A 114,388-nucleotide genomic window follows, 5' to 3' on the forward strand; every position below is an offset into this window, starting at 1 on the left:
GGAAGCTTTTCTGGCGCTGCACGGGAGCTGAGGCGTGCACAGTCGGCGATCAGTCACGCGATCAGCGCGCTCGAGAGTGGCTTCGATGTAGTGCTGTTCGAGCGCAACGCTCGCAAAGCGACGCTGACGGCCGCAGGCCGCAGCCTCCTGCCCGATGCTCGTGGGGTGATCTCACGCACCGAGGAAATGAAGATGCGCGCGGTGGCGATTGCTGAAGCCGGGGTGCCGCAAGTCTCGATTGCGGTGGATACCTATTTTCCGCGCGCACACCTGATTGAATGCCTGCGTAGCCTGCAGGCGGACTTTCCAACTGCTGCAATCAATCTGCGCATGACGACCATGCAAGGTGGCGAGCGTCTGGTTCTGGAAGGCACGTGCGCACTGGCGGTGACGATCACCGACGTGCCGGAGCTGAGCCCGGGGACCATAGAAAGGCAGCATTTATGTGAAGCGCACATGGTGACCGTCTGTGCGTCATCGCATCCGCTGGCCGCAATCGCGGGGCCGATCTCGCGCGAGGAATTTGGCGGGCACATCCAGCTCGTCGTCACCGACAATCAGCCCGATGCCGAAAAGACGCAACAGGGGGTCGCCGGTGAACGCCAGTGGCTGGTGAATGACCTCGGCGCAAAGCACGATTTGCTCAGGGGAAGCTTATGCTGGGGGCACATGCCGCATCATCTGGTTGCGGAAGACCTCGCGAATGGAACACTGGTCGAACTCCAACGGCGCGCATGGCACATGCGCCCCCTCACGTTCATGATCTCGCAGCGGCGCGGATACTCGTTGTCCGAATGCGAGACATGGCTGGTCGAGCTCCTTGGTAATCGGCATCGCTTCTCGAAAGGTTCAGACAAGCGCTCCGTGTCACGCAAAGGGAAAAAAGCGTGAAGGTCTGCCGCTCCTCGATGGGTCGCCTTGTGGCCAACTACAGCCTCACCCCAGTCAGTTTCGCGCAACGATGAACGACGTGGCCGTCCCCCCGCGCCACACAAACCCGCCCAAACGCCTACCGATTCCCCGGCACCGCCGCCATCCCATCCAGCAGCGCCTTATGAAACGCCTGCGGATCCTGCATCTGCGGCGCGTGTCCCAACTCCGCGAACTCGACCAGCGTCGCATGCGGAATCGCCTTCGCCGCCGCCCTGCCCAGTTCCGGATAATGGCCAAGCTTCGCGCGCACGTCCGGCGGCGCAGCGTCCTTGCCGATAGCAGTCGTATCCTTCTGCCCGATCAGCAACAGCGTCGGCATACTCAACTGCCCCAACTCGTACACCACCGGCTGCGTGTAAATCATGTCGTACAACAAAGCCGAATTCCACGCGACGATCTGCTTACCCGGCCCCCGATACATACCCGCCAGCATCTGCACCCACGGCTCGTAATCGGCGCGCCAATGCCCCGCGTAATAAGTGGACTGCTCGTAGCGGCGAATGCCGTCGGCAGTCGTTTTCAGCTCGCGCTCGTACCACTGATCCACCGACAGCGACGGCACGCCCTTCGCCTTCCAGTCCTCCAGCCCGATCGGGTTCACCAGCACCAGTTGCTGCGTCTCACGCGGATACATCAGCGCATAGCGGATTGCCAGCATACCGCCGGTCGAATGGCCGATCACGGTCGCGTCGCCGACGCCAAGCGAGGCCAGCAGCGCATGCGTATTGCGCGCGAGTTGCTGGAAGCTGTACTGGTAACGCTCGGGCTTGCTCGATTTGCAGAAGCCGATCTGGTCCGGCGCGATCACGCGATAACCGGCGTCGCTCAGGCGCCGGATCGTCGCGTCCCACGTCGCCGCGCAGAAGTTCTTGCCGTGCAGCAAGACCGCCGTACGGCCGTTCGGATTGGCCGGCTTGATATCCATGTACGCCATATGCAACGCCACGCCTTGCGACGTGAAGTCGAATTGCTCGACCGGCGCGGGATAGTTGAAGCCCTGAAGCTCGGGACCGTAGGCGGGACCGGCGTTGTCGGCGGCGATGGAGGCGGCGGCCGCCGCGCCCGCGACCGGGCTGGCTTGAACACCCTGAACGGCCTGAGCCGGCGCCGCGGCAGCGCCTGGGGCGTCGGCGGCGCTGGCCGTCGCGGCGGTCGAAGCGCTCGAACCCGTCGAAGCAGCCAACACGGCGGGCGCAACCGTCAACGCACAAACGCCCAACATCGCGAGCAGGGAACGGCGGCGAAAACTCATCGGGATATTTTGCAAACTGAAAGTAACGGGAAGCATCGCGGTCGAAGCCTCGGGCAAGCCGCCCACTGAACTGCGGCCGGAAGCGCACGATTCTACGACGCACCACCCAAACTCTGCTGCCGCGCGCGCAGGCTTCGGGCGGCGGCAAGCGAGGCAACACGCGACGCACACCCGGATGGCACGCATATTGCGCAACGCCACCTCGCGCTCTATGTGTCGTGCCGCACGGAGCCGCCTCGTGCAAGGGTTGATCGTGCGCAACAGGGTCAGGTGGCAACCCTCCGCACAATTCAAACTACTCGTTCGCGGCCAATCGGTGCTAGAACTACCAGACGGGTCCGCGAAGACGGGCGCCGCCTGGCAGCACGAATCATCAGCGGAGAGAACCAGCGACCAATCATCCGGGACATACTAACCAGCAACCATCTTGCAAACGACCGGAACGAGCGTGACGACCCGAGTAAGCGCCAAAGCGCGAACCCGGGCCGCCGCGCCAGACCCGGTCGACAAAGGAGACAGACATGGACACTCCGGCACGGCTGAATGATCTGCAACGCACCACCCTCGCCATCGTCCTCGCGGGCGGACGGGGCACGCGGCTCGGGCCGCTCACCAATAAACGCGTCAAGCCGGCGGTGCACTTCGGCGGCAAATACCGGATCATCGACTTCGCGCTGTCCAACTGTCTGAACTCCGGCATCCGCCGCATCGCGGTGGTCACGCAATACAAGGCGCACTCGCTGCTGCGCCATCTGCAGCGCGGCTGGAGCTTCCTGCGCGGCGAATTCGGCGAATTCATCGACCTGTGGCCGGCCCAGCAACGCGTGGAAGGCGCGCACTGGTATCGCGGCACGGCGGACGCCGTGTTCCAGAACCTCGACATCATCCGCTCGATCCGGCCGAAGTACGTGGTGGTGCTGGCCGGCGACCACATCTACAAGATGGACTACACGCGCATGATCGCCGACCACGCGGAAAGCGGCGCGGATTGCACGGTCGGCTGTATCGAGGTGCCGCGCATGGACGCGGTGGCCTTCGGCGTGATGGCCGTGGACGAAAACCGCCGCGTGACCGGCTTCGTCGAAAAGCCCGCCGACCCGCCCGCCATGCCCGGCCGGCCGGACATCGCGCTCGCCAGCATGGGCATCTACGTGTTCAACGCGGATTATCTGTACTCGCTGCTCGAAGAGAACATCTCCAGCATCGAAACGGATCACGACTTCGGCAAGGACATCCTGCCGCGCGTCGTCACGCAAGGCACGGCGATCGCGCATCCGTTCAGCATGTCGTGCGTGTCGTCGGACCCGAACGTCGAACCGTACTGGCGCGACGTCGGCACAATCGACGCCTACTGGGCCGCCAATCTCGACCTCGCCTCCACGATCCCGACGCTCGACCTGTACGACCGTAGCTGGCCGATCTGGACGTATCAGGAACAGTTGCCGCCCGCCAAGTTCGTGCGCGACATGAAGGGGCTGCAAGGCACGGGCAACAATCTGCTGGTGTGCGGCGGCTGCGTGATTTCCGGGTCGCAGATTTCGCGCTCGGTGTTGTCGTCGAATGTCAAAGTGAGTTCATTCTGTAACATCAGTGAGGCAGTCTTGTTGCCACAGGTGACCGTCGGCGCGAGTTGCCGGCTGCAGAAGGTGGTGATCGACCGCGGTTGCGCGATTCCGGACGGCACGGTGATCGGTGAAGATCCCGCGAGCGACGCCGAACGCTTCTACCGTACCGACGACGGCGTCGTGCTGGTCACGCCCGAGGCGCTGCGGCAGAAGGTGAAGTAACGCCGCAGGGGTCGCCGACGGCGGCCCCTGAGTTGCCCCTTGTGCGCCTAAGTTGCCCCTGAGCCGACAGAACCGACTGACCGCATTCCCCCATCGCAACGAGACAAAGGCCTATGACGATACGCGCCCTGCACGTCGCAAGCGAGCTGTATCCCCTCCTCAAAACGGGCGGTCTCGCCGACGTCGCGGGCGCGTTGCCGCCCGCGCTGATCGAGCGCGGCGCCGATGTGCGGGTGCTGCTGCCGGGCTTTCCAGCGGTGGTCGCCGGTCTCGCCGACCTGCAACCGGTCGCACGCCTGGGCCGCCGCTTCGACGCGCCGGACGTGACGCTTGAACGCGGCACTCTGCCCTCGAACGGCCTGATCGTCTACGTGATCCGCGCCGGCACACTGTACGACCGGCCCGGCAATCCCTATCTGAACGACGAACACGTGCCGTACGGCGACAACGCGCTGCGCTTCGCGCTGCTCGGCTGGGTCGCCGCGCAACTGGCGCAGCGCCTCGACCCGGCATGGACGCCGCAGATCATCCACGCGCACGACTGGCATGCGGGACTCGCGCCCGCCTATCTGAAAGCAGCGGAACGCCAGTCGGGCCGGCCGCTTGCGCGTTGCGTGTTCACCGTGCACAACCTTGCGTATCAGGGCGTGTTTCCGGCGCAGCAGTTCGCTCAACTCGGCTTGCCGGACGATTTTTTCACAATGCACGGCATCGAGTTTTACGGGCAGTTGTCGTTCCTCAAAGCCGGGCTTTACTACACCGACCGCATCACGACCGTCAGTCCGACTTACGCTCGCGAGATCCAGACGCTGGCTCAGGGCGGCGGTCTGGACGGACTGCTGCGCCATCGCTCGCACGATTTGAGCGGGATTCTGAACGGCGTCGACTACGACGTGTGGAACCCCGCCAGCGACACCCTGCTCGACTCGCACTACAACGCCACGCGCCTCGCCGGCAAGCTGGCGTGCAAGGAAGCGCTGCAGAAGCGCTTCGGCCTCGCGCAGAAAAGCGACGCGCTGCTGTTCGGCGTGGTGAGCCGGCTCACCGAACAGAAAGGCCTCGATCTGCTGCTCGAAGCGGTGCCGGAAATTGTCAAACGCGGCGGCCAACTGGTGGTGTTCGGCACCGGCGACCCGGCGCTCGAAAACGGCCTGAAGCGGGCCGCGCACGCGCATCCGGAATCGGTCGCGGTGGAACTCGGCTTCGACGAAACGCTCGCGCATACGATCGTCGCGGGCAGCGACGTGATCGCGGTGCCGTCGCGTTTCGAGCCCTGCGGGTTGACCCAGCTCTACGCGCTGGCCTATGGCTCGCTGCCGCTGGTGCACTGCGTGGGCGGACTCGCGGACACGGTGGTCGACGCATCGCTCGAAAATCTCGCCGACGACCTCGCCACCGGTTTCGTGTTCGAACGGTTCGAGCCGAAAGGCATTGGCAGCGCGATCCGCCGTGCCTTCGCGCTGTACGACCGCCGCACCGAATGGAAGGCAACGCAGCGGCGCGCCATGCGCCAGGACTTCGGCTGGGGAGCGTCGGCCGAGCGCTATCTGGCGTTGTATCGCGAGCTCACCTGAGCGGACTTCGGCACGCGCGCCAGGTTGGTGCGCTGGCAGCCGCGGTTGCGCGCGCTTCGATAACCTGCCGTCCGTCTGATGGTTCGACGCAACACCACAGGGCCGGATCAACTCGCGCGCGGCAAACTCCTGTATTGTTGCCTGACCCTGCAGGGCGTGCATTTTTCTTGCATGATCTGAAGCAAACCCGCCGCATGAGGCGTCCGGCTCCTGCCGGATCACGCCAACGCGGCGCACCTTCCCGTTTCCATTAATCGCGCATGACCGCTTGCGCGGGCTACACCATGACGAAAAACGTTCTGAGCATTCAGTCCCATGTCGTGTTCGGGCACGCCGGCAACAGCGCGGCCGAATTCCCGATGCGCCGGCTCGGCGTCAACGTCTGGCCGCTCAATACCGTGCAGTTCTCGAACCACACGCAATACGGCCATTGGACCGGCGGTGCGATCGAGGCCGCGCAAATGGAAGAGCTGGTCGAAGGCATCGGCGCGATCGGCATGCTGCCGCGTTGCGACGCGGTGCTGTCCGGCTATCTCGGCACGCCGGAGCAGGCGCAGTCGGTGCTGGAAATCGTCAAGGCGGTGAAGGCTGCCAATCCGCGCGCCTGGTACTTCTGCGATCCGGTGATGGGTGCCGCGAGCGGCTGTAAGGTCGAGCCGGGCATCCAGGAGTTTCTGGTCCGCACCATGCCGGAAATGGCCGACGCGATGGCGCCGAATCACACCGAGCTGCAACGTCTCGCGGGTCGCGAGATCGAGACGCTCGAAGAAGCGGTGACCGCTTGCCGCGAACTGATCGCGCGTGGGCCGAAGCTGATACTGGTCAAGCATCTGCTCGATCGCAACAGCCCGGCGGACCGCTTCAACATGCTGGTCGTCACCGAGCGCGAGGCGTGGATGGGCCAGCGCCCGCTCTACCCGTTCGCGCGTCAACCGGTCGGCGTCGGCGATCTGACGAGCGCGGTGTTCGTCGCGCGCACGCTGCTAGGCGATTCGATTCGCGCGGCGTTCGAACATACGCTGGCCGCCGTGAACGCGGTGGTCAAGGCGACCTGGCAAGCCGGGCGCTACGAGCTGGAACTGGTGGCCGCGCAGAACGAAATCGCGCAGCCGCGCGAGTGGTTCGATGCGTGGGTGGCGGACAGCGCTTAAGCCGCCGCGCGGCATCTCACGTCCGCTCACGTCCTATAATGCTTGCCGCGTGGACGAGGCATCGCAGCATGCCCTCGCCCATCCGCCACTTTTCAGGCATCAAGCATTCAGCAGACGAGGCATCGATGGACGGCTATATCCGCAGCGAGCGGGAAGAATATTTTGAGCAGTTGTGCGTCAGCGTCGACGCCGACGAAACCCACGAACAGGAAGCGATCGAGTTCTTCGAGAACCAGTTCGATCAGGCCGACTTCGATCCCGCGCAGTGGCTCGACATTGCGCTGTACTACTCGCCGGCGGTGGCGCGCGGCATCATCGAAATGGTGACGCCCGACGACCGCGCCCGCAGCAACATCGCCGAAGTGATCGCGGACAACCTCGACATCTCCTACGGCGAAGACGAATGCCAGCAGTTCGCCGAGACCATCGAGTTCGCGCTGAACAACGGCGTGCCGGTGGATATCGACCTCGTACTCGACGGCTGCCAGCGCGCGATCGACGACCTCGACACATGGGCCGACGACGACACCAAGGCGCCGCTGCTGCGTCTGCGTGAAGAGTTGCTGCGCCAGCAAGGCGAGCACTAAAAGCATCAAGCCCCACCGCCGGCGCGCTCGCGCCGGCGTCTTAAGCATGTGCCGCAATCCGCACCCATCCGCCCGCGCCGACCGGCCGCCAGCGTATGCGCTGCGGGCCCTATGCCGAAATGCTCATTCAAAGCGCCTCGAACTGCCAAGACGGCGGCAAATTGGCTTTCTATATTCGCGCCAGATTACCCGGCGTGTGACAGCTACTGCGCGTATTCCAGCATTGTTTATGGCGACCGATCATCCGTAGTCTTGCGATGTGCGCCATGCCTCACCCTGCTTGAGCGCCGATCCAGCGTTACTGCCTTGCCGCTTTCACACACCCTGAAACTGTCGATGGAAGGAGAGAGAGACCATGAGTCTTCGCACTACGCTGAAACCACTCGCATTGATCACTGGCGCCCTGTTCGCACTCGCGCCGCTGGCCAGTTCCGCCGATCAGACGGTGAAGATCGGCTTCGCCGCGCCGATGACGGGCGCCAACGCCGGCTACGGCAAGGATCTGGAAAACGGCGTGAGGCTCGCCATCGAGGAAGCCAACGCGCAGAAGATCAAGATCGGTGACCAGGTCACGCAATTCCAGCTGGTCTCCGAGGACGACCAGGCCGACCCGCGCATCGGCGTGCAGGCCGCGCAGAAGCTGGTCGACTCGGGCGTCTCGGCGGTAGTCGGCCACTTCAATTCGGGCACCACGATTCCGGCCTCGCAGATTTATGAGCAGGCCGGCATTCCGGTGATCGACCCGGCCGCCACCAACCCGATTATCACCGGACGCGGCTTCGCGAACACCTTCATGGTGATTTCCACCGATGCGCAGAACGCCGGCAACGCGGGCGTCTACGCGGTGGAAGTGAGCAAGGCCAAGCGCATCGCGATCGTCGACGACCGGACCGCGTTCGGTCAGGGCGAGGCCGACGAGTTCGAGAAGGCGGTGAAAGCGCACGGCGGCACCATCGTGACGCGCGAGTACACCGACAACAAAGCGGTCGACTTCAGCACGCAGATCACCAAGATCAAATCGACCAATGCCGACCTGGTGTTCTTCGGCGGCCTGGACACGCAGGCGGCCGGCTTCGCGAAGCGGATGAAACAGTTGAGCCTGAACGCGCAACTGGTGGGCGGCGGCGGCGTGATGGACGAGGACTTCATCAAGCTCGCCGGCGACGCGGCGGAAGGCGCGCAGGCGTGGGAATACGGCCGGCCGCTGGCGCAGTTGCCGGGCGGCAAGGACTTCTCCGCGAAGTTCAAGAAGCGCTTCGGGGTGGATATCCTGTCGTACGCACCGTTCGGCTACGACGGCGCGTGGGCCGCGATCAAGGCCATGCAGCAGGCCAAATCGAGCACGCCGAATGTGTATCGTCCGGTGCTGAAAGCGATCGATTTCGACGGCGTGACCGGCAAGATTTCGTTCGACAGCACGGGCGCGTTGAAGAGCGGGTCGTCGACGCTGTATCAGGTCAAGAACGGCGCGTGGGTGCCGATCGTGACGAAGAGCGGCGGTTGAGGCGCGGGTTTGTTTTAGCGACTTGAAGCGGGGTTGGCACGGCGTGGCTTCACGCCGTGCCGACTCCGTGGCGCTAACCGTGCTACTTCGAAGTTGAAGTTGAACTTGCCACCTTGGCCACATGGGTCACCTTGACCACCAGCTCGGCGGCGAGGTCCCGCTCGATCCGCACGAGGTCGTCTTTCATGGCGGCGAATTCATCGGCGGTACACATCTGATGATCGAAGGCGGCTCGCAGTTGCCGCCGGACCTGCAGCACGCGCGTCGATGGATCGAAAATATAGCGGGACGTGAACGTTAAAAACCGGTCCTGCACCGACGTATCGACCGGCAAATCCGTCACGCGGACAAAGCGCGGCAACCTCATTTCCAGCGTCTCGTCAAACGCGCCACCCAGACAGGCCCACGGTTGCGTTCTCGCCGGCTCCGCCAGCCACGCCTGCACCTGCGAACTCATTCCGCCCGACAGACTCGTCAACGCCGGCACCGCCGTGGTGCCGTCCGACCAGACGAAGTGCGCCACACTGCCCTGCATCGATGTGGCGAACGGTCCATGCGTGGCGCTGACGTCGTCCGTGCGTAGCTGGGCCGTGCCGTGCAGGCCCGTCATCAACAGCCGGTTCGCGGCGATCAGTTGCGTGCGCTGCCGCGTCGCTCGCCGGAACGTGTTGCGTTCGAGTTCCGCCGTGTACCCCGTGTCTTCGACGCGGTACGCGTAGTTCGCCGAGCCTTGTTCGTCGACGTCGATCTGCAGACGCGCGCGGCGCTCGCGCGCCTGCGTGGCCGGCGTGCGCGACAGCACGCCGTCGTCGACCAGCAGCACCGGCCGGTCCATCACGCTCGGCGGCAGATAACCGAACGCCACACCGCCCGCCGTCGTATCCGCATACAACGTCAGCTCGGGGATCCACACGATCGCGTGATTGATCGCGCTGCTGCCGTAGCCGGGCACGGCCGGCAAGCTGTAGTACGGCCCGAGGTTGAGCAGCACCGCCTCGCTGCGAATACCGACCGCCGCCAGCAACGCGCTGTACAGCGCGACGTGATCCTTGCAGTCGCCGTAACGGTTATGCAGGATGTCGATCGCCTTGTGCGGAATCGCCGCCGTCTCGCCGAGAAACAACGCGACGTAGCGGATATTCAGGCGCATCCAGTCGTAAAGAATGCGGGCTTTGTCGCGCGGATCGGCGCTGCCAGCGGTCAGCTGCTGCGCCAGCCGGACGATCGCGGGATCGCTCATGGTGGCGTCGGCGGCGGGCCCGCGATAGCGCGCCGCGAAACTCGCGAAGTCCGGCACCGTCGACACCATCAGCCGGTCGCCCCAGTTCGCGTAACCCACCGCACCGGCTTCGAGCGGCGCGTAAGGCCCGTGCCGGTAGTCGAATTCGTAGCGGGTGCGGCCGTTGGCCGTGACCGGCGGCAACGCGGTGTAGCCGCGCGCGTCGGCGTAAAGCGGCACGTCGGCGGGCAGGTCGAAGATCAGGCGTTGCAGGTCGACGGGGTCGCGCGTCGGCTCGACCAGATAGGCGAACGTGCCGGCCTGCAAAGGTTTCGTGCGGGTCTTGCGAAACGCCAGATGCACGCGCGAGCCGGGCTCCACGCCGGGGAAAATCACCGTGCGCAACACGCCGTCCTCGAAACTCGGCGCGCCGGCCGAGCGCGGCTCCTGCACGTCGCGGATCGCTTCCGGGCCGACCGGATGCGCGACGCCGTTCGGGTCGAGCGTTTCGGCGGCCAGCAATTGCACCTGCTCGATGTCCTTGTTGAACCACACATAGCGTTGCGCGATGTCGTCGACGCCGCTCGTCGTATTGGCGTGCAGAATCGTGTCGTCGTGCTCTTCGATGGAGCCGTCTTTCTGGATCGTGAACAGGTGGACGTCGCTCTCCATCGTGGAGGGCGCGCGATCGTCGGCGGATGAAGCGGTCTCGTCGGCAAAGGCGCTGACCATGCACGCGCCGCCTAACGTCAACGTGGCGGCGACGTGAAGACAAACGACGCGGCGCCTGAAGACCCGACCGGCCGTCACTCGCCCTCGCCGATCTGCGCCAGCAACGCCTGCAATCGCTCCACATGCCGAAGCAGCAAATGGCGATGCTTCTCGATCTGCTCCAGCCGCCCCGCAAGATCGGCCTGGATCGGATCGTCGAGATCGGCGGCGGCGATCACGTCCTCCACTTTCGCGCGCAAGGCCGTCAGTTCGACCGGCGCGTGACTCAGATGCCGCTCGAAACGCCGCACGTCCTGAATCGCCAGATCGCGAACCTTGCGTAGATGCAACTGACGCCGATGCGCTTCGGCGTCGATCGTTTCCTCCTCGACGCGTTTGGCCGCCGCCGGCTGGCCGAAGATCGGTTCCGGCGGCCGCAGCACGGTCTTTTTCCGCACCGGATGCGCGGTGCCGCGAAAGCGCGCGAGCGGCTGTTCGTTGTCGATCGCTTCGCGCGCGTTGGGCGGAATGTCGTGCTCGTCATGCGGCACGTTCATCCAGCCGTTCGGCAAACCCGTGACCGCTTCGATGCCGCGCACGAATTCCTCGCTGAATTCGCGCTGGCCGGACAACATCAGTTTCAGATAGCTGGCGGAGAAGGTCATCATGCGCGCGAGACGGGTCGCCGCGCCGACCTCGCGGGTCAACAGCACCAGGTTCGCTCGCCAGACCGGGAGCAGCAATTCGTCGGAATCTTCCATCGCTGGGTCTTCCATCTTATGGCCCGATGTAGGGATGCCGCGCTCGCACGCGTCATCGTTTTGAAAGGGTAGTCGCTGCGCGGCGCGCTGCGCAATCCCTGCGTTACATCGCGCGCCGCGCGGCGTTGCCGAAACTACACGCTACCTCGCGTCATCGCGCTGCCAACCGCCGCAGCTCTCGGATTGCGGCCAACGCCGTTATTCATTGACCGAAGGATTCATCGCGCGTTCATACGCCCGTCGCGCTCGGTGTGGCATGCTGACGACTCGCTGCGGCACGCGTCGTGCTGCAGCGATAGCGCCACCACTTGAATTAAGGATTTTGTAATGAAGAAATTTGTCCTCTCCGTTGCCGCCGCCGTCGCAGCTTTGAGCGCGATCGCTCCCGCACAGGCTTACGACCACCATCATCCGGTCTGCCACAAGGTACGCGTCCATCATCATTGGGAAAAACGCTGCCACTAACGGCGTCCGGCGCCCCGGCGGCGCACGTGCATCGATGAAGCCCCGTCACGAGCGGGGCTTTTTTTATGCCGCGGAATCGGTGACAGCGGGGAATCAGCGTGGACGCAGCCGCGACGCGCCATCGGCGACGCCCTATACGTTCTGCGCGAAAACGGCAGCATGCAATCACGGACACATGCTGTTACACCTTGACGGTGTGAGCCGACGCGGACATGACGGCGACGCAAGGCGTCCCGTCATGAACCGCGTGGAAGCGGAAGAGGTGTTTGAATCGTCGGCGCGACGCGGGGGTCAGGCCGCCTTGACGTGGTTCAGCGCGGTGGTCACGAGTGCTTCGAGCAAGGGCTCGATCTTCGTGGCGAGCGTTTCGTCATACGCGTACGGCAGGTGCTCTTCCATATACGTGATCTGCGACAGCTCGAGCTGCACCGCGTGCACGCCTTGCGATGGCTGCCCATACTGACGCGTGATATAGCCGCCCTTGAAGCGTCCATTCGCGATCGCCGAATAGCCGCCATGCCGCTCGACCACGGCGGCCAGTTCCTCGGCCAATCCCGCCACCGCGCTCGCGCCGTTCGAGGAGCCGAAATTGAAATCCGGCAAGCGTCCTTCGAAGAAACGCGGCACGTGCGAGCGGATCGAATGCGCTTCCCACAACAGCGCCTTGCCGTGCTCCGCTTTCAGCGCGGCCAGTTCGTTCGTCAGCGCGTCGTGATACGGCTGCCAGTAAGCGTCGCGACGACGGGCGATTTCGGCGTCGGTGGGCAGATGGCCGTCGAGATACAACGGCTCCTTGTCGAAGGTATCGACGGGCAGCAGGCCAGTCGTGTCCTGGCCCGGGTACAGGTTCGCGCCGTCGGGCGGACGGTTCAGATCGATCACGTAGCGCGCGTACGTCGGCGCGAGAATCGACGCGCCCATGCGCTTCGCGAACGCATACAGACGGTCCAGATGCCAATCGCAATCGTCGGTGCGTTGCGCGACCGGCGTCATCGTCGCGGCGATATCGGCCGGGATTTGCGTGCCCATATGCGGGATCGAGATCAGCAACGGCAAACTGCCCCGATGCAGCGATACAACCGGCGGAGTGTTCAATGCAGTCATGTCAGTCCGGAATCGATGAGAGGGATGAGTCGCGACGGTGCGCCGCTCATTTGAGCAGATCGGCGAGCGCCACGCGATAGCGCGCGTAAGCGCCCTCTTCGTCGCGATGCCGGCGGTTCTCGACCACCTGGACGCCGCCCGCGTAGACGTCGCGCACCGGCGTCTCGCCATGCTCGCAGAATACAACGCCCGACAGCCACGCGCTCGGCGCATGTTCGGCGATGCTCGCATGGTCCGCGTCGAGCACCAGCCAGTCCGCGCGTCGGCCTGCCTGCAGCGCGCCGACGGCGCGGCCGGTGGCGTGCGCGCCGCCGTCGAGCGCGGCATCGAACAGACGGTCTGCCACATGCGTGGACTGCGCCGACGCCAGCACGTTGCGTTGCCGGCGCGTCAAACGCTGGCCGTATTCGAGCAGGCGCAATTCCGCGCGCCAGTCGACGCCGATATGACTGTCCGAGCCGATGCCGATGCGGCCTTGCGCATCCAGATATTCCTGCGCGGGGAACAGACCATCGCCGAGATTTGCTTCGGTGGTCAGACACAAACCGGCTACCGCACCGCTTTTCGCAAGTGCCAGCGTTTCGTTTGCGTCGACATGCGTCGCGTGCACGAGGCACCAGCGGCTGTCGACGTCGAAGCGATCCAGCAACCATTGCACCGGACGCGCGCCTTCGGTTTCGACGCACGCGTCGACTTCGGCGGTCTGTTCGGCGATATGGATATGAACCGGCGCGTTGGCATCGATGCCGCCTAGTAGCGTACGCAACGATTCCGCCGAGACCGCGCGCAACGAATGCGGCGCCACGCCATAGCGCAACGCGGCGCTTTCAGGACGCGCCGCGCGCAACGTGCCGAGCAGATCGAGCAGACTCTCCGGCGTATTGATGAAGCGCTGCTGATCGTCGCGCGGCGCACGCGAGCCGAAGCCGCTGTACTGATAGAGCACCGGCAGCATCGTCATGCCGATACCGCTCGTCGACGCTGCATCCACCACGCGTTGCGCGAGCTCAGCCTGATTCGCGTAGCGGCTGCCGTCCGGCGTGTGATGCACGTAGTGGAACTCGCACACCGACGTATAACCCGCCTTCAGCATTTCGATGTACAGCCATTGCGCGACCGCGGCGAGGCCTTCCGGCGTGATGCGTGCGGCGAAGCGGTACATCAGGTCGCGCCAGCTCCAGAAGTTGTCAGTGGCGCCTGTGCCAGATGAGGCGCGATATTCGGTGAGGCCGGCCATCGCGCGCTGGAATGCATGCGAATGAAGGTTCGGCATGCCGGGCAGCACGGGACCAGCGGCTTTCCGCACGCCGGCAGGTACCGCAGAAGTATCTGGCGTAACCGCCGTCAGCGTGCCGCTTGCGTCCCACTCGAGCAACACGTTGCGGCGCCAACCATCGGGCAGGTACGCGTGCTCGGCGAACAGCGATTGATCTAGTTGTGTCATCTCTCAGGCCCTGGCTCAATTCACGCGCGTATAAACCGTCTCGCCCGCGCGCACGACTCGCGCGCACAACGGACGTCCAATCCAGTAAGCCAGCTCGGCCAGCGAGTCAACCGACCACACCGCGAAATCCGCCGCGCGTCCCACGGCCAGCGAACCGTGCGTGTCCGCTTTGCCGAGCGCTTGGGCCGCATGCGACGTCACGCCTTGCAGCACCTCGGGCACCGTCATACGGAACAGCGTGGTCGCCATGTTCATCATCAGCAACAGCGACGTGGTGGGCGACGTGCCCGGATTGCTGTCGGTCGAAATCGCGATCGGCACCTGATAGCGCCGCAGCAAATCGAGCGGCGGCAGTTGCGTCTCGCGAATGAAGTAGTACGCGCCCGGCAGCAACACGGCGACCGTGCCGGATGCTTTCATCGCGGCAACGCCGGCTTCGTCGAGAAATTCGAGGTGATCCGCGGACAGCGCGTGATGCTGCGCGGCCAATGCCGTGCCGCCGCCGTTCGACAACTGCTCGGCATGCATCTTCACCGGTAGCTTGTGACGCTCCGCGGCGTTGAAAACACGCTCGCTTTGTTCCAGCGAAAAACCGATGCGCTCGCAGAATACGTCGACCGCGTCGACGAGACCTTCGTCGGCCAGCGCGGGCAGCATCGTGTTGCAGACTTCGTCGATATACGCGTCGGCGCGGCCCGCGAATTCCAGCGGCAACGCGTGCGCGCCGAGAAACGTCGTATAGACCGTCACCGGATAGCGCTCGCCCAACTGACGCGCGACGCGCAGCATCTTGCGTTCGCTGGCGAGGTCGAGGCCGTAGCCGGATTTGATTTCGATCGTCGTCACGCCTTCGGCGAGCAGCGGTTCGAGCCGCGCGGCCGACTGTGCGAATAGCGACGCTTCGTCGGCGGCACGCGTGGCGCGCACCGTCGAGACGATGCCACCGCCCTGCCGCGCGATTTCTTCATAGCTGACGCCCGCGAGCCGCTGCGCGAATTCGTCCGCGCGCTGGCCGCCGTACACCAGATGCGTATGGCAATCGACCAGACCGGGCGTAACCCAGGCGCCGTGCAGATCTTCGCGCGGCCAGCTAGCGTAATGCGGGAGGAGTTCGGAGGCTGCGCCGAGCCAGACGATCTGGCCGTCTTCGACGGCGATCGCGGCGTCGGCCAGCGTGTGGTGGGGATCGCCCTGCGGGCACAGTTTCAGGTGATGCCAGACGGTTTGCTTCATCGCGTGCTCGTTGCAGCTCGTTGCGTGTCTGTGGTGGTTCGCGTGCGCGCGCCTTGATATCGCGACGCGGGCACGCGAAGCGTCGTCATCGTTCGTAGTGAAGGCGGATTGCGAGCAACGCGCCCGCGCCTTGAACCGCGCAGTGCAGCGCGTCCGGCGCGTTGATGCGCAGCGTGTCGCCGGTGGCGAGCGGCTGCGCGGCCGCGTCGCCGAGGCTGACCGATACGGCGCCCTCGGCGCAGTACAACAGCACGACGTCGGCGGATAAAGCGTGTTGCGTCGCGTCGCGCCAAACCTCGACTTCGCCGCGCGCCGCGCCACGTCGTACCATCAAGTTAAAGTCGCGCGTGGCGCCGTCGACGAGGCGCGCGTCGATCGGCGTCTCGCCGGCAAAGCGCGCAATGTCGAGCGGCTGCGTCAACGCGTGCGTTTTCACGACGTTCGCAAGACCGCTCAACGCAGCTTCGCTCGCCGGCGCATTCTCCGGCGCAAGCGTTTCATCGAGCAACATCCCCGCGCCGGACAACAGCACGAGCGTGCGATCGATGCCCGCAAAACGCGAGAACGGTCCCGCTTGCGCGACATCCGCAATGCTCACGCGCCACACGAAACTATCGAGTCCCGCCTGCTCGGGCACTGCCGCCACTTCGCGCGTGACGCCGCCGCCGTTCTTCCACGGCGCCGCCACGAGGTCGGCGCCGCGAATCAGCGTGACGCTGGCCATATTGCCGACGTCCGCCATGTTCAACGGCCCAGCATCGGCAGATGCAGACCCGCCTCGCGCGCGGTTTCCTGCGCGAGTTCATAACCCGCATCCGCGTGACGCATCACGCCGGTCGCCGGATCGTTGAACAACACGCGGCCGAGGCGTTCCTTCGCGGCATCCGTGCCGTCCGCGACGATCACCACACCCGAGTGCTGGCTGAAGCCCATACCGACGCCGCCGCCGTGATGCAGCGAGACCCACGACGCGCCGCCCGCCGTATTCAGCAGCGCGTTGAGCAACGGCCAGTCGCTGACCGCATCGGAGCCGTCCTTCATCGATTCGGTTTCGCGATTCGGGCTCGCCACCGAACCCGTGTCGAGGTGATCGCGACCGATCACGATCGGCGCTTTCAGCTCGCCGGTCCTGACCATCTCGTTGAACGCCTGACCGAGGCGATAACGATCCTTCACGCCGACCCAGCAGATCCGCGCCGGCAGACCCTGGAACGCGATCCGTTCACGCGCCATGTCGAGCCAGTTGTGCAGATGCGGATCGTCGGGGATCAATTCCTTGACCTTCGCGTCGGTCTTGTAGATATCTTCGGGATCACCCGACAGCGCGACCCAACGGAACGGGCCCTTGCCTTCGCAGAACAGCGGGCGGATATACGCCGGCACGAAGCCCGGGAAATCGAATGCGTTTTCCACGCCCATTTCCAGCGCCATCTGGCGGATGTTGTTGCCGTAGTCGAGCGTGGCCGCGCCGCGTTCCTGCAGCGTGAGCATGGCTTGCACCTGCCTGGCCATGGACTGCTTGGCCGGCGTGATGATGCTGTCCGGCGCGGTCTTCATGCGTTCGCGCCAATCTTCCACGCTCCAGCCTTGCGGCAGATAGCCGTGAATCGGATCGTGCGCGCTGGTCTGATCGGTCACGCAGTCCGGCGTGATGCCGCGTGCCACGCATTCGGCGAACACGTCGACCGCATTGCCCACCAGACCGATCGACACCGGCTTGCCGGCCTGCTTCGCTTCCTCCAGCATGGCGAGCGCTTCGTCGAGCGTCTGCGCTTTTTTATCGACGTAGCGCGTCTTCAGACGGAAGTCGATGCGCGTCTCGTCGCATTCCACCGCGATCATCGAGAAGCCCGCCATCGTGGCCGCGAGCGGCTGCGCGCCGCCCATACCGCCGAGACCGCCGGTCAGAATCCAGCGGCCTTTCGGGTCGCCGTTGAAATGCTGGTTCGCCACCGAGAAGAAGGTCTCGTAGGTGCCCTGCACGATCCCCTGGCTGCCGATATAGATCCAGCTGCCCGCCGTCATCTGCCCGTACATCATCAGGCCCTTGCGGTCGAGTTCGTGGAAGTGTTCCCACGTCGCCCAATGCGGCACCAGATTCGAATTCGCCAGCAGCACGCGCGGCGCGTCGGCATGCGTGCGGAACACGCCGACCGGCTTGCCCGACTGGATCAGCAGCGTTTCGTCTTCATTCAGGTCTTTCAGCGACGCGAGGATCTGATCGAAACAATCCCAGTTGCGCGCGGCCCGGCCAATACCGCCGTACACGACCAGCGCATGCGGATGCTCGGCGACTTCCGGGTCCAGGTTGTTCTGGATCATCCGGTACGCGGCTTCCGCGATCCAGGTCTTGCAGGTCTTTTCCGCGCCGCGCGGTGCGCGGATGGTACGGGTGGGATCGAGACGCGGGTCGATGTGCTTCGGGTTGTTCATGATGGCCCTCGGAATGCTTGAAGATGGTCGGGAGAGGTTCGGAAACGGAGTCGGGGAAACGGTGATTCAGAAATGTCCGGTGAAGCGATAACGGCTGCCGGGATGCCAGAGATTCGCGATCGACGCGACCTGGCTTTGCGACCACGTGCGCCGGTGCAGCACGAGGCACGGTTCGAGTTCGTCCATGGTCAATAGCTCGCGCGTGTCGGCGTCGGCGGCCAGCGCCTCGATGCGGTACTCGACGCGCTGCAGCGGCGCCACCCGCACGAGATACTGGTTCGGCGTGGTGTTGGTGAAGTCCTGCAGCGCGTACTCGGGCGCCACCGCCGGATTGACCCAGCGTTCTTCGAGCTGCACCGGTTCGTCGTTTTCGAAATGCAGCACGCGCGAATGAAACACCGGACTGCCGGCGCTCACCTGCATCTCTTCGGCGAGCGCGGCGTCGGCAATGCTTGCGCCGATGTGCAGCACGTTCGCCTGATAGCGATGACCGCGCGCGACGATCTCGTCGGAAATACTGCGGATCGCCACCAGCGTCGATTCGTACTTGGGGCGCGCCACGAAGGTGCCCGAACCCTGCACCCGCGTAAGCACCTGCTCCGAGGTCAACTCGCGCAGCGCGCGGTTCACCGTCATGCGCGCTACGCTGAACTCACGCGCGAGTTCGTTTTCCGACGGCACCTGGTCGCCTTCAGCCCACTCGCCCGCATGAATGCGCGCGAGGATGAAGTCCTTGATGCCCTGATAGGCGGGTGCGTTCATTAACGTGCTCGGCTTGAATGCGGGAGTTGAATACATGAGTTGAATACGTGAGTCGGGTGCGTACTTGCAGCTTACTGTTCGGAGACGAACGCGAACGGGCTGAGCTTCGCGATCGTGCCGTTCTGCACGAGCTTCGTCACGGCCTCGATATCCGGCGCGAAGTAGTGATCGAGCTCGTAATGCGCGACGTCCTTGCGCACTACGTCCATCACCTTTTGCAGGCTCGGGCTGGTCTTGTGCGGCGCGCGCAGATCGACGCCTTGCGCGGCGGCGAGCAATTCGATCGACAGGATGTTCGCGGTGTTTTCAGCAATGTCGCCGAGCTTGCGCGCGGCGAACGTCGCCATCGACACATGGTCTTCCTGGTTTGCGGACGTGGGCAGCGAATCCACCGACGCCGGATGCGCGAGCGTCTTGTTTTCCGACGCCAAAGCTGCGGCCGTCACGTGAGCGATCATGAAGCCCGAGTTCACGCCACCGTCGCGCACGAGGAACGGCGGCAGACCCGACAGCGTCGCGTCGATCAGCAACGCGATGCGACGTTCGGCCAGCGCGCCGATTTCGGCGGCGGCGAGCGCGAGGTTGTCGGCGGCGAATGCGACCGGCTCGGCGTGGAAATTACCGCCCGACAGCACTTCGCCGGTGTCCGGGAAAATCAGCGGATTGTCGGAGACCGCGTTGGCTTCGAGCAGCAGCACGTTGGCGGCGTGGCGCATCTGGTCGAGACACGCGCCCATGACTTGCGGCTGGCAGCGCAGGCTGTACGGGTCCTGCACCTTGTCGCAATCGGCGTGCGAAACGTTGATGCCCGAACCGTCGAGCAGCGAACGGTAAGCCGTGGCCGCGTCGATCTGACCTTGATGGCCGCGCAGTTCGTGAATGCGCGCGTCGAACGGCTTGACCGAACCGGCCGCCGCGTCCACCGACAACGAGCCCGACACCAGCGCGGTACGGTACAGGTCTTCGATCGCGAACATGTTGTAGAGCGCGAGCGCGGTCGATGCCTGCGTGCCGTTCAGCAGCGCGAGGCCTTCCTTGGCTTGCAGCGTGAGCGGCTTGAGGCCGACCAGCGCGAGGCCTTCGGTGGCGGGCATGCGCTCGCCCTTCGCGAACACATCGCCGACGCCGAGCAGCGCCGCCGACATATGCGCGAGCGGCGCGAGGTCGCCCGATGCGCCGACCGAGCCCTTGACCGGAATCACCGGCAGCACGTCGGCGTTATACAGCGTGATCAGCGCCTCCATCACTTCGCGACGAATGCCCGAGTGGCCGCGGCCGAGGCTCGACAGCTTCAGCGCGATCAGCAGACGCACCACCGGACGCGACATCGGCACACCCACGCCGACCGCATGCGACAGCACCAGATTGCGTTGCAGCAGTTCGAGCTGGTCGTGCGGAATATGCGTGCTGGCAAGGCGCCCAAAACCGGTGTTGATGCCGTAGGCCGGCTCGCCCTTCGCGGCGATATCGGCAACGGCTTGCGCGCAGGCGTCGATGGCGGCATGGCTGGCGGGATCGAGTTGCAGCGCGACGTGTTCGCGAGCGATCTGGCGCAGTTGCGGGAGGGTCAGGTAGCCGGGCTTCAGAATCATCATGGTGTGTGTTCCTGTCTATACAATTTGAGAGAAGTCTATCGGCACCGTCTTGTATATACAACTTGTTTTTAATCGCCCGGACCTGGGAGTTTCCATTAGAGCGCGAGCTGTCCGGCATATTGCGGCGAAGGCCGGCGGGGTCGGGCGGCGACTCGATTGGCGCAGCAACGGTTCCTGTTGCGCCCAACTTGTATATACACATTCAAAATATGAGCCGCCAAGTGGACAAAAAACCGCCCTGCGGCGGTTTCCGATCCCGACCCACAGCCACCGCCACACCGCCACACCGCCACGTCGATTCAAGAGTTATAGGAGAGCCGGCCGAACGCACCACGCGAAACGCGCGGCTAAAGCTTCACGCGCGCCGCGATGAACTCCAGAAAACACTGCACGCGCCCCGTCAGCGACGCGCTCTGGTAGTACACCGCGCTCACCGGCTGCCGCTCGTCGCGCAGCAGGTTGCCGAGAATCGGCACGAGGCGGCCGTCGCGCACGTCGGCGGCGGTCATGAAGTCGGCCAGACAGGCCACGCCCCAGCCCGACAACGCCAGTTGCCGCAAGGTTTCGCCGCTCGACGCGGTGATCGACGGTTCGATCCTGAACGACTCGGCGCCGGCCTTGCGCCCTTCGCGCAACGGCCAGCGGTTCAGATGCTCCGGCGCCGTAAAACCGATCAATCGATGCGCGCGCAACGCTTCCACCGACTTCGGCTCGCCATATTCGGCCAGATACGCGGGGCTCGCGAGCACCCGCAGCTTGCTGGTGCCCAACGCGCGCGCATGCAGCGTCGAATCCTGCAGCGCGCCGATCCGGATCGCGATATCCACCTTCTGTTCCAGCAGATCGACGATCCGCTCGCTGCTGGTCAATTCCAGCCGCACGTCCGGATAGAGCGCCGAAAACGCCTTCATATGCGGGGCGACGCAATGGAGCATGAACGGCGACGCCGCATCCACCCGCAAGCGCCCGGAAGGCCGCCCTCGCCCGCTCGTGACCGATTCCTCGGCCTCCTCCATCGCCGCGAGAATCGCCCGGGCGCGTTGCAGGAACGCCTCGCCCTCTTCGGTCAATTGCAGACGGCGGGTCGTGCGCCGCACGAGCGCGGTGTCGAGCTTCTGTTCGAGGCGCGTGAGGGCGCGGCTCACGCCGGAAACCGTCTGCTCCAGCTTCTCCGCCGCCTTGGTGATCGAGCCGCTGTCGATCACGGTGACGAACACCAGCAGCTCATCCGTGGAAGTTTTCATTGTTGATTTCAAGTCAAGATTGATTTGAGACTAACACGCTTTTTGCGAGAATCAAGACGACGGATACTGGCTGCCTGTCATCGTGTTTCCAACCAGGAGAACGTCTTGAAGATCTTCATCACGGGCGCAAGCGGGTTTATCGGCGGATCGATCGCGGCGCATCTGGCGCGCGCCGGCCACGGCGTGCGCGGTCTGATCCGCAATCCCGACCATGCCGCCGAATTGCAACGCCTCGGCATCGAACCGGTGGTCGGCACGCTCGACGACCGCGCGCTGCTGATTGCCGAAGCGCAAGCCGCGGACGCCGTCATCAACGCCGCCAGCAGCGACCATGAAGGCGCGGTGAAAGCATTGATCGAAGGACTCGCCGGTTCCGGCAAGGTGCTGCTGCATACCAGCGGATCGAGCATCGTCGGCGATGCGTCGGGTGGCGAAGCGGGTCAGTCGCGCATTTATCACGAAGACGCGCTGCCCACGCCGACCGCCGACAAGGCGGCCCGCGTCGCGATCGACCAGCTCGTGCTCGACGCCGCGCGCCAGAACGTCCGTTCGGCGGTGCTGTGCAATACGCTGATCTATGGTCACGGCGCGGTGCCGGGCAGCGCGAGCGTGCAGTTGCCGCGCCTCGTGCGGCAGGCGCAAAAGAGCGGCGTGGTGCGTCATGTGGGCAGCGGCGGCAACATCTGGTCGAACGTGCATATCGACGATGTCGCCGAACTGTATCGACTCGCACTCGAGAAAACGCCGGCCGGCACGTTCTATTTCGTCGAAAGCGGCGAGGCGTCGTTCCGCGACATGAGCGCGGCTATCGCGCGCGCGATGAAACTCGGCGAGCCGCAAGACTGGCCGCTCGACGAAGCGCAGAAGGAATGGGGCTACGAAATGGCCTCGTACGGCCTCGGTTCGAACAGCCGAGTGCGCGGAGTGCGCGCACGCAAACTGCTCGGCTGGCAACCGAAACGCAGCTCGGTGATCGACTGGATCGAACACGACATGATGTGATGTATCCGGCGGGACATTCTTCGGGACGTCCCCCCGCGAAAACGTAATCCGTGTAAGCGGCGCCGTTGCGAATTCGTAAGCTCACCTCGCTAGAATCGCGCTCAACTGATCGTGCGATTCGATTTTGCGAGTCGCCCCTGAGCCCGGATTTGATCGATGACTTTGGCGCTGAATTTCGACTGGCTGACGAACCTGCTGGCGATACTTTTCGTGGTGGCGTGTCTTTACGATGCACGTTACGACGAATACGGCACGTTGACACTGGCGGCGGCCGCAATGGGCCTCGCCGTGATGGCAATGGAGCTGTTTCTCAAGCCCGCTTTCGACATGGCGCTTTGAGCATGACGCCGCGCGACGCGGCGTCATATGCTTTTCTATCGGCTTTTCTATCGACTTGACGTCTCTATCCGGATGGGCACGCGGCTCACGCGCGCACCCACCCGTGCATCACACCGCGACTTCCGGCGGCGCCTGGCGAAACCAGCGCGTGATCCAGCCGAGATAGCACAAGCCCAGCAGAAACCACACCGCCCCGAGCACCAGCGCGGTCTTCTCCAGACTCACCAGCAGCCACACGTCCGCAATTGCGCCGGCCAGCGGGAACAGCAGGCCGCCGATGATCCCCATCGCATTCGCCGTGCCCTTCGCGTTGAAGAACTGACGGATCACGCACAGGTTGACCGCGGTGAACGCGAGGAACGCGCCGAAGTTGATGAACGACGTCGAAGTCGCCACGTCGAGTTTCAACGCGACCAGACCGATCGCGCCCGCAATTGCGATATTCAGCGCCGGCGTCTTGAACTTCGGATGCACGAAACCGAAGATGCGCTTCGGCAGCACTTCGTCGCGCCCCATGGCATACAACAGACGCCCCACACTCGCCTGCGCCGAAATACCCGACGCGAACTGCGCGAGAATCAAGCCGGCCAGAAACACCGTCACGAAGAGATCGCCGCCCACTTTGCGCGCCACTTCGAAGGCCGCCGAATCCGGGTCCTTGAAGACCGCGCCCGGATGCGCGAGCTGCACCGTGTAGGCCGCGATCACGAAGATCGCGCCGCCGATCAGCGCGATCAGCACGATGGCGCGCGGCATGGTCTTCTCAGGCGCAATGGTTTCTTCGGTGAGCGTCGACACCGCGTCGAAGCCGAGATACGAGTACGCGGCAATCGCGGCGCCGGCCATGGTCGCCGAAAACGGCACGTGCGGTTTGAAGAACGGTTCGGCCGACAACAGGCCGCCGGGACCGGCCGCCGCCGTTACGTAATGGCAGCACAGCACGACGAACAACGCGACGATCGCCAGTTGCACGACCATCAGCACGATGTTGAAGCGGTTCGCCAGTTCGATGCCGAGAATGTTCAGCGCACTGGTCAGCACGATAAACGCGACGATCCAGATCCAGCTCGGAATGTGCGGAAACGCGGCGCTCAGATACGCGGCGCCGATCAGCCAGATCACCATCGGCAGGAAAAAGTAATCGAGCAGCGTCGCCCAGCCGATCATGAAACCGAGGTGCGGGTTGAAGCTTTTACGCGTGTACGTATAGGCCGAACCGGCCACCGGGAAGAGCCGCGCGAGTTTGCCGTAGCTGAGCGCGGTGAACGCGATCGCGATCAGCGCGATCAGATAGGCGAGCGCCGCAGTGTCGTTGCTCGCGCTCGCCAGCACGCCGTAGGTGCCGTACACGATCAGCGGCGCCATGTAGGCGAGGCCGAACAGTAGGACCGACGGCAGGCCGAGCGTGCGTTTCAGACGCGTGCTGTGTGCGGCCGCGGGTTCGGCGGCGGATGATGAAGTCATGCGGTGTCTCCTCTTGCAAATGGGCGAGCGTCGCCAGGGCGCGATTTGCGGCGCACCCCGGTCGAGCCGGGTCGTTCAGACTTGCGGGATGCGCGGGGTTCGCGCTGGTGTTTTCTTGTTTTCGATGTGCCGCGATGCGCCGCGATGCGCCGGGATCCAACTTAACGCGCGCGAATCACACGCACACGTTGTCCGTTTTCGCCGTCTTCGGTGGCGAGATCGAGGGCGATACGCGCGTCGTGCAGATAGCGGTAATGTTCACGCGCGCCTTCGAGGCGCGTGCGGTCGAGCGTGGCCCGCAGCACGGTTTCCTGCTGGCCCGCGTCGCACACCACGTCGCCGAACGGATCGATCAACGCCGATTCGCCGGGGAACGTCAGGTTGTCGTCGCCCGAACCGATACGATTGACGAGCGCCGCGAACATCTGGTTTTCCATGGCGCGCGCAACGATCGCACGACGATGCACCGGCCCGAACGGGTCCATGTTGCCGTTGGTCACGAGCAGCAGATCCGCGCCCAGCGACGCGACCGCGCGCGCCGTTTCGGGAAATTCGATGTCGTAGCAGATCAGCAGGCCGACGGTCAGGCCTTTGAAGCTGCACACGTCGTAGCGGTCGCCCGGTTCGAATACACCGACGTCAGACGCCCACAGATGCGTCTTGCGATAGCGCAGCGCGATTTCGCCGTGTTCGTCGACCAGTACCGTGGTGTTGAAGAAGCGGCTGCCGTCGCGCTCGGCGAGACCTACCGCCACTGCGACGCGGGCTTCGCGCGCCGCCTGGCGCACTGCCGTGAGAGAGGGACCGTCGATCGGTTCCGCTACGGTGCGAATGTTGTCGCGTGTCGGGAAGCCCGACAGCGTGGTTTCCGGGAACACGATGAGATCCGTGCCCGCGGCGCGCTGGCCGATGGTTTGCAGCACGCGTTGCACGTTCGCGCCGCTCACGCCGGTTGCGCCGTCCAAGATAGGGATTTGCGCGAGTTCAAGTTGAAGCATTGTGTCTCCTGTGTCGATCAGAGTTAGCGCTTTAGCGCTTACTCTGATCCCATGCACTTGTTGCAAGCTATTGCGTCTTTGCGTTACGCAGCGTCTCATATCAGCCGCCCGCGATCAGGTTGGGCCTATTATTACCAGACATATTTTTGTTCGTAATTACCCTGCTGGGTTACCCTCATCGGAGCACGCATGGAACTCGAATGGCGCGATCTGGCCTTTCATCGCGAGATCGGCGCGGTTATCGAAGCACTCGATAGCGCGCAATTCTGGACGCGCCTCACGCGCGCGCTCGAACGCTACGTTGTCTTCGACAACTGGGTCGCGTTGCGCTTCACGCCCGGCGAAGCGCCGCTCGTGTGCGCCGAATCGCCCACGCCGGACGGCGCCGTCGACGCGATGTTCCAGGACTACCTGGCCGCGCTGTATCAACTCGATCCGTTCTATATCGCCGCCACCGACAAACCGGCGTCGGGCTTCGTCACGCTCGCCGACGTCGCGCCCGACAACTTCTCGATGACCGAGTACTACCAGCGGTACTTCAGGAAGAACATCGTCGGCGACGAGGTGCATTTCAACTACATGATCGACGCCCGGCACACGCTCGCGTTTTCACTCGGTGCGACGCAGCGATATGGCGAGCGCGATCTTGCCGTGCTCGCGCTGTGCGCGCCTTGGGTAATCGCATTGTTGCGGCAACGTTTGCCTTATGAAACGTTCGACGCCGCGCCGTTGCCGCCGCCGTTCGGCGAGACGTCAACCGACAGCGCAACGCCCATCCCGTTGCCGGCGGACACACCGGCGGACACCCCCGCGTACGCGGCGCGGTTTGCCCAGGTCGCGTCGGCGGGCGGCCGCGCCGCGCTCACCGCGCGCGAAGTCGAAGTGGCCATGCTGACCTTGAGCGGATTTTCGACACGCGCGATTGCGGAGAAACTCGCCATCTCGTTCGAGACGGTGCGCGCGCACAAGAAGCACATCTATACGAAACTCAACGTGAACTCGCAGTCGGAGTTGTTCGCGTTGTTCTATGACGCGGGACGTCAGGGCGGCTGACGTCCCAGGTTAAAGCGAAGCGCGCTGCGTCACGTACCGCACGCGGCACAACCGCCGCTGGGCTTTTGATCCTGGTAGCGGTCGTGATGCCTGAGCCAGTCGGTCATGCCTCTCGTTTCGTTGCGGCCTTTCGGCGTGACGTCGAGATGCGCGTAGGTGTTGATGAACCGCTCGCCGCCGCGTCCGTAGCAGGAATACGTGTGGTACACGTCGCCGCGTTCGTCCTTATAGAACACGCTGTGGCCATGCAGTTCGTCGATTCCCACGTCGGTCTCGGTGAAGTTGTAGAACGCCTTTTTGCTGGCCACCTCTTCGGGTGTGAACGACACGTGATAGTCGAAATTGAAATCGCTGCCGTTCGACGACACCCACGGAAACGCCCACCCCATGCGTTTCCTGAACGCCTCGATTTTCGCCAGCGGCGCGAGCGAGACCGTCACGTACGACACATCGTGATGTTCGAGATGCGTGACGATGCCAATCATGTGATCCGACACGAACGAGCAGCCCACGCAGCCCTCCTCCCAGTCCGGGCCCAGCATGAAGTGATAAACGATCAACTGGCTGCGTCCGTCGAACAACTCAGACAGCGTCTTGCGCCCTTGTAGCGTGTCGAAACCATAGGTCTTATCGACCTTCACCCAAGGCAATTCGCGGCGTTTGCGCGCGAGCTCGTCGCTGGCGCGCATATGCGCCTTCTCTTCGACCAGTAGCGCGCGGCTCGCGGCCAGCCAGTCCTCTCTCGATCCCATCCGGTGCTGCGGTTCCATTTGCGTCTCCTTTCCTGCAAGGTGCAGGTTGAATCACACACGTCCAACCCATTCAGGCGCACTCACGCGAAGTAGCGCTCCAGCGAATCGAGTCCACCCGACCAGCCAAGGCGATGATCGTCGGCCTGCGCTTCGTCGGTGAAGCGTTCGTGCGTAAGCGTCAGCCACGTGGCGTCGCCGTCCGGCTCCAGCAGGACCGTGACCAGCGATTCATGTTCCGCGTTGTGACGCCAGCGCCAGGTGAACACGAGCTTGCGATCCGGGACCACCTCCAGATACTGCCCGTTCGCCTCGAGTTCGCGGCCGTCCGACTTGCGGTACACGATCGTGTACCGACCGTCGACGCGCGCATCCAGTTCGGCGCGCACCACCGGCGTATCGCCGGGGTTCATCCATTTGATCAGTTGCGCCGCTTCCGTCCAGGCGCGGAAGACTTTGGCGGGCGCGGCGTTGAGGCGCCGCTGGAGGGTGAGGCTGGCTTGGGCGGACATGGGACGTCCTCCTGTTCGATGAAAGTGGCGAGACCATCGAGCGATACCGACCAGAAACGCTGATAACGGCTGAGCCACGTCATGGCGTCCTCCATCGGTCCGGCCGTCAGACGGCACGCCACCGTTCGCCCGGTCTTGCTGCGGGTGATCAGACCGGCCTCGGACAGCACGTCGAGGTGCTTCATCACAGCCGGCAAGGACATCGCGAATGGCTCGGCGAGTTCGCTGATCGACAGTTCGCGCCCGGACAGACGCGTGAGCAACGCGCGCCGTGTGGGATCGGAGAGCGCCGCGAACGTGCGATCGAGTAGGGCTTCGTTAAACTTAACCATGAGGTTAAGTATAGAAACGCAAGTCAGGAAGTCAAGGACAGGTGGGCGTTTTCTCAACGCAGCCGATCGAAGCGGGAAGGAACGCTGGAAAAAGCGGAGTGGCCGACAGCGACGCAGAAAAAAAGATACGCGGTACACCGCAGATAAAGCCGTGCGACGTACCGCGTCAAGGTGGAGAACAACCGACTACACGTTCGAGCCGAGCGGCCTGCAAAAAACCACCCTGCTCTCGCGCTACTGCGAAATTATTTCAAACCATGAGACTCGTTGAACGAGGCCCCACGCGGACGATCAGATCGCCCAGCCGCCGAGATAGAACCCGACCAGGACGACAGCGATCACCACCGTGCCCACGTTCAGCTTGCGATATTCGCCGCTGACCACGCGGCCGATCACCAGCGTCGCGAAACCGAGCATGATGCCCGTCACGATGTTGGCGGTCAGCACGATGAACACCGCGCACATCAGGCCCGACATCGAGTCGACCATGTCGTCCATATGCAGCTTGCTGACATTCGACAGCATCAGCAGGCCCACATACATCAGTGCCGGTGCAGTGGCATACGAAGGCACGAGACCAGCCAGCGGCGAGAAGAACATCACCACGAGGAACAGCAGGCCGACCACCGCCGCCGCCATACCGGTCTTCGCGCCGGCTGCCACGCCGACCGTCGATTCGATATATGCCGCTGCCGGTGCGCCGCCGAGCAAACCCGAGAAAATCGAGCTCAGCGAATCGGCGGTCAACGCGCGGCCGCCGTTGATGATGCGGCCGTTTTCGTCGAGCTGACCGGCTTGCCCTGCGACGGCGCGGATCGTGCCGGTCGCGTCGAACACCGCCGTCATCACGAGAGCCAGCACGCTAGGCAGAACCGCCATCGACAATGCGCCCTTGATATCCATCGCGCCGATCAGCGACGCGTGGCCCGGCGCGCTCAGCGACGGCACCGCGAACACACCGTGATACGACATGGTCGGATCGATGAAGAAGGCGGCCGTCGAGATCACGATAATCACGATCAGGATCGAACCCGGCACGCGACGGCGCACCAGACCGAAGATCGCGGCGAGACCCGCTACCGACATGATCGCCGGCAAAGCCGTGATATTGCCCAGCGCGACCGGCAAGCCGGCGCCCGGATTCTTCACGACGAGACCCACGTCGTTCGCGGCGATCAGCAGCAGGAACAGGCCGATGCCGATCCCCGTGCCGTGCGCGATACCGTTCGGCAGATTGCGCAGAATCCACGAACGCACGCCGGTCACCGAAATCGCGGTGAACACGACACCCATCAGGAACACTGCGCCGAGCGCGACGTTCGGATGCAGACCTTTGCCGAGCACGAGGCCGAACGCGGTGAAGGCCGTCAGCGAAATCGCGCAGCCGATCGCGATCGGCAGGCGCGCCCAGATGCCCATCAGCAGCGAGCCGAACGCCGTGGTCAGACACGTGGCGACAAACACGGCGCTGGTATCGAAACCCGCTTTGCCGAGCATGCCCGGCACGACGAATACGGAGTAGACCATCGCGAGGAAGGTCGTAATGCCCGCGACGATTTCCTGACGCTGCGAACTGCCGCGCGCGGAGATTCCAAAATAGCGGTCGAGAAAGCCCTTTCCGTCGAATGATTCGACGGCGACTTCGGAAATCGGTTGGGCGTGGGGTTCCATCATGATGAGTGCCTCCTTTATCAGCGTACTGAAGCGGCCGTCACTGCGGGCGCCATCAGGGTCTCGTCTCGTTGAGTTGGTTTATTGGGGAATGTCGTCGTTTTTTGCTGTCTCGAAATGTAGGGCAACACAAATATGTCTCCCATCGCATGAATGGCATGCCGGACATGTCGAGACGCTTATATCTTTGACCCAGCGGCAAACTGGGCGGGCGAGCCAAGCGTTTACACCTACGCTTTGTCACGAAGATGTGAGCAGGTTTTGCGGCGTTCGGCGCGCGAAAACGGCGCGCAATCCGCAGATGAAACGTCGTGCGCGGCATGAACCCTGCTAACGCCGTACCTGTCAGATGGCCTGCGAAAGCGGGTCCGCCCGACGTCGCGGGTTACACTCTGGCCCATTCCTGTCTTAACTGCGGCGGCCTTTTTCGACCTTTGGCCGCCCTCCGCACTGGCCCATGGAGTCCTTCTTGATGAGTGGCGGTTTCTCGCGTCCTGCCTGGCGTTTGCCGATTCTTGCTCTGTTCGCGCTGTTTGCGCTGTCCGGTTGCAGCCTGCTGTGGGGCCCGCAGCAGGCGCCGATCGTCGACGCCACGGTGATGCCTGTCGAGCCCGCCAGCGCGCCGGTGGTGGCCTCGGAACCGGAGCCGGTCGAAACCGAGGCGGCTCGACCCGAGCAGCCGAAAAAACCGCCGAAGCCGATCGTCAAGCCGCGCAAGGTCGAGCCGCCGCCGCCCGTCGTCGCGCCCCCGCCGCCTCCGCCGACGCCCGCGCCGCTGATCGTGCTGCGCACGATCGAGCGCAGCGAGGCGCGCACGCTGCTCGACAGCGAAGTGCAGAAGCCTGATGGCAAGGTCGTCGGCCGCGCGGTCGATCTGATCGCCGATGCCGGCGGCAAGCCGCGCGAGATGGTCGTGAATCTGCAGGGCTTCCTGGGGGTGGGCGACCGCAAGGTGAACTTCCCGTGGAGCGCATTCCGCTTCACGCCGAGTGCGAAGACCGCGCCGATCACGCTCAACGCGGCCGCCGTGCCGGCCAATGCCGCCAAACCGGCCGGCGTGCAATTACCGCTGATCGACGCCACGGTCGAACGCGCGAACGGCGCCAAGATCGGCCGCGTGATCGACGTGTTGATCGATGGCAATGCGCAGCCGCAGGCGGTCGTGCTCGACGTCAACGGCATGGTCAGTACGGAGCGCCGCACGATTGCCGCGAACTGGTCGGCGCTGCACTTCGTCACGAAAGACAAGGAACTGCATCCGCAGATCGATCTGAGCGACGCGCAGATCAACGCGACGCCGCCGTACGCCAGCGACAAACCGGTGCGCGCCGTATCGCCCGCACCGCCGCCAGCGACGGCCGCCGCGACCGCACCGCCTGCGGCGACGGCTTCCGCTGCGGCAGGTTCCAATGCACGGGCGGCCCGATGAGCGGCCGTACTTTGGTAACCACGCGCAGTCTTCGCGCGCTCGACTGGATGAATTTTTTCGTCGCCAATGTGCAGACGGGGTTTGGGCCGTTCATCGCGTCGTATCTGGCGTCGCATAAGTGGACCCAGGGCGAGATCGGCATGGCGCTCTCGGTGGGCACGATCAGCGCGATGGTGAGCCAGGTGCCGGGCGGCGCTGCTGTCGACGCTCTGCGCAACAAGAAAGGCGCGGCCGCATGGGCGATTTTCGCGATCATTCTGAGCGCCGTGCTGCTGGCCGTGAGCCCGACCGTGCTGCCGGTGATTGCTGCTGAAGTGTTCCATGGCTTTGCCAGTTGCATGTTGACGCCGGCGTTGGCGGCGATTTCGTTCGCGCTGGTCGGGCGGGCAAATCTCGGCGACCGGCTGGGACGCAATGCGCGATGGGCGTCGATCGGCAGCGCGGTGGCCGCCGGGTTGATGGGCGTATTCGGCGAATACTATTCGCCGCGCGCGGTGTTCTGGTTGACCGCTGCGCTGGCCGTGCCCGCGTTGTTCGCGCTGACGATGATCCAGCGCACCGACACGATCGAGTTGCCGAAGGCCGGCCCGACGCCCAAGCAGATCGAGCGACGCGAGAGTTTGCGTGAGTTGTTGCGTGACAAGCGGATGTTGTTGTTCGCGGCGTGCATCGTGCTGTTTCACTTGTCGAATGCGGCGATGTTGAATCTTGCTGCGGGCGAAGTGACGGCCGGCATGGGCGACAACGTACAGCTCGTGATTGCCGCGTGCATTATCGTGCCGCAGGCGATTGTGGCGATGATGTCGCCGTGGGTTGGGCGCTCCGCCGAGCGGTGGGGACGCAGGCCGATTCTGTTGTTGGGGTTTTCGGCGTTGCCGATTCGGGCTTTGCTGTTTGCTGGCATTAGCAGCCCGTATTTGCTGGTGCCGGTGCAGATGCTCGATGGGTTGAGTGCTGCTGTGTTTGGCGTGATGTTGCCGCTGATCGCGGCGGATGTTGCCGGCGATAAGGGACGCTACAACCTCTGTATCGGGTTGTTTGGGCTGGCTGCGGGGATCGGGGCTACGTTGAGTACGACCGCTGCTGGGTTTGTGGCTGATCACTTTGGAAATGCGGTTAGCTTTTTTGGGCTCGCTGCTGCGGGGGCGTTGGCGGTTTTGCTGGTTTGGGCGGCTATGCCGGAGACTCGGGATTCGGCTCGGGTTGAGGATTCGGCTGGGGTGGCTGATGGGGAGGCTGCTCGGTGAGGGCTGGGGTTTGCCTGTTGCGGCGCATTTTTTGGGCTGTTTGCGTGTTGGCCTTTCCTTGATTTGGTAGTGGTCTCCTTGATTTGGTAGTGGTCTATTAGCGATCCTCCTGTGCGGGGGGCACCTACTTTTCTTTGCCTGCCGCAAAGAAAAGTAGGCAAAAGAAAGCGGCTCACACCGCTAATTTTTAAGTGGGTTTCGTGGTCCACCACCGGCAGTGGTGCATCTGGAATCCGTGTTCTCGCGCACTCCGCGCTGGTGACAAAGGCGTCATTCTTCCGGCGGCGCTGCGCGCGCCGCGGCGGTCGTTCAAGCATGGCCTCTGCTAAGTGGGTCTCCCGCGCAGCCACGGTTGTGGCTCATCTGGAATCTGTCCTCTCGCGCATTCCGCGCTCGTGACAAAGCCGTCATACATCCCGCCTCGCGCGGTGCGCTCGCCGGAACGGTTCGCACTGGAACCAGCGCCTCGCTTTTCCGTGGGGGAGCCGTCGGCTTCGCCTCGGCGAGGCACCGAAATACCCCAAAAATTCACCACCGGTTTGATGAACGACCGCGGGGGCGCGCGAAGCGTCGCCGGAAGAATGACTGCTGTGCCACGAGCGCGGAGTGCGCGAGAACACGGATTCCAGATGAGCCACTACCGTGATTGCGCGGGGGACCCGCTTAAGAGCTAGCGGTGTGAGCCGCTTTCTTTTGCCTACTTTTATTTGCGGCAGGCAAAGAAAAGTAGGTGCCCCCGCACAGGGGGATCGCTAATAGACCACTACCAAATCAAGGAAAGGCCAACGCGCAAACAGCCGAGAAAACGCGCCACAAAAGGCAAAAAGCCTATCACCCTATATCCCTCCCAGCAGTCTCTGCCATAAAAGGCAACGCCAACAAAGACACCCCCCCACACCCAATCAAATACCAGGCCGGCGCAAGATTACTCCCAGAAACCTGAATCAACCACGTAGCAAAAAACTGCGCAAACCCACCAAAGATAGACACCCCGAGACAATAAACAATCGACATCCCGGTAGCCCGAATTTCACGAGGAAACATCTCCGGCAGCATCACGATATTAGGCACAGCGGTAAACGCGACCAGCACCGCCAACCCCGCCACGACCGACAACAAAACCGCCACATCAGGCACAGCATTAATCGCCATAAACGCCGGATACACGGCCAGAATCAGCAAGACCCGCGACACGCCCAACACCCACTTGCGCCCCACCCGATCCGACAACGCCCCGGCAAGCGGCGAACAGATCACCGTCACCACGGCCGCGGTCCACGCAGCCCACAACGCCGACGACATCGGCAGATGCAAAATCCGAATCGCGTAAGTCGACAGATAAAACAGCACGATATAGTTCGCCGCCGTCCCGCCGATGGTTGTGACCACACCCATCGTAATCACCCGCGAATGCTCGCGAAACAGCTTGCGCACCGGCTGCGAAGCCGGCACCGCCGACGACGACCGAACGCCCGCCTGCCCATCCGCCCCCTCCTCGACACCCGGCAACGTCTCATCCAGATGACGCCGGATATAAATCCCGATCGGCCCCATCGCCATACCGATTACAAACGGCACGCGCCAGCCCCAACTCTCCAGCGCGGCAGTCGACAACGCCGCCGCCAACGCGACGCCAAGCAGCGACCCGCACACCGTATTCAACCCCTGGCTCACGAACTGCCAGCTGCCATAAAAGCCGCGCGTCTTGTCGCTGCCATACTCCAGCAACAGCGACGTCGACGCGCCAATCTCACCGCCCAACGCAAACCCCTGCACCAGACGCGCAAGAATCACCAGCAACGGCGCGGCAATGCCGATCGCCGCATACGTCGGTGCGAACGCGATCATCGCCGAGCCGAGCGTCATCAGCCATAACGTGAGGCTCATCGCCGCCTTGCGGCCGGCACGATCCGCGTACGCACCGAGCACGATGCCGCCCACCGGACGCATGATGAAGCCCACGCCGAACGTTCCAACCGCCAGCATCAATTGCGCGAGCTGACCCTCCACCGGGAAATACAGCTTGCCGATGATCGTCGCGAAGAAGCTGTAAATCGTGAAGTCGAAAAACTCGAGGCCGTTGCCCAGCGTGATCGCGGCAATCGCTTTCGCGTGGCTCTTGCGTTCGACGGGCTGCGCGGCCATCATGCCTTGCATAGCAAGCGCGTCGCTGCCGGCGGATTGCGGTGTGGCGGAATAGTCCATCTGTGTCTCCATGATGTCCTTGCTGCTGGGTCGAAGCGCACTTCACAGCACAAGTCAAAGCGCACGCGCGGGCTCGAAGCGGCCCGTCACATCCGGCCTCAGACGAGAAACGTCTGCGCGAGCTTCACCCAGTAAGCGGCGCCGGTCGCGAGGCAGTCGTCGTTGAAGTCGTAGCCGGGGTTGTGCACCATGCATCCGCCCTCGCCGTCGCCATTGCCGATGATCAGGTAGCTGCCGGGGCAACGCTCCAGCAGGAACGCGAAATCCTCGCTGCCGGTCAGCGGTTGCATGTCGGCGATCAGGCCGTCTTCGCCGAGCCAGTCGAGTGCCACCTGCCGCGCGAGGCCGGTCATCTCCGCGTCGTTGACGAGCACCGGGTAGCGGCGCTGGTAATCCACCTGCGCACTGGCGCCGAACACCGCGGCCGTTCCGCACGCCACGGCGGTGATCCGTTCCTGCAGGTAATTGCGCACCTCGGGTTTCAACGCGCGCACCGAGAGACGCATCTCGGCCGTCTCGGGAATTACGTTGGGCGCTTCGCCCGCGTGAATCGCGCCGACCGTGATGATCGCCATGTCGAGCGGCGCGACGTTGCGCGACACGATCGACTGCAACGCCAGCACCATTTGCGCGCACACCACCACCGGATCGACCGCTTTGTGCGGCACGGCACCATGACCGCCGCGTCCCGTCACGGTGATGATCACCGTGTCCGACGACGCCATGAACGAGCCCGGCAGAAAGCCGAATTTGCCGGTCGGAAAGCCCGGCATGTTGTGCATCGCGAACACGGCGTCGCACGGAAACTTGTCGAACAGACCGTCTTCCAGCATCTTTTTCGCGCCGGCCTGACCCTCCTCGGCCGGCTGGAAAATCACATTCACCGTCCCGTCGAAATCCTTCTCCCGCGCCAGATGTTTGGCAGCGGCGAGCAGCATCGCCGTATGACCGTCGTGACCACACGCGTGCATCTTGCCGGGCACCTTGCTCGCGTACGGCAAGCCGGTCGTTTCGTGAATCGGCAACGCGTCCATGTCGGCGCGCAGGCCCAGCTTGCGCGTGCCGCCGCCTACTTTCAGTTGCCCTACAACGCCGGTTTGACCGAGCCCGCGATGCACCGTATAGCCCCATTCCTGCAAGCGTTCGGCGACCAGGTCGCTGGTGGCGAACTCTTCGTACGCCAGCTCCGGCTGCGCATGAATGCGGTGGCGCAGCGCGATCATTTCGTCTTCGAGTTCGGCGATGCCCGCCGGAATGGCCATGGTGTTCACGTGTCGTCTCCGTCAATGAAAAGCGTGACCCAGCATAGCGACGCCGATTTTCCAGCGGCAGGCGTAGAATCGTTGCGGCAGCAACTTCTGGTTGCCACCCTTTCCCCGAATCGACAGATGAAACTGCATCAGCTCAGCACCTTAGCGGCGATTGCGGATACCGGCAGTATCCGGGCAGCGGCTCGTTCGTTAGGCCTTTCGCCCGCTGCGGTCACCAAGGCGGTGCGCGAACTGGAAGCGGATATGCAGGCACCGCTGGTGATCCGCAGTGCGAGCGGCGTCGCCTTTACCGAGTTCGGCCGGACGCTGGTCGTGCATGCAAGAGTGGTGTTGGGGCAACTGCAACGCGCGCACGCGGAGATCGACGCATTGCGCGGCGCGGCGGCCGGCAAGCTGTCGATCGGCGTCACGCCATGGGTCGCGTTGACGTTTCTGCCGCCCACGGTGCAGCGCTTCAGGCAACGTATGCCGGAAGTGCAACTGGAATTTTTCGAGGGTTTGCTCGCGGTCGTGCAACCGCGTCTGCGCGACGGCAGTCTGGATTTTTCGATCGGCCGGCCGCCGCCCGCGTCGCCGCAATCGGAGTTTCACAACGTGCCGCTGTTTTCGACGCATTCGGCCGTGGTGGCGCGGCGCGATCATCCGAAAGCCGGTTGCCGCTCGCTGCTCGAACTGGAAGACGCGGAGTGGGTGCTGAACTGGGACCCGGCGAGCCGCGAATCGATCTCGGACAACCTGTTCCGCAAGCGCGGCATGCGGGTGCCGCACACCATTCATCTGGCGCACTCGCTGGCCATCGTATTGGGATTGCTCGCACACACGGACATGCTCAGCATTTTTCCGTGGCCGCTCGCGGAAGTGACGCTCGCCAAAGAAAATTTATGGGCGCTGCCGCTGCGCGAAACCGTGGATGAAACCATCGTCAGTATCACGTCACGCCGTGGCGCGCCGACGAGTCCAGCGGCCACGTGTTTTCTCGACTGTCTGCGTGAAGTGATCGACGAAGCGGCGCGCTCGCAGGAACCCGAGCAACGCCGCCTGTTTCATTCGATCGAATTACTGCTTTAGCGATTCCTGAATCGCTAAAGCATGAAGGTGCGTGTCAGCGTCAGCGTCGGCGCAGGCTGGGCTCAACCCTCGTAGCCCACCACGCCCTTGATCTCCAGAAAATCTTCCAGCCCGAACTCGCCGTACTCGCGGCCGTTGCCCGATTGCTTGAAGCCGCCGAACGGCGCATCGGGATTGTAGTCCGCGTAGTTCAGATAGATCGTACCGGTACGCAGGCGCCGGGCCACCGCGCGCGCATGCTCGATCGAACCGGACTGGATATAGCCGGCGAGACCGTAGAGGCTGTCGTTGGCCATGGCGATCGCTTCGTCTTCGGAGTCGTAGGCAAGGATCGACAGCACCGGTCCGAAGATTTCTTCGCGCGCGATCGTCATGTCCGGCGTGACCTTGCCGAATACGGTCGGGCGCACGAAATAGCCGTCTTTCAGGCCATCGGGACGGCCCGCTCCGCCCGCCACCAGCGTGGCGCCCTCTTCCATGCCGACGCCGATCAAGCGCTGGATCTTGTCGAACTGCGCTTCGCTGATCACCGGACCGAGATCGGTGCCCTCCGCATTCGCCGGGCCGACCTTCAGGGCTTCGGCCGCTTCCTTCGCATACGTCAGCGCTTCGGCCTCACGCGCACGCGGCACGAACATGCGCGTGGGCGCATCGCACGACTGGCCGCTGTTGTCGAAACAGGCCCGCGCGCCGCGCATCACCGCCTGCTTCAAGTCGGCGTCCTCGAGAATCAGGTTGGCCGATTTGCCGCCCAGTTCCTGATGCACCCGCTTGACCGACTCCGCCGCCGCCTTCGCGACCTGCACGCCCGCGCGCGTCGAACCGGTGAAGGACATCATGTCGATGTCGGGATGACACGACATCGCCTCGCCCACCGTGCGGCCTTCGCCGTTGACGAGATTGAACACGCCGGCCGGCACGCCCGCTTCGTCGAGAATTGCCGCGAAGATCAGGCCCGACAGCGGCGCCAGCTCCGAAGGCTTGAGCACCATCGTGCAGCCGGCCGCGAGCGCCGGTGCAACCTTGGTGGTGATCTGCAAGGCCGGCCAGTTCCACGGCGTGATCAGCCCGCACACGCCGACCGCTTCCTTGCGGATCAGAATGCCGTTCTTCATCGACTCGAAGTCGAAGGTATCGAGCGTGCGGATCATCGTTTCCAGATGCGCGACGCCGGTCCACGCCTGCGCGTCGTTCGCGTATTGCAGCGGCGCACCCATCTCGCGGCTGATCGCGTGCACCATGTCGTCGTAACGCTTGCGGTAGACGTCGAGTATCGCCTGCAGCAGATCGATACGCTGCGCGATCGTGGTCTCGCTGTACGCGGGAAACGCGCGCTTCGCGGCGGCAACCGCGCGATCGACGTCCGCCGCGCTGCCAAGCGCAATTTTCTCGAACGCGGTGGCGGTGGACGGATCGATCACGTCGAGCGTGTTCGCCTCGCCCTGATCGAGCGGATCGACCCATTGACCGTCGATGTAAAACTGTCTGGTGTGTTGCATGGGCTTGTCCTTTACATGAAATGTGGTGGGTCAGATCCCGGGCGCGCGGATCGCACCCGTGGCGGCGTCACCCGCTTTACATCGACGCCGCTCAATCTGAATGTCTTCAAATCGAAATTCACCGCTACGCCGCTTTGGCTCAGACTCCGGTTCAGCTTCGATCCCTGCATCGAATCGTCGAATTCAAGAACTTCGAAACCCGATTTTCAAGTCTATTAACCAGGAGAGCCTCATGAGCAACATCACCTTCACCCGCATCGACGCTAAAGGCCCCGGCGCTACCGGCCTGAACCCGGCCCTGCACGATCCGGCCGATGTCATTCTCGACGGCGCCAAAGCCCCGCACGCGCTCAATGCGTATTCCGACGCGACCAACATGCTCTCAGCGGGCGTCTGGCAATGCGACGCGGGCACGCTGAAACTGGCCGACCTGCCGATTCACGAAGTGTGCGTGCTGATTGAAGGCGAAGTCGTCATCACCAGCGACGACGGCCGCAGCGAACACTATGCCGCCGGCGACGCCTTCATTCTGCACAAGGGCTTCTCGGGCACGTGGCATATGCCGGTCGCGACCAAGAAATACAGCATCGTGTACTGCGGCTGATTCCTACACTTCACCGCGTCTTTGCTTCATTGAAACGCTTCACTGAAAACCGCACCCGCTAAGGTGCGGTTTTTTTATTCCGGCGGCAAGCACAAAACGACAAAACGCCACCGCCGCTCAACCGTTACATCGGAAAACCCAGCGCCTTGATCGAATTGATCCACAGACGCCGCCAGCCGCCGCGATCGTCGGCGCCGTCGAATGCGTTGAAGGTGATCTTCGCGGCGATCCAGCGCAGCGGTTCCGGCGGAATATACGAGGGCCCTTTGCGCGAAATATCGAGCGACGTAATCAACGTGTCGCGATTCCACAGCATGTCGAGGCCCATCTTCGCGCCGAAGCGGCTGCCCGCCACGCCAAAGCCCGTATAACCGGCGACGAACACACTCTTGCCGCCGTGATAGCGCCGCGCGAACACCGCGCCACGCGAGCAGTAATCGATCGGGCCGCCCCACGCATGCGTGAAACGCACGTCGTCAAGTTGCGGAAAAGTGCGATAAAACGCCTCGGCGAGTTTGTAATAGGTGCTCTCGTCGCGATCCGCGGCGGGATTCGGATCGCCGCCGAAGTGATAGCTCACCCGGCCGCCGAAGATGATGCGGTTATCTTTCGTGAGTCGGAAATAGTTGAGCTGCGTACGCGTGTCGTAGATGCCCTGCCGATTTTTCCAGCCGATGCGCGCCATCTGCTCATCGCTCAGCGGCGCGGTCGCGATAATGTGATCGCGCACCTGCATCACGCGGCGCTTGATGTCGGTCACGCCGACATCCGCGGTGCCGGTGCCGAGCAGCACGCGCGGCGTGACGATGCTGCCCGCCTGCGTGTGCACGACCATCGTCGCGCCGCGATCTTCGAGGCGCGTGATCGGCGAATGTTCATGCAGCCGCACGCCGAGTTTCAGCGCGGCGGCCTTCAGCCCCCACGCGAGCTTCGCCGGGTGAATCGTGCCGCTGCGATTGCGCGACCACATCGCGCCGGCGAACAATGGCGAATCGAGTTGCTCGCGGGCGCGCTCGCTGTCCAGCAGCACCACGTCGTGACCATGCGCCACATGCAGCTCGTAGTCGCCCTTCAGATGATCGAGGTGACCCGGATCGACCGCCACCGTCATCTCGCCGTTCCATTCCACATCGGCTTCAATGCCGTAACGCGTCAACGACGCCTTGAAGCCGTCGAGATTCTCCTGACCCAGTTTTTCGAGTACATCGAGGTCTTGCGGAAAGACGCGCGTCGCGTTCGGCAAGCCATGCATGACAGACGTCGAAATGATCCCGCCCGGTCGGCCCGATGCGCCGTACGCGACCTTGCCCGCTTCGACCAGCACGACATCCAGCGACGGATCGGCTTCTTTCGCCTGAATCGCGGCCCACAGACCGGTGAAGCCGCCGCCCACCACGACCAGATCCGCCGAAGTCGGACCGATCAATTCCCGTTCCACAGCCGGCGCGCGCGGATTGTCCAGCCAGAACGGAAACAGTTTTACTCCATCAAACGCGCGCTTTACTGACTCGCTCATCTTGTTTGCCTGCTCTACTTGAATGCTTGTTGCCGGGTGCTTCATCGATCCGGTTGCGCGGAAAATGCGCGTCAACCGGCGTCCTGCGTATCCAATGCTTTTTCGCTTTCGCGGTTCTCGCGGTGCTCACTGCCCGCTCGCACCGCGCGACGCGGCTGCGTTGGAGTTTGCTTCCGCGTCTGGGGTTCCGCCTGCGCCACCGCTACTTTCAGCTTAGTCGCCGGCACCACCGGATGCACGCCCGCATTGCCCACCGATCCACCTCGCAGCCAGCGGCGCCCAAGCGGCCCATATACGCCATCCGGCTCGGGAAAGCACTGCAGCAACGCGATATACAACGTGCAGGCGAGCGTCAGCGAGACCGGCATGCTGATGTCGAGACCGCCGGCAAGCTGACCGAGCGGACCGACGAACTGATCCGGCAGATTGACGAAGCACAGACCGATCGCCGCGCTCGGCAGCCACGCGCCCATCGCGCGCCAGTTCCAGCCATGCGTGAACGAGTAGTGACCGCCACGGCCGCCGCGATTGAAGACCTGCAAATCGTCCGACAGATAGAAGCCGCGCCGCGTGACGAAGCCGATGATCATGATCATCATCCACGGGCAACTGCAGGTATTGATCAGCACCGAGAACGTCGACACGCTTTCGACGAGATTGAACGCGAAGCGGCCGAGAAAGATGAAGCCGATCGCGAGGCTGCCGATCAGCAGCGTGGCGCGTACGCGGTTCAAGAGTTTAGGGAACATGCTCGACATGTCGAGTCCCGTGCCATACAGCGCGGTGGTCCCGGTGGACATGCCGCCGATGATCGCAATCAGACACACTGGCAGAAAGAACCAGTTCGGCGAGATCGCCAGCAAACCGCCCACGTAGTTATTCGACGCGATGAAATCCGGCGCCTTGCTGGCGATGATCGTCGCCGTCGCGAGGCCGAAGAAGAACGGCACGAAGGTGGCGAGTTGCGCGAGCATCACCGCCAGGATCGTGCGCTTTCTCGGCGTGTTCTGCGGAATATAGCGAGCCCAGTCGCCGAGCGTCGACGCGAACGACACGGGGTTGCTCATCGCGACCAGCACGGCGCTGACGAAGGCCGGCCAGAAACCGACCGAACCGAGCGCGACCTTGCCGGCGTACGCGCTATCGAACGGCCCGGCGAACGCGGCGATACCGACCACGAACAGCAGGCTCGCGGCCCACACGGCAATCTTGTTGACCCACAGCATGAAGCGGAAGCCGTAGATGCACACCGTCAGCACCAGCACCGCGAACAGGCCGTACGCGAAGCTCAGTGTCATCCAGTTGACCGGCAGGCCGAGCAGATGATTCGCGCCGCCCACCAGCGCATCGCCCGAACTCCACACCGCCAGCGAAAAGAACGCGACCGAAGTCAGCAACGCGAGAAACGAACCGACGATCCGGCCGTGAATACCGAAATGCGCGCCGGACGACACCGGATCGCTGGTGCCGTTACGCGGACCGAACAGGCTCATCGGCGCAAGAATGCACGAGCCGATCAGCACACCGAGCACGATCGAATAGACGCCGGCCTTGAACGATAGACCGAGCAGCACGGGAAAACTGCCCAGTACCGACGTCGAGAAAGTATTGCAACCGCCGAACAGCAAGCGGAAGAGGTCGATCGGCCGCGCGTAACGCGAGCGATCCGGGATGCGTTCGAAACCGAATGTTTCGACTTGGGTAATGCCGTTGCTGCTCATTGTCTCCGACTCCTGTCACGGCCAGGTCATTCACGATGGCTCGCCGCGGGGGTGCGGCGTCCACTTTTTTGAGATGTCTGGACGCCACTGTAAAGACAATCGGCGCAGGCAAAAATATCGACCGCCCAACCTTTACTTCGATCTCGGACGATGTAACCGTGAAGGTCCGATCCATAAGGCTTTCCGGGTATCCGTCGGCGCCGCGTGGAGACAGGAAGAAGGCCCCCGCGGGTAAAAACGTCGATGCGAATCGCGGGAATCCCCGGCACGCGCGAACATGACGAAATTGTCATGTGCCGCTCATCCTGCTATGGGCGACGCCCTCCTACGATGACAATTCCTGACTCCGGGACGTAACTCATGCGACGTACTCGACCCACGCGCGACATGGCGACACGCATTCCGAATTCGAGGGCGGTCGTGTCGCTTGCGTCGATACGCTGCTTCTTCCGACGCCAGGGCGAGACGCTGTCGCTCGCCGGCGGCGTGGTCTCGATCGTTATCGGCTCGCTGGCGTTCTGGCTCAACCAGCCCGCGCATCTGTTCGACGGCGTGGCGGCGCAACGCGAGGCCGCCGTCATCTGGCCGCGGCAGGCTTGTGACGAGCCGACACTCGTACACGGTCTGATATCGCTCGAACTGGCAACCCACTTTCAACGTGACGTTCCGACGCGGACGCAGCGTTGTGACGTTCAGGCCGACGCGCGCTGCGCTCCGCTGAATCTCGCGGCTGTCACACCGCTGCCTGAAGCTTGCCGAGCTGGCGCCTGAGCCCTCGTACGCCGCCGCTTTTAATAGGCGACCTCTACAACCCGCACCGCCCTCACGGTCGCGACGCCGACCTCTACCGCCCGCCCTCGCCATTCCCAACTCGACAGCCCATTCATATCCTGCCGTGGTATAACTCGATAACATACTAAGGATACCGTTATAAATCTCTCTACCTGACAGAGTTATAAATCGTCTCAAAAAAATCTCTTCCTATAATCGTTTCACATGCATGTCTAACGACACGAAAGGGCCTTGAATCGACCCATCTTCGCCAGCCGTGCTGCCTGCAGCCCCTGCGCTTCAGGCGCTCGCACCCGGCACGCTCACGACGCCGAGCTCAACCTCAACCGCCCTGCACCGCCACGCCGCCCGATTCGTGCGGCGCAGCGCAGCGGGCGTCAACAGGAGAAAGACCATGCGAATTCTGATCGTCGACAACGAAGCGAAAAACGGCACGTATCTTCGGAAGGGTCTAACAGAAGCGGGGTTTGTCGCCGACTGGGTACAAGACGGCATGACCGGCCAGCATCTCGCGCTGACCGAAGACTACGACATGATCATTCTCGACGTGGTCTTACCCGGTCTGGACGGCTGGACCTTGCTGCGCAATCTGCGCCTGACCCACGCCACCCCCGTGCTACTGCTCACCGCCTGCGACGATCTGAACGACAAGGTGCGCGGCCTCGAAATGGGCGCAGACGACTATCTGGTCAAGCCGCTCGATTTCGCCGAATTGCTGGCGCGCGTGCGCTCGATTTTCCGGCGCGGCGCTACGCGCGGCCCGGTGCGGGACGCCGCGTCGCTGCATGTGGCGGATCTCGCGCTCGATCTGACGCGCCGCAAGGCCACGCGCCAAGGCGACAAGATCCTGCTGACCGCGAAGGAATTCTCTCTGCTATGGCTGCTCATGCGCCGGCGCGGCGAAATACTCGCGCGCTCGACGATCGCGTCGCAGGTCTGGGACATGAATTTCGACAGCGATACCAACGTGGTCGACGCCGCGATCCGCCGCGTGCGTGCGAAGGTGGACGATAACTACGAGCCGAAGCTGATCCACACGGTGCGCGGCATGGGCTACGTGCTCGAAGAACGTAGCCCGCCGGTGGGTTGATGCAGCGCGGGGCGGCCGCCCGCGCTTCAGTCGAGAAACTCGGCGGCCCGCTGGCGCAGCACCGCGCCGAAATCGTCGAGCCAGCCGATCGACAATCGCCAGCTCTGCCAGTAGAGATCCACATCGATATGCTTGCCGGGCGTGATCTCCACCAGTTCACCATTGGCCAGATGCGCGGCGATCATCCGTTCCGGGCACATGCCCCAGCCGAGTCCCGTCACACAAGCGCGCAAAAAACCAGCCACATGCGGAATCCAGTGCAACGGCGGATCGAGTTCCGCGCGCGTGATCCGGCGCATGAAGCGTTTCTGCAACTGATCCTTCGGATTGAAGTCGACGCAGGGCGTGCGCCGCAAGCTCTCGCGCGTCACGCCATCGGCAAAATGGCGCGCCTGAAACGCCGGCGAGCACACCGCCAGATAGCGCATGCGCCCGAGGCGCGTGGAGCGGCAGCCCTGCACCGGCTCGGCCTGCGTGGTGACGGCGCCTTGCACGCTGCCGTCGCGAATCCGCTGCGCGGTGTGGTCCTGATCGTCCACCACCAGATCAAGCAGCATTTCCCGTTCGACGCAGAACGGCGCCACCGCGTCGATGAACCAGGTGCCGACGCTGTCGTCGTTGACGGCCACACGCAGCGCCGGCCACGGCTCGACCAACGCGCCAGGTAGTGCCGGCAGGCGGCCGGTCAGCTCCGCCTCCAGTAATTGCACGCGTTCGGTGTGGCGGCACAGCAGCGCGCCCGAGGTGGTCGCAACACACGGTTGGCCGCGTTTGACCAGCACGCTGCCGACCCGCTCCTCCAGCAGCTTGACCCGCTGCGAGACCGCGGACGGCGTCACGTTCAGTTCGCTGGCCGCGCGGTCGAACGAGCCGTGCCGCACCACGGCGGCGAGCGCATCGAGCAAAGCGTAGTCGAGCATTAGCGTTCCTTAATCGGCATTAAGTAAATTAGCTTCTCTTATGATCGGCGAAACCGCAGACTAGCCCCGTTCGCTTCTCCCGTCTACTGGATCGATTCATGAACTGGCTGTCTTTTTCCCACGGCGCCGCCTTGTGCGCCTCGCTGATCGTCACGATCGGCGCCCAGAACGCTTATGTGCTGCGTCAGGGCATCATGCGCTCGCACGTCGGCAAGATTGTCGCGCTGTGCGCGCTGTCGGACTTCATTCTGATCGGCGCGGGCGTCGGCGGCGCATCCGTGCTGGTGAAACGCTTTCCGGTGTTCGTCCACGCCATGCTGTATGTCGGGCTCGCGTATCTGGCGTGGTTCGGCTTCAACGCGCTGCGCCGCGCGGTGCGGCCCGACCATGCGGCGCTGCAGGCCGAAGCGAGCGGCGCGGCGCCCGTGCAGCGCGCGCTGCCGATCGTGCTGATGACACTCGCCCTTACCTGGCTGAATCCACACGTGTATCTCGACACTTTCTTGCTGATCGGCACCGCCGGTGCGCGTGAACCCGAAGGTGCACGCTTGGCGTTCGCACTCGGCGCGATGGTGGTGAGCGGGATCTGGTTTGTCGGTCTGGGTTACGGTGCGCGGGCGATGGCGCCGCTGTTTCGTCGCGCTACCGCGTGGCGTGTGCTGGATGGTGCGATTGGAAGCATGGTGTTGCTGATTGCGGTGACGCAGTTGCGATAGCCTCGCTGAACGCGGTAGTCGTCGACATTGCGCGTTGTATCACTCGGCGATTGCGCTCCATCCGCCGAATCCCGATCAAATTCCTATCACAGCGTTACGAAATAGCGAATTTACACCGTTAGCGCAATCCGCGAGTATGGCGAGATTCAGATGAACGGGCCGTCAACATGCCCGCGACTCTCGCCGTCACTCGTGGAGACACTGATGCTAGACATAAAGCGGGAAAAGCTTGAACTGAACGTTCGAGGCGTGGACTTGAACATTTCATCGCTGCACAGATCGGGGACCGGCGAGCCGATTGTCTTTCTCCACGGCTTCGGCTCCACGAAAGAAGACTATGCCGATATCGCCCGATTGCCCGCGTTCTCCGGTCGCCCGTTTGTCGCCTACGACGCACCCGGCTGCGGCGAGAGCGAATGCGGCGACCTGTCCGCGCTATCCATCCCCTTTCTCGTCGATACGGCGCGCGCCGTGCTGAACCGTCTGGACGTTCAGCGCTTCCATCTGGTCGGACATTCGATGGGTGGCTTGACGTCGTTGATGCTCGCTCATGAAGAGCGCGAACGCGTGTTGAGCTTCATCGACATCGAAGGCAACGTGGCGCCCGAGGACTGCTTTCTGAGCAGGCAAATCGTGAGTCATCCGTCTGACGACCCGCAGCAGTTCTTTGCCGACTTCGTCGACCGCAACTGGGGCGCGCCCGACTTCTCGAGTTCGCTCTACGCGGCGAGCCTGCGGCACAAAGTGCGCGCGGGAGCCGTGCGCGGCATCTTTACGTCGATGGTGCATCTCTCCGAACACGGCGATCTGTTGACCCGGTTTGTCGATCTGCCGTGCCGGAAGATGTTTATGTTCGGCGAGCAGAACGCCGGCCTCTCGTATCTGCCGCATTTGCAGGAATCGGGCGTGACGCTGGCCTCCATAGCGCACTCGGGCCATTTTCCGATGTACTCCAATCCGGTTGAAATGTGGAAACGGATTGCTTTATTTATCGGCGACGTAGTACCCGAGTAAGACGATGTTGGGCATGACCGATGCCCATCACGCGCCAGACGCCTGGACCTTCTTCTGCTTCCGGGCGGTATTATCTTTCGCCCAGGACACCACCGCGTCGACCATCGGATGATGCCGGTTCGCGTTCCACGCAAGCGCGGCCGTCACGACCATGACGCGCTCCTTCAGCGGGCGAATCACCACATTTTCCGAAGCCAGTTTTCGCATCGACGACGGCACGAGCGCGATGCCCTGACCGCATCCCACGTAGGCGATTTGCGACGTCACCGAGCGGACTTCATGCAGCACACGCGGCGCGAAACCGTGCGACTGGCAAACCGCAGTCAGAAAATCGAAGTAAGCCGGACTGATCTGCCGCGATGACATGACGAGCGATTCGTCGGCGAGCGAGCGCAAACGCACGCGAGAAAGTGCCGCCAGCGGATGGTCTCGCGGCACCGCAACCGCGAGCCGATCTTCCGCAATCGGCAGCGTCGCGATTCCGTGTCCGACGTTCCCGTCCAGCCTCACAAACGCGACATCGAGCTCGCCCGCCTCTAGCGCGGGGATCGCCTCGACGCTATCAATCTCCCGAATGAACACCGCCAGGTTCGGATAGTCGCGCTTCAACGCGTTCAATACGGCCGGCACCGTTTCAAGCATGGCCGACGTAATCGCGCCCACCTGCAGGACACCAGTCTGACCGGCCGCGACTTCCCGCACGACACGTTCAAGACGCTCCACCTGATCGGCGAACTGCCGGACCGCCGGCAAAATCGCGGCGCCGGCCGCGCTCAGTTGAGTGCCTCGGCGAGAGCGTTCGAACAGCGTTAGCTTCAGCGATTGCTCCAGCACCTTGATCTGTTCCGTTAGAGGCGGCTGCGACATGTTCAACCGTTCCGCCGCACGCCCAAAGTGCTTTTCTTCGGCGACGGCAAGGAACATCCAGAGTTGACGGATGAGGCGGAAATCAATTGTAGTCATGTCAATGCCCCTTGGCGTGTGAGCAATAGTCGGATTGGGCCAATCGGTCGGTCTTTATGCCAGCAAACGGTCGCACCGCTTCATCCGAAAATCGTATCAGAGAGATATTCAACGGCGAATTTACATATCAGCCGAGGAAGTCGACGATTGCGTCACTGCCCAACCGGATCCTCGTCATGAACCCCACTTCCACGCTCGACCGGCTTGCTTCGCTCGATACCAACACGATCTCCGATGCGCTCGATTTTCTCGGCATTCAAGGCGCGACGTATGGCCTTCGCCCGCTGTGGGACTGTCCGAAGATCGTCGGCCGGGCCAGCACCATTCAGCTTGGCCCCAAAACCGATTCGGCGCCGACCGCTCATCTGATTACGCCGGTCGTCGATGCGGTCACCACCGACGATCGCGTTCTCGTCATCGCGGGCGGCCTTGAAGGTATCTCCTGCTGGGGCGACATTCTCGCGAACGCCGCAATGGCGAAAAAGATTCGCGGTTCGATTATCGATGGCGTGAGCCGCGATATTGAAGGAAGCGAGTCCATCGCCTACCCGGTTTATGGCCGCGGCATCACGATGATTAGCGCGAGAAACCGGGTCGTTCAGATCGACTCGGGACAGCCGGTGCAGATTGCCGGCGTCACCGTGCACGAGGATGACTACGTGATAGCCGACCGCTGCGGCACGGTGTTCGTGCCCGCGTCGCTAATCGAAGAAGTGCTGGAGCTCGGCGAAAGAATTACGCGCCGCCAGGACGGTATGGTCACCGCCGTTCGTGCGGGGCGCTCGGTCGCCGAGGTCATGCACGACAAAGAGTTCGAAGCAATCCGCGCTCAATAACTTTCGCGAGTAATGCACATGACGAATCCCAGGAAAGCGCACGCGGAAGATCAGGCACTGGTGGCGCTCTTCGCCGGCCTCGATACGCCCAGCGTCTCCGACGCGATGGACAAGCTCGGTCTGCATGGCCAGGCACTCGGCATCGCGCCGCTCGCCGACTATGCACGTCCCGTCGTGGGACCGGCCTTCACCGTGAAATACGTTCCTGCGGCTGTGCCGCCGGGCACCGTCGGCGATTTTATCGACGACGTCGCCGAGGGTGACGTCGTCGTGATCGATAACGACGGTCGAACCGACTGTACTGTGTGGGGCGACATCATGACCCGGTATGCGGGTCTGCGCGGCATCGCCGCCACGGTCATCGACGGCGTTTGTCGTGACGTCAGCCAGGCGCTCGACGATGGCTATCCCCTCTTCACGGCCGGTCGTTTCATGCGCACAGGCAAGGACCGTGTGCAGGTCGAGTCGGTGAACACCACCATCGCGATAGGAACGGTGCGGGTCGCCTCGCGCGACATTGTGATTGCGGACGCAAACGGCGTGGTGATCGTGCCGCGTGCACGGGCGTACGAAGTCGCCAAGACCGCGCGGCAGATCGAAGCCGTCGAGTGCGCTATCCGCGAGCGCATTGCAACGGGCGCGACGATTCGCGAGGCGCGCGCCGAGCTTGGCTATCACACACTCCAACGGAAAGCATGATGACGAACACCGTGATGAACTACGACGACGCCGCGCTCGAACTGGCTCGCCGACTCGGCACGTCGACGTTGTATGAAGCATCCGGCCAGTCGACCACTTCTGTCGATCCCGCTATCCGGACAGTCTGGGCAGGAGCGTGTGCCGCGGGCGCGGCCTATCCGGTCGAATGCGCGCCGGGCGACAATCTGGCGATTCACATCGCCATGGAATGCGTGCCGCGAGGCAGTGTTCTTGTCGTGTCGGCATCCGGCTTTGTCGCGGGGTATTGGGGCGAGGTACTCACCGTTGCGGCAGAGGCGGCGGGCGTGGTGGGGTTGGTGATCGACGGTGGTGTGCGAGATATCGCGGCCATGACCGCGCGGCGTTTTCCCGTGTTTGCTCGGGGCGTCTCGGTTCGTGGCACGTTGAAGGACAGCGCGCCGTCTGTTGGTTTGCCGTTCAGTTTGGCCGGTACGCCGGTCACTGCAGGCGACCTTGTCGTTGCTGACGATGACGGTGTCGTTGTCATTCCCGCCGCGAGTGTCGAAGCAACGCTGAATGACGGTAAGGCTCGCGCCGACAAGGAAGCGAAGATGATGGACGCGCTCGGCAACGGTCGCACCACGCTCGATCTTCTCGGTTTGTTGAAGTGGAGACAAGTCTGATGGCAACCAGCTTGAACGAACTCAATCGCTTTCTGGCATCGGCGAGGCCTTCGGCCACCTACGGTGTGATGGACCGGGTTGCCGCCCGGCGCGCGCAAGGTGCCGACGTGATATCGCTCAGCGCGGGCGAACCGGACTTCGATACCCCGGCGCATGTGAGAGAGGCAGGTATTGCCGCCATTCGGCATGGGCATACTCGCTATACGCAGGTCGCTGGAATGCGGGCCTTGCGCGAAGCGGTCGCGGATAAATTCCGGCGCGAGAATGGACTCGATACCGACTGGCGTCAGACCATTGTTTGCAATGGCGGAAAGCAGGTGATTTTTAATGCTATTGCCGCGACGCTCAATGAAGGCGATGAGGTCGTTATTCCGGCACCGTATTGGGTGAGCTATCCGGAGATCGTGCAACTGTGCGGCGGGAAATCGGTCGTTGTCGAATGTGGGGTGAAGAGTGGGTTCAAGATTACGCCCGCTTTGCTGGAAGGCGCGATTACGACGCGCACGCGGTGGTTGATTCTCAACTCGCCGTCCAATCCTACGGGGGCTGTTTACAGTCGTGGCGAGCTGGAGGCTTTGGCTGAGGTACTGCTTTCGCATCCACACGTCATGGTGCTGTCGGATGATATTTACGAGCACCTTATTTTCGATGGGCTGACGTTTTTTACGTTGGCTCAGGTCGAGCCAAGGTTGCGTGAGCGTGTGCTGACGATGAATGGCGTATCGAAAGCGTATGCGATGACGGGTTGGCGGATTGGTTTTGGAACTGGGCCCAAGTGGCTTATTGATGCGATGGAGAAGTTGCAGGGGCAACAGACTTCGGGGGCGTCGACTATTTCGCAGCATGCTGCGTTGGCTGCGCTGAATGGTTCGCGACAGTTTGTGTGGGAGTCGCGGTCGGTTTTTCAGCATCGGCGCGATCATTTGGTGCGGGAGATTAATGCTACTGAGGGGTTGCGTTGTGAGGTTCCGCAGGGTGCGTTCTATGCGTTTGCTTCTTGTGAGGGGTTGATTGGGAAGGTTACGGCTGGGGGGAGACGGCTCCTGTCGGATGAGGATGTGGTGAATGCACTGCTGGACGAGGCAGGCGTGGCGACGGTGCACGGCAGTGCTTTTGGGCTTGGGCCATATGTGCGGATTGCTTATGCGCTGGATAGTGCGACGTTGCAGCGGGCGTGTGAGGCGATTGGGCGGTTTTGTGAGAGGGTTTCTGGGTAGGGGACGCTTGATGGGAAGTGCCCGGCGTGCGCGTAGTTGCGGACTGCGACGGTGCTGCAACGCCCGGGCACAGCAAAGGGTGTGCTGCTTGTAGCGCTCGACGATGAGACGGGCGACCTGAACGAAATCGCGTGACAAAGTTTGCTGGAAAGGCAGAGGCACGAGGCCTTGAGTGCAGCGTTGCTCGCGGTATATGGCACATGGCAATCCTCGGGGAAAAGTTCGACATTGAATCGCGTAGCGGCTTGTCGATATGTCGCACTTGCTCGACGACTTGACGAACCGTGAGCCGAAATTTCTGCCGGCATATACGGCGTCATTTTCTCAAGCACGCCATCTGTCTGCCGCACCGCCCGGTTCATAACCACATGCGAAACGCATGAATTCGATTGCTAGCCGATGATTTTCTTGCCATCTGATGACGTCAGTCGGTATTGTTCTGACGATAAGATATCGGGTTCAGGAAATGAAACGGCACTATCTCAAGGTCGGGGATCAATCGTCACAAACCGGGACAATTACGGATGGCAATCCGGGCATGACCCATCAAGGCGTTCAGTTGGCTTTTCTGGGTAGCTCAGTGTCTTGTCCGGCTTGCAACTCGGTCGGAAAAATTGTCGCGAAGGGTCCACGATGGCCAGGCGATTTGATGGGCAAGCAGGCAGCATTCGACGGCGATATTTGCTTGTGCAAGTGCGAGCCACACCCAGTTATGATTGCATCGCAGTCGGACATGTACCAGAGCTTCGAAACTCAAGAGCTCGGTGCGATGGGCTACGCGCCAAATGGAAAGACGTTCGAACAAGAGGCAAATGCTCACGACCAGCATTTTCGCATTATCAATAGCGATGGCGAACCGGTGGAAGGCCTGCCTTATATGCTCAAGTCTTCGGACGGTCAAACCGTTCAGGGCGTCACATCCAGCGCCGGCATCACCCAGTTAGTGTCCGCAGACAGCGCACATGAAGTGCAATTCCTGTTGCACGCCGCGGGGGCCGAATAATGCAGTTAGGAAGCGGAACGCTGACGCCTCAAGCTGACAAGAGCCCGGTCACTGTTCAGTGCAAGGTGTACTGGGTTCATAAACAACTTTGGAATGCTAGCTGGATTACGCAATACCATGCGGCGGTCCCGGCGTTAGCAAAGGAGATTGCTGCTCGCAAGGTGGATATGGCCAACCTCTCGACGGAACCCATTGATGGTTCGCCGACAGGTGGCAAGGACGCAAATCGGTTTACCTGCGAAGACTTTGCATTCGAAGTATTGATTGAATTTGCATCGCGCAACAAATTACCTCTAAAAATTCAGACTCAATCTGTCGTCTTCAAGAATATCGATAAGGACTATCAGTCCGGAGACAAATCCGGCCCGCCTACGCCCTCAGGTTTCGCAATCGACGTGGCGATAGCATCTGGGGCAAGTGACATTGCGAGAAACTGCGTAGCGGTTGCCGACAAAGACCTGCTCCCCGGCGACCTGTTTCTCGAATTTAACAAGGGGCATGTACAGGTCGTCACCTCTGCTAGCGTGAGCCGGGTCGAAATCATGCAAGGCAACTTTCCTGGTCTCGAATCCAACCCTCGCAAGATCATGTCCAAACTCCTGTTGGGCAAGTGGCTTCGCGCAACGAATGCCGGCAATCGCGAGAGTTCGCTTTATCTAGGCGTGCCCGTCGGTGCAGCTACCTACGAGCGGAGAAACGGGCAATGGCTTTACCAACGGCTCTATGGAACCTATCACGGCTGGGACTCAGACGTTTGGGGCACAATGAGCCTGCATCTTCGCTGGAAATTCCTTGAATTCAACAACATATGAGACTTAAGACTGCAATTGCCGTCATCGTGGCGCTGGTACTGTGCTATATCGGCGCAGGCGCCCCACCCTTATGGCTTCTGTTCAAACCATCCGTCATGAGCGAGGCAATCGCCTTGAAACCCATCACGTGGCATTGGCTCAATCATGTCGACCGCGGAACACCACAGACCGAATTGCTGGCAAGCCGCTTCTACGTGTTCCTTATTGCAATTGTCTGTGCGGTAGTAGGCATGGTTTCGTTCGGAGCTTTCGCAACGAAAAGGCGCTTTGCCTACATGCTCACGATGTCTCTGGCCATCATCGCTATCGTCGTGTACGCCCAATGCGAAGCTTATTACACCGTAGCCTGACCAATGAAAAATCGAGCAAAGATACTTTTGATTTTCTTGGCCAGCGTTGTGTCGTTGATCGGGCTGCTATTCGTCATTGGAACGATTGTCGACATCAAATCGATTGACCAGGTTCGGCGTCTCCTGAGTTTTAAATATCTGAGCTTCGTAGATAGCCTTGAAGCCGGAGGCATCAGCGGAATGACGAGCGATTTCTTCACAGGGGTAGGACTTCTGCTTTTGGGGAGCACGCTATTCACCCGGGTTGATAAGGTGAGCCGTGCAGCACATGCTATTGCAGGCGTAGTGTTCATTTTTTTTGCGGCTTGTCTGGTCTACGCATGTCTTACTGCTAACACTGGAGCGAGGCCCTTCTGATTCACGCCTGAGCGGGACGGTGATTGGCTCGGCCTCGCTGGTCACGTGTTCCCAGGCGCGCTGCCAGGATTGCACGTTGGCCGGATACTTCGTCCCCCAAGGTCCTTCGAGGACATATCAATGATTTTCATCCTTCATGATATGCCTCGCCCACAAAATCACGGATAGGTCCTTGCGCGGCAGAAATAGATGCGTTTACAGAGTCCGGGTTTTTTACCACATCGACCAAACAAGATGTGCAATCAACACCTTACGGAAAGCGTAAACGTTTCTGGACACATGCAAGTCGCCCCGAATTCTCACGAGAATGACGCCAAACTGAATTTGCCCAGAACCGTAGTCAAAGCGTTTACGCGCCGTCCCCCTTAGCTTCCGCGGTTTTCCGTAGAGAGTCGAGCCGTCACGGACCATCTTTCCCAAATGCCCTACGGCACTTGGCAATCTTCTTCGATGTCGGGGGGACCGGGAGCGTGCGCATGTGGGCGCGCCACTCGTCGAATTTCGCACAGAAATCGTCCAGACCATCGTCCGTCGGTGCGTGCTGACGCCGCGACGGCTGCAAGGCATCAAGAATGGCCATCGCGCGATTTACCGATACGTGCAGAGCGGCAACCAGTGGACCAAGCTGCATGTCCATTCGCTCGCCGAACGTATCAGGGTCAAGCTCATCGTCCCAAACCGTAACGGTAATCCGGTCATTCATCAAGTTATCGTCGAGGTCGTCCCAGTCTCCGTAGCCGCACATCCGAGCGAATATGTTTCTGGCGCGAATCGTTGACAGTCGTCGCACGCCCGCCACAAGGCTGAGCCGCTGTGCTATCTCTTCGGCGTAGCGCTTGGATGGGGGAAAGAAGACAGCATCCCAACCGTTCATAATAGGCTCCTAGAAAGAGCCGGCAACCCTGTGCGGGGAAGCCAGCCCATGACCTTCCTTCACGGGCGTTAATGAAGATGCGTCCCTGCATCGCCACGGCTACGCGCCAGCTTTTTCTCCCGGACTCTTGCCGCGTATGCTTGGTCAGCCGCAGTTGACTTTGACGGCTCCGTCGGCGAGGGCGCAACAAGCTGCTTGCTGTCAATCCCGGCTGCAGCGGCCTGCTTCTCACCCCATTTGCGGTCAAACTGTGCCGTAGCCTTTGCCTTGGCGTCAGTTATAGAGGTCCCCTCGAGCTCGATAACGTCGCCATTTGCCTGTAAGACCTGCTCGCGTGCAGTAATCTGTTCATCTTGTTCAACCGTCACGCGGTCACGGCTCGCCCGCCTTTTAGTGTCGGCTGCAGGCTTCAGCATGGAGGCAACTTCTAGCGTCATGTCGAGCTCCACCCAGGACATCTGGCGGATACGCGTGGCATCAGCCTCAATTAACTTTAGAAGGCCTTCCTCCCCGTTAGGCATTTTCCAGATGAGGCAGTGAGGACTTCCTTCCAAACGTTTGACGGAAACGAAAAGTGGACCGCGCTGTTCTTTGGGAATCTTTGCGTGGTTGTTCCAGAGCGCCGTCAGGTCCGCTGACTCATATCGAACCTTGCGCTTGAAATGGACCAATCCACGGCGGACCTTGTATCTCTTCCAAGGCACGAACCTGGCAAGCACGTCCCTTTCCGACCATTCCCTCCGTGCGTCACCTCGCCGCTTCAGCTGCGAAGCCTCAAAGTTTTGGGCTGGTGTGCCTTCCCAACCTTCTTTCATCGCGGCGTAGCCACGCAGATACGACCTGTCTGCCGTAAGGTTGTGATGCTGCATCGCCCTATATATAAGCTTGTCGAGCTGCCGTATCGATATACCACGCGCTCTTCTGGCACGTCTGCGCTCTTCCTGTTGAATCTTGTCATGCTTCCGGTTATGGCCGCTGGCTTCCTCCTCACAGAACTGCACCATCAACGAGTTGAAGTTCTCTCCTACCGGTTTGTAGTCTCCACGTCCGGGCGGTGCCAGTTCGAACGAGAGCCTCATCTCCCCGCAGGCAACCTGAACGTTCTCCTTCGCTGGTCCCGCACCGTTGTCGACAAACACTCCATCGATGTTTCCATGTACGAGCCCATCGCTCGACTCAAGCCCCAACTCTTTTGCCCGCTCGGCCTTGCTTAAGAAACATGAGGCGATGCATCTGCGGTATGCAACCGCGTTCTCACCTCTCAACACAATTTCTGCACCAAGCACTGCGTGACTGTTTCTGGAGACCGCAAACACCACCTTAACTTGCGTGGTCTTCCACCTGTTCCTGACCTTCACCCTGACAAAAATCTTTGGAGTGAAACCGTCCACGTCGACAATCTCGATTTTTCCTTGAGTGTAGTCAGTGGCCGTACCGACCCGAGCAGCGAAATACTGTTCGTGAATCACGGTTCGATTTCGAACGGCCACCAGGTTGTGCTCTACACTCAAGCGCCTCGAGTGGTAACGGAACGTGTCGACCGTCGGAATCTCGCGCTCGTCCATGTCCACGTAATGCTCAAGAACAAGCTTGGCGTAGGCCCTTGCCAAGCTTAAGCGCTGCTTGGCCCAATAGCGCGTCAGTACATCGACGAACTTCCGCTCATCATCGAGATTCGTAGGTCGACGCCGGTACTTGACTGGCTTCCCGGTTACTTCGCTTCGTCCCTTGGCTCGTGCCTCCTCATCGGACAATCGCCCCGGTTTGATTCGCAACGTCCCCACACGCGTCCTGATGCGCCCGCCTTTCTCGTTGTGTTGCGCCAGCATGGCCCCGGGCGCGCCCCCGAAGTGGCAAAATTGATGGAAGAGCTTTCTGACGTGCGACTCCCAGCCGCGCGGTTTGCCGAGCGTGTCTCGCACAAAGCGCTGCGCGTGCAGTCGCGCGTCGGTGTTCATGACCACATCATCATTGAACACCATGTCCTCTGCCCGACCCTCTCCGCCGACGTCCAGAAAGCAAAATGCTTGCATGATTCGCTGGCGCCATGCGAGGCCGTCAAGCCCTTTCTTGAGTTCTTTCGGGAGCTCGGTGAGCGGCTTTATCATGTACTCGGGCACTACAGATTCGTCCGCGCGTCTGATGTCTTTCAGAGGCAGGTCTGGCGCGTCGGCGGACCACACAAACCACTCGCCCGGTCCCATTGGTGCGCCATTGGAGACGAGCTTCAACACATGAAGCTGTCTGTCGACTGCATTCCAGCAAATTGCCCGATAACGGACGTTTTCGCCATCGCGAAACCGCTTCAGCATCGCAAAGCGAAACAGACCTTTGGGCCATCCTTCCTGCGGTTGCTGAACACGCATTATCGTCGCAGCGTCCGCCGCGCGCGGCTTCAACCCGGAAACCGGTGTGAGCTTCTCAGTTTTGGAAAGGCTCATGTTGCTACCCCCCCTTTAACGGCGGCCCGCGTATGCCGGCCGCTGCGAACGAGGTGCAGCCTCAAGTCTGTATCCAGCTCGTAGTTGTGGTCAAGCTGGAGGAAGCCGTATGCAACCGAGGCCGCGAACCTGTGATACGCCTCGTCGAGACCAATGCACATCGTGCGCGATACGCGTTGCATGACCGCGTCCAGGCTACCTCGGTTGCTGCTACGAATGACAACCGGCGCAAACTCTTGCGCAGCAAAGTAGAGGGACGGAAGGTTTTGCTCGCGCGCGAAATTCAGGATGAGTCTCAAGTTTCCAAATTCCGTCATCGATATTGCGTCGCCTCGAATGAGCTCCCATGTCCATCCCCTCTCTGCCATCGCAGCACGTTCACGCTCCTCGCGCCGGAGTTGCTCGTCCGTCGGCAGGTAGCTGCCATGCTTCACGGAAATAGCGTGATATTTCAGCTTATAGTCTGGCGGCTGGACATACGTGACGATGACATCGATTGTCATCAGGTCCGAACGGCGCATGCGCTCACCCTTTGCGTCAGCTCGCCAGTACGCCTGCCGGTTGTAGATGCCGTACTGCTCGCGAAAGTCCCACACTGCCGGATGAAGTGCGAGCTTCACCATCACACGGAACTCGGACATCGACAGCGCCTGGTGCAGTCGGTCCAGCTTGAAACCAGGAATAATGGCGCGCGTGCTTGTCAATGGTGTACGCGCCTTGAGCAGCGGTGTGTATCTGTCCCCGTGCGGCCATCCAAACGGGTCGTGGGCCGGCAGAGCGATTTGGGACGGAGGCACGAAAGGCGGCGCCAAATCGAAGATATGAAATCCTTCCTTCGCTGTGACCGGGACCTCAGGAACGATGCCATCGTCGTACTCGAAGTCAGGCTGTCGCCAACGTTTGGCCGCGATGTCGAAAGGCGAGGTGTACGCATGTGACTGGCGGCCGCGCTCACCTGCGCAGCCAGTTTGACGCAAGACCATTGGAACCTCCCTAGCTGTTCGCGACGATGGAAGCGGACTGTGATGGCGACCGACGAAAGTGGGGTATGGAACTGCCCTTTGCTGGCCTCTCATACGACGCAATTCGTGCTCTCCACTCGGCAGGAGTTTCCGCATTTCGCTTCAGCGCTTCGGGCACACCTACCAGCTTCTCAGCCATTCCCTTGCCATGGAGCGCCTTGGGGCGGACGAATCCACGCTGTAGCGCGCCGTGGTCGATGCGATGGGGATACCGAGAAGCACGCAAAGATTCCCCACGCGTATCGATGTACTCGACAAGCATCTCGGCGAGTGCCTGATTTCGAACGCCATTCTTCAGAACCATTGGCACGTCGTAGCCGGCTTCCGCAAGCGAGTTCTCTGTCAGGACATCGTTAGCCGTGGTCGGCAAAAGCCGCATCAGTTGGACGTGACTCAGCTCGAGACGCGCGCGGCGCAGTTCGTCGTACTGGGAGGCGTAGCGACTGAACAAGCTCTTGTAGTTCCGGCTGATGTAGCTCTGGTGATACTTCGTCCAGTCCTTGCGCGGCATCCTTCTGTCAGGACTAGATTGCGTTGCTATGGTTGCCAGATTAGGTCCGTTCATAAAAATTTCCTCCACGTGGTCCCAGCTGTCGTTGAGTGCCCTGAGCATGCCGATTGCCTGGATTGGGTGACGAAGAAACTGCCGCCCCTTCAGGATGTCTCCAAGCGTCTGGCTACGTTCAATTGAGATTCCCGTTCGCTCGACAAGCGGTCGGAGCGCATGCTGCGCGAAATATTCTTTGGTCGTATCCCAGAAGAACCTGCCGTCGCGTATGAGTCGATGCTTCATTGCCGCCTCCGCGATTGCCTTGGCAACGCTGGCATGGTTGAGATGAGGGAGGTAGCCCGGGTCCAAGAGCCTAGATGCAATTCGAGCGACCTCGACTTCTGTTTCGGCATGTTTGTCTGAGAGTGATGTGACCTCAGCAATGGGTTTGAGACCGCAACCACAGTGATATCCGGCGTGCAGGACCCGCTCGGGATGCTTCTCGTAGTCCATGCATAGTTCGCAAGCTTCATACAGCGGCAGACCGTGAAGTCCGCAAAACATGCTTCCGGGCAGCAGATGGTCTCGACTGTTGATTTGCACTGAATTCTGACCCACCTGACACGGTGATTTGCATCGAATATTGACCCACGTGGAACACACTGGCCCGCTGTGCAGCTAGCGGGAGAACGGAGTGATCGACATGGCAATATTGAGCATCATCCGACGCTGGCATTATCGCGATCATGTCTCGCTACGCGAGATCGCCAAACGGCTTGGCGTTTCAAGAAACACCGTCAGGCGCTATATACGTGCCGGCACCGTAGTGCCCACCTATCCGGAACGGCAGAGCCCGAGCAAGCTCGACGGATTTGCGGCCAAGCTCGCCGGCTGGTTAAAGACGGAAGCAAACCGGCCGCGCAAACAGCGCAGAACCCTCAAGCAGATTTACGCTGACCTCACCGTGTTGGGATTCACAGGGTCCTACGACCGGGTCGCCGCCTTTGCGCGCCGCTGGCGACAGGAGCAGCAGGAGCAGGCAAGGAGCGCAGCACGTGGCACCTTTGTGCCGCTGACCTTTGCACCCGGAGAAGCATTCCAGTTCGACTGGAGCGAGGACTGGGCCGTGATCAACGGCGAGCGCACCAAGTTGCAGGTTGCGCAGTTCAAGCTCAGTCACAGCCGGGCGTTCTTCCTGAGGGCCTATCTGCTGCAAACCCACGAGATGCTGTTCGACGCTCACTACCACGCGTTCGTGGCGTGGGGCGGCATTCCGCGCCGTGGCATATATGACAACATGAAGACCGCTGTCGACAAGGTTCGTCGTGGCAAGCTGCGGGACGTCAACGCGCGCTTCAGCGCCATGGTCAGTCACTATCTGTTTGACGCCGAATTCTGCAATCCGGCCTCAGGCTGGGAGAAGGGGCAGATCGAGAAGAACGTTCAGGACAGCCGTCACCGGCTGTGGCAACGCGTGCCGGCGTTCGGTTCGCTCTCTGCATTAAACGACTGGCTGGCCGACCAGTGTGTCCTGCTCTGGCAGCAGACGCAGCACCCTGAGCAGGACACAACGATCTGGGACGCGTGGTCGGTCGAGCGACCCCATCTGATGCCGGTCGGCCAGGCATTCGACGGCTTTGTCGAGCACACCAAACTCGTCTCGCCCACGTGTCTGGTGAGTTTCGACCGCAACCGGTATAGCGTGCCGGCGGCATTTGCGAACCGGCCCATCAGCCTGCACGTCTACGCGGCCCAGCTCGTCTTCGTCGCCGAAGGGCAGGTCATCGCGGAGCACGTCCGGCGTATCAACCGCAGCCATGATCGCGGAGAAACCATCTACGACTGGCGTCATTACCTCGCAGTCCTGCAGCGCAAGCCTGGAGCATTGCGCAACGGCGCGCCGTTCGCAGAGTTTCCTGCCGCCTTCAAGCGGCTGCAGACAATCCTGCTGAAGCACGCCGGTGGCGACCGGGAGATGGTCGAGATACTGGCGCTGGTGCTGCTGCACGACGAACAGGCCGTACTCACCGCCGTCGAGCTGGCACTTGAGGCCGGTGCGCCCTCAAAGCAAACGGTGATGAACGTCCTGAGCCGGCTGCTTGACGGGGCTCCCGTGCCTCCGCTGCAGACGCCCCAGGCCTTCGCCCTGCGCGTCGAGCCGCAAGCCAACGTCGGCCGTTATGACGACCTGAGAGGCCGGGAGGATCATCATGCAGCCTGACGCCATGATGGAAATGCTCAAGTCACTGAAGCTGCACGGCATGGCCCAGGCGCTTGGCGAGCTGGCCGCGCAGGATTCCCCCGCGTACAAGTCGGCATCGCTAGTTCTGGCAGGTCTGCTCAAGGCGGAGATGGCGGCCCGTGAGGTACGTTCACTGGCCTATCAGATGAAGGTCGCCCGCTTCCCGGCGTATCGGGATCTCAACGGCTTTGACTTCGGTTGCAGCGATGTCAACGAAGCAACCGTGCGTCAGTTGCATCGGTGTGAGTTCATGACATCGGCACACAACGTCGTGCTGGTCGGCGGACCGGGCACGGGCAAAACGCATCTGGCGACGGCGATTGGCGTGCAGGCGATCGAACATGATCGAAGCCGCGTGCGTTTCTTCTCCACCATTGAACTCGTCAATGCGCTTGAGCAGGAGAAGCTGACTGGAAAGCCTGGGCAACTGGCTGTGCGTCTAATGTACGCCGACCTCGTCATCCTCGACGAACTGGGTTATCTGCCGTTCAGCCAGACCGGGGGCGCCTTGCTCTTCCATCTACTGAGCAAACTCTACGAGCGCACGAGCGTCGTCATCACAACCAATCTGAGCTTCTCTGAGTGGGCCAACGTCTTCGGCGACGCGAAGATGACCACGGCGCTGCTCGACCGGCTCACACACCACTGCCACATTGTAGAAACCGGCAACGATAGCTATCGTTTCAGGAACAGCACGACACAGCCTGAAAAGGAGAGAAAACGAACCCCGAAACACCCAACCTGAACCCCAAAACTGGATCAAAGGGTGGGTCAGTATTCGATGCAAATCCTGGGTCCGGATTCAGTGCAAATCGACATGCTCGCTTCAAGGTGGTTGACGTAAGCGACTTTAATCGCGAAGGCGAAGCGCTCTTGCACACTCAAACATTACATCCTCAGCCGACGCGCTGGCCTAGCTTACTTCGCTGGCGGTCTCCAGGCGCTGTCTACGCCAACGGCACAGGTGCAAAATACATCAGAGAGCGCCACGCGCTGATTTCCGCCAGCATCTATCCTTTTAAAAAGGAGCGTGCGCGATAGAGCGACAACCGGACTGGGCCGGAGCAGGTTCAACGTTGCTTGCACAACCCTGTGAATGCCCCTTCCGTTGACAACGACGAGGAATCGGCGGCCCTGAGGAGTATCGGAGCGGTACTCGGCTCGCTTGCTGGCAATCAAACATTATTGACACCACTGAATCCTCCCGCCTCTGACAAAGAAGTGGCTCTTGCATCCAACCGTGCGGTCGACCGATGGGGCTAAGGTAGGAAAACGCATATCCTTCTCGACCAAGGTCCACCGCGGACGCTGCTCCTGCATCATCGACAACTGGATGGTGTCACCACACCCGCACGGGCACTTCAGCGCTGCAAGCCAGTAATGGCCGCCCTCACCGACTGCATACACTGTCTTTGATACAAGCAGGTCCGGCAGTTCTTCGACAGCAACTACGCGGTAACGGCCGCGCATCGAATCGTAATATGCGACCGCCTTCTTCCACAGGCCCTCGAAAAGATTCGCCATCGTTTAAAGTCCCATGATTCCGAGAAGTGGTTCCGCTGTGCCATACCCGACGCGTTTCGCAAAAGCTGGGCAGGCTTCGCCGTCCCCTTCATTGCTACTAGCCAGTGGGTCGGAAAGGCTGATGCGACGCTGGGCAAACGTTGAGTTCGGGTCGGCACGATACAGCGTCAGACGCGCAAGCATCTCATTGACCGCGTATGCAGCCACCAGCATGTTCAAAGAAATTACCGCCGGGCGGTCCACGTTCACGCCACGAACGTATCCAGCCTTTGCCATTTCCTTATACCGCTCTGGTTCCTGCTTTTTCATGAACGCAGCATCAAGGTCGGCTTGCGAGTACACGCCACGACTGATGAGACTTGAGCCGCCGGGGAGCACGGTGTGAACCGCCCCGCAGACCTGGTCGACGCCGCCCTTCCCGTCCGCATCGATTCGAACACCAAGGTCGATGAGCGGAATCAGGAAGTGCGTAGCAATCTTGTTAACGATATGGCGACCGTCAACTGAATCTACGCATCCGAAGAGGATGTCGCATTCGGACAAGGCGAGGATTGCTTCGCGTTCGCCAATGTCTTTTTCCAACGGGGAGACCGTCGTGCCCAGCTCCATCGCAAGAATGGCTTCGCGCGCGCGGTCGACTTTGCTGCGACCTGCCGCAGCATCACAACCGCGTGAGTTCAGAATGCGATTAAGGTTTTTCCGCTCAAGATGGTCGGGGTCGACAGGTACGACTTCACCCACGCAGTTTCGTGCAAGTTGTTCAAGAACGATGCTGCCGGTGCCAGATGCGCCGACCACGCCGATACGCAACTGACGCAGCGTCCGATACGTGCCTTCGCCGAATGTCTGGATGAGTCGCACAGCGTGCTCCGGCACCTGCTCCCCGTCGCGAGGCACGTCGCAGGGGCGTATGAATTCAAAATCATCGCCGGCGATGCGGAACATGTCGATTGGATTTCCCAGAATGCCGTCTTGGACGTTTCGCCCGAAGAATTGACTGTCCGGCAACATAACGACGCTGGCGCGCATGTCGCTATTGTCGAGCACATCGTCCACAGCTTTGAAGAAAGCTCGGTCGGAAGCATCGTCGTATTTCGAAAACTCCGGGTGGCCGCCGGGATGGCTATGAAACTTGACGACGGTGAGCTTCCGCTGCATGGCTCGATTGAGAGCCGGGAGCACCGATTCGACGGACCACACCACTGCGTCAGGCTCGCGAACGCGGCACGCATCGTACGGGACTTCAATGATTTCATGCACGAGCAGCTGACTTCTGCTCGTACCAACTGCCTGCCCGCACAATGCGATTGCAACCGCCTCCTTACCGTCACCGGGAAAGAGGTGACGGCGCAACTGGTCGCGGTGCTTCCCGGACAAGGCCAGTACCGAGAGCAAGTCGCTGGTATTCATTTCAGAATCTCCGCGCGAAGAAAATCGTCCACCAACATCAGATGGGTGCCGACGTTGTCGATTCCTTGGCGCCACGGGCTATTTGCAGTGCGATGCCGGGACCACCCCTGCCAGACCTTTCCTTCGAACGTATTGGTAATCAACGCTCGGATTTGCTTGCCGTCCGCGCGCGAAAGCAGCGGGTGGAAATACACCATATCAATCTGAGTGTCGGGATAGCCGGCCGGCAGAATCACGAACATGTCGACCACCGCTGGCGTGAATCCGGCCGGGGGCTGAAAACCACGCACTACGATGCGCTTCGCGTCGGGCTGGACGATGGCTTCCCAAACGTATCCCCGGCTGTCGAGGTACTCCCGGTCTTCATCCAGCACCGTGAAGTCGGCGCGCACGGGACCTTCGCCTTCCTGAACCTCTTTTGGAATCGTCGCAAAGCGCTCGACGCCATGCGCGGCGAAGTCCACAGTCTGATTAGGAGCAACGGGCCGCATCTGCCCGTGGACCTTTTCCGACAGCAACCAGCCGGTGCTGGATTTGCCGGCCAAGCCGAGAATCTGCTCCCCGGTCATATGCTGCACATCGACCACGTAGTGCGCTTTGTCGATGCGAATCCGGTACTTGTGAGCGTGCGGCACCGGCTTCTTTTCGCGCACAAACATCTCAATATCAATGATTTCGAGGATTACCTCGCCGCTGCGGCCGACCGCCTCGACGATTACGACTTCTTCAATACGTTGCTCAGTTGCAGACATTTTGGAACCCCGTTGTGTCGAAAGGACGGACGCCGGCTCGGCGATGTTGACTGGAGGCTAGTCAAGTGCCAGACTCCGTCTTACATGTGAAACAGTTTGGCACGACTCGTTTCTTCGGTCAAACAGTTTTTGTCTCACACATAAGACAGGAGAAAAATGGAACACGTGAAGATGGAACTTCTGGCCCAGCACATACTTCAGCGCCGAGATGGTCGGGGCATCCGCGAGGCAGCCAAGGAGGTCGGCATTAGCCCGGCCACACTCTCCCGAGTTGAAAACAGGAAGATTCCGGACCTCGAAACGTTTGGGAAAATATGCGCGTGGTTAGGAGAAGACCCCGCAGCCTTTCTCGGCTTGGTGCCTGCAACCTCGTCAGCGACGCGCGCCTTAGTTCATTTCAAGAAGGAAGTCGCGATAAAACCCGAGAGCGCAATGGCTCTGAGCGAGATGATTGTTCTGGCTCAGGCGGCGCTCCTAAAAGAAGAGGTCTGAACAGACTGTGCAGCGCGGATATAAAGCTTGGTGCGAGCGGTACTCAGCCGAAACTCGCCGGCAACTGGATTTACCAGCAACAGCTCCTCTGAACGGCCGATTGCTGGCGCAACACTTGGGAATCCGCGTGTGGACGCCTCACGACGTGCCTGGTCTTTCAGACGATGTGCGAGAGACATTGCTGCGCAACGACGGGACGCCAAGCTGTTGGTCAGCCGTGACGCTTGTGGTTGGGGAAAAGACGCTCGTTATTCTGAACTCGTCGCATTCTCCAGCGAGACAGGCGAGTGACCTCATGCATGAGTTGGCTCATCGAATTCGGGACCATGCGCCAGAAGAGATGAGCATCTCGCCGGAAGGGCTCATGCTCCTTAACGCGTACGACAAGGAGCAGGAGGAAGAGGCTGATTGGCTGGCCGGTACGCTTCTCCTGCCGCGCGAGGCTCTTGTCGACATCCGCCGTCAGGGCATGTCGGACGACGAGGTCACTGCGGAGTACGGTGTGAGCAAGAGGATGTACACATACCGCGTCTCGATGACGGGGCTCAACCGCCAGTTCCGCCAAAGGTGACAGCGGCCGGCGGTCAAACTGTTTTGATGAAGCCGAACCATGCGGTCAGTCTTGACTCGACTTCGGCAATACTGTTTGAGTAGCAGAAAAGGGGAAGCTAACGAACCAATCATTGGAGCGCGATGAACTGGTTGCAATGGTCAACACGATTAAGAGCTGGTGCGAACTGCTCGCAATCGGTGCGCAGCGTGAGGCTAAATACGACGGTTTTGGCCGCAATTCTTTTCACAAGTCGCACGCTGGCCTGGCCGCAAACTATAAGCAGCAACTTGCCAGCATCGCTGATTACAAGCGATTTATCGACCAGCACGTTGCTGGGCACAAAGGATGGTAAGTGAGCGAACGAGGCGACTGGCCGTCAGCGGGTATCGGTCGAACGCTCGCAACGCTAACGCAATAGTTCTCACCAGTCTTTCTACGGACGGTTTTTGCTAGAACCAGAAGCTAACCCTCTGCGTCTCGCCGACTCTTCCAATCCGAATAGCTTTGCAACATAGGCCTTATCCGGGTCAGGTACGTTTTCGACCTCATCCAACGCACGCAACCAGCGTACTAGAGGAGTAACCGAGCTGAATCTCTTAAGCTCAATGTTGCTTTCGCTAGCGGCCGACACGACCACATTAAGATAGCTCACCTCTTCCGTGTGTGTCGGGTCACCGACGATAGCGACATGTGACACAGTTTCGAAACGGTCGAGAATCGCACGCCGGAACCATCGCCTGCGATTGTCCGGCGAAATCCCTTCGACCCACTGCATCAGTTTGCTGAGCGTGAGAACATTGATGTCTCCCACCTGTTTTGAGGACTTACGCAGGTGCGCGATGTCGGCCGGGCTTAATTCATGAGCGACGATGACGTCTATACGCAATGCACCACGAATTTTCCGAGGGAGTCGCATCAGGTTCGCCCGGGTAACTCTGGCACTCCTTGCAACCAGGTCGTCCAAAAGTCCTTTCGACGCGCTCTCAGTCTGCGAGCCTTTGAAAAACTCTAGATAAAAGTCGGCGGCCTCTGTTAACACGTAGGGACTTTTCGCCAATCTGGTCTTGTTCTCCAACAGGTACTGGGCCATGGAGACCTCCCGAGCGCAATACCATTCTGTCTCGGAGAATGCGAAGCCGAATAGTTGCGGTGTCCTTGTTCGAGCTGTGATGTCGGACCGTGTCGCAACCAGTTCGTTATGCTCCAGAACCATAGCAAATGCGGTGACTTCGGAATCTGTAACAACCTGCGCCCAAACCCCTTCCTTACCGGGCAGACGAAAGGCCGGAACAACAAAGGCTGGATACGACGGCACGGTTCTGAGGAAACCAACTACCTGGCCAACGAGTTCAGTTGACATCACAGTGCTCCCAGCAACACGTGAAATTCCTCGATTTTATTTTCGAGCAAGGCTTGGTACTCGATGGCCGGCTTGTTCTTGTTTGAACGATACTCGAAGACGTGCAAACCCAAATCATTCTTGAATTTTTCAACAAAACCGGCATCTGCAAGGGATGTCGGTATCAACATCGCCTCAACATACTCCGCAGTCATTGGAATGTCTTCTTTTATAACGAGCTCGATGGACAGACGGCGGTCGTCGGCCTCTTCTCCAGACGTCGTGTCTTGAATCATTGACTGGACAGCCTCGACCTCGAACTCTCCCGCAATGCCTTTCAGTTCGATTCCGTCACCGTTCCAGTAATTGTCGTTTTCTCCGTAAAAAGCCGATACGTGTCTTCCCTGCATGTCGCCGTTCGCAGGATATTCGAACGATTCAAGTGACATCTGTTCGAGGACCCATTTCTTGTAGCGACCACCGCCGAACGCTCCAGTGTCGAACGGGAAAAGCCGGCAGGCGTGAGCAAGCACTTTCTCACTAAAAACCAGTACTACGGGTGCAGAAAAACTATGCTGCATAGACACGCGCCCCTTAAACCTGTAGGCGGGTCTTCCATAGAACATGTAGGTCAGTCGTTCATCGAAGACAGGACAGAGCTGAGGCGTCAGCACCCTCGAAGTCAAAATGTCGCGAAGTGCGAAAGCGTTAGTCGTATGAACCCACCGGAGGCTTTTCGCTGGGGGCTCAAACTGCTTGACCCATTCATAGAGCGGATACTCAGGCAGCTTTGATGAGCCTGCAATGAAAGAAGACACGCGACAGTCTCTTATGATAGTTAGCCACTTCGAAATGCGTCAGCCGAAATCCAGCATTCAAGACCGCAATATTAACAAGAAATGGTTGGCCTAGTGGAACCACGCGACGGATGTTCTTCGCCTTGGAGTCGGCGTTTGGACGGAGCTACGCGCCAAATCGTCTGCGTAAGGCCGTCCTTCGTGACGCGGAAGTGAGCTTTGAGCGCCGTCGAAGCCGCCCGTACCTGTCGAACGACTTCGCCTGGAGGCGCGAAAACCTGACGACTGTGCGCCAATCGCGAAAAGCCCCCGAAGTTGTACTGCGTCGCTTCGCTCAATCGTATAAACCCCGCGACTACAGGGTAGATGGATGAGTCATCTGTCTACACCGATGCGGGTCGCGTGCCCGCCGCAATCTCGAAACCACAGCCCGGACCGCTCTTAGCGCTTCTGCTATCAGACGCTGCGACCGACATCGAGGTCGTCACGCGAGAACTCGACCTGCGAGACGAAATGCGCGAGCGACTTCGACGTGCACTCGACAGGGTGGCTTGCGCGCAGGCCGTGTTGGAAACAATGAGGGTGGAAAGCGTGGGGGCGAGCGACGAGAAAACAGCGCTGCGGGTGCGGATGCGGGAGGCGGTGGATTTGCTGGCAAGGGAGTGGCCGGAAGACTATCCGTCCGGCGCGATGGAGCGGCTTTTGTTGCAGTTGTCACCGCGTTAGGGAGCGCTTGAGCAATTCGACCCCGCCGCGGAGCGGCGAGAGCCGATTGGCCGATTGCTGACTAAGACGCACGGGCCGCGGAGAGCCGCTCTCAAAACCGACGGCGGTCTCCGCTTGTGCATCATTCCGAGTGGCTTTTCGCGAAATTTGCCCACCAAATCGGCAAAATTTCGACCTCGTAGTTAGAAGCGTTTACGCTTTGCAAACAAGGTCGTGTCGACAAAAAGCTGGGCGGGAACAGATAGAAGCGTTTATGTGTAAACGCTTCTATTTCTGTTTAGCATCCTCCCACTCGGAAACGCCCCCCTCACTCCACCGTCACCGACTTCGCCAGATTCCTCGGCTTATCCACATCCGTCCCCCGCGCACAAGCCGTGTGATAAGCCAGCAACTGCAGCGGCACCACATGCAGAATCGGCGACAGCGGCCCATAGTGTTCCGGCATCCGGATCACATGAATCCCCGCCTCGCTACTAATCCGCGTATCCGCATCGGCAAACACATAAAGCTCCCCACCTCGCGCCTTCACTTCCTGCAGATTCGACTTCAGCTTCTCAAGCAGCGCATCATTCGGCGCAATCGTCACCACCGGCATCGCATCGGTAACCAGCGCGAGCGGCCCATGCTTAAGCTCCCCAGCCGGATAAGCCTCGGCATGAATATAGGAGATCTCCTTAAGCTTAAGCGCCCCTTCCAACGCGATCGGATAATGCACACCGCGTCCGAGAAACAGCGCACTCTCCTTGGCAGCAAACTTCTCCGCCCACCCGATAATCTGCGGCTCCAGCGCGAGCACCGCATTCAACGCCGCCGGCAGATGACGCAACTGACGCACGTAATCAGTCTCATCGCTCGCGCTCACCGCACCGCGAATCTTCCCCAACGTAACGGCGAGCACGAACAAAGCCACCAACTGCGTAGTAAACGCCTTGGTCGACGCCACCCCAATCTCACGTCCCGCGTGCGTATGAAACGACAACGACGTCAGCCGCACCATCGCACTCGTCGCCACATTGCACACCGACAGCGTATGCGTATGCCCAAGCGACTGCGCATGCTTCAACGCAGCCAGCGTATCCGCTGTCTCACCGGATTGCGAAATCACCACCACCAGCGCCTTCGGATTCGGCACCGACTCACGGTAACGGTATTCGCTGGCAATCTCGACCTGAGTCGGAATCTTCGCGATCGACTCAAGCCAATATTTCGCGGTCAGCCCCGAGTAATAGCTCGTGCCGCACGCCAGAATCAACAAACTGTCGATGCCAGCAAACTCAGCCGCCGCCCGCTCGCCGAACAGCGCCGCATCGAACGAATCGCCTTGCGGAACCGTGTCGGCAATCGCGCGCGGCTGCTCGAAGATTTCCTTCTGCATGAAGTGACGGTACGGCCCGAGTTCAACCCCACCGCCATACGCTGTCACCACGCGCACTTCGCGCTGCGCATCGGCACCGTCGCGGCCGATAATCCGCACACCCGCCAGCGTCAACTCACAGACATCGCCCTCTTCGAGGAAGATGAAACGCTCGGTCGTGCCGGCCAGCGCGAGCGCGTCGGAAGCGAGAAAATTCTCGCCGTCGCCCAGCCCAACCACCAGCGGCGACCCCTGGCGCGCGCCGACCACGAGCGACGGATGATCCTTGTGCTCCACCGCAATCGCGTAAGCGCCTTCCAGGTGCGTCACCGCCTCGCGAACCGCTGCGAACAGGTTGCCGCGATAAAGGCTATGCACGAGATGCGCGACCACTTCGGTATCGGTCTGTGAAACGAAAACATAGCCCTTACCACGCAGCATCTCGCGCAACGGCTCATAGTTTTCGATGATGCCGTTATGCACCAGCGCCAACTCGTCCTTCGAGAAAATCGGATGCGCGTTGTCCGTCACCGGCGCGCCGTGCGTCGCCCAGCGCGTATGTGCAACGCCCGTGCCGCCTTCGAGCTGCGTGTCGAGCGTTTGCGTTTCGAGGTCGGCGACGCGCGCGGTGCTGCGCGCGCGACGCGGACCGCCATCGGCCAGCACGGCGACACCGCAGGAGTCGTAGCCGCGATATTCGAGGCGTCGCAGTCCTTCGATCAGGACCGGTACGATGTTACGTTGCGCTACCGCGCCGACAATGCCGCACATAGTGTTTGCTTTCCTACTTCAGGATGATGGGGATGAAGCGAACCGCTTCGAATCGATTCAGGTTTCAGGCGTAACCGGCGGGATTGGTCGACTGCCAGCGCCAGTGGTCGGCGCACATACGTTCGATACCGTATTGCGCGCGCCAGCCGAGCAGCCGCTCGGCGGCGGCCGGATCGGCGAAACAGGAGGCGACATCGCCCGGACGGCGCGCCACGATCTCGTAAGGCACCGGCTTGCCGGAAGCCTTCTCGAACGAGCGCACCACGTCCAGCACGCTATAGCCCTGCCCCGTGCCGAGATTCACAACGAAGCTCGCATCGCGCTGCACGAGCGCATCGAGCGCGGCCAGGTGGCCGCGCGCCAGGTCGACCACGTGAATGTAATCGCGCACGCCGGTGCCATCCGGCGTGTCGTAGTCGCCCCCGAATACGCGCAGCTTCTCGAGCTTGCCGACCGCGACTTGCGCGACATACGGCATCAGGTTGTTCGGAATGCCGCCCGGATCTTCACCGATCAACCCGCTTTCATGCGCGCCGACCGGATTGAAGTAACGCAGCGTAGCGATCCGCCACGACGCATCCGCTAGCTGCAGATCGCGCAGCACCTGTTCGGCGATCAGCTTCGATTGACCGTACGGATTGGTCGCGGACAGCGGGAACGACTCATCGATCGGCGAGGTTTCCGGCACGCCGTACACCGTGGCCGACGAACTGAACACGAACTGCTTCACGTTGCGGTCTCGCATCACGCCGAGCAACGTCAGCAAACTGCCGAGGTTGTTGTCGTAGTACTCGAGCGGTTTGCTGACCGACTCGCCCACCGCTTTCAATGCCGCGAAGTGGATCGCACCCGTGATCGGATGCGTGTCGAAAATACGCTGCAACACGGCCTTGTCGCGCGAATCGTTCTCGTAGAACGCCACGCGCTTGCCGGTGATCTGTTCGACCCGCGCGAGCGACTCGCGGTTACTGTTGACGAGGTTATCGACCACCACCACAGCGTAGCCGCCGTTCAACAATTCCACGCACGTATGCGAGCCGATAAAGCCCGCGCCGCCGGTTACCAGAATCGTGCCTTTCATGACCATGTCCCACTCCCCGTTTTCAGATGATTTGAGCTACCGGCCGGCGTGCGCCTGACGCCCGCGCGGTCACGGCTGTTCGGCCGGACCCACGCCGACCGTGGCGAGATCGCCGTCGGTGACGTACGGCACGATCCCGTCCGCCGCGATACGCGCCGCCGTGGCGGGTCCGCATGCGGTGTCGGCGGGATCGCAATAGTCGATCGACAGCACCGGCAGCCGGTATTGCTCGCGGATCGTCGCGGCCTTCCCGAGCAGCCAGTCGCGGTCGGCTTGCGGCACCTCGGTATAAGCCTGCTTGCTCGCGTCCCAGCCGCGATACAGCGACTCGAACGCGACCACGTAGGCGAGATCGTGGACCTGCGGCAAGATCTCGAAACCGCGGTTGAAAATGAGCCTGGCTTTCGGATAACGCGACTTGATCGCGCGGATCACGCGGATCATGCCGGCTTCCTGCGCGGCGCGCGCGGTGTCGGTTTTAGCGATCAGCTGATAGGAGTCGAGCGTGTCGAGGAAGAAGCCGCGATAGCCCTTTTTCCACAACGGCGCGATCACCTTGTCGACGAAAAACGCGGGCCACTCGGGCGCCGTCTGGTCGACCACGTGCGAAGCCCACGCCTCGTTGACTGCCGGCAGCCACGTGCTCGGCATCGCGCTTAAATAAGTGCGATCCGGGTTCACCTCGCCGACGCTGACATAGGCGAACCACGCGGGATGCGTTTTCCGATGAGCGCGCGGATCGAACCGCGCATCGGGCTCGACCACGACCACATCGAAGCGCGCCAATTCATCGACCGGCGGATTCGCGCCATAGAACAGCGCGATCGAAGGCCCCGCCGGCGTGCTCACCGCGTCTTGCGCATGCGCCACCGACGCCAGCGCGCCGAACGCGGCCATGCGTGCGAAGCGGCTAATCAGGCCTAGTAAGTGGCGCAATGAAAAGCGCCGGTCGTCATCGTGCTGAGCCAAACCCCGTCCCTCTTAAATATTTTCGAGCGAATCCGCCCGCCTTGCGCGTGCTGTGCGCGCCTCGCCGCCTTAGCTACTAGCTACCGGAAGTCAGAAACGACCACCAGCAGATACTGTCCAGCGCCTCGGTCGAAATCGACGGACTAAACCCCGCCTGACGCGCCGCCGTCCACGCGGTTTGCGCGCTCGACGACGCCGTGCATGACGACGTGTAGTCGAGCGAGCCGACGAAAAAACCGCTGCGCCCGAGGTTCTGCTCCGTGCTTTGCCACGACTGCAACTGCTGCACGAGCGACGTGCTCACCGACGGCAGATAGACCTGCTCCGCGAGCACACCGTCGATCAGCCACGGAAACGCCACCCCACCGCTGCTCCCGTTGATGACCTGCACCGGCGCCGCGTTAGGCACCAACGCCAGATTCGGGAAACGGTCGCGCAGTTGCTTGACGAGATCGAGGCCGCCTTGCGCGCAGGTGGCGTCGCACGGACCGGCCGACGTATTGGTGCCGTGTCCGACGATCTCGAAGTTATCCAGCATGAAGCCGTCCACGCCGGTGGCCGCGAGACGCGGCGCGACGTAATTCACGATCAGGTTCTGATAGTCGGCGTTGGCGGGATTCATCCAGTACTCCGGGAAGCCCGAATATTTGCCGAGTTGCGCGGCGGTATTCGCGCCGCACGACACGAAACCGGACGGCACCGTGCTCCAGTAGGTGCGCGATTTCTCGCAGGCGCCGAGATTCAGGTAGCTCAACACTTTCGCGCCGTTAGCCTTCAATGCCGCGATCTGCGCGGCGGAGAACGCCGGCGTGCCGGTGCCGGGGTCCGCGTCGATCACGATCAGCTTGAAGGTCGACGCCACCTGGCTGAGGGTGAGCCCGCTCGCATCGCCGTAATACACGGCCCAAACCGGCGCGACCGGCAGCGTACGCGCCGCCGCGATCACGGGCGCGGGCGTGGCCGGTGTGTTGATCGAGGCAGGGGGCGTCGGCGTAGCGGTGCTGCCGCCGGAAGGCGTCGCCGACCCGGCGGTCGCGGCGCCCGACGCGGCCCCGCCCGAACCGCCGCCACCGCCGCCGCACGCGGCCAGCAAACCCGCCGCAACGACAACCACCGCGCCGCGCCAACGCAACCTGCGACAACCCGCGCGACGCAGCTCGATGGCAAGACACGCGCGGGCAGCCCGGCGCAAGGGGCCAAGGAAAAGCTGAAACATATTGGAATCCGGAGTCGAACGATACAAGGGCAAGGCGCAGACACGCCGCTTCGATTCACACAACGCGTCTGGCTCTCACCGTATGAACGGCAGGCCAGCCACGATCTTGAATCGAAAACGGCAGCGCCGCTCCTTCAACCCCGCAACATATACGTTTCGTATTCCAATGACATGAATTTTCTATCGAGCACTTTCACGGAAGCCACCACCACGACCAGCAACGCGAGCGCGAAACCGTAGCCGTAGTAGTCGGGACCGAGCCTGAGCGTGATGCCGGTGAACAGTCCGTTCAGCAGCACGAACCCGGCGGTGAGCCGCAGCACCATGCGCCGTCCGTCCAGATAGAAGAACACGTTGAGCAGTCCGAGCAGCAGCACCTGCAGACTCGCCGATACCACGTCGACGACGAGCAGCGGCAGATACAGCGGCGAAATGCCGAGCGAAGCCAGCACGCGCTCGCCGAAGGCGATGATCAGCAACAGCACGATAGTCTGCACCTTGATGATCTCGTACAGGCCGGCGCGCACGCTGCCGACCATCATGTCGCGCATTTCGTTGATATGGCGCAGCGTAGCGCCGCTGCGCACCGCGTTGTAGAACGCGTCGTAATACTCGACGAAATCCGCTTCGATCCGCACGAGGAAGGTCGCCATGCCCGGCATCACGCACACATACGCGATAAAAATCGGAATGTCGTAAATCACCGACGCATGCAGCGGCCCGATCACGCGGGTGCCCGTGCCCGGCGAATACCAGAACATGAACTTGTCGAGCCACACGCCGATATTGAACAGCAGCCCGACCAGCGCCAGACTCGGATAGGCGAAACGGCGCTCGAACACTTCGAACGAAATGAACCGCTCGGAGCGGTAGTTGCGATAGATCAGCCCCGACAGGCCGGCCAGCAGCACGATATGCCCCGCCACGAATCCGCCGAGCAGACCGACCAGCCCATAGCCGTTCAACGCCAGCGCGAGACACACCACGCACGCATAGCCGACGAAGAACACCAGCAGAATCTGCCGGTACTGCTTCACGCTGGACAGGAAAATGACGGCGATCCAGATATTGCTGACCACCACGAAGCCCGTGATCATCAACAGACGGTAGATCAGCGGCTCGCTGCGAAACCCGACCAGCATCGCGATCACGGCGACCGCGGCCGCCAGCAGCGACGACACCAGCACCACGCCGTTATAGTTCGACAGCACCAGATCGTCGCGCTTCTCGAACAGCCGGTCCGAAATGAAGCGCGTGAACGACAGTTGCAACGGCCCGGTCAGGATCAGGCTCAACGCGATCAGATACGTAACCGACACCTGGAACTGCACGATCGCGAAGGTCGGTATCACCGACGTCAGACTGATCAAACCGATAATCAGAATGCCGAAGATCGACAGAATCAGCGGCCCTGAGCTGATCAAGCCCGCGTAGGCATAAGCGCGCGCCACGCCCATCAGCGTGTCGCGGCGCATGATCTTGCGCAATTCGAAGCCAATCCCCGCCATTAGCGTGTCTCCTGCGATTGAACGGACGCCGCGGTCTGCGCACGCGCGCCCGCTCCGTTCGATTGAGTGCCATGGTTCACCGGGCAGCGCGCGGCGTCGCCGCCCGCAGCGTTCGCCTTACGATCCGGCAGCGCGGCCAGACGCTCGTACAGCACCCGATAGCGATCGATCATCTGCGTCTTCGTGTAGTAGCGGCGCACGCGAGCCAGGCCCGCCTGCTGCGCGGCCAGCCAGCGCGCGTCGTCGGCGAGCAGCGACAGCACCGCCTGGGCGAACGCCGCCGGGTCCGCGAGCTGCACCACCATGCCGGCCGAGCCAAGCGCGCGGTCTTCTTCGTCGACGCCTTCGATCAGTTGGCGGCACGAACCCACGTCGGTCGTGATGGCGGGCACGCCAGCGGCGAAGCCCTCCAGCACCACCAGCGGCAACGCCTCGCTGATCGAGGTCAGCGCGATCACGTCGACCTGCGGCAGCATCTCGTCGATACGCTGGAAGCCGAGGAATTTCACATTCCGGCCGAGCCCGAGACTTTCCACCAGCGCACGGCATTCGAGCGCATAGGCGGGATCTTCCTCTTCCGGCCCGATGATCCAGCCCTCCAGATCGGGCAGACTGCGCGACGCGATAAAGATCGAGCGAATGAAGGTCTTGATGTCCTTGATCGGCACCACCCGGCCGATCAGCGCCACCACACGATGCGCGCGCGGTTTGCGCTGCGCCACCAGCGGCGCGAGACCGTCGACGTCGATGCCGTTCGGAATGCATTGCGTGCGTTCGGCACGCGCGCCGTCGGTAATCTGGCGCTGACGGTTGGTCTCGTACAACGCGACGATGTCGTCGGCGGCGTCATAGGCGAGCTTGCCGATCGCCTCGAAGAAGCGCACCCACAGCTCGCGGAAATAGCTGACGCGCGAGATATCGCGCTCGAACACGCCGCGGTTGTCGCGAATCCACTGGCTTTGCAGCAGGTCGATCTTGCGTTCTTTCGTATAGATGCCGTGTTCCGAAATCAGCAACGGCCGGCCGGTGCGGTAATGCATCAGCGCGCCGAGGAAGCCGCCGTAACCGGTCGACACCGTGTGGTACACCCGCGCCGGCAACAGCTTTTCGGCGACGCGGGCAAGTTGCCACAACGGCTTGTGCATGATCCGCACGGTCCAGAAATAATCGGTGAACGACGGATCGGTGCAGTACTTCTGGTACTGATCGACGATCGTGTCCCACGCCGCGCGGCTCGACAGAAACTCCGCCTCGTTCAGCGCGCCTTTCTCGCCCAGCATCGGAATCATGCTGGCCATCAGCGCGCCGGCGTCCACGCCGCTGCGCGTGTCGCGCAGCGCATCGTGCAATTCCTGCGAGCGCGCGAAGGCCGCGGCGTCGCCGGCGACCGCGCGCGGCTGCGGCAGGTCGGCCCGCTCCGACTCGTACAGGAAGTGCGTTTCGATATGCACGACGTTATCCGGCAACGCGTACGCAACGCCCGAATAGTCCTGCAGGCGGCTGCCGATGAACACGATCGCGAAACGGGTCGTCGGATAAGAGCGGATCATTTCATTGACCCAGCTCGACACCCCGCCGCGCACGAACGGGAACGTGCCTTCGAGCAGCAGGCAGACATCGGCGTCGGCGGCGCGACGTACAGGAAGTTCTTTGATCATGACCAGTACTTCACCACCGGTTTGAGTGTGGGCAACGCGGCCGCGTTACCCAGCGAGCCGAGCAGTTGCGACACGCTGGCATAGTGGCCGCGCAGGAAATCCGCCTCCGCCAGCCACGGCACCAGCCGTTCGCGCGGGAAGCCCAGATCCAGCGCCCGCGCAATATGTTCGTGAGCGGCATCCGGCAGACCGTTCGCCAGTGCGAGACGGCCGCGAATCAGCCACAGCGCCGCGTCGCTCTGATCGGTTTCGAGCGCCGCCTGCGCGTAGCGGTCGGCCTGTTGCAGCGTGTGACGGTAGACCGCGCCCTGCACCAGGTTCTGGTACACGAGTTCGAAATAGAGTTCGGCCAGCAGACGGTTGAGCGCGTGGCGCTCGGCGTCGCTATGGGTGGCTTCCAGCGCTTTGCCGGTGCGGAAGATCTTCTGCATGATTTCGTTCTCGGCATGGTCCAGCGTGCCGTACGCAATCAGGCGAATGTCTTCCAGCGGATCGGCGAGCAGTTCGCGCAGCAAGGTGCCCGTAGTGCGGGTCGGCATGCTCTGGATCGCCACGAGGGCCGACAAACGGTCAGTGGCCGACACCTGGGTATTCGCGAGACGCGCCTGCAGGCGCGCGCCGCCGCCGTGCGACACCCGCGACACCAGATAGGTGACGAATTCCGGACGCGGCACGTCGGTAAGCTGATCGCTTTCCTTGCGGCCGGGGAACAGCGCGGCCCAGATGCAACTGATCAGCACCACGACGCCGCCGAACAGCGGCACGAAGGTGCACGCCGCCCACAGGAACAGCAGCGACATCGCGCGCGGTTCGCGATAGTTCGGCGGCAGCCAGCAGCGCAAGGCGATCGCCTCGGCCAGCCCGGCCACGGCCTGCAGCGCGAGAAAGCGCAGCAGCGGGTCGATCGCGCCAGCCGGCGTCAGCAGGCTCACGACCGCCAGATACTGGAGGACCGCCGCCACCAGCGCGACCAGCACGCTCACGATGAGGGACAGGGGCTTAGACATCGAGGCCGCTTCGTTTGAGAAGACGCAGCAACGCCGCGCCCGGCTCGTCGCCCTCGAGGTGCAGCGTATGAACGCCGACGCGCGAATGTTCCAGATCCGAGTTGAACTGGGCCGTCAGGCTGGCCTCGATCCGCGCCAGATAGCCTTCGATCCCGGTGGTGTCGGTCGCCGGCATCAGGTTCACCAGCACCGATTGTTTGGCGGTCTGCACCGGCCACATCACGTCGAGCGAACGACGGCGGCGCATGACGTGTTCGAACAGCGAATCGCCCTCTTCGTCGCGCGGGAACGCCAGCGCCACCAGCGACGACGCCACGCCCGCCTTCTGCTGCAGACGCGTCAACCGGCTCAGGTCGAGCGCGAATTCGTACGGGCAGTTCGGCACGCTGTCGAGAATGCGCTGCACGAACGCCGAATGCTCGACGCCGTCGGCGTAGTAACCGAGCAGCACCAGCAACAGTTGCAGGTTGTCGAAATTGAGCGACAGGAACGGCATGCGCTTGACGATCAGCAGCGCGCGCAATTCGCCGTCGGCCGAGACCAGCGGCGCGCAGACCAGATACTGGCTGACCGGTACCATGGTGTCTTCGTTCTTCAGATGCGCGACGCTCAGCGTGGTGAGCGCGTGCGTGACGAGTTCGTCGTTCGCTTCGAGTTCGAACGCGTCGCCGATCTGCGCGATGGCCTGGGTGCCGAGCTTGCCGTCGCGCACCGGGTACAAGGCCGCCACTTCGATCTGGCAGGCCTGCGCGACGAATTCGAGCAAACCGCTCGCGCCCGTCAGCGTGTCGCCCGGCGCAGCGGCGGCCGGCACGGCCAGCGCCGTGTCCGTCGCCACGGAAAGGCGGCGCAATTCGGTGATCGAATCGCGCAGCGTGGTCGGCCGGGACAACAGGTCTTTCTCGAGCCGCTCGTGCGAGAGGCGCATCAGATAGTGACTGTTGGTCAGCGCGACGAGCCGGTCGTTCAGGTAATCGTTCAGCGACGACGCCCGCTCGGCGCGGGTGCCCCACGTGTCGCCGAAATGCCCGGCGAGAATGGTCTGGATCAGGCCGCCCGCAAAAAACATCGCGGGGAACGCGTTGCCGTGCGGATAAAAGAAGGACCATGCGCCAAGCATAATCACGCCGGACAGCAGACCGAGCAGACTGCCGTAGCGCAGCGCCACCAGCAGCGACACCAGCCACACCCACGGGTAGCCGGCGTGCAGCAGCAACGGGTCTTCGGGATGAAACCAGTGCGTCAGGGCCAGCACGACCACCACGAGCGCGATGGTTTCCACGATCGCGAACGGCCGCGCCACCGCGGGCGCCAGAAAGCGGCGCACACGTCCGAGATTGCCGAACGGATGCGCATGGCGCGGCTTCGAGGCGCCTGGGTTGTTTTCCACGGCTGCGGTATTCACGGCCATTTCCTTTTCACTTGTCGTATCGGGTTCCGGTGCGCGGTCCGCGCTTCACGCGCCAGCCGGCCACCCGGGGATAAGCTTACTGACGCGCCTGCAACGGCGACAGCACCTTGGCGATCAGCGAGCTGGCCACGCTCGACAGACCCGAGCGGCTCCAGCCGGTACGCGTACCCGTTGCGCTCCACACCACGGCGCCGTTCGATACGTCGATCAGTTCGAACGTCACGCCGACCACCGGCTCGCCGTCCACGCCGGTCTTGTAACGCCATTCTTCGACGGCGCCCGAGAGCACGTAACGGGCATTCTGCGAGCGCGCCCAGTCGAGCGCCTTGTCGCCGTCGCCGCGTTGCGTCGTGTCGAACATCGCGTTGCGGCTGGCATCGGCCGGCGCAATACGCACGTCCGCAATGCCGCCGACGCGCAGCGTGTTGGCCGCGATCGACTCGGCGCTGTGACCGGCGTCCGGCGTTTCAGTGTAGTTGGCGATCGACACCACCGCCACTTTGTCGCCGCGCGAAAGCGTCGGACCCGAGGTCTGGCGGACCGTGCCGCAGGCGCTCACGATCAGGGCCAGCGTGGTTGCCGCGACACACCAGGCGCTGGTTCGAGCCAATTGTTTGATGCCGTACATGAAGAATTCTCCTTGGATGGATTCGAAACCGGGATTCAGTAAAACCAGCTATAACGCGCGCCGATCTGGGTCACAGGCGTGCCGAGACGCGACACACGCTGATGTGAGAAAAAGACTGCCGCATGGTCGCCGCCGAACACGGTGCCCGCGAGCCCCAGGCTGACTTCCGGCCCCCAGCCCTGGAGCGTGTCGTGCAGCATGCCGACGTCGAGAAACGGCCGCCACGCGCGCGTGTACTGATCGATCAGATCGTTGCCGAAACCGAAGAACAGCCCGTATTGCGAGTACGTCTGCGGGACGAACGACGCCGCGGTGGCGGGACCGGCGGCCACCGGAATCAGCCGCGAAATCAGGCCGTCGGCCGCACCGCTGGCGCTGTAGTCGCCGTGCGCGCCGATCAGCCGTATCGTGTAGTCGGGATAGTTGGTGCGGATCCGATAGCCGATTTCCCCCGTCGACAGCACGCCGCTGCCGAGGTAGTGACGCGCCTGGCTATAGAAGCGGTCGGCTTCGACGGTGCCGGTTGCATACAGGTGCTGCGTGGCGTGATAGGTGACCGTGCCGATCACGTTGTCTTTCATGCCGCCGATCTGCAGCGCCTGCGATTCCAACGCCGTCTGGTTACGGCCGGCCTTGAGCTCGAACGACAGCGGCGAGTTTCTGCCCCACTCCGCGCCCACCGCGACGGTGTAGAAGCTGTCGAGTGCCTCGCGGCGCCCCGCGCTCACCTGGAAGGCCGTGTCGTAGGTTTGCCGGCGGGCGAAAAACTCCACCGAGCGATCGATTGCCGGCACCTCGGTGAGCTGCGAGGTATCGGTCGAATGCTGGAAGCGCTGGACACCCGTCACGCCGACCATGTACAGATCGGCCACCTTGATGCTGCCCGCGAGCGTTTGTTCGATGTAGTCGAGCGGATGCTCGACATAGCTCGTGACCGTGGCATCGAGCGATTGCGGCCAGGTCAACGCGGTCTGCTGCAGGCGGGTATGCATTTCCGAATCGTCAGGGGCGCCTTCGAGTCCCTGAAACGAGAGATCTTCGGCCGCGCCCGGACGGTCCACCTCGATCGACGCGTCGATCCGGTTGTAGAGCGGCAAGTGCGAGCCTTGCTGATCCAGCAGACGCTCCATGGCGGGCTTGTCGTTCTCGGCGAGCGCGATCGCGATCAGTTGCTCCGAAGGCTGCAACAGCACGGACGCGTACTGGCGAGCCAGCCAGCGCTTTGCCAGCGGATTCGCTTCCTGAGACATCGCCCAGGCCAGCGCCACATCGCGCGCCACCGACGAAGTCAGACGCCCCTGATCCGGCGCCGCCGTCGCGGCTTTTGCCGGCTTGAGTTGCGCGGGCGGCAGGCCCGGCGTATCGCCGAGCAGCGTGCGGCGCACCTCGGTGTGGTCGTTGCGACCGGCGTCGGAGGCGAGCAGATCAGTCAGGAACGCCTTCGACACATCGCCGTTTTCGAAGATCGAGGCGAGCGTCACGCGGCGGCCGAGCAACTGCTCCCGCACATCCCCGCCCTGCGACGTCCGCGTGCGCAGCGCGACCTGACCCGCCGCGTTGTTGGCGCGGATGTCGGCGCCTTCCTGCTGCATCTGGCGCCAGACATTGCGCCGGATCGACCACGCGCGATCGCCGCGGCCGGCCATCTCCTGCGCTTCCGCGTAGGTCAGTTGCCAGAGCGGATCGCGTGACATGGAAGCCGACTGCAGGCGCAGATACCTAAGCGCCGCTTCCGGCCGGTTCAGACGCATCAGCGCGGCGGCCAGCGGCCCCCACAAGGCGGGCGCCTGGGCGGGCGCGTCGCGCCACTCGGCCACCGCGTCGCGCAGTTGCGCTCCGCTGCCGTAGTCGACCAGCGTCCACAGCAACGCGGCGCGCAACTCGAGCGTGGCGCCGGGCAATGTCGAGGCGGCCTGCAGGTCGTGCAGCGCGTCGTACGGACGGTCGACCTCGAGATAATATTCGGCCCGCGCCTGCAGGAAAGCCGGATCGCGTTCGGCCGCGCTCAGTTGCGCGGGCGACAGGCTTGCCAGCAACTGCGCGACGCGATCGAACTGCTCCGCGATGGTGTAATAGTGAATCACCCCCTGCAGCGCGAGTAGCGACTGGTCGCGACGGAATTGCAGTTCGGACGTGCGAGCCGCATCGATCGGATACGCGTCGTAGAAGTACGTCATCGCGCTCAGGTCTTCGGGTGTCGCCTGATTGCTTGCCAACAGATGCTTGTACGCGTCGTTCGCCATGTCGTCGCGTTGCAGAAGACGGGCGAGTTGCGCGGCATTGCGCCAGAACAGCACGTCGTTGTCTTTCGCACCCTTGCGAGCCGCGAGGAGTGCATTGAGCGCACCTTTATAGTCGCCGTGACGATACAGCATGCTCGCCGTGCGCAGCGCGTATTGCGTGTTGTCCGGATAGAGCTGATTCAGCTTGCGGTAATAGGTCAGCGCTTCGTCGTCGTGACCGGAGCGCTCGGCGAGCAGCCCCAGGCGGGAATCGATCGCTTCGGCCGGCGAATTGTGTTGACGGCCGCGCAGGAAAGTCAGCGCGTCGTCAGGACGACCGAGACGCTCGTAGGTCGCGACCACCGAATCGAGCAGCTTCAGATCGCCGGGCGCCGCATTCGACGCCTGAATCAACGCCGCCAGATAGGCGTTGTCGTCGTTGAGCATCGGCGCGAGGCGCATCACGTTTTTCCAGCCGTCCGGATCCTGCGTGATCTGCGCGTAGGCGAGCCACATCTGCAACGCGAGCGGCGACGCATGATTCCATTCGGCGACCTGAGCAAGACGTTTAGCCCACACCGCCGAGCCCGGATTCTTCTGGACCTGTTCGGTCGCCACGCGCTGCGCGTTCGGCAAATCGTTCGATTCGAGGAAAGACTGATACAGCAGGCCCTGGACGTCGGTCCCCGACGCGGCGGCGGAGCTCGACGCGGAGGCTGCCGGCGCAGCGGATGCCACGCTCGTGCCCGATGCCGCCGACACGGCCGCGGCACCCGATGCCGCCGCGACCGACGAAGCACCCGCAGCATTCACCGCTGCGGCCACCCGCACAACGTGCGCGTCACCCCGGCCGTGCGTGCCGATCCGCATCACCCGGCCGGAACCGGCTTGCGGACCGTCCATATAAGCGTACGGCTGTTGCGAGCCGTCAAGCTGCTCGCGCTCGCGGATAAACGCGACCAGCCGCAGCGCACCGCCGTTGTCCGGCTGAGCTTGCGCATAGCCGGCCAGCGCCTTCGCGTAACGATCGACCAGATCCGGCCGATGCGCCGCGCGCGCCAGGTTCAGCAACACGATCAGCGTCTCGTGATCGTGCGCGAAAGCCGCGCCGTGCTGGTCGGCGGCAGCGAGCGCGTCGTCGAGCAGATTGCCGCCCTGCAGCGCCCGGATGCCTTCGATAAAACAGTGCCGCTGCGCGTCGAACGTCGCCGCGTTCGCCTGCAGACGGAACCAGCCGTCGGCCGCACCGCGATAGTCGCCGCCGTACATCGCAAAGCGCACCACTTCGCGGTTCCAGCGCGTTTGCTGCACCGGGTCCTGGACCGCGAGGCGCGCATACAGTTGCTCCGCGAGTTGTTGCGCACTCACCGATGCGGCCATCTCGGCCAGCACCTGCAGGTCGGCGGTCGACCACGACGACGCGGCCGCATTCGCGAGCTGCGCGCGCAGACGCACCAGCGCAGCGTCGCGCGCCGGGTCGTTGACGGGCAGCGCAAAAATCTCGCGCGTATCGACGGTCAGACGCAGCAACTGCGCCGAGCGGCGCATCGCCTCGGACGGCATGGCCGCCATGCGCACGGCGATCCGCCTCGCGTCTTCGTTGCGGCCCAGCTGCACGTATTGCGTGCCGAGCACCGACAGAATCTCGGCGTTATCGGGCTGCACGCGCAGCCAGGCTTCCAGATAAGCAATGCTCAGGTCGCTCGGCGCGTCGGTCGAGGTCATCCGGCTACGCAGACCACCGCGCGGATGCACGAGGTACAGCGTCATCAGCACGACACCCGCGAGCAGCAGGACGAGCCAGGTCGGCGCGATGCGAGGGCGGGTATCAACCACAGGCGGCCTCGACTGACAGATAGTTCAGTTTCGTGCCGATGTCGGCCGGCGTGTCGAAACGCAGGAAATCACCGTCGCGACGGGCCGCAACCGGCTGGTTGTTGATGCTGATCCTGCACGACTGCGCGTTTGCCAGCTTGACGAACGGCAGATAGTGACCGGCAAATTCAAAATGCATACCCTGCGGCGTGCGGCGGAAATTGCGCACGAAACCGTTGGCTTCGGCGATATACGGCACGCTCGCCGCGCCGCCGAGCGCGAAGCGCGCACTGCCGTCGTCGATATGGATATAGGTGCCGTCGGGACCGTTAGAGAAACCGGTCACGCCCTGCGCCGCATCCAGCGACGGTCTGGCGGTCTGCGGCCAATGCAGCTCGCGCACCGAGCCGTCGCCACGCACCACCCAGCCGCCTTGCGGGCCCACCTCTTTCGCCACGGCAAAAGTGCGCCAGTCCAGCACCTTGCGGATGTACTCGGTCACATACACCGGCAGCACCGGCTGCTTGAGCACCGTCGAGAAGATCTGGTCGAGCGCGCGCAACGACGCCACCTTGGTGCCGCTATACATGTGGTAGTAGACGTCGATCGGCTTGAAACGCAGCGGACGGTCCGTCATCGCGTAGGTTTCGAGTACGCGCGTAAAGCCATAGAACGGGCCTTGCCAGTCGTTCGTGTAGACGTTCTCGTCCTGGTTCGGCGCATACACCTGGTAGGCGCCCGGACCTTTGTCGACGCCGATCGGCGCGATATTGGTCCAGCTGTTGGCCGACTTCGTGATAACGGTGTCGCCGCCGTTGAAGTTATAGACGCCGGCTTCATACACCTTGCGCACGACGAAAGCGGGCGGCTGGCAATCGCCGGACCATTGCAGCATCACGGTCTTCTTGCCGGGCGGCGCGAGACGCGAGTTGATATAGTCGATCGAACCGGTGATCTCACGGTCGATATTGAATTTATATCCCGGAATATTCAGCGAGAACGCCGCATCGCCGCCGCCAACGTCCACCTGGGCGCCGGTCTTGTTGTCGACATGTTCCCATTGGAAAGGATGCGAATACGTGTGCGTGCCGATCTCGACGTTCGGCAGCGCGAACATCTTGCGGGCGATCTCTTCGAGACGCGGCGAGATGTCCGCATGCAGTCCCTTCGCGCCGACCTCGCCTTCAATGACCGACAGCGTCATCGGCACCTTGTAGCGGCTGAAAATCTGCTGGTACAGCGCCTCGCCCGAATAATCGGGACCCGGGAATTCGGCGCGCGACGCAAAGCCGTCGCCGTCGACATGCGACATGAACAGGCGGCGGCCGTTTTCGGTCGTGACGCTCGGCGACGGAAGGTCTTGCAGATGCAGCGCGGCTTTCATGAAAGCCATCGGCTGAATCGCCCAGCGTTCCTGCTCGATGCTGTCGAGCGAGGCCACGGTGTAAGGGCTCAGCGCGTAACCGCCCCACGGGGTGAGCGCGATCTGGTCGACCAGCACGCCATTGGCCGAGATGCGCAGCAGCGACTGGCTGTGCGGTCCGACACGCACACCCAGCAAATCGCGCGGCTCGGGTTTCGGATTGATTTCGAAGCCGACCATGGGATCGCTCTTGACCACCGAGACCGGCGCGGACAGCGTGCCGCTCACGTCCTGCAGATCGAGCGCCGCGCCGGCCGAACCGGCGGCGTCGAAACCGAACTGACCAAGAAACGCGACCGGCACGTGATCCGCCACGCGGGCGGCGACCCAGCGTTGCCAGGCTTCGGGGTCCGGCGCCGCGCCGCGCTGGATCCACGCGACCACGCCGGCATAGCGATCCGGCGAAATGTTGTCAGGCAGACGCGACGAGAAATCGGCGTACTCGACGTCGTAGCCCATGTAATTGAGCGGCGTGGCCAGATCGCGCACACCGGCGCTCAAGTCGAGCGGTTCTTTGGTGTCGCGGTCCTGAACGACGAGAATCTTGCGCGGTAACACTTCGATCCTGCCGATGCCGACCACGTCGCGCGCGCGGCTGGTCACGTACGGCAGCATGCCGGCCGCCACCACGCGAGCCGCGGTTTCGCGGGCGCACTGACGGTCGTTGCGCGTGCAGTACTCGACCGAGACGACCGGCACACCGGTCTGCTGGGTGAATGCACGCGCCTTCGCGAGGCGATCCGCGCGCTGCGCTTCGGGCACCTCGACCGGCCGGCCGCTATCGTCCAGTCCACGAACGAGCGACTCCCCGACCACCGCGTACAGCGATTTCGCATACGGCAGCGCGGCCTGCGTGACGTCGGCGCCACCGGCGACCAGTCGCGCATCCGGATGCATCTCGCGAATGCGCGCGGCCGCGGCGATCGCGACCGGCGTTTCAAGCAGGAACCCGCGATAGCCGCGCCGCCACAACGGCTCGACCTGACTGGCGATAAACGCTTCGGCGGTGTCACCGGGCTGGCCGGCGGTCGTGCGCGCGATCCACGTGGTATGGCGCAGCGGATGAGCCAGCGGCTCGAATCCCGTGGCGGGATCGACCACCACGGCGTCGAAAGCCTGCAGTTCGCCGACCGGCGGATTGGCCGCGTAGAAGAAAGCGAGATTCGGCGGGGCTGTGGCAACGCCATTCGCGGCCGATGCCGACGGCAACGGCGCGGCCTGGAGGTGAACGCCAAGCGGGGCAACGGCGCTCGAACCCAGCAGCACTGCAATCAAGGTGCGCTGGAAAAACCGTTTGCCGGTTCGTTCAGCTACCTTGCGAGAATTCCCGCCGGCCCGTGTCCCGGTCCGCTTCTTCATAGCCAAAATCTTTTCCCCGTTCTCTGCTGACTGAACACGAGCGGCGATATCTCCACAGGGAGAAAATTTCCGCTTGCTGATTTTTGAGCCGGCCTGTTTGGCATTAATTACGCAACCCAATGCGGCGTCGCGCCGGATGCGAAACCGGCCTGTGTTTGTTTCTTGTTAAGGCCGTGGAAGATAGCACATGAGTTGAGTCGTCTCAAGCTAGCTTCAGCCATTGTTGACATTCCCGCGGCTGAATACAACGCAATGCATCTGCTTGAATCTCAAGGCAAACGATTGCGCGGCAAATCCCCTGTCCGGCAAAGCCTGGCCTGATGTGTTGGGAATACGCCGCACTCAAACCCGAGTCACCATGAACACGCTCAAATCATCTGATCAATAATTGGGTAAAAACTGCACCACCGTTCGTTTTTCAAATAAGCTTTAGCGATTTTTTTACATCGTTTCGCAAAAGCCAATTCTCCTTAATTTGCAAAAGGCGAACTTTCCCCAATGCCGGACCCAGCAAGTAATAAATCGTAATACCAGACGAAAATCGATTTCATCCATCGCACGCGCCACACCGGAAGAAAAAATCTCGGCGAATCGGGAAGACCCTGGTCTCAGCCGCTCCGCCGCAGCCGACGGCGGGTCCGAAGACAGGATCGGCGCGGCGGCATCGTATGCAAGATGATTTATCGGCCAAGCCCCTAAAGGAATCGGCGGGCATTGCCGTTAGCGCAGTTGGCAAACCCGGAGTGATCCGGCGACGCAAAACTATAGGGACTCCCTTGGGGAGTTTGCCAGTTGCCCGCCGTAACCGCGGCGGGCCAATCGACAACGGTCATCGACAGACCGGGTCAGGAGGCCAGATGAAAAAAATCCAGGGGTTGGGTACGCTCGGCGTTGCTGTTCATAAATCCAACGAAACGAAGCGCCGCGCGACCCGCGCCGGCAAAGCGCTGAAACGGGCCACGCTGATGGCCTGCATGCTGGCCGGTTGTCTGCACGGCACGGCGTTCGCGGGCACCACGGCCGCGCTCAGTCTGGTGGTGCCTTCCTACTTCAATGCGACAAAAAGCGTGGCCGACTGGAACAGCATGGTCACCTCGGCTCATCAGGTATCGACCACCGCCATCCTGAATCCGGACAACGGCCCCGGCACCACCACCGACCCGAACTACGCGGCCGCGACGGCCAGGGTTCGCGCGGCGGGCGGCAAGGTGGTCGGCTATGTGCACACGTCGTATGGCAAGCGCTCGCTCTCCACAGTCGTGGCCGAAATCAATGCGTATGTAGCGCTTTACAAGGTTGACGGCTTCTTTATCGACGAGATGTCGAACGACAGCAAAATCGCGCACATCCAGTACTACCAGTCGCTCTACAACTACATCAAAGGCCTGAACGCGACGTACTCGGTGACCGCCAATCCGGGCACCAACATTCCGGAGCTGTACGCGAGCTTGCCGACGGCGGACACCTTCGTCGTTTTCGAAAGCACCGCCAAGGCTTATGCGAAATACGAGCCGTTGAGCTGGCAGGCGGCGTATCCGAAGACCCGCTTCATCCACATGGTGTATAGCGCGACGGCCGCGCAAATGCCGGGCATCGTGCAATACGCGAGCACGCACGGCGCGGGCGGCGTGTACGTGACCTCGCTGGGCGGCTCCAATCCTTATAAGGCCTTGCCGCCCTACTGGAGCGCCGAAGTCACGAACGCAATCACGCCTTGACCACGCGAACAGCAGGTCGATAGGTTGATAGGTCGAGATGTCGATACCCTGCCGCACCGGCCACGCCGGTCGCGGCGGATTGACCCGCTGAATGAGCGGCTTGCATCCACGATGCCTGCCGCTCTTTTCGTAGCGCCGCCGCGTGATCTAGAACACGCCCATCAGCCCGGACAACTGCGAGACATATGCCCCATAGCGCGGATCGCTCTTGACCTGCTCCGGCTGGCGCGGACGCGGCAAATCGATTTTGACGTCGTGGATCACGCGACCCGGTCGTTCCGACATGACCAGCACCCGGTCCGACAGAAACACCGCCTCGTGGATGCTGTGCGTGACCAGCAACACCGTGAGCGTGCTCTGCTGCCAGATTCTCAGCAGCTCGACGTTCAGGCGGTCGCGGGTCAGCGCATCCAACGCGCCGAACGGTTCGTCCATCAGCATCACGCGCGGCTGCAGCAGCAGAATCTGGCCGATCGCCGCGCGCTGGCGCATGCCGCCCGACAACTCGTGCGGATAGCGATCGGCGAACGCCGTCAGACCGAGCGTTTCCAGCAGCGCGGGCAAGCGCGCCTCGACCTGCCCGCGCGGCAGATTGCGCAGCTTCGCGCCAAGCCGGATATTGGCCCCGACCGTCAGCCACGGCAGCAGATTACTGGTCTGAAACACCACGCCGATATCCGGCACCGGTTTGTTGATCGGCTCGTCGCCGAGCAGAATCCGGCCGGCGTCGCACGGCACGAGGCCCGCCACCATGCGCAGTAACGTGCTCTTGCCGCAGCCGCTCGGGCCGAGGATCGACACGAACTCGCCCTGGCGAATCTGCATCGAGACGTCGTCGAGCGCGCTGAAGGCCTGCGCGCCGCCGCGCGCGGCGAAGCGCTTGCCCACCTGCTCCACCGCGATCAGCGCGGGCGCCGTGCCGTCGCGCGGCAACGCTTGAACCGACGCGCCGCTTGCCGGGGCGCGCTCCACGATACGCAACTTGTCGACCATCGCCATCAGACTGTCACTCCTCTCCACCACACGCCGCGCGACACCAGTTCGACGGCCCAGTAAAACAGCATGGCCAACCCGGTCACCATCAGGATCGCCGCGAACGACAACGCCGTCTGCGCATTCGACGTCGCGAATACGATCAGATGGCCAAGCCCCGACTCCGAGCCGATGAATTCGCCGACGATCGCACCGATCACCGCCAGCGGCATCGCGATCTTCAACCCGTCGATCAATGCGGGCAGCGCGGCCGGTAAGCGCAAGTGCCAGAAGGTCTTCGCCGGCGACGCGCCGAGCGCACGGAAATGCTCGTCGAGATTGCGCGGCACACCGGCGAGTCCGCCCATCGTCGCGATCACGATCGGGAAGAACGCGAACAGCACGGCCGCCGCCAGCTTCGACGCGAAGCCGTAGCCGAACCAGACGATCAGCAACGGCGCGAGCGCGATCTTCGGCATGCTTTGCAATGCGGTGACGAGCGGAAACAGGGTGCGCCGCGCGATGCTCGACATGCTGGCGAGCAAGCCGATCGCGAGACCGCCGACCAGCGCCAGCGCGAAACCGGCGAGCACTTCCCAGGCGGTCGTGAGCGTGTCCGACAGCAGCTGCCCGCGCATTTCCCAACCGGCCGCGAACACTTGCGAGAGCGCCGGCAGCACGTAGTCGCGCGTGCCGGTCCAGCGCACGCCGAATTCCCAGATCAGGCCGATCACGACCCAGAACGAGACGGTTTCGATCAATCGCTTCATGAGGGTTCCGAAGGGTTTCGAATTACGGATGAGCGGACGGATCGCGCGGTGCGCGGTCGGCGGCAGGGTCGGTTGAACCCGCTTCCTGTGCCTCGTTCTGCGCCGACGCCTGCGCCTGCTTCTGCGCCACCAGATGCGGCGGCGGCGGTACGACGAAACGCTCGAAGCGATACTGATCGAACGATTCGATCGTGCGCTCCCACACTTGCGGTTCGTGCGCGTCGCGCTCGCCGATCTGCGTCATCTCGCAGTACACCTCGACGTTATTACCGTCCGGATCCTTGAACACGAGGAACAGGTTATTGCCCGGACCATGCCGGCCGATGCCGCGCACGATCTCCACGCCATGCTCCTGCAACACCTTCACCGAGCGCTCCATTTCCTCGTAGCTGTCGATCAGATACGAGAAGTGCTCCAGACCCGGTCGCGAGTAACGCGGCAGATCGTCGAAGTCGGCGGAATCTTTCGGTAGCTGGGCGAGCGCGAGATCGTGATGATCGCTGCCGGCGCGCAGAAACACCATCTGATCACCGATCCAGTCGGACACTTTGAGGCCCAGCACGTCGGTATAAAACCGCGCGGACTTCTGGATGTCGCGCACCATCAGCACCATGTGTCCAATTCGCTTCGGACGCAAACTGTTCATTGCCTGTCTCCATTGCGCTCACGCTCCGCGCGAGCTGGTTGGAAGACGTGCCGCCCATCTGATGCCCGAGCGAAGCACACCCTCCCGATCGGGTTCATTCGACGAATCGGTTCGTATAAAGATCGACCGCCTTCACCTTCGCGCCAGTGCCGAACGCGCGCGACACGAAGGCCGCCGTCGACTCCATGCGCGCCGGACGCAGCCAGCCGGTCTTGTGGTCGGCGGGGTCGTCGGTAATCAGGCCGTTGGTCTCGACGATCTGTTGCAGCAGGATCGTCTTGTCGAGCACCGGATACTGCGCGGCGATCGCATCCGCCGCTTCCTGCGGATGCTCGCGCATCAGCGCATAACCGCGATAGGTCGCGGCGACGAAACGCTTGACCACGTCGGGATGCTGGGCCACGAAGGTATCGGTGGTCACGAGGCCGTTGCCCATCATATCCAGACCAAAATCACGATAGAACACGCGGCCGAGTTGTTGACCGGCGCGCTTCGCCAGCGCCGCCTGCACCGGCAGGCTCGCGCCCTCCCAACACTCCGACAGATCGATACGCTTTTGCAGCAGCGCCGTGTTGATCACGGCCGGGTCGAGCCGCACGGTCTTGATCGCGTCCGGTGCGAGGCCGTTCTGTTTGAGCCACGCCGGCATGATGTTCTGCACCGGCGACGCCCCACCGCCGCCGAGCGTCAGCCCCGACAGATCCTTCGGCGAATTTACCTTGAAGCCGGGCCGTTCGAGATAACACATCGCCCCCGGCCAGCGCGTGTTGATCGCGCCAACCATCACCGCATGGCCGCCATGCGCGCGGTTCAGCATCACGCTCACCGGATCGCCGTAGCCGAACTCGAACAGACCGCCATCCACTTCATTGACGGTGCGCTGGCCGCCGTAGCCGCGCATCACGCTGACGTCGAGCCCCGCCTCGCGGTAATAGCCCTTCGATTGCGCGAGCAGAATGCCGCCGGTGCTGCCCTGCGGCAGCCACGCGAGATTGACGCGCACGGCGTCGGCGGCTTGCGCCTGGGCGCTTGCCAACAGCGCGACGGCAGCGAGCGCTGCCGCGCTCGCTGCGATACGCCGCGCGGACCGCGCCGGCCGCACGGCATGTGGCACGAGCCGCGCCGAAGTCCGCTTCGCTACCGGCTGCGGCATCTCCTGCATGAGCGGCCGAATCGGCCGCTGCATGATCCGCTGCAAAAACGCGCGCCGTATCCGCTGCAACATGTCGTGTCCCCGTTCAGGAATGGAGTGAAAAAAGAAGCGCGGCAAGCGAGACGCCGCTCAGCCCGCTACCAGTGGATTTTCAATCGAGCCGATACCATCGATCGAGGCGACCATCACGTCGCCCGCCTTCAGATAAATGCCGCGGCCCATGCCGACGCCGGTCGGCGTGCCCGTGGCGATCAGATCGCCGGGTTGCAGCGTGAGGATCGTCGATAAATATTCGATCTGCTCGGCGATGTTGAAAATCATCCCGGACGTATTGCCGTCCTGCATCATCTCGCCGTTCACCGCGAGGCGCATGCGCAGATTCTGCGGCTCGGCGATACACGCGCGCGGCACGAACCACGGCCCGAGTGGACCAAAGGTATCGAAACTCTTGCCGCGAAACCAGTCGTGTTTGAACGGATAGTCGGTGCGCCGATTCAGGTCGCGCGCGCTGACGTCGTTCAGAATCGTGTAGCCGGCGATGTAGTCGTACGCGTCCTGCTGCGCGATATGGCGGCCGGTTTTGCCGATCACCACCGCCAGCTCGACCTCCCAGTCGACCCGCTCCGCGTGCGGCGGAATCACCACGTTGGCGAGCGTCGGCACCACGCTCGTTTCGGCCTTCATGAACATGTACGGCGTGCTTTCCTCGCGCGGCGCCAGCTCCGTGCCCATTTCCAGCGCGTGCTCGTAATAGTTCGATGCTGCCGCGAAAATCCGCCGCGGCTGGTACGGCACGCACAGCGTGTGGCCGCTGAGCGGGGCGAGATCGAGCGTGCCGGCTTCGATCGCGCGGGCCGCGTTGCCGAACCGTTCGACGATCGCCGCGCCGTCGCTTTCCCATCCGGCGATCAGGCTGCCGACATCGTCGATGCCCACGCCGGATGCATTCGGCGCGCTTTGCTTCAACGCCGCCTGCGCATCGTACAGCGCGTCGCCGACTGCCAGACCAGTGGCGCGGCGGCCATTCGATTCATAAGTTGCGATACCAAACCAGGTCACGTGTTGCCTCGCTTTTTTTACGTTTGTAGGGAGTCAGTCAGTTGCCGAGGAACTCATCAGTGCACTGAACAATTCGTATACATTCAGTCACTCATGTATTCTTATTAAAATCCTCGTATACACTTATCGGGGCGTGAACACGTTCGCGCGTACACTGCATGGGCTTGCACAGGCCGGATATGCGCGGTGGCGATTGAGGCGGTTGGGTCGCTGGCGCATAATGAGGGCCACCTGCCCACGGTTTCGCTCAACCCACGACCATCACGATGACCACGCTCTCCTCCAGGATTTACCGTTTGCTGTGCGACGAGATCATCGACGGCACACTCGAACCCGGCCAGAAGCTCGAAGAAGCGGCGCTCGCCGAACGCTTCAACGCGTCGCGCACACCGATCCGCGAAGCGCTGCGCGAGCTCGCCGCGCGCGGCATGGTCGAGCTGACGCCGCGCAAAGGCGTGGTGGTCGCGCAGTTCAGCATCGACGAACTGGCCGACATGCTCGAGGCGATGTGCGAACTCGAAGCGCTGTGCTGCCGTCTGAGCGCGCAGCGCATGAGCCTCGTCGAGAAGAAGCAGCTCGAAGAACTGCAAACCGAAATGAACGCCGCGATCGCGCGCGGCGATGAAGCGGAGTACTTCGAACTCAATCGCGACTTCCACGAACTGATCTGCAAGGGCGCGCAAAGCAAGTCGCTGGCGTCGATCATGGCGGTGCAGCGGCAACGGCTGGCGGGCTTTCGCGCCGCGCAACCGGCTTCGCCGTCGCGCTTCGAGTCGGCCACCGACGAGCATCGCGAGATCGTCTCCGCAATCCTCAACTCCGAACCGGAACGCGCGTACAACGCCATGCGCGATCACACCGCGCGGCTGTCGATCGTCGTGCTGGGCCGCCTCAAACGGCAACGCGCGGAACGCGAGAACGCCTGAGTTTCGGCTCGCTGCGCAGGCCGGCTCAAGCGTCGACTTGCTCCCTGCGAGAGCGCTCGGCATGGAGTCAGGCATTGAGCCGCTGAACACCACGCGGCCACCCGGCGACCGCCACATCATGCTCACGCGGCCACCGCCGCGAGCGCTGCCATCGACGGCATCGAAAACGCCAACGCCTGCAACTGCTGCAATAGCGCGCCGGACTGCGCCGGGTTCATCGGCGTGAGCGGCGGGCGCACGCGATTCCATGCGGCGTCGTTCGCGAAGTGCGCGACGATGCTCTTCAGCGCCGGAATCATCGGTTGCGCCTGCACGGCCAGCCGCACCGTCGCCACCTTGCCTTCCCACTGCGTTCTCTCTTCCTGCGTCGCCGCGTTCAGCAGACTCGCAATCGCATGCGGCTGAATATTCGCGGTTGCCGAAATGCAGCCGGCCGCGCCAAGCGGCAGCGCTTTACCGAGCAACGCCTCGGACGCGGGAAACACCGCGAAGCCGGGAAACTTCTCCAGCATGGCCGCCGTGTTGGCCCAATCGCCCGAACTGTCCTTGATACCCACCACCGTGCGCGGATACGCGGCGATCAGCCGTTCGATCAGCGTGTGCGTGATCGGCACGCCCGTGAACTGCGGGATGTGATACAGCAGCACGCGCAAGCGGTCCGAGCCGACCGCTTCGATCACATCGGCGTAGTACGCGAACAGGCCGTCGTCGCTGACGCCCTGGTAGAAGAACGGCGGCAGCATCAACGCGCCCGCGCAACCGGCTTCGTTCGCGTGACGCGTCAACGCGATCGCATCGGGCAGCGCGCAGGCGCCGGTGCCCGGCAACATCTGCGCGGGGTCGATGCCGGCGTCGATCACGTCGTCCAGCAACGCGTGCCGTTCGGCAAGACTCAGCGAATTGGCTTCGCTGTTGGTGCCGAATAGCGCGAGCCCCGCGCCCTGCCCGACCAGCCAGCGACAGAACGCGACGAAGCGCGGCGCGTCGACGGTGGAGTCCGCGGTGAACGGCGTGATGACCGGTGCGAATACGCGCGGTGTCGCGAACGGGGATGCGGATGCAGATGCGTGGTTCGGGGACGTGCTGCGGGACATGCGGGTCTCCTTGTGAGTCGTGCGGACAGTGGCGGCGGATCGGCGCGGTAGCGCGCCCCACCTACCCACGAAAAAAATCAAGCATCGCGTCCCCCAACAACGTCTCGCCCGAATCGAAATGCGCGACCACCGACGTATGGTTATGCCGCAGCATCTGCATGAAACGCGGCGCGCGTTTCGCTCGCGCGTCGCCGGCGCGTTGACGCGCCCACAGCACGCGCTCGAAAAAAGCCGCGCCGTAGGCATCCAGATAAGGGTTCTCGTATTCGGCGACCACCACCATGAGCGGTGTATCGAAGTGTTCGGCGTAGGTCAGCGGCGAGCGCGCGGCGTAGCGTGATTCGTCCACACCGAAATAGGCGCGCACGCCGGCGGCATTCGGGTTATCCGCGAAAACATCGGCCGCGAGCCGCGCGCTGATCAGCACCGCGCCCGCCACAGCCTGCGCGTTTTCGACGTGACGCACCCCGGCAAACAGCGGATCGCACAGATAGCTGGCGACGTGTGCGCCGCCCGCCGAATGGCCGACTAAATAGATCCGGCGCGGATCGCCGCCGAACTCGACGACATGCGCATGCGCCCACGCCAACGCGGCGGCGACATCGTCAGCGCCTGCGGGATACGACGCTTCGGGCGCGAGGCGGTACTCGACATTGAGCGCAACACAGCCCTGCCGCGCGAACCAGCGCGAGACGTTGTCGTAGATCAGTCCGTTGAAACTCTTGCTGCCGCGCAGAAAAGCGCCGCCGTGGACGAACAGCACCACATCGGCATTGCCCTTGCGTCGCGTCTCTTCTGATGCGAACACATCGAGCCGCTGCCGTTCATGACTGCCGTACGGAACGTCGCGCGCCGCCTCGAACGATGCGCCCGCATCGCGCGCCGCGGCCACCAACGGCGAATACGCGTCGATCACCAGATCGCGGTGCGCGTTGATATCGCTCGCCCATACCGGCCCGATCTGCGCGAAGCGCTGCCTGAGCGTGGCGGACAGACTGCCTAACGGTTCCTGCGAGGTCTGCATCGGGGGTCCTTCATACATCGCGGCGATTCAGCGGGCTGCTGAAGCAAAGCCGCCTAAGCGGAGCTAGCCCCGATCAGCGTATGAAGACCATTCTGGTATATCAATTTGTTTTTGTGTATACATTTGTTATCCGTAGTATACCTGGTGAAGTTGCGGACACACTTGATTCACAGTCACGACAACCCTCCCTTCGCCTGCGGGCGATTCATCGTCAGGACAACCCAAGGACATCTCATGGACAAGCTCCGTCATATCGCGCTCTCGGTGGAAGATCCCGAAGCCGCCGCGCAATTTTTCGAGCAGGCGTTCGGCATGCGCCGCGCGGGCAACGCGATGCGCGGCATCTATATGACCGACGGCACGATGAACGTGGCGCTGCTCAACTTCAAGGACGAAACCGTGCCCGGCTACGCGGGCCTGAAGGACGTGCGCGGCGTGATCCACTTCGGCATGTGGGTGGATAACGTCGACGACACCGCCGCGCGTGTGGTCGCGGCCGGCGGCACGTATCTGACGGGCCGCCATGAAAAAGATCCGAACGTGTTCTACGAAGTGAAGTACCGGATGCCCGACGGCACCGTGTTCGACATCACCGAGAACGGCTGGAAAGGCGCGGTGAAGGAAGTGGCGCCGACGGTTGCGTCAGCTGTTGTGCCGACCGTTGCGCCGTCCACCGATTCGCAATGAGCGCGGGCCTGAGCATGGGCATGGGCTTGAGCGGTACGCATGTGCTGGCGTTGATCGCGCTGCCCGACGCGACGCTCGATGCGCTGCAGCACGATTACATGCTGCACTACCACCCGGATAATTTAAACACCGAGGCACTGTCGTCGCGCATTGAACTGGCGAACGTGCGCGCGGTAGTGACCAACGGTTCAACCGGTTTGTCGGACGCGCAGATGGCCGCGCTGCCCGCGCTCGAGATCGTCAGCGCGTTCGGTGCCGGTTACGAGAACGTCGATGTCGCCGCCGCCACGCGACGCGGCATCGTCGTCACGCATGCGCCGGGCGCGAATGCGGCGACCGTCGCCGATCATGCAATCGGTCTGCTGCTCGCGCTCGCGCGCGGCTACGCGCCGCTTACCGACGCGGTGCGCGCCGGCCATTGGCGCACCTCGCGCGCCGAGCGGCCGACGCTGACGGGCGCGCGCTTAGGTCTCGTCGGCATGGGTCGGATCGGCCGGTTGATCGCCGCGCGCGCGCAGGGCTTCGACGTCACGCTCGGTTATCACGGACGTCAGCCACATGCCGACGCGCCCGGCCGCTACTACGGCAACCTCGTCGAACTCGCGCGGGATAGCGAGTTTCTGGTGATCGCCTGCAACGGTGGACCAGCGACGAAACATCTGATCGATCGTGACGTGCTGCGGGCGCTCGGGCCGCACGGCTACGTGGTGAACGTGTCGCGCGGTTCGGTGCTGGACACGCAGGCGCTGATCGACGCGCTCGCCGACGGCGTGCTCGCGGGCGCGGGGCTCGACGTGATCGACAGCGAACCCGAGGTGCCGCGCGCGCTGCTCGATCATCCCGGCGTGCTGATTACGCCGCATATCGCGGGGCGTTCGCCGGCTTCATGGATCGCGCAGCGCGACGCGTTGCTCGCCAGTCTGTCGCAGCACTTCGCCCAGGCACCGATCGAATTCGCGGTGCGCACTGCCTGAAACAGGGCGGCGCAGCATCACGCCGCCCTCTCCGTCGTCCGCTGTTCCCGCTGTTCCCGCTGTTCCCGCTGTTCCCGCTGTTCCCGCTGTTCCCGCTGTTCCCGCTGTTCCCGCTGTTCCCAACCGCACCAGAGGATCCGCCATGAACGTTCGATCGTTGGGCGCGCTCGCGCTCAGTTGCGTCACTGCATGGGGACTCGCGTCCCGCGTGGTTCATGCACAGACGTCTGTCACGCTGTACGGACTCGTCGGCCTCGATATCGCCGACACCAAACGCAGCAACGGCCCGCCCGCCGCGATCGCCGAACAAAGCCCCGGGCTCACGGCGCCGTACTGGGGCATCCGCGTCAACGAGGAACTCGGCGCCGGCTATCGCGCGATCGCCGTGCTCGAAAGCTTCTTCCAGCCGACCAACGGCGGCGTCGGCCGCACGTCCGCCGATCCGTTCTGGGGCCGCAACTCGTACGTCGGCATTGCCGGGCCGTTCGGCCGCGTCACGCTCGGGCGGCACACCAACCTGCTCTACCTCGCCGAACAGGCGGTCAATCCGTTTCAGGCGTCGATCCTGTTTTCGCCGCTGGTGATGCAGACCTTCACCGCGCCGTACGGCGGTAGCATCGCGGGCGATACCGTGTGGAACAACGGCATTCAGTACACCAGTCCGAATCTGAACGGCCTGACCACCACGGCCGTGTATGCGCCCGGCGGCTTCGCGGGCGCGAACGGCGTCTACAACGCCGCGTTATCCACCACCTATGCCGGCGGTTCGCTCACCGCTGTCGCGACCGTGCAACGCACGCGCGTGGTGGCCGGTGTCGCATCGCCGACACAGAACGCGTACCTCGTCGGCGGTGCGTACGATTTTTCGCTGTTCAAACTGTACGGCGCATTGCAAGGACTGCGCACCGATTCGACCGGCGTCGGCGCGCACACCTTCGAAGCGGGCCTGTTCGTGCCGCTCACCGCGCAACTCAGCGCGCTCGCCGAATGGGCCTACACGCGCCGCAGCGCGCCGAAAAACGCCGTCAGCGGGCGCAACACGGGCTCCGCCGGGCTCGACTACTTCCTCTCCAAACGCACCGATCTGTACCTGCTGACCGTCTACGACCGGCTTTCCGGTTACGGCACAGCCATGACTTATGCGACCGGAATCCGGCATCTGTTTTGACGCGCTAGGCCATTCGGGTCAACCCGCTATAACTAAACCGCTGTTTTGTATAAAAAAATAAAGCTCGGAATCCAAATTTTGCCGTGGGTATAATTTTTTCCAGTTTGTGTATACACGACAGAAAAGGAAGGCACCGCGGCTGTCGCGCGCGACGACAGCACTCTCAACAACACGAAAAGAACGACGATTTGTTTGGAGATGGAATGAAAAAGAAGACTCTCGTGTCAGGCGCCATGATGCTTGCATGCGCCGGGGCACATGCTCAGTCGAGCGTCTGGCTGTCCGGTTATGTCGACCTGAACATCGAACATCTGATCTCATCCGGCTCGGGCGGCAACGTCACGCGCATGTCGAGCGGCGGGTTGAACAACTCGCGTTTCAACCTGAGCGGCGTCGAGGATCTGGGCGGCGGCAACAAGGCCGTGTTCACCGTCGAGCCGATGTTCTCCGCGAACACCGGCGTGCAGTCGACGCAGTTCCGCCAATCGTTCGTCGGTCTCAAGGGCAACTGGGGTGAAGTGACCATGGGGCGTCAGTTCACGCCGTCGTACTGGATTGCGGGCTACGCCGATCCGAGCTGGGCGGCCGATTTCAGTATGGTCAACAACATGGAGTTCTTCTACGCGTCGTATCGCGTGGATAACGCGATCCAGTACAAGACGCCGAGTTTCTACGGCTTCACCGGCCGCATCATGGCCACGACCGGCGTGGGCGACAGCACCCGCGCGGGACGCTTCCTGAGCACCAGCCTCGACTATCGCCACGGGCCGATCTTCATCGGCGCGGTGAGCGAGTTGCAGTACACGCGGGACATCTTCAAGTCGTCGCAGATTCATTCGTCGCGCGATAACTACTTTGCCGCTGTCTACAAGTTCGGCGGCTTCGAGCCGACCCTGATCTATCACACGTACAACGGCTATTACGCTTATCCGCCGTACGTTGCGTTCAATTCGCAAGGCTGGGACGCGCAGGTCGGCGCGCGCTGGAATATCGACGGCCGCAGCCGCGTGTATGTCAGCGTGGTGCATCGTCACGACGACAACAACAAGAGCATTTCCAGCGCGACCGGCGGCGTGATCGGCTACCTGTACGGTTTGTCGAAACGCACCGACCTGTATGCGACGTTCGCTCACGTGAAGAGCCAGAACAACGTGCCGGTTGCGTATCCGGTGACGTTCCAGGTCTATCCGAACGCGGGACAGAATCCGAGCGGCTTCCAGTTCGGTATTCGTCACGCGTTCTAATACAAAAAGGAGGAAGCCCATGCTTCGCACAAGCCATCTGAAATCCACTCTCGCAACCGGCGCGCTGCTGGCGTTCATGTCGGCCGCCGCGTACGCGAGCGGCGATGCGGCGCAACCTGTGGCGGCGGCCTCGGACGCGGCCGCAACCGCTGCGGCGGCATCGGCGACGCCCGGCACGCCCGCGGTCAAAGACCCGTACCTCGCCGCGTGGCTGCGCCTGACGCCGAATCGCCCGCCGCTGCCGCTCAAGCCCGGCGTCGACTACGGCATGGACCCGGCGACCGGCCAGTTCGTGTGGCCGAAAGCGACGCCCGAAGTTCACCAGGGGCAGCGCTTCCCCGGTGAAATGACCACGTGGGACAAGAAGAGTTACGCGAAGGACGTGAAGGTGCTGGCCTTCTATCCGCTCGTCGATTCGCCCTTTCACGCCTGGAACAATATCGCCGACTTCGACGGTCACCGTTACCTCTACATTCACGACCGCGACTATCTGCGGATCATGGACGTGACCGATCCCGCCAACGGCAAGGTGGTGTTTTCGCAAGGCGGCACGTGGGGTCCGAAAGGACCGACCGAGCACTTCGATCCGAACAACGTCCACAACTATCTGGGCGGCGCCACCATCGTGTGGAGCAAGAAGCTTGGCAAGCCAGTGCTGGTGGCGTCGTTTGAAATTGGCCGTTATGGGCTGATGACGGACAAGAGCGAGCAGCCGGACAAGGTCGAGGCGCAACGTCACTACAACTCGCTGAAGGGCTTCAAGGTCTTCGAAATGGACGGCCCGCTGCCGAGCCAATGGAAGCTGATCGCGACGCGTACCACCGACTACAAGCATCCCGATGCGCCGGTCGGCCAGCAACAGGGTTCGGGTTCGCTCGATGCGCCGGAGTACTACGGCGGCAAGTACATGATTCTGTCGGCCGCGCCGGATGACAGCTACGGATTGACCGAGTACCCGAACTATCTGTATTCGCCGGGCTATCAGGTGTGGGACATGTCGGATCCGGCCGATCCGAAGTTCGTTTCGCAGATCTCGGTGCCGGGGCAGATTCTCGGTAATGACGCCCATGAGCAGGCTTATCTGCAGAATCCGCGTGCGGGGAATCGTACTTCGTGGATGGGGTCGCGAATTCCCATCTTCTTGCCGAAGCCTTTGGAACAAGGCGGCAAGATTGGCTTTGGCGCGATGGGCGGGCTGGGCTTGTACTCGTTCGATCTGTCGAATCCGGCTAAGCCGAAGGTACTCGGCAATGTGAATACGGCGCCGAGTTTCGCGGGCACCGAGTACGACAATGCCGATGTCAGTCAGTACGAGCGCACAGGCTTCGTACTGACGAGCGGTTATCCGATGAATCGCGATTGCTATGAGCCGTATAAGGATATCTTTGTCGTCGATGCGCGCGATCCTTCGCATCTGAAGGTAGCAGCGAAGTTGCCTCAGCCTACGCCGCCTGAGGGCGCGCCTTTCACCAGCTTCTGCCAGCGTGGGGGGAACTTTGGGCCGAAGCGTTCCAATGCTATTGGGCAACCTGGTGGGTCGCGGCAAGGGGTGATTCCTTACTCGTTCTATAACGCCGGTGTGCAGATCTTCGATGTGCGGAATCCGGAGAAGCCGACTATTGCTGGGTATTTTGTGCCTGCTCTGGCGGATGAAAGTGAGTTGCCGAGTTATACGCTTGGGAAGGGTGTGCTGGCGATTTATACCGAGTACGACCGCAATATCATCTGGGCCTTTACTGAGAATGGCGCGTATGCGTTGTCGACGCCGTTGTTGGGCAAGCCGGTGATTGGCGCACCGGCTAAGCCTTGGCCGCCGCGGTGAGCGGTTTGGGTTTTTGTTGTTCCATGCTGTTGGATTGAGCGCTTTGCTTTTTGCCCTGCCGGCGGTTTCGTTCGGTGGGGCTTTTTGTTTTTTGTTCTTTTGTTCTTTTTGTCTGGAGTGTGATTGTGAAATGGATTCGGGTCTTTTGGGTTCTTGTGGGTGTGGCTGGAGGGACTCTTGGTGCTGGTGCCTTTGGTGCTACGGCTGCGGCTACGGCCGGAGATGCTGCGAATGCCGCTCACTCGAGCTCGGCCAGCGAGCAGACTTGCCGCGCTTGTCATTCCATCGATACCACTAAAGTCGGGCCGCCCTTTCGGGCTATCTCCGAACGCTATCGCGGTGATCCTGATGCGGTTGCGAAGCTTGTGAAAAGTATGCTTGAGGGGAGCTCGGGGAAGTGGAATACCGGGGCGAGTATGCCGGCTAATGCGATTTCTCATGCTGATGCTGAGAGGTTTGCTCGGTGGGTTCTTGGGGTTAAGTAGTGGGGGGGTGCCGGTTGGCTGGGGTTTGGTGTGCTCTTTGGGTGTTGGCCTTTCCTTGTGTTCTTTGTGGTCTATTAGTGATCCCCCTGTGCGGGGGGCACCTACTTTTCTTTGCCTGCCGCAAAGAAAAGTAGGCAAAAGAAAGCGGCTCACACCGCTAACCATTAAGCGGGTCCCCCGCGCAGTTGCGGTAGTGGTGCATCTGGAATCCGTGCTCTCGCACATTCCGCGCTCGTGACAAAGGCGTCATTCTTCCGGCGGCGCTTCGCGCGCCGCGGCGGTCGTTCAAGCACGGCCGCTGCTAAGCGGGTCTCCCGCACAGTTGCGGTAGTGGCTCATCTGGAATCCGTGCTCTAGCACATTCCGAGCTCGTGACTAAGGCGTCATTCTTCCGGCGGCGCTGCGCGCGCCGTCGCGGTCGTCCGTAAGTCACTCGCTTTTTTGCGGTCTCCAGCGCACTTCTGGCATCGTGCTCGGCCGCCCTACATCGCTTCCTACCCCAGAAAGTGGAGCATCTGGATTCCTCGCCCTCGCACAGTCATTGTCTGCGACACACGCCCTTGGCTCTCTCCTTCCGTCTCGCGCTCGTCGGCGTTCTCGGCGTCGAGCCAATCGTCGGTGGTGCTGGATTCAGCATCGCCTCGCTCGTGCGTCCGTCTAATGATTATTTTTATCTGCTTCGAACATTTGGCGGCAGGTGGGCTTGGGTTTCGATTGCGGGGTGGAATAAAACGGCGGGAGGATGTGTTTAACCACCTGTAGCCCATCCTGCGGCGCTGAGCGGTCGATGAACAACGTGCTGGTGTACGTCGGGATGGATTCTGTGCCCAGATAGTGCTAAATCGATGCCGGTCATGACATGTGGAACATCTTGATCATTGAAGACGACCCGTGTGTCGCGCAGAAAATCGCCCGCACGCTCAACGCGGGCGGCATCTCCGTCGACGTGACAGACAGCGGCCGCAAAGGCATCAGGCGCTTGATGAGCACGGATTACGACGCCGTGATCCTTAGCCGGACACCGCCGGATCTCGACGGGCAGAGCGTTCTGGCGACGCTGCGCGGCATTGGCGCGCAATCGCCGATTCTGATGGTGAGTCCCGTGGCCGATGTGCATGAACGCATCGAAGGCCTGCGTGCCGGCGCGGATGACTATATGTCCATGCCGTTCTCGTTCGACGAAATGCTCGCCCGCATCGAAGTGCTGCTACGAACACGGCCGTCGCTCAAGAAAGAAGCGCAACCGATGTTGCGCGTCGACTCATTGCGGCTCGACCTCGTGAAGCGAACGCTCATGTTCCGGCAGGACAAACTCTGTCTGCAACCGACCGAGTTCCGCCTACTCGAATTCATGATGCGGCACGCGGGCCAGGTACTGACACGCAGCATGATCTTCGAAGCCGTATGGGACCGCCATTTCGATCCCGACACGAACCTGATCGACGTCCATGTCGCCCGCCTGCGCAAAAAGGTCGGCGAGCTCGGCGCGCAACAGATGATCCGGACAGTGCGCGGCTCCGGTTATCGATTCGGCTAGCAACGTCAGCGAGGGACACCAGAACAAACGGCAACAGGCAACAGTTGAATGAACGAAGCGTGACGGAGCGCAAGAATTCACGGAGTACTTTCGAATGTATCGCCACATTGGTCTTCGTATTACTCCTTGAACACCCAATGGATGATGGCATCACTATTCTTCGAGACGTTCGAACCCGGTCTACCGGAAGTTTTTTCGGTGCGGGAGTAAGAACATCACTCAAGAGGAAGAGAGCATGTTTACACACAAGATCTCAGCTCACGGCGCGCCCTTCATGGCCGAAAAGCGTCTGGAGTCCAACGATTGTGCGAGTGGTTACACGGCGGCAAAGAGTTGGGCGAAGGACGTCCCCTTCGACACCAAACGCGTCGAGTTGCAATCTTGCTACGGCGCCACGGGGGGACCGTTCTCGAACGCTCAAATGTTATCCAACAGAACGGGGCTACCGGTAATAGGCTACGCCGGAAAGGTCAGCAACATGAAGGGCGAACCGGAGTGGTTCAAACCCCAGTCTTCCGGAGTCGCGGCTTTTACAGGCAAGGTAAACGACGCGATCGGTTCGGCCAAAACATGGGGAAGAACAAGTCCGTAAGAGAGTCCCGCCAGGGTGAAATGCAAAAGCGGCGAAGAACCAACCCCAAAGCCACGGCGCAAGACCGACCCCGGCGGCGCGCGAAGCGCCGCCGGAAGAATGACACCTTGCCACGAGCACGGAATGCGCGAGAACACAGATTCCAGATGCACCACCACCGCAACTGCGCGGGAGACCCGCTTAGCAGCGGCCGTGCTTGAACGACCGCGACGGCGCGCGCAGCGCCGCCGGAAGAATGACGCCTTGCCACGAGCGCGGAATGTGCGAGAGCACGGATTCCAGATGCACCACTACCGCAATTGTGCGGGGGACCCGCTTAATGGTTAGCGGTGTGAGCCGCTTTCTTTTGCCTACTTTTCTTTGCGGCAGGCAAAGAAAAGTAGGTGCTCCCCCGCACAGGGGGATCACTAATAGACCACAACCAAATCAAGGAAAGGCCAAAAAACCCAAAAAACCCAAAAAACCCAAAAAACCCAAAAAACCCAAAAAACCCAAACCCTACCTCAAGCCACCTCAACCCCGGCAGCCCGCCCACCCCTCTTCCGATACCAAACAAAATAAACAACAAGCAACCCAACAACAAACGGCACCCCAATCACAAGCGTCAACCGAAACTCCTTCGTAAACCACGTAGTAACAAGCGCCCCAAGCATAAGCCCAGCCCCGAGAAGCGAAGTAAAAGGAAACCCCCACATCCTGAACGCCAGCGCCGCCCGCGCATGTTCGCGCCGAAAGAACAGATGAGTAACAAAAATCATGAACCAGGTAAACATCGCCCCGAACATGGAGACGGACATCATCAAAACAAACGAAGCATCGGGATAAACGACATTCAGCACAGCAGCCAAAGCGATCCCAACAGTAGAAAGCCACAACGCCGCCACAGGCACACCCTTAGAACTCAGCACCCCCAACCGCCCAGGCGCATACCCTGCCCGCGAAAGACTGAACATCATCCGCGTAGTGATATAGAGCTGACTATTCATCGCCGACAAAGCGGCAATAAGAATCACAAAATTAATAACTCCAGCGGCTCCCGGCACATGCGTAGCCGCCATCACCCGCACGAAGGGACTCTCATCGGTCCCAGCCGCATTCCAGGGCACGATAGCCAGCATCAAAGCCAGCGTCAGCAGATAGAAAAACACCAACCGGAACATCGTCGCGCGAAACGCCTGCGTAATAGCCTTCTGCGGATTTCGAGCCTCCCCCGCCGCAACAGCAATCATCTCGATGCTCAGATAACTAAAGATCGAAACGATCACCGCAACCCACATCCCCCACACGCCCTTCGGAAAGAACCCGCCATGCGACGTGTAATTCGAAAACCCGATAGAAGACTGAGCCGGCGCCCCAAACACCACATAAGCGCCAAGCAGAATAAAGCCGACAATCGCCACGATCTTCAGCATCGAGAAAACATACTCGACCGCGCCGAAGACCTTCACGCTCACCGAGTTGATCCCAATCAGCGCAGCGGAAAAACCGACAATCCAATACCACCCAGGCACAGCAGGAAACCAGTACTTCATATACACGGCAATCGCCGTCACCTCGGTGCCGACCGCAAAAACAATCGACGACCAGTACGCATATCGCACCAGAAACCCGGCCCACGGCGCGATATAGTGCTCCGCATAAGCCCCGAACGACCCCGAAGTAGGATGCGCGACGGTCATCTCCGCCAGACACCCCATCAATAGCAGCGCGATCAGCGCACCGATCGCATAACTCACCAGCACGCTCGGTCCGGCAAACCCGATCGCAAATCCGCTGCCGAGAAACAGACCCGTACCGATCGCACCACCAATCGCAATCATCGACAATTGCCCGGTCGACAGTCCGCGGTGCAATCCCTTTTCGCGTTCGACAATCGTGTCGAAGCCTCGCTGCTCTTGCGTCATCTTTATGTCTCCTCCTGGATGCGGTTGCGTGCGTCGCACGCAACCGCCGGTGCCGCGCTGTCGTCTTACTCGCTTGCTCTATTACGCTCTTGTCCGACTCTTTATGGCTCGCATCGCGGCGCTTGCCTGCTCATTGCACAACCGCGCTCAGGTCACCGACTTGCGCGCCTTGAACTCGTCGGTATTCCACGCATCGGTGGAGATGATGTCCTTGAGTTGCGCGATCGTGTCCCAGATGTCCACGTAGCGCACGTACAGCGGCGCAAAACCGAAGCGCAAAATATCCGGCGCACGGAAGTCGCCGATCACATTGCGTGCAATCAGCGCCTGCATGATCGCGTACCCTTCGGCATGTCCGAGCGACACCTGGCTGCCGCGCTGCTCCGCATCGCGCGGCGACGCCAGCGTACAACCCAGTCCCTTCAATTCCTGATCGCTCAACTCGATAAACAGATTGCCGAGCGCCACGCTCTTCTCGCGCAACACGTCGAGATCGACGCCGTCGAACGCTTCGAGCGCGCTCTCCAGCGCAATCACGCCGAGCTGCGGCGCGGTCCCCGTCAGCATGCGGTCAATGCCCGGATGCGGCGCGTAGTCGTGCGTGAATTCAAACGGCTTCGAATGACCGTGCCAGCCGGTCAGCGGCTGACGCATCGCTTCGATATGGCGCGACGCGACGAACACGAATGCCGGTGCGCCCGGACCGCCGTTCAGATACTTGTAGCCGCAACCCACCGCGAAATCGACGTCGCAACGGTTCAGACCGACCGGCATCGCGCCCGCCGAGTGGCACAGATCCCACACGATCAGCGCGCCGGCCTCGTGCGCCTGACGCGTCACCGCCTCCATGTCGTAGCGTTTGCCGGTCTTGTAGTTGACCTGCGTGAGCGAGACGATCGCCACGCTGTCATCGATCGCCGCGACGATCTCGTCGGGATCGACGCAGCGCAATTCGCAACCGGTCATCTCCGCGACGCTCGACGCGATATACACGTCGGTCGGAAAATTAGTGCGCTCGGCCAGAATCACGTTGCGGCCGGGCCGCATGCGCGTGGCCGCTACCAGCACCTTGAACAGATTCACCGAGGTCGAATCGGCAACGATCACTTCGTGCTGCCCCGCGCCGATCAGCTTCGCGATCTTGTTGCCGGTGCGCTGCGGCGCCGGATACCAGTCGGCGTCGTTCCACGAACGGATCAGGCCGTGCGCCCATTCCTGTTTCAACGCCTGCTCGATCCGTGCGGGCACATTGGAGGGCATCGCGCCGAGCGAATTGCCGTCGAGGTAAATCGTGTCGGCGGGCAGATCGAAGCGCGCGCGACAGTGGGCCAAGGTATCGGCCGCATCGAGCGCGGCGCAGTGTTCCCGGGTGATCATCTGGCTTGTTTCCTGTGATTTCTTATTGCAATGACTGGACTGACGCAACGCAATGGAGCTGCGTTGCCGGAGTCGGTTTAAACGGTGTGCGCGACGTCCACCGGCAAATCGAAGAAACGCCGCGCATTGGCGCCGAGAATCTTCGCTTTGGCCGTGTCGCTCAATTGCGGGTGATGCGCGACGAGATCGCCGATCTTCTGCTCGCCGAGCGGAAACGGATAGTCGGAACCGAGCAGCACGTGATCCTCGCCCATCGTGTCGACCAGCAGACGCAACGCGCCCTGGTCGAACACCGCACTGTCCACGTGAAAGCGATCGAGATACGACACCGGCGGATTCGGGCAATCCTCGCGCACGATATCGCGCTGCTCCCACGCGTTCTGCACGCGGCCGAGCAGGAACGCGAAGCTGCCGCCGCCGTGCGCGAAGCACAGCTTGAGCGACTTCGGAATCCGCTCGAATGCCCCCGACAAAATCAGCGACACCATGCTCAATTGCGTTTCCGCCGGCATCGCCACGAGCCACGGCAACATCCACTTTTTCATGCGACCGTCGGTCATCATGTCCCACGGATGCACCAGCACCGGAATGCCGTCGTTCGCGCAATGCGTGAGGAAGGTGACGAGATGTTCGTCGTCGAGATCGCGCGGGCCGAGGTGATTGCCGATCTGCACGCCGCGGTGGCCGGCGCGATGCGCGCGCGTCGCCTCGCGGCACGCCAGATCGATATCCTGCAAGGGCACTTGCGCGAGCGCCATCAAACGTTGCGGTGCGTACGCGCAGAGTTCGAGCGCCTGGTCGTTCATGCGCGCGGCCCACGCGTGCGCGGCGCCAGCGTCGTAGCGATAGCCGAACATCACGGGCGTCGCGCACATCAGTTGAATATCCACGCCGAGCGCGTCCATCTCCGCAATGCGCAGCGCCGGGTCCCACAGCGCCCGATACACCGGGCGAAAGCTCTTGTCGCCGGTCATGATCATGCCGCGCTCACCGTCCGCGTCGATCTTCAGCCACGGCGCGTGGTCCGCGTCGAGGCGCGCGGCCTCCTCCCGCGTGATCGGCGGAAAGAAGTGGGAATGCATGTCGATTCGAAGTGTCATCGTGATTCTGTCGGGTATCGTTTGAGTCAGACGGCCTTGCCGGGATGCACATGGCCGCAATGCGCGCAGCGGCGTTTCTCTTCCGACGCATAGAACGCATTGAACAGCGGCGGCAGATCGTTGACGATGCTCTTGAGCTGCACCTCGACGCGATAGACGAGCTGCCCGCAGTCGTCGCAATACCATTCGAAGCCGTCCACCACGCCCTGCGGGCGCTGCCGTTCGATCACGAGGCAGACGCTGCCCGCCTCCGGCCGCTGCGGCGAATGACGCACATGCGGCGGCAGCAGAAACACGTCCCCTTCGTTCAGATCGACGCGTTCGCGCTTGCCGTCGATCCACAGATACAGGTACGCATTGCCGCGCATCTGATAGAAGAATTCCTCGAGCGGATCGTCGTGATAATCGGTGCGGTGATTCGGTCCACCCACCACGGTGACGATGAAATCGCTGTCCTGCCACACCTGCTGGTTGCCGACCGGCGGCTTCAGCAAATGCGCGTGATCGTCGATCCAGCGCGGGAAATTGAACGGTTTGCCGTACGTGAGCATGGCTGTCTCTTGGTTTGGTTTTATCGCGCGTGTCTAGCGTTTCGGTGCGTACGCCACCGCCTTCATCTCGATCAGCAGATGCGGATGAGGCAATTGATGCACGGCGACCGTGGTGCGGGTCGGGCCGGTTTCGTCGAAGTACTCGCCATACACGGCGTTGTAGCCACCGAAGTCGTTCATGTTGACGAGAAACGACGAGATCTCGACGAGGTTCGACAGATCCGCACCTTCGCTCTGAAGAATATCGCGAATGTTCTCGATCACCACGCGCGTTTGCTCGCGAATGTCGAGTTGCACGGTGCCGAGCTCGTCGGCGCTGGCGCCCGCAATCGTATTGTCCGGCCGGCGCGAGCTGGTGCCGGAGACGAACAGGAAGTCGCCGGCCCGCGTCACATGCGGGAAACGGCCACGCGGTTTCGCTTTGCCGGGCACCACGCGCCCTTGAATGGTCGGTTCGGTCATTGGGAGAGTCGATAGGTAGTGAATTCGGTACTGCCGAGGCCATTGACGACGCAATGCACATGCGCGTCGACCGGCAACGGATGAGCGGCAGTCGCAGCGCCCGCCATGATCAGCGAACCCGCGGGCAGCACGAGCCCGCTTTGCGAAATCAGACGCGAGGCCTGCACGACCGAGCGCAACGGATCGCCGAGAATCGCGGCGGTGGAGCCGGCCTGCACGACACGGCCGTCGACGCGCATCGTCACGCCCGCATTGCGCAAACCGTCGAAGCTGCGGGTCCACGGGCCGATCACCAGGCCTGCGGACGAACAGTTGTCCGCCACCACGTCTTCGAGCGAAAACTTGAAGTCGCGGTAGCGCGAGTCGATGATCTCCATGGCCGGGGCCACGGCTTCGAGGTAACGCGAGGCTTCGAGCAGGGTCAGCGGTCGATCGATTTCGCGGCTCGTCAAAAAGCAGACTTCAGGCTCGACACGCGGATGAATGAAGCGGTCGAGCGCCACGCGGCCGCCGTCTTCGTCGAGCATGGCGTCGGTGAGCCAGCCCCAGATCAGGCTATCCACGCCCATCTGGATCATTTTCGCGCGGCTCGTAAAGCCGAGCTTCACGCCGACCATGCTTTCGCCGCGATGAATGCGCCGTTCAATCGAGGCGCGTTGAATGCCGTACGCCTCGTCGAGCGAAAACGGTGTGGCCGTGGTGAGTTGCGCGATCGGGTCCGCGTGGCGCGCGGCGTTGTCGATGCGCTCGGCCATCGCGTCCAGCGAGATCATGCGGCCTCCTTCGCCAGCTCGCGCGCCTTGAGCATATCGAGCGCGACGTCGACGATCATGTCCTCCTGGCCGCCGACCATGCGGCGCTTGCCGAGTTCGACCATGATCTCGAAAGCGGACAGGCCGTATTTCGCCGCCGCCGCTTCCGTGTGACGCAGAAAGCTCGAATACACGCCGGCATATCCGAGCGCGAGCGTTTCCCGGTCCACACGTACCGGCCGTTCCTGCAGCGGACGCACGATATCTTCCGCGGCGTCGATCAGCTTTTTCACGTCGCAGCCGTGATTCAGCTTCATGCGATCCACCGCCGCGATAAACACTTCGAGCGGCGCATTGCCCGCGCCCGCGCCCATGCCGGTGAGCGACGCATCGATGCGGTCGCAACCATGTTCGAGCGCGACGATCGAATTCGCCACGCCCAGCGACAGATTGTGATGCGCGTGCATGCCGGTTTGCGTCGCCGGATCGAGCACGGCCTTGAACGCGTCGAAACGCTCGCCGACGTCGCGCATATTCAGCGCGCCGCCCGAATCGACCACATATACGCACTGCGCGCCGTAGCTTTCCATCAGCTTCGCCTGCTTCGCCAGCGCATCCGGCAAGGTCATGTGCGACATCATCAGAAAGCCGACCGTGTCCATGCCGAGCGAACGCGCGTACTCGATATGCTGCTTCGAAATATCGGCTTCGGTACAGTGCGTGGCGATCCGCACGATGCGCGCGCCGGCGTCATAAGCCGCGCGCAGATCGTGGACGGTGCCGATACCGGGCAGCAGCAGCGTGGCCACTTTTGCGCGCTTCACGGTCGCCGCGACGGCTTCGATCCATTCGAGATCGGTATGCGCGCCGAAACCGTAGTTGAAGCTGGAACCCGACAAGCCGTCGCCATGCGCGACCTCGATACTGTCGACGCCCGCGTCATCCAGCGCCTGCGCGATCGCGACCGCGTGGTCGATCGAGTACTGATGGCGGATCGCGTGCATGCCGTCGCGCAGCGTCACATCCGAAACGTAAATCTTGTTGCTATCGGTCATTGCGTTTGTCCTCGTGTCTTCGCCGTCACGTCACGCCGCCACGCGGCTGGCCGCGATCTGCTCGGCCGCGGCCAGCGCCGCCGAGGTCATGATGTCCAGATTCCCCGCATACGAAGGCAGGTAATGCGCGGCGCCCTCCACTTCGAGGAACACGCTCACTTTCAGGCCCGCGCGGCGCTCGTTCGCATGCAGTGCCAGCGGATTCGCCGCGGTATAGCGGTCGAACTGCACGGCCTGCTTCAGCCGGTAGCCGGGTACGTAGCTCGCCACCGCGGCGACCATCGCGTGAATCGAACTTTCTATTTCGTCGGTGTCGGCGTCTTCTTCGGTCAGGCAGTAGACGGTGTCGCGCATCATCAGCGGCGGCTCGGCCGGATTCATCACGATGATCGCCTTGCCGCGCGTCGCGCCGCCGACCGTTTCGATCGCTTTCGAGGTGGTCTCGGTGAACTCGTCGATATTGGCGCGCGTTCCCGGCCCGGCCGAACGGCTCGCAATCGATGCGACGATTTCCGCATAGCGCACCGGCGCGACGCGCGACACCGCATGCACGATAGGAATCGTCGCCTGGCCGCCGCACGTGACCATGTTCAGGTTCGGTGCGTCGAGATGCGCGAACAGATTGACCACCGGCACCACGAACGGCCCGATCGCGGCCGGCGTCAGATCGATCACGGTCACGCCGTGCTCGCGCAGTACGGCTGCGTGGCGATGATGCGCGCCGGCCGAGGTGGCGTCGAACGCGATGCGGATATCGCTGAAATTACGCATGGCGACGAGGCCGTCGATTCCGTTCGCGGTGGTCGGCACACCGAGCCGTTCGGCGCGCGCGAGGCCGTCCGAAGCCGGATCGATACCGACCATCGCGCCCATTTTCAGGTGCTTCGCGTTTCGCAGCACCTTGATCATCAGATCGGTGCCGATGTTGCCGGAGCCGATAATGGCGACGGCCTGCTTGTCCTGCTGAAGTTGATCGTGCATGGCGTTCCCGTTCACGACGTGGAGTCAGGGTGATGGGCAAAGCTCGCGCTAACGGAGCCGAGCCCTTCGATATGGGCGGTGAAAACGTCGCCGGCATTCACTGCCACCATGGGCCCAAGCGCGCCGGTCAGCACGATGTCGCCGGCCCGCAGCGGCGCGCCGACGCGCGTCATCGTATTGGCGAGCCACACGGCCGCGTAGAGCGGATTGCCGAGGCAGGCCGCGCCGACGCCGACGCTCACCTGATCGCCGCGCCGCTCCATCACCATGCCGCACTGGATCGCGTCGAACGCGTCGAGTTTGACCGGGCGGTTGCCGAGCACGAACAGACCGCTGGAGGCGTTGTCGGCCACCGTATCGGTCAGACGGATATCCCAGTTGGCAATCCGGCTGCCGACAATTTCGATCGCGGGCAACGCGTAAGCCGTCGCGCCGATCAGATCGGCGATCGTGTGGCGTTCGTGCGGCAGATCGCGAGCGAGCACCAGCGCGATTTCCGCTTCCACTTTCGGCTGCTGCGTGCGCGACAGCGCGATCTCCTCACCGTCGGCAATCGACATATCGTCGAACAGCATGCCGAAGTCCGGTTGATCGACGCCGAGTTGCGCCTGCACGGCTTTCGACGTCAGGCCGATTTTGCGACCCACCAGCCGATCGCCGTTCGCGAGCTTGCGCTCGGTGTTCAGACGCTGCACCGCGTACGCGGCGTCGAGCGCGTCGCCGCCGAGCGCGGCAATAGCTGCGCGCTGCGGTGCGATGGGGGCGCCGTTCTGCTGCGCTTGCCACAGCGCATCGGCAAGCAGTCGTGCGGCGTTCAGGTCGATGGCGCTCATGCGATCCTCACGCAAACGTTGGTCAGTTCCGAATAGAAATCGAGCGAATGACGGCCCCCTTCGCGGCCGATGCCCGACAGCTTCGTGCCGCCGAACGGTGTGCGCAGATCGCGCACGAACCACGCGTTGACCCACACGATGCCGGTTTCGATCTGCCGCGCGACGCGGTGGCCGCGCGCCAGGTGCGTCGTCCAGATACTGGCGGCGAGACCGTACGCGCTATCGTTCACGCGGCCGATCACCTCGTCTTCGCTATCGAACGGCGCAATGTGGCACACCGGTCCGAAGATTTCTTCTTTCACGCAGCGGGCGTTATCGGCGAGGCCGGTCCAGATGGTCGGCATCACGAATGCGCCCTGATCGCGCGCGTCGCCGAATTGCGGCACCGTGCCGCCCGTCACGACCGTGGCGCCCTCTTCGACCGCCAGCCGGAAATACGACAGCACTTTCTCGCGATGCCCGCGCGAAATCAGCGGGCCCATGGTTGTCACTGGATCGTCCGGTGCACCGATTCGCAGCGCTTCGGTCTTTTCCTTCAGCGCCGCGACGAAGCGCTCGAAAATCGG

The 114,388-nt window shown here is 62.2% G+C and carries 104 protein-coding genes and 1 riboswitch (2 of these 105 only partly in view); of the genes, 42 read left to right on the forward strand and 62 right to left on the reverse strand.

Annotated elements, in window-relative coordinates; translation table 11 throughout:
• Positions 1–891, forward strand: the 3' portion of a protein-coding gene (locus FA94_RS11830) for a LysR family transcriptional regulator (RefSeq protein ID WP_035551155.1). 57 nt of this gene lie to the left of the window's left edge; 891 of the gene's 948 nt are visible here — the last part of the coding sequence; its start codon lies beyond the left edge, outside the window; it ends in the stop codon at positions 889–891.
• Between the two features lie 118 nt (positions 892–1,009).
• Here FA94_RS11830 and FA94_RS11835 read toward each other — a convergent pair whose 3' ends face one another.
• On the reverse strand, positions 1,010–2,185 hold the full coding sequence (locus FA94_RS11835) for an alpha/beta fold hydrolase (protein ID WP_035551158.1): 1,176 nt from the start codon (positions 2,183–2,185) through the stop codon (positions 1,010–1,012).
• A gap of 521 nt (positions 2,186–2,706) precedes the next feature.
• Here FA94_RS11835 and glgC point away from each other — a divergent pair.
• The 5 genes from glgC to FA94_RS11860 all read left to right on the forward strand — a co-directional run bounded on the left by glgC (position 2,707) and on the right by FA94_RS11860 (position 8,788).
• Positions 2,707–3,972, forward strand: a complete 1,266-nt coding sequence (gene glgC, locus FA94_RS11840) for a glucose-1-phosphate adenylyltransferase (RefSeq protein ID WP_035551161.1) — start codon at positions 2,707–2,709, stop codon at positions 3,970–3,972.
• 113 nt (positions 3,973–4,085) lie between these two features.
• A complete protein-coding gene (glgA, locus tag FA94_RS11845) occupies positions 4,086–5,546 on the forward strand; it encodes a glycogen synthase GlgA (RefSeq protein WP_035551164.1) in 1,461 nt (486 codons plus the stop codon).
• A 284-nt stretch (positions 5,547–5,830) separates the two neighbouring features.
• Positions 5,831–6,697, forward strand: coding sequence for a pyridoxal kinase PdxY (pdxY, locus tag FA94_RS11850; RefSeq protein ID WP_035561912.1), 867 nt, complete (start codon positions 5,831–5,833; stop codon positions 6,695–6,697).
• A gap of 125 nt (positions 6,698–6,822) precedes the next feature.
• Positions 6,823–7,284: a hypothetical protein gene (locus FA94_RS11855; protein WP_035551167.1), complete on the forward strand. Its 462-nt coding sequence runs from the start codon at positions 6,823–6,825 to the stop codon at positions 7,282–7,284.
• A gap of 355 nt (positions 7,285–7,639) precedes the next feature.
• The gene (locus FA94_RS11860) at positions 7,640–8,788 is read left to right on the forward strand and encodes a branched-chain amino acid ABC transporter substrate-binding protein (protein ID WP_035551170.1); all 1,149 of its coding nucleotides are present in this window, start codon (positions 7,640–7,642) and stop codon (positions 8,786–8,788) included.
• An 82-nt stretch (positions 8,789–8,870) separates the two neighbouring features.
• Here FA94_RS11860 and FA94_RS11865 read toward each other — a convergent pair whose 3' ends face one another.
• Positions 8,871–10,739, reverse strand: coding sequence for a DUF3857 domain-containing transglutaminase family protein (locus FA94_RS11865; protein WP_081935879.1), 1,869 nt, complete (start codon positions 10,737–10,739; stop codon positions 8,871–8,873).
• A gap of 74 nt (positions 10,740–10,813) precedes the next feature.
• The gene (locus tag FA94_RS11870; protein WP_035551174.1) at positions 10,814–11,479 is read right to left on the reverse strand and encodes a hypothetical protein; all 666 of its coding nucleotides are present in this window, start codon (positions 11,477–11,479) and stop codon (positions 10,814–10,816) included.
• Positions 11,480–11,806: 327 nt separating this feature from the next.
• Here FA94_RS11870 and FA94_RS39120 point away from each other — a divergent pair, with 327 nt between their 5' ends.
• Positions 11,807–11,944, forward strand: a complete 138-nt coding sequence (locus tag FA94_RS39120; protein WP_176057942.1) for a hypothetical protein — start codon at positions 11,807–11,809, stop codon at positions 11,942–11,944.
• Positions 11,945–12,235: 291 nt separating this feature from the next.
• On the opposite strand, the gene hutG is transcribed toward FA94_RS39120, so the two are convergent.
• From hutG to FA94_RS11910, 8 genes are all read right to left on the reverse strand, one after another.
• Entirely contained in the window at positions 12,236–13,048 is an 813-nt protein-coding gene (gene hutG / locus FA94_RS11875; RefSeq protein ID WP_035551177.1) for an N-formylglutamate deformylase, read from the reverse strand.
• 46 nt (positions 13,049–13,094) lie between these two features.
• The gene (locus FA94_RS11880; RefSeq protein ID WP_035551180.1) at positions 13,095–14,492 is read right to left on the reverse strand and encodes a formimidoylglutamate deiminase; all 1,398 of its coding nucleotides are present in this window, start codon (positions 14,490–14,492) and stop codon (positions 13,095–13,097) included.
• A gap of 15 nt (positions 14,493–14,507) precedes the next feature.
• Entirely contained in the window at positions 14,508–15,725 is a 1,218-nt protein-coding gene (hutI, locus tag FA94_RS11885; RefSeq protein WP_035551182.1) for an imidazolonepropionase, read from the reverse strand.
• A gap of 85 nt (positions 15,726–15,810) precedes the next feature.
• Positions 15,811–16,467 (reverse strand): HutD/Ves family protein, encoded by a 657-nt coding sequence (locus FA94_RS11890; protein WP_035551185.1) that lies wholly within the window; start codon positions 16,465–16,467, stop codon positions 15,811–15,813.
• A 2-nt stretch (positions 16,468–16,469) separates the two neighbouring features.
• On the reverse strand, positions 16,470–18,158 hold the full coding sequence (hutU, locus tag FA94_RS11895) for a urocanate hydratase (RefSeq protein ID WP_035551188.1): 1,689 nt from the start codon (positions 18,156–18,158) through the stop codon (positions 16,470–16,472).
• A gap of 66 nt (positions 18,159–18,224) precedes the next feature.
• Entirely contained in the window at positions 18,225–18,920 is a 696-nt protein-coding gene (gene hutC / locus FA94_RS11900; protein WP_035551191.1) for a histidine utilization transcriptional repressor HutC, read from the reverse strand.
• 71 nt (positions 18,921–18,991) lie between these two features.
• Entirely contained in the window at positions 18,992–20,515 is a 1,524-nt protein-coding gene (gene hutH / locus FA94_RS11905) for a histidine ammonia-lyase (RefSeq protein ID WP_156126614.1), read from the reverse strand.
• Positions 20,516–20,862: 347 nt separating this feature from the next.
• A complete protein-coding gene (locus tag FA94_RS11910) occupies positions 20,863–21,759 on the reverse strand; it encodes a LysR family transcriptional regulator (protein WP_035551193.1) in 897 nt (298 codons plus the stop codon).
• 105 nt (positions 21,760–21,864) lie between these two features.
• Here FA94_RS11910 and FA94_RS11915 point away from each other — a divergent pair, with 105 nt between their 5' ends.
• Positions 21,865–22,761: an NAD-dependent epimerase/dehydratase family protein gene (locus FA94_RS11915; protein WP_035551196.1), complete on the forward strand. Its 897-nt coding sequence runs from the start codon at positions 21,865–21,867 to the stop codon at positions 22,759–22,761.
• A 156-nt stretch (positions 22,762–22,917) separates the two neighbouring features.
• Positions 22,918–23,100: a hypothetical protein gene (locus FA94_RS11920; protein WP_035551199.1), complete on the forward strand. Its 183-nt coding sequence runs from the start codon at positions 22,918–22,920 to the stop codon at positions 23,098–23,100.
• 108 nt (positions 23,101–23,208) lie between these two features.
• Here the strand turns inward: FA94_RS11920 and FA94_RS11925 are convergent, their stop codons facing one another.
• Both FA94_RS11925 and FA94_RS11930 read right to left on the reverse strand, forming a co-directional pair.
• Complete coding sequence (locus FA94_RS11925; RefSeq protein ID WP_035551202.1) at positions 23,209–24,564, reverse strand: APC family permease; 1,356 nt, start codon at positions 24,562–24,564, stop codon at positions 23,209–23,211.
• A gap of 161 nt (positions 24,565–24,725) precedes the next feature.
• Entirely contained in the window at positions 24,726–25,562 is an 837-nt protein-coding gene (locus FA94_RS11930; protein WP_035551204.1) for a carbon-nitrogen hydrolase family protein, read from the reverse strand.
• 189 nt (positions 25,563–25,751) lie between these two features.
• Here FA94_RS11930 and FA94_RS11935 point away from each other — a divergent pair, with 189 nt between their 5' ends.
• Positions 25,752–26,615, forward strand: coding sequence for a helix-turn-helix transcriptional regulator (locus FA94_RS11935; protein WP_035551206.1), 864 nt, complete (start codon positions 25,752–25,754; stop codon positions 26,613–26,615).
• Between the two features lie 29 nt (positions 26,616–26,644).
• On the opposite strand, the gene FA94_RS11940 is transcribed toward FA94_RS11935, so the two are convergent.
• The 4 genes from FA94_RS11940 to FA94_RS11955 all read right to left on the reverse strand — a co-directional run bounded on the left by FA94_RS11940 (position 26,645) and on the right by FA94_RS11955 (position 29,882).
• Entirely contained in the window at positions 26,645–27,385 is a 741-nt protein-coding gene (locus FA94_RS11940) for a DUF899 domain-containing protein (protein ID WP_035551209.1), read from the reverse strand.
• Positions 27,386–27,447: 62 nt separating this feature from the next.
• Positions 27,448–27,876, reverse strand: a complete 429-nt coding sequence (locus FA94_RS11945; RefSeq protein WP_035551210.1) for an SRPBCC family protein — start codon at positions 27,874–27,876, stop codon at positions 27,448–27,450.
• Complete coding sequence (locus FA94_RS11950; protein WP_035551213.1) at positions 27,786–28,208, reverse strand: ArsR/SmtB family transcription factor; 423 nt, start codon at positions 28,206–28,208, stop codon at positions 27,786–27,788. The genes FA94_RS11945 and FA94_RS11950 overlap by 91 nt, the downstream gene beginning before the upstream one ends.
• 291 nt (positions 28,209–28,499) lie before the next feature.
• A complete protein-coding gene (locus tag FA94_RS11955) occupies positions 28,500–29,882 on the reverse strand; it encodes an NCS2 family permease (protein ID WP_035551215.1) in 1,383 nt (460 codons plus the stop codon).
• Between the two features lie 469 nt (positions 29,883–30,351).
• Between FA94_RS11955 and FA94_RS11960 the strand changes: the two genes are divergently transcribed.
• Together FA94_RS11960 and FA94_RS11965 are read left to right on the forward strand one after the other, a co-directional pair.
• Positions 30,352–31,308 (forward strand): PRC-barrel domain-containing protein, encoded by a 957-nt coding sequence (locus FA94_RS11960; RefSeq protein ID WP_035551219.1) that lies wholly within the window; start codon positions 30,352–30,354, stop codon positions 31,306–31,308.
• Entirely contained in the window at positions 31,305–32,555 is a 1,251-nt protein-coding gene (locus FA94_RS11965; protein ID WP_035551221.1) for an MFS transporter, read from the forward strand. The genes FA94_RS11960 and FA94_RS11965 overlap by 4 nt, the downstream gene beginning before the upstream one ends.
• Before the next feature lie 831 nt (positions 32,556–33,386).
• On the opposite strand, the gene FA94_RS11970 is transcribed toward FA94_RS11965, so the two are convergent.
• Both FA94_RS11970 and FA94_RS11975 read right to left on the reverse strand, forming a co-directional pair.
• On the reverse strand, positions 33,387–34,760 hold the full coding sequence (locus tag FA94_RS11970) for an MFS transporter (protein WP_035551223.1): 1,374 nt from the start codon (positions 34,758–34,760) through the stop codon (positions 33,387–33,389).
• Positions 34,761–34,858: 98 nt separating this feature from the next.
• The gene (locus FA94_RS11975) at positions 34,859–36,031 is read right to left on the reverse strand and encodes a M20 aminoacylase family protein (protein WP_035551225.1); all 1,173 of its coding nucleotides are present in this window, start codon (positions 36,029–36,031) and stop codon (positions 34,859–34,861) included.
• A 117-nt stretch (positions 36,032–36,148) separates the two neighbouring features.
• Between FA94_RS11975 and FA94_RS11980 the strand changes: the two genes are divergently transcribed.
• Positions 36,149–37,099, forward strand: coding sequence for a LysR family transcriptional regulator (locus FA94_RS11980; RefSeq protein WP_035551228.1), 951 nt, complete (start codon positions 36,149–36,151; stop codon positions 37,097–37,099).
• A gap of 62 nt (positions 37,100–37,161) precedes the next feature.
• Here FA94_RS11980 and FA94_RS11985 read toward each other — a convergent pair whose 3' ends face one another.
• Positions 37,162–38,598: an aldehyde dehydrogenase family protein gene (locus tag FA94_RS11985; protein WP_035551231.1), complete on the reverse strand. Its 1,437-nt coding sequence runs from the start codon at positions 38,596–38,598 to the stop codon at positions 37,162–37,164.
• Positions 38,599–38,830: 232 nt separating this feature from the next.
• On the opposite strand from FA94_RS11985, the gene FA94_RS11990 reads away from it, so the two are divergent.
• Positions 38,831–39,202 carry a cupin domain-containing protein gene (locus tag FA94_RS11990; RefSeq protein WP_035551235.1) on the forward strand — a complete coding sequence of 124 codons (372 nt, stop codon included), beginning with the start codon at positions 38,831–38,833 and terminating at the stop codon, positions 39,200–39,202.
• A gap of 124 nt (positions 39,203–39,326) precedes the next feature.
• Here the strand turns inward: FA94_RS11990 and FA94_RS11995 are convergent, their stop codons facing one another.
• Both FA94_RS11995 and FA94_RS12000 read right to left on the reverse strand, forming a co-directional pair.
• Positions 39,327–40,718 carry an NAD(P)/FAD-dependent oxidoreductase gene (locus FA94_RS11995; protein WP_035551237.1) on the reverse strand — a complete coding sequence of 464 codons (1,392 nt, stop codon included), beginning with the start codon at positions 40,716–40,718 and terminating at the stop codon, positions 39,327–39,329.
• A 71-nt stretch (positions 40,719–40,789) separates the two neighbouring features.
• Entirely contained in the window at positions 40,790–42,439 is a 1,650-nt protein-coding gene (locus FA94_RS12000; RefSeq protein WP_408305834.1) for a purine-cytosine permease family protein, read from the reverse strand.
• A gap of 360 nt (positions 42,440–42,799) precedes the next feature.
• Here FA94_RS12000 and FA94_RS12005 point away from each other — a divergent pair, with 360 nt between their 5' ends.
• Entirely contained in the window at positions 42,800–43,210 is a 411-nt protein-coding gene (locus tag FA94_RS12005; protein WP_231584939.1) for a hypothetical protein, read from the forward strand.
• 415 nt (positions 43,211–43,625) lie between these two features.
• Positions 43,626–44,321 (forward strand): heavy metal response regulator transcription factor, encoded by a 696-nt coding sequence (locus tag FA94_RS12010; protein ID WP_035551242.1) that lies wholly within the window; start codon positions 43,626–43,628, stop codon positions 44,319–44,321.
• Positions 44,322–44,347: 26 nt separating this feature from the next.
• Here FA94_RS12010 and FA94_RS12015 read toward each other — a convergent pair whose 3' ends face one another.
• A complete protein-coding gene (locus tag FA94_RS12015) occupies positions 44,348–45,241 on the reverse strand; it encodes a LysR family transcriptional regulator ArgP (protein WP_035551245.1) in 894 nt (297 codons plus the stop codon).
• Positions 45,242–45,339: 98 nt separating this feature from the next.
• Between FA94_RS12015 and FA94_RS12020 the strand changes: the two genes are divergently transcribed.
• Together FA94_RS12020 and FA94_RS12025 are read left to right on the forward strand one after the other, a co-directional pair.
• Positions 45,340–45,957, forward strand: coding sequence for a LysE/ArgO family amino acid transporter (locus FA94_RS12020; RefSeq protein WP_035551247.1), 618 nt, complete (start codon positions 45,340–45,342; stop codon positions 45,955–45,957).
• A 204-nt stretch (positions 45,958–46,161) separates the two neighbouring features.
• Positions 46,162–46,971, forward strand: coding sequence for an alpha/beta fold hydrolase (locus tag FA94_RS12025; RefSeq protein WP_035551250.1), 810 nt, complete (start codon positions 46,162–46,164; stop codon positions 46,969–46,971).
• A gap of 27 nt (positions 46,972–46,998) precedes the next feature.
• Here FA94_RS12025 and FA94_RS12030 read toward each other — a convergent pair whose 3' ends face one another.
• Positions 46,999–47,934: a LysR substrate-binding domain-containing protein gene (locus FA94_RS12030; protein ID WP_035551252.1), complete on the reverse strand. Its 936-nt coding sequence runs from the start codon at positions 47,932–47,934 to the stop codon at positions 46,999–47,001.
• Positions 47,935–48,110: 176 nt separating this feature from the next.
• On the opposite strand from FA94_RS12030, the gene FA94_RS12035 reads away from it, so the two are divergent.
• The 8 genes from FA94_RS12035 (at position 48,111) to FA94_RS12070 (ending at position 53,852) form a co-directional block, all read left to right on the forward strand.
• The gene (locus tag FA94_RS12035; protein WP_035551256.1) at positions 48,111–48,770 is read left to right on the forward strand and encodes an RraA family protein; all 660 of its coding nucleotides are present in this window, start codon (positions 48,111–48,113) and stop codon (positions 48,768–48,770) included.
• 18 nt (positions 48,771–48,788) lie between these two features.
• Positions 48,789–49,469 (forward strand): RraA family protein, encoded by a 681-nt coding sequence (locus FA94_RS12040; RefSeq protein ID WP_035561923.1) that lies wholly within the window; start codon positions 48,789–48,791, stop codon positions 49,467–49,469.
• Positions 49,466–50,113, forward strand: coding sequence for an RraA family protein (locus FA94_RS12045; RefSeq protein ID WP_231584940.1), 648 nt, complete (start codon positions 49,466–49,468; stop codon positions 50,111–50,113). The genes FA94_RS12040 and FA94_RS12045 overlap by 4 nt, the downstream gene beginning before the upstream one ends.
• On the forward strand, positions 50,113–51,330 hold the full coding sequence (locus tag FA94_RS12050) for a pyridoxal phosphate-dependent aminotransferase (RefSeq protein WP_035551259.1): 1,218 nt from the start codon (positions 50,113–50,115) through the stop codon (positions 51,328–51,330). Before FA94_RS12045 ends, FA94_RS12050 begins: the two co-directional genes overlap by 1 nt.
• Before the next feature lie 466 nt (positions 51,331–51,796).
• Positions 51,797–52,333, forward strand: coding sequence for a PAAR domain-containing protein (locus tag FA94_RS37940; RefSeq protein ID WP_197070200.1), 537 nt, complete (start codon positions 51,797–51,799; stop codon positions 52,331–52,333).
• Positions 52,333–53,145, forward strand: coding sequence for a hypothetical protein (locus tag FA94_RS12060; protein ID WP_035551262.1), 813 nt, complete (start codon positions 52,333–52,335; stop codon positions 53,143–53,145). Before FA94_RS37940 ends, FA94_RS12060 begins: the two co-directional genes overlap by 1 nt.
• Positions 53,142–53,495 (forward strand): hypothetical protein, encoded by a 354-nt coding sequence (locus tag FA94_RS12065; protein WP_035551266.1) that lies wholly within the window; start codon positions 53,142–53,144, stop codon positions 53,493–53,495. The genes FA94_RS12060 and FA94_RS12065 overlap by 4 nt, the downstream gene beginning before the upstream one ends.
• Positions 53,496–53,498: 3 nt before the next feature.
• Positions 53,499–53,852: a hypothetical protein gene (locus tag FA94_RS12070; protein ID WP_035551269.1), complete on the forward strand. Its 354-nt coding sequence runs from the start codon at positions 53,499–53,501 to the stop codon at positions 53,850–53,852.
• A 400-nt stretch (positions 53,853–54,252) separates the two neighbouring features.
• Here the strand turns inward: FA94_RS12070 and FA94_RS12075 are convergent, their stop codons facing one another.
• From FA94_RS12075 to FA94_RS39125, 4 genes are all read right to left on the reverse strand, one after another.
• Positions 54,253–54,726 (reverse strand): hypothetical protein, encoded by a 474-nt coding sequence (locus FA94_RS12075; RefSeq protein ID WP_035551271.1) that lies wholly within the window; start codon positions 54,724–54,726, stop codon positions 54,253–54,255.
• Positions 54,727–54,794: 68 nt separating this feature from the next.
• On the reverse strand, positions 54,795–57,167 hold the full coding sequence (locus tag FA94_RS12080; RefSeq protein WP_035551274.1) for a TnsB C-terminal domain-containing protein: 2,373 nt from the start codon (positions 57,165–57,167) through the stop codon (positions 54,795–54,797).
• Positions 57,164–58,150: a TnsA endonuclease N-terminal domain-containing protein gene (locus FA94_RS12085; RefSeq protein WP_035551276.1), complete on the reverse strand. Its 987-nt coding sequence runs from the start codon at positions 58,148–58,150 to the stop codon at positions 57,164–57,166. Before FA94_RS12085 ends, FA94_RS12080 begins: the two co-directional genes overlap by 4 nt.
• A 10-nt stretch (positions 58,151–58,160) precedes the next feature.
• Positions 58,161–59,192, reverse strand: coding sequence for a hypothetical protein (locus FA94_RS39125; RefSeq protein WP_035551279.1), 1,032 nt, complete (start codon positions 59,190–59,192; stop codon positions 58,161–58,163).
• A gap of 190 nt (positions 59,193–59,382) precedes the next feature.
• On the opposite strand from FA94_RS39125, the gene istA reads away from it, so the two are divergent.
• Both istA and istB read left to right on the forward strand, forming a co-directional pair.
• Positions 59,383–60,900, forward strand: coding sequence for an IS21 family transposase (gene istA, locus FA94_RS12095; protein WP_156126484.1), 1,518 nt, complete (start codon positions 59,383–59,385; stop codon positions 60,898–60,900).
• Positions 60,890–61,666 carry an IS21-like element helper ATPase IstB gene (gene istB / locus FA94_RS12100; RefSeq protein WP_035546074.1) on the forward strand — a complete coding sequence of 259 codons (777 nt, stop codon included), beginning with the start codon at positions 60,890–60,892 and terminating at the stop codon, positions 61,664–61,666. Before istA ends, istB begins: the two co-directional genes overlap by 11 nt.
• A 437-nt stretch (positions 61,667–62,103) precedes the next feature.
• Here istB and FA94_RS39875 read toward each other — a convergent pair whose 3' ends face one another.
• From FA94_RS39875 to FA94_RS12115, 3 genes are read right to left on the reverse strand one after another with little or no spacing between them, the layout of a single operon-like run.
• The gene (locus tag FA94_RS39875) at positions 62,104–62,445 is read right to left on the reverse strand and encodes a ubiquitination-like system serine protease family protein (RefSeq protein WP_035551281.1); all 342 of its coding nucleotides are present in this window, start codon (positions 62,443–62,445) and stop codon (positions 62,104–62,106) included.
• Positions 62,446–62,448: 3 nt separating this feature from the next.
• Positions 62,449–63,855 carry a ThiF family adenylyltransferase gene (locus FA94_RS12110; protein WP_051980540.1) on the reverse strand — a complete coding sequence of 469 codons (1,407 nt, stop codon included), beginning with the start codon at positions 63,853–63,855 and terminating at the stop codon, positions 62,449–62,451.
• Positions 63,852–64,607: a multiubiquitin domain-containing protein gene (locus FA94_RS12115; RefSeq protein WP_035551282.1), complete on the reverse strand. Its 756-nt coding sequence runs from the start codon at positions 64,605–64,607 to the stop codon at positions 63,852–63,854. Before FA94_RS12115 ends, FA94_RS12110 begins: the two co-directional genes overlap by 4 nt.
• Before the next feature lie 156 nt (positions 64,608–64,763).
• On the opposite strand from FA94_RS12115, the gene FA94_RS12120 reads away from it, so the two are divergent.
• From FA94_RS12120 to FA94_RS12130, 3 genes are all read left to right on the forward strand, one after another.
• The gene (locus FA94_RS12120) at positions 64,764–65,099 is read left to right on the forward strand and encodes a helix-turn-helix domain-containing protein (RefSeq protein WP_035551285.1); all 336 of its coding nucleotides are present in this window, start codon (positions 64,764–64,766) and stop codon (positions 65,097–65,099) included.
• A gap of 226 nt (positions 65,100–65,325) precedes the next feature.
• Positions 65,326–65,670, forward strand: a complete 345-nt coding sequence (locus FA94_RS12125) for an ImmA/IrrE family metallo-endopeptidase (RefSeq protein WP_231585116.1) — start codon at positions 65,326–65,328, stop codon at positions 65,668–65,670.
• A gap of 112 nt (positions 65,671–65,782) precedes the next feature.
• Positions 65,783–66,004, forward strand: a complete 222-nt coding sequence (locus FA94_RS12130) for a hypothetical protein (protein WP_035551291.1) — start codon at positions 65,783–65,785, stop codon at positions 66,002–66,004.
• A gap of 81 nt (positions 66,005–66,085) precedes the next feature.
• Here the strand turns inward: FA94_RS12130 and FA94_RS12135 are convergent, their stop codons facing one another.
• Together FA94_RS12135 and FA94_RS12140 are read right to left on the reverse strand one after the other, a co-directional pair.
• The gene (locus FA94_RS12135) at positions 66,086–67,012 is read right to left on the reverse strand and encodes a nitrogenase component 1 family protein (protein WP_035551294.1); all 927 of its coding nucleotides are present in this window, start codon (positions 67,010–67,012) and stop codon (positions 66,086–66,088) included.
• Positions 67,012–67,809 (reverse strand): hypothetical protein, encoded by a 798-nt coding sequence (locus FA94_RS12140; RefSeq protein WP_156126617.1) that lies wholly within the window; start codon positions 67,807–67,809, stop codon positions 67,012–67,014. Before FA94_RS12140 ends, FA94_RS12135 begins: the two co-directional genes overlap by 1 nt.
• Positions 67,810–68,154: 345 nt before the next feature.
• On the opposite strand from FA94_RS12140, the gene FA94_RS12145 reads away from it, so the two are divergent.
• The gene (locus FA94_RS12145) at positions 68,155–68,514 is read left to right on the forward strand and encodes a hypothetical protein (RefSeq protein WP_035551299.1); all 360 of its coding nucleotides are present in this window, start codon (positions 68,155–68,157) and stop codon (positions 68,512–68,514) included.
• Positions 68,515–68,821: 307 nt separating this feature from the next.
• Here the strand turns inward: FA94_RS12145 and glmS are convergent, their stop codons facing one another.
• The 11 genes from glmS to FA94_RS12200 form a co-directional block, all read right to left on the reverse strand.
• Positions 68,822–70,639, reverse strand: coding sequence for a glutamine--fructose-6-phosphate transaminase (isomerizing) (glmS, locus tag FA94_RS12150; protein ID WP_035551301.1), 1,818 nt, complete (start codon positions 70,637–70,639; stop codon positions 68,822–68,824).
• 64 nt (positions 70,640–70,703) lie between these two features.
• Positions 70,704–71,726, reverse strand: a complete 1,023-nt coding sequence (galE, locus tag FA94_RS12155; RefSeq protein WP_035551303.1) for a UDP-glucose 4-epimerase GalE — start codon at positions 71,724–71,726, stop codon at positions 70,704–70,706.
• 63 nt (positions 71,727–71,789) lie between these two features.
• Positions 71,790–72,689, reverse strand: a complete 900-nt coding sequence (locus tag FA94_RS12160) for an endo alpha-1,4 polygalactosaminidase (protein ID WP_035551306.1) — start codon at positions 72,687–72,689, stop codon at positions 71,790–71,792.
• Between the two features lie 76 nt (positions 72,690–72,765).
• The gene (locus tag FA94_RS12165) at positions 72,766–73,905 is read right to left on the reverse strand and encodes a glycoside hydrolase family 191 protein (protein ID WP_035551308.1); all 1,140 of its coding nucleotides are present in this window, start codon (positions 73,903–73,905) and stop codon (positions 72,766–72,768) included.
• A gap of 134 nt (positions 73,906–74,039) precedes the next feature.
• Positions 74,040–75,413 (reverse strand): exopolysaccharide Pel transporter PelG, encoded by a 1,374-nt coding sequence (gene pelG, locus FA94_RS12170; protein WP_035551311.1) that lies wholly within the window; start codon positions 75,411–75,413, stop codon positions 74,040–74,042.
• Positions 75,413–77,071, reverse strand: coding sequence for a GT4 family glycosyltransferase PelF (gene pelF, locus FA94_RS12175; protein ID WP_035551313.1), 1,659 nt, complete (start codon positions 77,069–77,071; stop codon positions 75,413–75,415). Before pelF ends, pelG begins: the two co-directional genes overlap by 1 nt.
• Entirely contained in the window at positions 77,068–78,078 is a 1,011-nt protein-coding gene (locus tag FA94_RS12180; RefSeq protein WP_051980541.1) for a hypothetical protein, read from the reverse strand. The genes pelF and FA94_RS12180 overlap by 4 nt, the downstream gene beginning before the upstream one ends.
• Entirely contained in the window at positions 78,071–79,483 is a 1,413-nt protein-coding gene (locus tag FA94_RS12185; RefSeq protein WP_035561934.1) for a PelD GGDEF domain-containing protein, read from the reverse strand. The genes FA94_RS12180 and FA94_RS12185 overlap by 8 nt, the downstream gene beginning before the upstream one ends.
• Positions 79,484–79,565: 82 nt before the next feature.
• Positions 79,566–80,117: an LpoB-related protein gene (locus FA94_RS12190; protein ID WP_035551316.1), complete on the reverse strand. Its 552-nt coding sequence runs from the start codon at positions 80,115–80,117 to the stop codon at positions 79,566–79,568.
• Between the two features lie 35 nt (positions 80,118–80,152).
• Positions 80,153–84,175, reverse strand: a complete 4,023-nt coding sequence (locus tag FA94_RS12195; protein WP_035551318.1) for a tetratricopeptide repeat protein — start codon at positions 84,173–84,175, stop codon at positions 80,153–80,155.
• On the reverse strand, positions 84,168–86,936 hold the full coding sequence (locus tag FA94_RS12200; protein ID WP_197070202.1) for a bifunctional glycoside hydrolase/polysaccharide deacetylase family protein: 2,769 nt from the start codon (positions 86,934–86,936) through the stop codon (positions 84,168–84,170). The genes FA94_RS12195 and FA94_RS12200 overlap by 8 nt, the downstream gene beginning before the upstream one ends.
• A gap of 721 nt (positions 86,937–87,657) precedes the next feature.
• Positions 87,658–87,736, forward strand: a riboswitch (cyclic di-GMP riboswitch).
• Between the two features lie 57 nt (positions 87,737–87,793).
• Here FA94_RS12200 and FA94_RS12205 point away from each other — a divergent pair.
• Positions 87,794–88,654 carry a spherulation-specific family 4 protein gene (locus FA94_RS12205; RefSeq protein ID WP_035551321.1) on the forward strand — a complete coding sequence of 287 codons (861 nt, stop codon included), beginning with the start codon at positions 87,794–87,796 and terminating at the stop codon, positions 88,652–88,654.
• Between the two features lie 147 nt (positions 88,655–88,801).
• Here the strand turns inward: FA94_RS12205 and FA94_RS12210 are convergent, their stop codons facing one another.
• From FA94_RS12210 to FA94_RS12230, 5 genes are all read right to left on the reverse strand, one after another.
• On the reverse strand, positions 88,802–89,653 hold the full coding sequence (locus FA94_RS12210; RefSeq protein ID WP_035551324.1) for an ABC transporter ATP-binding protein: 852 nt from the start codon (positions 89,651–89,653) through the stop codon (positions 88,802–88,804).
• Positions 89,653–90,396: an ABC transporter permease gene (locus FA94_RS12215; protein WP_035551325.1), complete on the reverse strand. Its 744-nt coding sequence runs from the start codon at positions 90,394–90,396 to the stop codon at positions 89,653–89,655. Before FA94_RS12215 ends, FA94_RS12210 begins: the two co-directional genes overlap by 1 nt.
• 22 nt (positions 90,397–90,418) lie before the next feature.
• The gene (locus FA94_RS12220; protein ID WP_035551328.1) at positions 90,419–91,042 is read right to left on the reverse strand and encodes a VOC family protein; all 624 of its coding nucleotides are present in this window, start codon (positions 91,040–91,042) and stop codon (positions 90,419–90,421) included.
• Positions 91,043–91,136: 94 nt separating this feature from the next.
• The gene (locus FA94_RS12225) at positions 91,137–92,228 is read right to left on the reverse strand and encodes an ABC transporter substrate-binding protein (RefSeq protein WP_081936339.1); all 1,092 of its coding nucleotides are present in this window, start codon (positions 92,226–92,228) and stop codon (positions 91,137–91,139) included.
• A gap of 96 nt (positions 92,229–92,324) precedes the next feature.
• A complete protein-coding gene (locus FA94_RS12230) occupies positions 92,325–93,254 on the reverse strand; it encodes a fumarylacetoacetate hydrolase family protein (RefSeq protein WP_035551331.1) in 930 nt (309 codons plus the stop codon).
• Between the two features lie 266 nt (positions 93,255–93,520).
• On the opposite strand from FA94_RS12230, the gene FA94_RS12235 reads away from it, so the two are divergent.
• Positions 93,521–94,180, forward strand: coding sequence for a GntR family transcriptional regulator (locus tag FA94_RS12235; RefSeq protein WP_035551334.1), 660 nt, complete (start codon positions 93,521–93,523; stop codon positions 94,178–94,180).
• 122 nt (positions 94,181–94,302) lie between these two features.
• Here the strand turns inward: FA94_RS12235 and FA94_RS12240 are convergent, their stop codons facing one another.
• Both FA94_RS12240 and FA94_RS12245 read right to left on the reverse strand, forming a co-directional pair.
• A complete protein-coding gene (locus tag FA94_RS12240) occupies positions 94,303–95,274 on the reverse strand; it encodes a dihydrodipicolinate synthase family protein (RefSeq protein ID WP_035551336.1) in 972 nt (323 codons plus the stop codon).
• Positions 95,275–95,335: 61 nt separating this feature from the next.
• On the reverse strand, positions 95,336–96,298 hold the full coding sequence (locus tag FA94_RS12245; RefSeq protein ID WP_051980542.1) for an alpha/beta hydrolase: 963 nt from the start codon (positions 96,296–96,298) through the stop codon (positions 95,336–95,338).
• A gap of 234 nt (positions 96,299–96,532) precedes the next feature.
• Between FA94_RS12245 and FA94_RS12250 the strand changes: the two genes are divergently transcribed.
• Together FA94_RS12250 and FA94_RS12255 are read left to right on the forward strand one after the other, a co-directional pair.
• Positions 96,533–96,985 carry a VOC family protein gene (locus FA94_RS12250; protein ID WP_051980543.1) on the forward strand — a complete coding sequence of 151 codons (453 nt, stop codon included), beginning with the start codon at positions 96,533–96,535 and terminating at the stop codon, positions 96,983–96,985.
• Positions 96,982–97,959: a 2-hydroxyacid dehydrogenase gene (locus FA94_RS12255; RefSeq protein ID WP_231584941.1), complete on the forward strand. Its 978-nt coding sequence runs from the start codon at positions 96,982–96,984 to the stop codon at positions 97,957–97,959. The genes FA94_RS12250 and FA94_RS12255 overlap by 4 nt, the downstream gene beginning before the upstream one ends.
• Here the strand turns inward: FA94_RS12255 and FA94_RS39880 are convergent.
• The gene (locus FA94_RS39880) at positions 97,870–98,103 is read right to left on the reverse strand and encodes a thiocillin family RiPP (RefSeq protein ID WP_197070203.1); all 234 of its coding nucleotides are present in this window, start codon (positions 98,101–98,103) and stop codon (positions 97,870–97,872) included. The genes FA94_RS12255 and FA94_RS39880 overlap by 90 nt on opposite strands.
• Between FA94_RS39880 and FA94_RS12260 the strand changes: the two genes are divergently transcribed.
• From FA94_RS12260 to FA94_RS12280, 6 genes are all read left to right on the forward strand, one after another.
• Positions 98,102–99,127 carry a porin gene (locus FA94_RS12260; protein ID WP_035551339.1) on the forward strand — a complete coding sequence of 342 codons (1,026 nt, stop codon included), beginning with the start codon at positions 98,102–98,104 and terminating at the stop codon, positions 99,125–99,127. The genes FA94_RS39880 and FA94_RS12260 overlap by 2 nt on opposite strands.
• A gap of 203 nt (positions 99,128–99,330) precedes the next feature.
• A complete protein-coding gene (locus FA94_RS12265) occupies positions 99,331–100,371 on the forward strand; it encodes a porin (RefSeq protein ID WP_035551342.1) in 1,041 nt (346 codons plus the stop codon).
• A gap of 19 nt (positions 100,372–100,390) precedes the next feature.
• The gene (locus tag FA94_RS12270) at positions 100,391–102,193 is read left to right on the forward strand and encodes an LVIVD repeat-containing protein (protein ID WP_035551346.1); all 1,803 of its coding nucleotides are present in this window, start codon (positions 100,391–100,393) and stop codon (positions 102,191–102,193) included.
• Positions 102,194–102,354: 161 nt separating this feature from the next.
• Positions 102,355–102,678, forward strand: coding sequence for a c-type cytochrome (locus FA94_RS39885; RefSeq protein ID WP_353611448.1), 324 nt, complete (start codon positions 102,355–102,357; stop codon positions 102,676–102,678).
• An 859-nt stretch (positions 102,679–103,537) separates the two neighbouring features.
• Positions 103,538–104,215: a response regulator transcription factor gene (locus FA94_RS12275; protein ID WP_035551349.1), complete on the forward strand. Its 678-nt coding sequence runs from the start codon at positions 103,538–103,540 to the stop codon at positions 104,213–104,215.
• Between the two features lie 235 nt (positions 104,216–104,450).
• Positions 104,451–104,807: a hypothetical protein gene (locus tag FA94_RS12280; RefSeq protein ID WP_035551352.1), complete on the forward strand. Its 357-nt coding sequence runs from the start codon at positions 104,451–104,453 to the stop codon at positions 104,805–104,807.
• Positions 104,808–105,310: 503 nt separating this feature from the next.
• Here FA94_RS12280 and FA94_RS12285 read toward each other — a convergent pair.
• The 10 genes from FA94_RS12285 to FA94_RS12330 form a co-directional block, all read right to left on the reverse strand.
• The gene (locus FA94_RS12285; protein ID WP_035551355.1) at positions 105,311–106,711 is read right to left on the reverse strand and encodes an amino acid permease; all 1,401 of its coding nucleotides are present in this window, start codon (positions 106,709–106,711) and stop codon (positions 105,311–105,313) included.
• Between the two features lie 147 nt (positions 106,712–106,858).
• Positions 106,859–108,088: a kynureninase gene (gene kynU / locus FA94_RS12290; protein WP_035551358.1), complete on the reverse strand. Its 1,230-nt coding sequence runs from the start codon at positions 108,086–108,088 to the stop codon at positions 106,859–106,861.
• A gap of 77 nt (positions 108,089–108,165) precedes the next feature.
• Positions 108,166–109,188 carry an amidohydrolase family protein gene (locus FA94_RS12295; RefSeq protein WP_035551361.1) on the reverse strand — a complete coding sequence of 341 codons (1,023 nt, stop codon included), beginning with the start codon at positions 109,186–109,188 and terminating at the stop codon, positions 108,166–108,168.
• A 26-nt stretch (positions 109,189–109,214) separates the two neighbouring features.
• Complete coding sequence (locus tag FA94_RS12300; RefSeq protein WP_035551364.1) at positions 109,215–109,739, reverse strand: 3-hydroxyanthranilate 3,4-dioxygenase; 525 nt, start codon at positions 109,737–109,739, stop codon at positions 109,215–109,217.
• Positions 109,740–109,772: 33 nt separating this feature from the next.
• The gene (locus tag FA94_RS12305; RefSeq protein ID WP_035551368.1) at positions 109,773–110,201 is read right to left on the reverse strand and encodes a RidA family protein; all 429 of its coding nucleotides are present in this window, start codon (positions 110,199–110,201) and stop codon (positions 109,773–109,775) included.
• Positions 110,198–110,974 carry a 2-keto-4-pentenoate hydratase gene (locus tag FA94_RS12310; protein WP_035551371.1) on the reverse strand — a complete coding sequence of 259 codons (777 nt, stop codon included), beginning with the start codon at positions 110,972–110,974 and terminating at the stop codon, positions 110,198–110,200. The genes FA94_RS12305 and FA94_RS12310 overlap by 4 nt, the downstream gene beginning before the upstream one ends.
• Positions 110,971–112,008 carry a 4-hydroxy-2-oxovalerate aldolase gene (dmpG, locus tag FA94_RS12315; RefSeq protein ID WP_035551375.1) on the reverse strand — a complete coding sequence of 346 codons (1,038 nt, stop codon included), beginning with the start codon at positions 112,006–112,008 and terminating at the stop codon, positions 110,971–110,973. Before dmpG ends, FA94_RS12310 begins: the two co-directional genes overlap by 4 nt.
• Before the next feature lie 30 nt (positions 112,009–112,038).
• Entirely contained in the window at positions 112,039–112,989 is a 951-nt protein-coding gene (locus FA94_RS12320; protein ID WP_035551377.1) for an acetaldehyde dehydrogenase (acetylating), read from the reverse strand.
• Positions 112,990–113,000: 11 nt separating this feature from the next.
• Positions 113,001–113,822 carry a fumarylacetoacetate hydrolase family protein gene (locus FA94_RS12325; RefSeq protein ID WP_035551379.1) on the reverse strand — a complete coding sequence of 274 codons (822 nt, stop codon included), beginning with the start codon at positions 113,820–113,822 and terminating at the stop codon, positions 113,001–113,003.
• Positions 113,819–114,388 carry the final stretch of a 2-hydroxymuconic semialdehyde dehydrogenase gene (locus FA94_RS12330; RefSeq protein ID WP_035551382.1) on the reverse strand. 930 nt of this gene lie beyond the right edge of the window, so only the last 570 of its 1,500 coding nucleotides appear in the window; its start codon lies off the right edge, out of view — the gene reads right to left on this strand; the stop codon is at positions 113,819–113,821. The genes FA94_RS12325 and FA94_RS12330 overlap by 4 nt, the downstream gene beginning before the upstream one ends.

It is taken from the genome of Burkholderia sp. 9120, from assembly GCF_000745015.1.
Classification (GTDB): domain Bacteria; phylum Pseudomonadota; class Gammaproteobacteria; order Burkholderiales; family Burkholderiaceae; genus Paraburkholderia.

What these genes read in the sequence shown, in the direction of transcription:
- FA94_RS11955 (WP_035551215.1), bottom strand. Translation starts at nt 29,882, where the DNA reads ATGATGGAACCCCACGCCCAACCGATTTCCGAAGTCGCCGTCGAATCA.
- FA94_RS12270 (WP_035551346.1), top strand. Translation starts at nt 100,391, where the DNA reads ATGCTTCGCACAAGCCATCTGAAATCCACTCTCGCAACCGGCGCGCTG.
- FA94_RS11925 (WP_035551202.1), bottom strand. Translation starts at nt 24,564, where the DNA reads ATGACTTCATCATCCGCCGCCGAACCCGCGGCCGCACACAGCACGCGT.
- kynU (WP_035551358.1), bottom strand. Translation starts at nt 108,088, where the DNA reads ATGATCACCCGGGAACACTGCGCCGCGCTCGATGCGGCCGATACCTTG.
- FA94_RS12005 (WP_231584939.1), top strand. Translation starts at nt 42,800, where the DNA reads ATGCGACGTACTCGACCCACGCGCGACATGGCGACACGCATTCCGAAT.
- FA94_RS12070 (WP_035551269.1), top strand. Translation starts at nt 53,499, where the DNA reads ATGAAAAATCGAGCAAAGATACTTTTGATTTTCTTGGCCAGCGTTGTG.
- FA94_RS12010 (WP_035551242.1), top strand. Translation starts at nt 43,626, where the DNA reads ATGCGAATTCTGATCGTCGACAACGAAGCGAAAAACGGCACGTATCTT.
- FA94_RS11940 (WP_035551209.1), bottom strand. Translation starts at nt 27,385, where the DNA reads ATGGAACCGCAGCACCGGATGGGATCGAGAGAGGACTGGCTGGCCGCG.
- FA94_RS11910 (WP_035551193.1), bottom strand. Translation starts at nt 21,759, where the DNA reads ATGAAAACTTCCACGGATGAGCTGCTGGTGTTCGTCACCGTGATCGAC.
- FA94_RS11980 (WP_035551228.1), top strand. Translation starts at nt 36,149, where the DNA reads ATGAAACTGCATCAGCTCAGCACCTTAGCGGCGATTGCGGATACCGGC.
- FA94_RS12085 (WP_035551276.1), bottom strand. Translation starts at nt 58,150, where the DNA reads ATGGTCTTGCGTCAAACTGGCTGCGCAGGTGAGCGCGGCCGCCAGTCA.
- FA94_RS12065 (WP_035551266.1), top strand. Translation starts at nt 53,142, where the DNA reads ATGAGACTTAAGACTGCAATTGCCGTCATCGTGGCGCTGGTACTGTGC.
- FA94_RS12200 (WP_197070202.1), bottom strand. Translation starts at nt 86,936, where the DNA reads ATGAAGAAGCGGACCGGGACACGGGCCGGCGGGAATTCTCGCAAGGTA.
- FA94_RS12320 (WP_035551377.1), bottom strand. Translation starts at nt 112,989, where the DNA reads ATGCACGATCAACTTCAGCAGGACAAGCAGGCCGTCGCCATTATCGGC.
- FA94_RS37940 (WP_197070200.1), top strand. Translation starts at nt 51,797, where the DNA reads ATGAAACGGCACTATCTCAAGGTCGGGGATCAATCGTCACAAACCGGG.
- FA94_RS12275 (WP_035551349.1), top strand. Translation starts at nt 103,538, where the DNA reads ATGTGGAACATCTTGATCATTGAAGACGACCCGTGTGTCGCGCAGAAA.
- glgA (WP_035551164.1), top strand. Translation starts at nt 4,086, where the DNA reads ATGACGATACGCGCCCTGCACGTCGCAAGCGAGCTGTATCCCCTCCTC.
- FA94_RS12190 (WP_035551316.1), bottom strand. Translation starts at nt 80,117, where the DNA reads ATGTACGGCATCAAACAATTGGCTCGAACCAGCGCCTGGTGTGTCGCG.
- FA94_RS12030 (WP_035551252.1), bottom strand. Translation starts at nt 47,934, where the DNA reads ATGACTACAATTGATTTCCGCCTCATCCGTCAACTCTGGATGTTCCTT.
- FA94_RS12295 (WP_035551361.1), bottom strand. Translation starts at nt 109,188, where the DNA reads ATGACACTTCGAATCGACATGCATTCCCACTTCTTTCCGCCGATCACG.
- FA94_RS12260 (WP_035551339.1), top strand. Translation starts at nt 98,102, where the DNA reads ATGAACGTTCGATCGTTGGGCGCGCTCGCGCTCAGTTGCGTCACTGCA.
- FA94_RS11950 (WP_035551213.1), bottom strand. Translation starts at nt 28,208, where the DNA reads ATGGTTAAGTTTAACGAAGCCCTACTCGATCGCACGTTCGCGGCGCTC.
- dmpG (WP_035551375.1), bottom strand. Translation starts at nt 112,008, where the DNA reads ATGACCGATAGCAACAAGATTTACGTTTCGGATGTGACGCTGCGCGAC.
- FA94_RS12305 (WP_035551368.1), bottom strand. Translation starts at nt 110,201, where the DNA reads ATGACCGAACCGACCATTCAAGGGCGCGTGGTGCCCGGCAAAGCGAAA.
- FA94_RS12050 (WP_035551259.1), top strand. Translation starts at nt 50,113, where the DNA reads ATGGCAACCAGCTTGAACGAACTCAATCGCTTTCTGGCATCGGCGAGG.
- FA94_RS12025 (WP_035551250.1), top strand. Translation starts at nt 46,162, where the DNA reads ATGCTAGACATAAAGCGGGAAAAGCTTGAACTGAACGTTCGAGGCGTG.
- FA94_RS12245 (WP_051980542.1), bottom strand. Translation starts at nt 96,298, where the DNA reads ATGCAGACCTCGCAGGAACCGTTAGGCAGTCTGTCCGCCACGCTCAGG.
- hutC (WP_035551191.1), bottom strand. Translation starts at nt 18,920, where the DNA reads ATGAACGCACCCGCCTATCAGGGCATCAAGGACTTCATCCTCGCGCGC.
- FA94_RS11865 (WP_081935879.1), bottom strand. Translation starts at nt 10,739, where the DNA reads ATGGTCAGCGCCTTTGCCGACGAGACCGCTTCATCCGCCGACGATCGC.
- FA94_RS39125 (WP_035551279.1), bottom strand. Translation starts at nt 59,192, where the DNA reads ATGGACTACGAGAAGCATCCCGAGCGGGTCCTGCACGCCGGATATCAC.
- pelG (WP_035551311.1), bottom strand. Translation starts at nt 75,413, where the DNA reads ATGGCGGGGATTGGCTTCGAATTGCGCAAGATCATGCGCCGCGACACG.
- FA94_RS11890 (WP_035551185.1), bottom strand. Translation starts at nt 16,467, where the DNA reads ATGGCGGACGTCGGCAATATGGCCAGCGTCACGCTGATTCGCGGCGCC.
- istB (WP_035546074.1), top strand. Translation starts at nt 60,890, where the DNA reads ATGCAGCCTGACGCCATGATGGAAATGCTCAAGTCACTGAAGCTGCAC.
- FA94_RS11835 (WP_035551158.1), bottom strand. Translation starts at nt 2,185, where the DNA reads ATGAGTTTTCGCCGCCGTTCCCTGCTCGCGATGTTGGGCGTTTGTGCG.
- FA94_RS11860 (WP_035551170.1), top strand. Translation starts at nt 7,640, where the DNA reads ATGAGTCTTCGCACTACGCTGAAACCACTCGCATTGATCACTGGCGCC.
- hutH (WP_156126614.1), bottom strand. Translation starts at nt 20,515, where the DNA reads ATGATGATTCTGAAGCCCGGCTACCTGACCCTCCCGCAACTGCGCCAG.
- FA94_RS11990 (WP_035551235.1), top strand. Translation starts at nt 38,831, where the DNA reads ATGAGCAACATCACCTTCACCCGCATCGACGCTAAAGGCCCCGGCGCT.
- hutI (WP_035551182.1), bottom strand. Translation starts at nt 15,725, where the DNA reads ATGAAGCAAACCGTCTGGCATCACCTGAAACTGTGCCCGCAGGGCGAT.
- FA94_RS11995 (WP_035551237.1), bottom strand. Translation starts at nt 40,718, where the DNA reads ATGAGCGAGTCAGTAAAGCGCGCGTTTGATGGAGTAAAACTGTTTCCG.
- FA94_RS12250 (WP_051980543.1), top strand. Translation starts at nt 96,533, where the DNA reads ATGGACAAGCTCCGTCATATCGCGCTCTCGGTGGAAGATCCCGAAGCC.
- FA94_RS12240 (WP_035551336.1), bottom strand. Translation starts at nt 95,274, where the DNA reads ATGTCCCGCAGCACGTCCCCGAACCACGCATCTGCATCCGCATCCCCG.
- FA94_RS12220 (WP_035551328.1), bottom strand. Translation starts at nt 91,042, where the DNA reads ATGAACAGTTTGCGTCCGAAGCGAATTGGACACATGGTGCTGATGGTG.
- FA94_RS11920 (WP_035551199.1), top strand. Translation starts at nt 22,918, where the DNA reads ATGACTTTGGCGCTGAATTTCGACTGGCTGACGAACCTGCTGGCGATA.
- FA94_RS11970 (WP_035551223.1), bottom strand. Translation starts at nt 34,760, where the DNA reads ATGGACTATTCCGCCACACCGCAATCCGCCGGCAGCGACGCGCTTGCT.
- FA94_RS12040 (WP_035561923.1), top strand. Translation starts at nt 48,789, where the DNA reads ATGACGAATCCCAGGAAAGCGCACGCGGAAGATCAGGCACTGGTGGCG.
- FA94_RS12325 (WP_035551379.1), bottom strand. Translation starts at nt 113,822, where the DNA reads ATGAGCGCCATCGACCTGAACGCCGCACGACTGCTTGCCGATGCGCTG.
- FA94_RS11965 (WP_035551221.1), top strand. Translation starts at nt 31,305, where the DNA reads ATGAGCGGCCGTACTTTGGTAACCACGCGCAGTCTTCGCGCGCTCGAC.
- FA94_RS12080 (WP_035551274.1), bottom strand. Translation starts at nt 57,167, where the DNA reads ATGAGCCTTTCCAAAACTGAGAAGCTCACACCGGTTTCCGGGTTGAAG.
- FA94_RS12120 (WP_035551285.1), top strand. Translation starts at nt 64,764, where the DNA reads ATGGAACACGTGAAGATGGAACTTCTGGCCCAGCACATACTTCAGCGC.
- FA94_RS12225 (WP_081936339.1), bottom strand. Translation starts at nt 92,228, where the DNA reads ATGCAGCGGCCGATTCGGCCGCTCATGCAGGAGATGCCGCAGCCGGTA.
- FA94_RS12145 (WP_035551299.1), top strand. Translation starts at nt 68,155, where the DNA reads ATGGATGAGTCATCTGTCTACACCGATGCGGGTCGCGTGCCCGCCGCA.
- FA94_RS12300 (WP_035551364.1), bottom strand. Translation starts at nt 109,739, where the DNA reads ATGCTCACGTACGGCAAACCGTTCAATTTCCCGCGCTGGATCGACGAT.
- FA94_RS12310 (WP_035551371.1), bottom strand. Translation starts at nt 110,974, where the DNA reads ATGATCTCGCTGGACGCGATGGCCGAGCGCATCGACAACGCCGCGCGC.
- FA94_RS39875 (WP_035551281.1), bottom strand. Translation starts at nt 62,445, where the DNA reads ATGGCGAATCTTTTCGAGGGCCTGTGGAAGAAGGCGGTCGCATATTAC.
- FA94_RS12110 (WP_051980540.1), bottom strand. Translation starts at nt 63,855, where the DNA reads ATGAATACCAGCGACTTGCTCTCGGTACTGGCCTTGTCCGGGAAGCAC.
- glgC (WP_035551161.1), top strand. Translation starts at nt 2,707, where the DNA reads ATGGACACTCCGGCACGGCTGAATGATCTGCAACGCACCACCCTCGCC.
- pdxY (WP_035561912.1), top strand. Translation starts at nt 5,831, where the DNA reads ATGACGAAAAACGTTCTGAGCATTCAGTCCCATGTCGTGTTCGGGCAC.
- FA94_RS12075 (WP_035551271.1), bottom strand. Translation starts at nt 54,726, where the DNA reads ATGAACGGTTGGGATGCTGTCTTCTTTCCCCCATCCAAGCGCTACGCC.
- FA94_RS12115 (WP_035551282.1), bottom strand. Translation starts at nt 64,607, where the DNA reads ATGTCTGCAACTGAGCAACGTATTGAAGAAGTCGTAATCGTCGAGGCG.
- FA94_RS12255 (WP_231584941.1), top strand. Translation starts at nt 96,982, where the DNA reads ATGAGCGCGGGCCTGAGCATGGGCATGGGCTTGAGCGGTACGCATGTG.
- hutU (WP_035551188.1), bottom strand. Translation starts at nt 18,158, where the DNA reads ATGAACAACCCGAAGCACATCGACCCGCGTCTCGATCCCACCCGTACC.
- FA94_RS12000 (WP_408305834.1), bottom strand. Translation starts at nt 42,439, where the DNA reads ATGAGCAGCAACGGCATTACCCAAGTCGAAACATTCGGTTTCGAACGC.
- FA94_RS12060 (WP_035551262.1), top strand. Translation starts at nt 52,333, where the DNA reads ATGCAGTTAGGAAGCGGAACGCTGACGCCTCAAGCTGACAAGAGCCCG.
- FA94_RS11935 (WP_035551206.1), top strand. Translation starts at nt 25,752, where the DNA reads ATGGAACTCGAATGGCGCGATCTGGCCTTTCATCGCGAGATCGGCGCG.
- FA94_RS12045 (WP_231584940.1), top strand. Translation starts at nt 49,466, where the DNA reads ATGATGACGAACACCGTGATGAACTACGACGACGCCGCGCTCGAACTG.
- pelF (WP_035551313.1), bottom strand. Translation starts at nt 77,071, where the DNA reads ATGATCAAAGAACTTCCTGTACGTCGCGCCGCCGACGCCGATGTCTGC.
- FA94_RS12210 (WP_035551324.1), bottom strand. Translation starts at nt 89,653, where the DNA reads ATGGCGATGGTCGACAAGTTGCGTATCGTGGAGCGCGCCCCGGCAAGC.
- FA94_RS39880 (WP_197070203.1), bottom strand. Translation starts at nt 98,103, where the DNA reads ATGGCGGATCCTCTGGTGCGGTTGGGAACAGCGGGAACAGCGGGAACA.
- istA (WP_156126484.1), top strand. Translation starts at nt 59,383, where the DNA reads ATGGCAATATTGAGCATCATCCGACGCTGGCATTATCGCGATCATGTC.
- FA94_RS12265 (WP_035551342.1), top strand. Translation starts at nt 99,331, where the DNA reads ATGAAAAAGAAGACTCTCGTGTCAGGCGCCATGATGCTTGCATGCGCC.
- FA94_RS12235 (WP_035551334.1), top strand. Translation starts at nt 93,521, where the DNA reads ATGACCACGCTCTCCTCCAGGATTTACCGTTTGCTGTGCGACGAGATC.
- glmS (WP_035551301.1), bottom strand. Translation starts at nt 70,639, where the DNA reads ATGTGCGGCATTGTCGGCGCGGTAGCGCAACGTAACATCGTACCGGTC.
- FA94_RS11985 (WP_035551231.1), bottom strand. Translation starts at nt 38,598, where the DNA reads ATGCAACACACCAGACAGTTTTACATCGACGGTCAATGGGTCGATCCG.
- galE (WP_035551303.1), bottom strand. Translation starts at nt 71,726, where the DNA reads ATGGTCATGAAAGGCACGATTCTGGTAACCGGCGGCGCGGGCTTTATC.
- FA94_RS11930 (WP_035551204.1), bottom strand. Translation starts at nt 25,562, where the DNA reads ATGCTTCAACTTGAACTCGCGCAAATCCCTATCTTGGACGGCGCAACC.
- FA94_RS11870 (WP_035551174.1), bottom strand. Translation starts at nt 11,479, where the DNA reads ATGGAAGATTCCGACGAATTGCTGCTCCCGGTCTGGCGAGCGAACCTG.
- FA94_RS12020 (WP_035551247.1), top strand. Translation starts at nt 45,340, where the DNA reads ATGAACTGGCTGTCTTTTTCCCACGGCGCCGCCTTGTGCGCCTCGCTG.
- FA94_RS39120 (WP_176057942.1), top strand. Translation starts at nt 11,807, where the DNA reads ATGAAGAAATTTGTCCTCTCCGTTGCCGCCGCCGTCGCAGCTTTGAGC.
- FA94_RS11880 (WP_035551180.1), bottom strand. Translation starts at nt 14,492, where the DNA reads ATGACACAACTAGATCAATCGCTGTTCGCCGAGCACGCGTACCTGCCC.
- FA94_RS12135 (WP_035551294.1), bottom strand. Translation starts at nt 67,012, where the DNA reads ATGTCAACTGAACTCGTTGGCCAGGTAGTTGGTTTCCTCAGAACCGTG.
- FA94_RS11855 (WP_035551167.1), top strand. Translation starts at nt 6,823, where the DNA reads ATGGACGGCTATATCCGCAGCGAGCGGGAAGAATATTTTGAGCAGTTG.
- FA94_RS12215 (WP_035551325.1), bottom strand. Translation starts at nt 90,396, where the DNA reads ATGAAGCGATTGATCGAAACCGTCTCGTTCTGGGTCGTGATCGGCCTG.
- FA94_RS12205 (WP_035551321.1), top strand. Translation starts at nt 87,794, where the DNA reads ATGAAAAAAATCCAGGGGTTGGGTACGCTCGGCGTTGCTGTTCATAAA.
- FA94_RS12285 (WP_035551355.1), bottom strand. Translation starts at nt 106,711, where the DNA reads ATGACGCAAGAGCAGCGAGGCTTCGACACGATTGTCGAACGCGAAAAG.
- FA94_RS12035 (WP_035551256.1), top strand. Translation starts at nt 48,111, where the DNA reads ATGAACCCCACTTCCACGCTCGACCGGCTTGCTTCGCTCGATACCAAC.
- FA94_RS12015 (WP_035551245.1), bottom strand. Translation starts at nt 45,241, where the DNA reads ATGCTCGACTACGCTTTGCTCGATGCGCTCGCCGCCGTGGTGCGGCAC.
- FA94_RS11960 (WP_035551219.1), top strand. Translation starts at nt 30,352, where the DNA reads ATGAGTGGCGGTTTCTCGCGTCCTGCCTGGCGTTTGCCGATTCTTGCT.
- FA94_RS12165 (WP_035551308.1), bottom strand. Translation starts at nt 73,905, where the DNA reads ATGTTTCAGCTTTTCCTTGGCCCCTTGCGCCGGGCTGCCCGCGCGTGT.
- hutG (WP_035551177.1), bottom strand. Translation starts at nt 13,048, where the DNA reads ATGACTGCATTGAACACTCCGCCGGTTGTATCGCTGCATCGGGGCAGT.
- FA94_RS11945 (WP_035551210.1), bottom strand. Translation starts at nt 27,876, where the DNA reads ATGTCCGCCCAAGCCAGCCTCACCCTCCAGCGGCGCCTCAACGCCGCG.
- FA94_RS12180 (WP_051980541.1), bottom strand. Translation starts at nt 78,078, where the DNA reads ATGTCTAAGCCCCTGTCCCTCATCGTGAGCGTGCTGGTCGCGCTGGTG.
- FA94_RS12280 (WP_035551352.1), top strand. Translation starts at nt 104,451, where the DNA reads ATGTTTACACACAAGATCTCAGCTCACGGCGCGCCCTTCATGGCCGAA.